Annotated in this window: 104 protein-coding genes, 1 tRNA gene and 2 other annotated features (2 of these 107 cut by a window edge); of the genes, 84 read left to right on the forward strand and 21 right to left on the reverse strand. The window is 38.5% G+C overall.

Going from position 1 to position 115343, the window contains the following annotated elements; translation table 11 throughout:
- The 16 genes from speD to MHH70_RS00320 form a co-directional block, all read left to right on the forward strand.
- Window positions 1-123, forward strand: partial view of an adenosylmethionine decarboxylase gene (speD, locus tag MHH70_RS00245; RefSeq protein WP_066162125.1) — the final stretch only. It extends 240 nt beyond the left edge of the window; only the last 123 of its 363 coding nucleotides appear in the window; the start codon falls outside the window, past its left edge; it ends in the stop codon at window positions 121-123.
- A 290-nt stretch (window positions 124-413) separates the two neighbouring features.
- Complete coding sequence (gene nrdR, locus MHH70_RS00250) at window positions 414-875, forward strand: transcriptional regulator NrdR (RefSeq protein ID WP_066162127.1); 462 nt, start codon at window positions 414-416, stop codon at window positions 873-875.
- Between the two features lie 26 nt (window positions 876-901).
- Window positions 902-3604, forward strand: a complete 2703-nt coding sequence (locus MHH70_RS00255) for a DnaD domain protein (protein ID WP_342472205.1) — start codon at window positions 902-904, stop codon at window positions 3602-3604.
- Window positions 3591-4532, forward strand: coding sequence for a primosomal protein DnaI (gene dnaI, locus MHH70_RS00260; protein ID WP_107942955.1), 942 nt, complete (start codon window positions 3591-3593; stop codon window positions 4530-4532). The genes MHH70_RS00255 and dnaI overlap by 14 nt, the downstream gene beginning before the upstream one ends.
- Before the next feature lie 313 nt (window positions 4533-4845).
- Window positions 4846-6777, forward strand: coding sequence for a threonine--tRNA ligase (gene thrS / locus MHH70_RS00265; protein ID WP_107942954.1), 1932 nt, complete (start codon window positions 4846-4848; stop codon window positions 6775-6777).
- Window positions 6778-7460: 683 nt separating this feature from the next.
- Complete coding sequence (locus MHH70_RS00270; RefSeq protein WP_342472206.1) at window positions 7461-8462, forward strand: GNAT family N-acetyltransferase; 1002 nt, start codon at window positions 7461-7463, stop codon at window positions 8460-8462.
- A 191-nt stretch (window positions 8463-8653) separates the two neighbouring features.
- The gene (locus tag MHH70_RS00275) at window positions 8654-10477 is read left to right on the forward strand and encodes an IucA/IucC family protein (RefSeq protein WP_342472207.1); all 1824 of its coding nucleotides are present in this window, start codon (window positions 8654-8656) and stop codon (window positions 10475-10477) included.
- Window positions 10449-12203 (forward strand): IucA/IucC family protein, encoded by a 1755-nt coding sequence (locus MHH70_RS00280; RefSeq protein ID WP_342472208.1) that lies wholly within the window; start codon window positions 10449-10451, stop codon window positions 12201-12203. Before MHH70_RS00275 ends, MHH70_RS00280 begins: the two co-directional genes overlap by 29 nt.
- Window positions 12204-12205: 2 nt before the next feature.
- Window positions 12206-13438, forward strand: a complete 1233-nt coding sequence (locus MHH70_RS00285) for an AMP-binding protein (RefSeq protein WP_342472209.1) — start codon at window positions 12206-12208, stop codon at window positions 13436-13438.
- Complete coding sequence (asbD, locus tag MHH70_RS00290) at window positions 13435-13692, forward strand: petrobactin biosynthesis protein AsbD (protein ID WP_342472210.1); 258 nt, start codon at window positions 13435-13437, stop codon at window positions 13690-13692. Before MHH70_RS00285 ends, asbD begins: the two co-directional genes overlap by 4 nt.
- 13 nt (window positions 13693-13705) lie before the next feature.
- A complete protein-coding gene (locus MHH70_RS00295) occupies window positions 13706-14680 on the forward strand; it encodes a DUF6005 family protein (protein WP_342472211.1) in 975 nt (324 codons plus the stop codon).
- Window positions 14677-15504, forward strand: coding sequence for a sugar phosphate isomerase/epimerase (locus MHH70_RS00300; RefSeq protein ID WP_342472212.1), 828 nt, complete (start codon window positions 14677-14679; stop codon window positions 15502-15504). Before MHH70_RS00295 ends, MHH70_RS00300 begins: the two co-directional genes overlap by 4 nt.
- Before the next feature lie 143 nt (window positions 15505-15647).
- Window positions 15648-15796: a sequence feature (ribosomal protein L20 leader region), on the forward strand.
- Window positions 15797-15896: 100 nt separating this feature from the next.
- Window positions 15897-16403 (forward strand): translation initiation factor IF-3, encoded by a 507-nt coding sequence (gene infC / locus MHH70_RS00305; RefSeq protein WP_042474768.1) that lies wholly within the window; start codon window positions 15897-15899, stop codon window positions 16401-16403.
- A 32-nt stretch (window positions 16404-16435) separates the two neighbouring features.
- Window positions 16436-16636, forward strand: a complete 201-nt coding sequence (gene rpmI / locus MHH70_RS00310; RefSeq protein WP_066162156.1) for a 50S ribosomal protein L35 — start codon at window positions 16436-16438, stop codon at window positions 16634-16636.
- 65 nt (window positions 16637-16701) lie between these two features.
- Window positions 16702-17061, forward strand: coding sequence for a 50S ribosomal protein L20 (gene rplT, locus MHH70_RS00315; RefSeq protein ID WP_066162159.1), 360 nt, complete (start codon window positions 16702-16704; stop codon window positions 17059-17061).
- Window positions 17062-17125: 64 nt separating this feature from the next.
- Window positions 17126-17395 carry a DUF1294 domain-containing protein gene (locus MHH70_RS00320; protein ID WP_066162164.1) on the forward strand — a complete coding sequence of 90 codons (270 nt, stop codon included), beginning with the start codon at window positions 17126-17128 and terminating at the stop codon, window positions 17393-17395.
- A 346-nt stretch (window positions 17396-17741) separates the two neighbouring features.
- On the opposite strand, the gene MHH70_RS00325 is transcribed toward MHH70_RS00320, so the two are convergent.
- The 3 genes from MHH70_RS00325 to pxpB form a co-directional block, all read right to left on the reverse strand.
- On the reverse strand, window positions 17742-18134 hold the full coding sequence (locus tag MHH70_RS00325) for a sigma-w pathway protein ysdB (RefSeq protein WP_342472213.1): 393 nt from the start codon (window positions 18132-18134) through the stop codon (window positions 17742-17744).
- Window positions 18135-18457: 323 nt separating this feature from the next.
- Complete coding sequence (locus MHH70_RS00330) at window positions 18458-19435, reverse strand: biotin-dependent carboxyltransferase family protein (RefSeq protein ID WP_107942947.1); 978 nt, start codon at window positions 19433-19435, stop codon at window positions 18458-18460.
- Entirely contained in the window at window positions 19432-20145 is a 714-nt protein-coding gene (gene pxpB / locus MHH70_RS00335; RefSeq protein ID WP_066162171.1) for a 5-oxoprolinase subunit PxpB, read from the reverse strand. Before pxpB ends, MHH70_RS00330 begins: the two co-directional genes overlap by 4 nt.
- Window positions 20146-20360: 215 nt before the next feature.
- Here pxpB and MHH70_RS00340 point away from each other — a divergent pair, with 215 nt between their 5' ends.
- The 3 genes from MHH70_RS00340 to argF all read left to right on the forward strand — a co-directional run bounded on the left by MHH70_RS00340 (window position 20361) and on the right by argF (window position 23728).
- Window positions 20361-21128, forward strand: coding sequence for a 5-oxoprolinase subunit PxpA (locus MHH70_RS00340; protein ID WP_342472214.1), 768 nt, complete (start codon window positions 20361-20363; stop codon window positions 21126-21128).
- 79 nt (window positions 21129-21207) lie between these two features.
- Complete coding sequence (locus tag MHH70_RS00345; protein ID WP_066162176.1) at window positions 21208-22296, forward strand: M42 family metallopeptidase; 1089 nt, start codon at window positions 21208-21210, stop codon at window positions 22294-22296.
- 466 nt (window positions 22297-22762) lie between these two features.
- On the forward strand, window positions 22763-23728 hold the full coding sequence (gene argF / locus MHH70_RS00350) for an ornithine carbamoyltransferase (protein WP_342472215.1): 966 nt from the start codon (window positions 22763-22765) through the stop codon (window positions 23726-23728).
- Between the two features lie 252 nt (window positions 23729-23980).
- Here argF and sspI read toward each other — a convergent pair whose 3' ends face one another.
- Window positions 23981-24187, reverse strand: coding sequence for a small acid-soluble spore protein SspI (gene sspI, locus MHH70_RS00355; protein WP_066162184.1), 207 nt, complete (start codon window positions 24185-24187; stop codon window positions 23981-23983).
- A 126-nt stretch (window positions 24188-24313) separates the two neighbouring features.
- On the opposite strand from sspI, the gene MHH70_RS00360 reads away from it, so the two are divergent.
- From MHH70_RS00360 to pheT, 3 genes are all read left to right on the forward strand, one after another.
- A complete protein-coding gene (locus MHH70_RS00360) occupies window positions 24314-25069 on the forward strand; it encodes an RNA methyltransferase (protein WP_342472216.1) in 756 nt (251 codons plus the stop codon).
- 357 nt (window positions 25070-25426) lie between these two features.
- A complete protein-coding gene (gene pheS, locus MHH70_RS00365) occupies window positions 25427-26464 on the forward strand; it encodes a phenylalanine--tRNA ligase subunit alpha (protein WP_066162192.1) in 1038 nt (345 codons plus the stop codon).
- A gap of 11 nt (window positions 26465-26475) precedes the next feature.
- Window positions 26476-28884 carry a phenylalanine--tRNA ligase subunit beta gene (pheT, locus tag MHH70_RS00370; protein WP_342472217.1) on the forward strand — a complete coding sequence of 803 codons (2409 nt, stop codon included), beginning with the start codon at window positions 26476-26478 and terminating at the stop codon, window positions 28882-28884.
- A 167-nt stretch (window positions 28885-29051) separates the two neighbouring features.
- On the opposite strand, the gene MHH70_RS00375 is transcribed toward pheT, so the two are convergent.
- Complete coding sequence (locus MHH70_RS00375) at window positions 29052-29534, reverse strand: nucleoside-diphosphate sugar epimerase (protein ID WP_342472218.1); 483 nt, start codon at window positions 29532-29534, stop codon at window positions 29052-29054.
- A gap of 201 nt (window positions 29535-29735) precedes the next feature.
- Here MHH70_RS00375 and MHH70_RS00380 point away from each other — a divergent pair, with 201 nt between their 5' ends.
- Window positions 29736-30272, forward strand: coding sequence for a hydrolase (locus MHH70_RS00380; protein ID WP_342472219.1), 537 nt, complete (start codon window positions 29736-29738; stop codon window positions 30270-30272).
- A gap of 103 nt (window positions 30273-30375) precedes the next feature.
- The gene (locus MHH70_RS00385) at window positions 30376-30792 is read left to right on the forward strand and encodes a VOC family protein (protein WP_066162212.1); all 417 of its coding nucleotides are present in this window, start codon (window positions 30376-30378) and stop codon (window positions 30790-30792) included.
- Between the two features lie 286 nt (window positions 30793-31078).
- On the opposite strand, the gene MHH70_RS00390 is transcribed toward MHH70_RS00385, so the two are convergent.
- Window positions 31079-32269, reverse strand: coding sequence for a coenzyme F420-0:L-glutamate ligase (locus MHH70_RS00390; RefSeq protein ID WP_342472220.1), 1191 nt, complete (start codon window positions 32267-32269; stop codon window positions 31079-31081).
- Window positions 32270-32489: 220 nt separating this feature from the next.
- On the opposite strand from MHH70_RS00390, the gene MHH70_RS00395 reads away from it, so the two are divergent.
- The 3 genes from MHH70_RS00395 (at window position 32490) to MHH70_RS00405 (ending at window position 35732) form a co-directional block, all read left to right on the forward strand.
- Window positions 32490-33395, forward strand: a complete 906-nt coding sequence (locus MHH70_RS00395) for a LysR family transcriptional regulator (protein WP_342472221.1) — start codon at window positions 32490-32492, stop codon at window positions 33393-33395.
- Window positions 33396-33462: 67 nt separating this feature from the next.
- Window positions 33463-34956 carry an SNF2-related protein gene (locus MHH70_RS00400; RefSeq protein WP_342472222.1) on the forward strand — a complete coding sequence of 498 codons (1494 nt, stop codon included), beginning with the start codon at window positions 33463-33465 and terminating at the stop codon, window positions 34954-34956.
- A gap of 8 nt (window positions 34957-34964) precedes the next feature.
- Complete coding sequence (locus MHH70_RS00405; RefSeq protein WP_342473234.1) at window positions 34965-35732, forward strand: YqhG family protein; 768 nt, start codon at window positions 34965-34967, stop codon at window positions 35730-35732.
- Between the two features lie 189 nt (window positions 35733-35921).
- On the opposite strand, the gene MHH70_RS00410 is transcribed toward MHH70_RS00405, so the two are convergent.
- Window positions 35922-36812, reverse strand: coding sequence for a TetR/AcrR family transcriptional regulator (locus MHH70_RS00410; RefSeq protein ID WP_342472223.1), 891 nt, complete (start codon window positions 36810-36812; stop codon window positions 35922-35924).
- A gap of 168 nt (window positions 36813-36980) precedes the next feature.
- Between MHH70_RS00410 and MHH70_RS00415 the strand changes: the two genes are divergently transcribed.
- A complete protein-coding gene (locus MHH70_RS00415) occupies window positions 36981-38480 on the forward strand; it encodes a DHA2 family efflux MFS transporter permease subunit (RefSeq protein WP_342472224.1) in 1500 nt (499 codons plus the stop codon).
- Window positions 38481-38540: 60 nt separating this feature from the next.
- On the opposite strand, the gene MHH70_RS00420 is transcribed toward MHH70_RS00415, so the two are convergent.
- From MHH70_RS00420 to MHH70_RS00430, 3 genes are all read right to left on the reverse strand, one after another.
- Entirely contained in the window at window positions 38541-40334 is a 1794-nt protein-coding gene (locus MHH70_RS00420) for a M3 family oligoendopeptidase (RefSeq protein ID WP_342472225.1), read from the reverse strand.
- A 315-nt stretch (window positions 40335-40649) separates the two neighbouring features.
- Window positions 40650-41582, reverse strand: a complete 933-nt coding sequence (gene rnhC, locus MHH70_RS00425) for a ribonuclease HIII (RefSeq protein WP_342472226.1) — start codon at window positions 41580-41582, stop codon at window positions 40650-40652.
- 153 nt (window positions 41583-41735) lie between these two features.
- The gene (locus MHH70_RS00430) at window positions 41736-44558 is read right to left on the reverse strand and encodes a tetratricopeptide repeat protein (RefSeq protein ID WP_342472227.1); all 2823 of its coding nucleotides are present in this window, start codon (window positions 44556-44558) and stop codon (window positions 41736-41738) included.
- A gap of 419 nt (window positions 44559-44977) precedes the next feature.
- On the opposite strand from MHH70_RS00430, the gene zapA reads away from it, so the two are divergent.
- The 10 genes from zapA (at window position 44978) to MHH70_RS00480 (ending at window position 56265) form a co-directional block, all read left to right on the forward strand.
- The gene (gene zapA, locus MHH70_RS00435; protein WP_066164329.1) at window positions 44978-45238 is read left to right on the forward strand and encodes a cell division protein ZapA; all 261 of its coding nucleotides are present in this window, start codon (window positions 44978-44980) and stop codon (window positions 45236-45238) included.
- A 5-nt stretch (window positions 45239-45243) separates the two neighbouring features.
- A complete protein-coding gene (locus MHH70_RS00440) occupies window positions 45244-45783 on the forward strand; it encodes a CvpA family protein (protein WP_066162246.1) in 540 nt (179 codons plus the stop codon).
- A gap of 107 nt (window positions 45784-45890) precedes the next feature.
- Entirely contained in the window at window positions 45891-47600 is a 1710-nt protein-coding gene (polX, locus tag MHH70_RS00445; RefSeq protein ID WP_342472228.1) for a DNA polymerase/3'-5' exonuclease PolX, read from the forward strand.
- A 36-nt stretch (window positions 47601-47636) separates the two neighbouring features.
- On the forward strand, window positions 47637-50003 hold the full coding sequence (locus MHH70_RS00450) for an endonuclease MutS2 (RefSeq protein WP_342472229.1): 2367 nt from the start codon (window positions 47637-47639) through the stop codon (window positions 50001-50003).
- Window positions 50004-50016: 13 nt separating this feature from the next.
- On the forward strand, window positions 50017-50430 hold the full coding sequence (locus tag MHH70_RS00455; RefSeq protein WP_066162255.1) for a DUF350 domain-containing protein: 414 nt from the start codon (window positions 50017-50019) through the stop codon (window positions 50428-50430).
- A 640-nt stretch (window positions 50431-51070) separates the two neighbouring features.
- Complete coding sequence (locus MHH70_RS00460; RefSeq protein ID WP_066162258.1) at window positions 51071-52759, forward strand: long-chain-fatty-acid--CoA ligase; 1689 nt, start codon at window positions 51071-51073, stop codon at window positions 52757-52759.
- A 142-nt stretch (window positions 52760-52901) separates the two neighbouring features.
- The gene (locus MHH70_RS00465; protein ID WP_066162260.1) at window positions 52902-53483 is read left to right on the forward strand and encodes a TetR/AcrR family transcriptional regulator; all 582 of its coding nucleotides are present in this window, start codon (window positions 52902-52904) and stop codon (window positions 53481-53483) included.
- 16 nt (window positions 53484-53499) lie between these two features.
- Window positions 53500-54273 (forward strand): enoyl-CoA hydratase, encoded by a 774-nt coding sequence (locus tag MHH70_RS00470; RefSeq protein ID WP_342472230.1) that lies wholly within the window; start codon window positions 53500-53502, stop codon window positions 54271-54273.
- Between the two features lie 205 nt (window positions 54274-54478).
- Window positions 54479-55252, forward strand: coding sequence for an electron transfer flavoprotein subunit beta/FixA family protein (locus tag MHH70_RS00475; protein WP_342472231.1), 774 nt, complete (start codon window positions 54479-54481; stop codon window positions 55250-55252).
- A gap of 35 nt (window positions 55253-55287) precedes the next feature.
- The gene (locus MHH70_RS00480) at window positions 55288-56265 is read left to right on the forward strand and encodes an electron transfer flavoprotein subunit alpha/FixB family protein (RefSeq protein ID WP_342472232.1); all 978 of its coding nucleotides are present in this window, start codon (window positions 55288-55290) and stop codon (window positions 56263-56265) included.
- A gap of 204 nt (window positions 56266-56469) precedes the next feature.
- Here the strand turns inward: MHH70_RS00480 and MHH70_RS00485 are convergent, their stop codons facing one another.
- Window positions 56470-57105, reverse strand: a complete 636-nt coding sequence (locus MHH70_RS00485) for a hypothetical protein (protein WP_342472233.1) — start codon at window positions 57103-57105, stop codon at window positions 56470-56472.
- Window positions 57098-57616 carry a sigma-70 family RNA polymerase sigma factor gene (locus tag MHH70_RS00490; protein ID WP_342472234.1) on the reverse strand — a complete coding sequence of 173 codons (519 nt, stop codon included), beginning with the start codon at window positions 57614-57616 and terminating at the stop codon, window positions 57098-57100. Before MHH70_RS00490 ends, MHH70_RS00485 begins: the two co-directional genes overlap by 8 nt.
- A 181-nt stretch (window positions 57617-57797) precedes the next feature.
- On the opposite strand from MHH70_RS00490, the gene MHH70_RS00495 reads away from it, so the two are divergent.
- The 3 genes from MHH70_RS00495 (at window position 57798) to uvrC (ending at window position 60692) form a co-directional block, all read left to right on the forward strand.
- Window positions 57798-58292, forward strand: a complete 495-nt coding sequence (locus MHH70_RS00495) for a GNAT family N-acetyltransferase (protein ID WP_342472235.1) — start codon at window positions 57798-57800, stop codon at window positions 58290-58292.
- A gap of 98 nt (window positions 58293-58390) precedes the next feature.
- Window positions 58391-58705 (forward strand): thioredoxin, encoded by a 315-nt coding sequence (gene trxA, locus MHH70_RS00500; protein WP_066162279.1) that lies wholly within the window; start codon window positions 58391-58393, stop codon window positions 58703-58705.
- 193 nt (window positions 58706-58898) lie between these two features.
- Complete coding sequence (uvrC, locus tag MHH70_RS00505) at window positions 58899-60692, forward strand: excinuclease ABC subunit UvrC (protein ID WP_342473235.1); 1794 nt, start codon at window positions 58899-58901, stop codon at window positions 60690-60692.
- Window positions 60693-60834: 142 nt separating this feature from the next.
- Here uvrC and MHH70_RS00510 read toward each other — a convergent pair whose 3' ends face one another.
- On the reverse strand, window positions 60835-61251 hold the full coding sequence (locus MHH70_RS00510) for a YslB family protein (protein ID WP_066162286.1): 417 nt from the start codon (window positions 61249-61251) through the stop codon (window positions 60835-60837).
- Between the two features lie 269 nt (window positions 61252-61520).
- On the opposite strand from MHH70_RS00510, the gene MHH70_RS00515 reads away from it, so the two are divergent.
- The 11 genes from MHH70_RS00515 to MHH70_RS00565 all read left to right on the forward strand — a co-directional run bounded on the left by MHH70_RS00515 (window position 61521) and on the right by MHH70_RS00565 (window position 69331).
- Window positions 61521-62135: a succinate dehydrogenase cytochrome b558 subunit gene (locus tag MHH70_RS00515; RefSeq protein ID WP_066162288.1), complete on the forward strand. Its 615-nt coding sequence runs from the start codon at window positions 61521-61523 to the stop codon at window positions 62133-62135.
- A gap of 74 nt (window positions 62136-62209) precedes the next feature.
- Entirely contained in the window at window positions 62210-63967 is a 1758-nt protein-coding gene (gene sdhA, locus MHH70_RS00520; protein WP_107942925.1) for a succinate dehydrogenase flavoprotein subunit, read from the forward strand.
- Window positions 63967-64746 carry a succinate dehydrogenase iron-sulfur subunit gene (gene sdhB, locus MHH70_RS00525; RefSeq protein WP_201261905.1) on the forward strand — a complete coding sequence of 260 codons (780 nt, stop codon included), beginning with the start codon at window positions 63967-63969 and terminating at the stop codon, window positions 64744-64746. Before sdhA ends, sdhB begins: the two co-directional genes overlap by 1 nt.
- 246 nt (window positions 64747-64992) lie before the next feature.
- Complete coding sequence (locus tag MHH70_RS00530) at window positions 64993-65439, forward strand: thioesterase family protein (RefSeq protein WP_066162293.1); 447 nt, start codon at window positions 64993-64995, stop codon at window positions 65437-65439.
- Window positions 65440-65508: 69 nt separating this feature from the next.
- On the forward strand, window positions 65509-65736 hold the full coding sequence (locus MHH70_RS00535; RefSeq protein ID WP_042474889.1) for a LuxR C-terminal-related transcriptional regulator: 228 nt from the start codon (window positions 65509-65511) through the stop codon (window positions 65734-65736).
- A gap of 67 nt (window positions 65737-65803) precedes the next feature.
- On the forward strand, window positions 65804-66247 hold the full coding sequence (locus MHH70_RS00540; protein WP_066162296.1) for a MarR family transcriptional regulator: 444 nt from the start codon (window positions 65804-65806) through the stop codon (window positions 66245-66247).
- Between the two features lie 16 nt (window positions 66248-66263).
- Window positions 66264-67058 carry a glutamate racemase gene (gene racE / locus MHH70_RS00545; protein ID WP_342472236.1) on the forward strand — a complete coding sequence of 265 codons (795 nt, stop codon included), beginning with the start codon at window positions 66264-66266 and terminating at the stop codon, window positions 67056-67058.
- A gap of 165 nt (window positions 67059-67223) precedes the next feature.
- A complete protein-coding gene (rph, locus tag MHH70_RS00550) occupies window positions 67224-67982 on the forward strand; it encodes a ribonuclease PH (protein ID WP_066162302.1) in 759 nt (252 codons plus the stop codon).
- Between the two features lie 2 nt (window positions 67983-67984).
- A complete protein-coding gene (locus MHH70_RS00555) occupies window positions 67985-68578 on the forward strand; it encodes an XTP/dITP diphosphatase (RefSeq protein ID WP_107942922.1) in 594 nt (197 codons plus the stop codon).
- 85 nt (window positions 68579-68663) lie between these two features.
- Window positions 68664-69170, forward strand: a complete 507-nt coding sequence (locus tag MHH70_RS00560; protein ID WP_342472237.1) for a metallophosphoesterase — start codon at window positions 68664-68666, stop codon at window positions 69168-69170.
- Between the two features lie 87 nt (window positions 69171-69257).
- Window positions 69258-69331: transfer RNA gene (locus MHH70_RS00565), tRNA-Arg, on the forward strand.
- Between the two features lie 164 nt (window positions 69332-69495).
- Here MHH70_RS00565 and MHH70_RS00570 read toward each other — a convergent pair.
- The 5 genes from MHH70_RS00570 to MHH70_RS00590 form a co-directional block, all read right to left on the reverse strand.
- Window positions 69496-69675: a tyrosine-type recombinase/integrase gene (locus MHH70_RS00570; RefSeq protein ID WP_342472238.1), complete on the reverse strand. Its 180-nt coding sequence runs from the start codon at window positions 69673-69675 to the stop codon at window positions 69496-69498.
- Between the two features lie 558 nt (window positions 69676-70233).
- Complete coding sequence (locus tag MHH70_RS00575; protein WP_342472239.1) at window positions 70234-70401, reverse strand: uroporphyrinogen-III decarboxylase; 168 nt, start codon at window positions 70399-70401, stop codon at window positions 70234-70236.
- A 110-nt stretch (window positions 70402-70511) separates the two neighbouring features.
- Window positions 70512-70778 (reverse strand): translation initiation factor 2, encoded by a 267-nt coding sequence (locus MHH70_RS00580; protein ID WP_342472240.1) that lies wholly within the window; start codon window positions 70776-70778, stop codon window positions 70512-70514.
- A gap of 199 nt (window positions 70779-70977) precedes the next feature.
- Window positions 70978-71160 carry a hypothetical protein gene (locus MHH70_RS00585; protein WP_342472241.1) on the reverse strand — a complete coding sequence of 61 codons (183 nt, stop codon included), beginning with the start codon at window positions 71158-71160 and terminating at the stop codon, window positions 70978-70980.
- Window positions 71161-71572: 412 nt separating this feature from the next.
- The gene (locus tag MHH70_RS00590; RefSeq protein WP_342472242.1) at window positions 71573-72760 is read right to left on the reverse strand and encodes a polysaccharide deacetylase family protein; all 1188 of its coding nucleotides are present in this window, start codon (window positions 72758-72760) and stop codon (window positions 71573-71575) included.
- Window positions 72761-72929: 169 nt separating this feature from the next.
- On the opposite strand from MHH70_RS00590, the gene MHH70_RS00595 reads away from it, so the two are divergent.
- The 5 genes from MHH70_RS00595 to MHH70_RS00615 all read left to right on the forward strand — a co-directional run bounded on the left by MHH70_RS00595 (window position 72930) and on the right by MHH70_RS00615 (window position 76671).
- Window positions 72930-73313, forward strand: coding sequence for a VOC family protein (locus tag MHH70_RS00595; RefSeq protein ID WP_342472243.1), 384 nt, complete (start codon window positions 72930-72932; stop codon window positions 73311-73313).
- Window positions 73314-73450: 137 nt separating this feature from the next.
- Window positions 73451-73615 carry a hypothetical protein gene (locus MHH70_RS00600; protein ID WP_342472244.1) on the forward strand — a complete coding sequence of 55 codons (165 nt, stop codon included), beginning with the start codon at window positions 73451-73453 and terminating at the stop codon, window positions 73613-73615.
- An 18-nt stretch (window positions 73616-73633) separates the two neighbouring features.
- Entirely contained in the window at window positions 73634-74491 is an 858-nt protein-coding gene (locus MHH70_RS00605; RefSeq protein WP_342472245.1) for an AraC family transcriptional regulator, read from the forward strand.
- 107 nt (window positions 74492-74598) lie between these two features.
- Window positions 74599-75204, forward strand: coding sequence for a DUF5052 family protein (locus tag MHH70_RS00610; protein WP_107942916.1), 606 nt, complete (start codon window positions 74599-74601; stop codon window positions 75202-75204).
- 15 nt (window positions 75205-75219) lie between these two features.
- Entirely contained in the window at window positions 75220-76671 is a 1452-nt protein-coding gene (locus MHH70_RS00615; RefSeq protein WP_342472246.1) for a YdiU family protein, read from the forward strand.
- 55 nt (window positions 76672-76726) lie between these two features.
- Here the strand turns inward: MHH70_RS00615 and MHH70_RS00620 are convergent, their stop codons facing one another.
- On the reverse strand, window positions 76727-77089 hold the full coding sequence (locus MHH70_RS00620; protein WP_342472247.1) for a CotD family spore coat protein: 363 nt from the start codon (window positions 77087-77089) through the stop codon (window positions 76727-76729).
- Between the two features lie 496 nt (window positions 77090-77585).
- On the opposite strand from MHH70_RS00620, the gene MHH70_RS00625 reads away from it, so the two are divergent.
- From MHH70_RS00625 to MHH70_RS00695, 15 genes are all read left to right on the forward strand, one after another.
- Entirely contained in the window at window positions 77586-78134 is a 549-nt protein-coding gene (locus MHH70_RS00625; RefSeq protein ID WP_342472248.1) for a glycerol-3-phosphate acyltransferase, read from the forward strand.
- Between the two features lies 1 nt (window position 78135).
- A complete protein-coding gene (locus MHH70_RS00630) occupies window positions 78136-79668 on the forward strand; it encodes a GNAT family N-acetyltransferase (protein ID WP_342472249.1) in 1533 nt (510 codons plus the stop codon).
- A 51-nt stretch (window positions 79669-79719) separates the two neighbouring features.
- Complete coding sequence (locus MHH70_RS00635) at window positions 79720-80538, forward strand: sugar nucleotide-binding protein (RefSeq protein ID WP_342472250.1); 819 nt, start codon at window positions 79720-79722, stop codon at window positions 80536-80538.
- Window positions 80539-81018: 480 nt separating this feature from the next.
- Window positions 81019-82116: an endospore germination permease gene (locus MHH70_RS00640; protein WP_342472251.1), complete on the forward strand. Its 1098-nt coding sequence runs from the start codon at window positions 81019-81021 to the stop codon at window positions 82114-82116.
- A gap of 1 nt (window position 82117) precedes the next feature.
- The gene (locus tag MHH70_RS00645; RefSeq protein ID WP_342472252.1) at window positions 82118-83542 is read left to right on the forward strand and encodes a spore germination protein; all 1425 of its coding nucleotides are present in this window, start codon (window positions 82118-82120) and stop codon (window positions 83540-83542) included.
- Window positions 83539-84678, forward strand: coding sequence for a Ger(x)C family spore germination protein (locus MHH70_RS00650; RefSeq protein WP_342472253.1), 1140 nt, complete (start codon window positions 83539-83541; stop codon window positions 84676-84678). The genes MHH70_RS00645 and MHH70_RS00650 overlap by 4 nt, the downstream gene beginning before the upstream one ends.
- Window positions 84679-84810: 132 nt before the next feature.
- On the forward strand, window positions 84811-85791 hold the full coding sequence (locus MHH70_RS00655; protein ID WP_342472254.1) for a hypothetical protein: 981 nt from the start codon (window positions 84811-84813) through the stop codon (window positions 85789-85791).
- Window positions 85792-85905: 114 nt separating this feature from the next.
- On the forward strand, window positions 85906-87192 hold the full coding sequence (gene tig, locus MHH70_RS00660) for a trigger factor (RefSeq protein WP_342472255.1): 1287 nt from the start codon (window positions 85906-85908) through the stop codon (window positions 87190-87192).
- Window positions 87193-87469: 277 nt separating this feature from the next.
- Window positions 87470-88738 carry an ATP-dependent protease ATP-binding subunit ClpX gene (gene clpX / locus MHH70_RS00665; protein ID WP_342472256.1) on the forward strand — a complete coding sequence of 423 codons (1269 nt, stop codon included), beginning with the start codon at window positions 87470-87472 and terminating at the stop codon, window positions 88736-88738.
- Window positions 88739-88957: 219 nt separating this feature from the next.
- Window positions 88958-91276 carry an endopeptidase La gene (gene lon, locus MHH70_RS00670; RefSeq protein WP_342472257.1) on the forward strand — a complete coding sequence of 773 codons (2319 nt, stop codon included), beginning with the start codon at window positions 88958-88960 and terminating at the stop codon, window positions 91274-91276.
- 4 nt (window positions 91277-91280) lie between these two features.
- Entirely contained in the window at window positions 91281-91862 is a 582-nt protein-coding gene (yihA, locus tag MHH70_RS00675) for a ribosome biogenesis GTP-binding protein YihA/YsxC (RefSeq protein ID WP_107942909.1), read from the forward strand.
- Between the two features lie 378 nt (window positions 91863-92240).
- Complete coding sequence (locus MHH70_RS00680; protein WP_107942908.1) at window positions 92241-92414, forward strand: YjfB family protein; 174 nt, start codon at window positions 92241-92243, stop codon at window positions 92412-92414.
- A gap of 280 nt (window positions 92415-92694) precedes the next feature.
- On the forward strand, window positions 92695-94362 hold the full coding sequence (locus MHH70_RS00685) for a hypothetical protein (RefSeq protein ID WP_342472258.1): 1668 nt from the start codon (window positions 92695-92697) through the stop codon (window positions 94360-94362).
- Between the two features lie 242 nt (window positions 94363-94604).
- Complete coding sequence (locus MHH70_RS00690) at window positions 94605-96038, forward strand: S-layer homology domain-containing protein (RefSeq protein ID WP_066162365.1); 1434 nt, start codon at window positions 94605-94607, stop codon at window positions 96036-96038.
- An 11-nt stretch (window positions 96039-96049) separates the two neighbouring features.
- A complete protein-coding gene (locus MHH70_RS00695; RefSeq protein ID WP_342472259.1) occupies window positions 96050-99010 on the forward strand; it encodes a vWA domain-containing protein in 2961 nt (986 codons plus the stop codon).
- Between the two features lie 70 nt (window positions 99011-99080).
- On the opposite strand, the gene MHH70_RS00700 is transcribed toward MHH70_RS00695, so the two are convergent.
- Complete coding sequence (locus tag MHH70_RS00700) at window positions 99081-99749, reverse strand: ABC transporter ATP-binding protein (protein ID WP_342472260.1); 669 nt, start codon at window positions 99747-99749, stop codon at window positions 99081-99083.
- 797 nt (window positions 99750-100546) lie between these two features.
- Between MHH70_RS00700 and comX the strand changes: the two genes are divergently transcribed.
- The 12 genes from comX (at window position 100547) to MHH70_RS00760 (ending at window position 113982) form a co-directional block, all read left to right on the forward strand.
- Window positions 100547-100705, forward strand: a complete 159-nt coding sequence (comX, locus tag MHH70_RS00705; RefSeq protein ID WP_107942906.1) for a competence pheromone ComX — start codon at window positions 100547-100549, stop codon at window positions 100703-100705.
- Between the two features lie 54 nt (window positions 100706-100759).
- Window positions 100760-102934: an ATP-binding protein gene (locus tag MHH70_RS00710; RefSeq protein WP_342472261.1), complete on the forward strand. Its 2175-nt coding sequence runs from the start codon at window positions 100760-100762 to the stop codon at window positions 102932-102934.
- Window positions 102918-103535: a response regulator transcription factor gene (locus tag MHH70_RS00715; protein WP_107942904.1), complete on the forward strand. Its 618-nt coding sequence runs from the start codon at window positions 102918-102920 to the stop codon at window positions 103533-103535. The genes MHH70_RS00710 and MHH70_RS00715 overlap by 17 nt, the downstream gene beginning before the upstream one ends.
- Window positions 103536-103777: 242 nt before the next feature.
- Window positions 103778-105556 (forward strand): IS1182 family transposase, encoded by a 1779-nt coding sequence (locus MHH70_RS00720; RefSeq protein WP_342472262.1) that lies wholly within the window; start codon window positions 103778-103780, stop codon window positions 105554-105556.
- Window positions 105557-105792: 236 nt separating this feature from the next.
- The gene (gene hemA, locus MHH70_RS00725) at window positions 105793-107133 is read left to right on the forward strand and encodes a glutamyl-tRNA reductase (protein WP_342472263.1); all 1341 of its coding nucleotides are present in this window, start codon (window positions 105793-105795) and stop codon (window positions 107131-107133) included.
- Window positions 107134-107434: 301 nt separating this feature from the next.
- Window positions 107435-108262, forward strand: coding sequence for a cytochrome c biogenesis protein CcsA (ccsA, locus tag MHH70_RS00730; RefSeq protein WP_342472264.1), 828 nt, complete (start codon window positions 107435-107437; stop codon window positions 108260-108262).
- A gap of 20 nt (window positions 108263-108282) precedes the next feature.
- Window positions 108283-109215: a hydroxymethylbilane synthase gene (hemC, locus tag MHH70_RS00735; protein ID WP_342472265.1), complete on the forward strand. Its 933-nt coding sequence runs from the start codon at window positions 108283-108285 to the stop codon at window positions 109213-109215.
- Window positions 109205-109945: a uroporphyrinogen-III synthase gene (locus tag MHH70_RS00740; protein ID WP_342472266.1), complete on the forward strand. Its 741-nt coding sequence runs from the start codon at window positions 109205-109207 to the stop codon at window positions 109943-109945. Before hemC ends, MHH70_RS00740 begins: the two co-directional genes overlap by 11 nt.
- Window positions 109942-110922, forward strand: coding sequence for a porphobilinogen synthase (hemB, locus tag MHH70_RS00745; RefSeq protein ID WP_066162387.1), 981 nt, complete (start codon window positions 109942-109944; stop codon window positions 110920-110922). Before MHH70_RS00740 ends, hemB begins: the two co-directional genes overlap by 4 nt.
- 1 nt (window position 110923) lies before the next feature.
- Window positions 110924-112213, forward strand: a complete 1290-nt coding sequence (hemL, locus tag MHH70_RS00750) for a glutamate-1-semialdehyde 2,1-aminomutase (RefSeq protein ID WP_342472267.1) — start codon at window positions 110924-110926, stop codon at window positions 112211-112213.
- A gap of 343 nt (window positions 112214-112556) precedes the next feature.
- The gene (locus MHH70_RS00755; RefSeq protein ID WP_342472268.1) at window positions 112557-112961 is read left to right on the forward strand and encodes a hypothetical protein; all 405 of its coding nucleotides are present in this window, start codon (window positions 112557-112559) and stop codon (window positions 112959-112961) included.
- 268 nt (window positions 112962-113229) lie between these two features.
- Window positions 113230-113982 (forward strand): hypothetical protein, encoded by a 753-nt coding sequence (locus tag MHH70_RS00760; protein WP_342472269.1) that lies wholly within the window; start codon window positions 113230-113232, stop codon window positions 113980-113982.
- Between the two features lie 258 nt (window positions 113983-114240).
- On the opposite strand, the gene MHH70_RS00765 is transcribed toward MHH70_RS00760, so the two are convergent.
- The gene (locus MHH70_RS00765; RefSeq protein ID WP_066162397.1) at window positions 114241-114435 is read right to left on the reverse strand and encodes a hypothetical protein; all 195 of its coding nucleotides are present in this window, start codon (window positions 114433-114435) and stop codon (window positions 114241-114243) included.
- 722 nt (window positions 114436-115157) lie between these two features.
- Window positions 115158-115343: a binding site (T-box leader), on the forward strand; it runs 81 nt beyond the window's last position.

Consider the following 115343-nt stretch of genomic DNA (forward strand, 5'->3'; position numbering starts at 1 on the left):
TATACGTGCGGTGATTTAGATCCAACAGTAGCAGCAAATTACATTGCGGAAGCACTAGGCGCAAAAATGCGTGAAGCAGTCGTCGTGCCGCGAGGTATGGGACCTGTTGTTGTTGGTACATGAAAAGATGCATAACGTACTGTGAGACAAACTATAGGCTACTTGCTTACTGAGCAAGTAGCTTATTTGCGCTTTATGAAATGTGTCGCGTTGTTTTGCACAAAAATTTTACACTTGCTGAAAGGTAGTTATTTTAACGAATATTTAGACTAAGACCTTTGCTGTTTGGAAAGTAAAACCCTTTCCTTTTTCTTGTGTGTTATAATATAGTAGCTATCGTGTCGCTATTTTGCACGTGCTACTTTTGATATAATAAAATAAGTAGTAAATCGAATGAATCAGGAGAAATTTGTATGAGATGTCCAGCTTGTCAATATAAAGATACACGTGTTGTTGATTCAAGACCTGTAGATGATAATAAAGAAATAAGAAGAAGACGTGAATGTGAAAAGTGCTCGTTTCGTTTTACAACGTTTGAAAAAATGGAGGAAACACCACTCGTTGTCGTGAAAAAAGAAGGGGCACGTGAGGAGTTTAGCCGTGAAAAAGTTTTGCGTGGCTTAATACGAGCATGTGAAAAGCGACCTGTATCAGTGGAAGAACTAGAGGAGCTTGTCATTGCAATTGAAAAAGATTTGCGTCGCCTAGGTCCATCAGAAGTTCGTTCTGAGGATGTAGGAGAAATGGTTATGGACCGTTTAATGAAGCTTGATGAAGTCGCATATGTGCGTTTTGCGTCTGTTTATCGCAGATTCTGCGATATTGATGCATTTATTCAAGAATTAAAGCAACTGCAAAATAACCAAGAAAAGTGAAGTAATGCTATGTAAGGAGGGTTAATATGACCTTTATGAATCAATTACATCCGTATGATATTTGTGAAGTTCAATGCCCTCACGAATTTAATGACGTGAATCAAAAGATTTTGCTTGCTTGTTATCAGCCGATTATCGGTGTCGAGGCGATTGCTTTATATTTAAAATTATCCGTGGAAGCATCGAATGAGCATCTAACCTTTCATCATCACTACTTGCTTGATAGCTTAGATTTTTCGATTAAACGCCTATTTCAAGCAAGGATTACGCTAGAAGCGATTGGTTTACTTCAAACCTTTTGTAAAGTAGAAGATGACCAAGCGCACTATATTTATCGTTTAAACAGGCCGTTAAATGCAAAATCCTTTTTTGCTGACCCTATTTTGTCCATCTCCCTAATGAGGAAAATAGACAAAAAAGCATTTGAGCATTTGCGTGATACCCTTGTGCCAAAGGAGCAAAAGCTATACGGCTATACAGAGGTAACGCGCGGCTTTAATGATGTATTTTTAAATGTGACAGAAAAAGAGTTGCAAAATATTGAGCAGCTATATTCAGAGCAAAGGAGCCAAATATCGACAAGTGGCTACACTTTTGACTATAACTCGTTTGATTTTAAATTATTTTTCGATGGCATTAGTCAAGCGCTTATTCCGCATCGGCTGTTTACGATCGAAATTAAGCAAACAATTGCTAAGGTAGCATTCCTTTATAAGTTTTCACCTTTAGACATGCAAAGCATCGTTATGCAATCTTTAACGGATGAACAAACTTTAACGGCAGCCACAATTGAAAAAAAGGCAGCAGACCATTATCAGCTAAGTGACCATCATCAAAATGATTATAGGCTACTAAAGCGTTATGAAATTACGGACAAACAGAAGCCTCAAGAGGAAAAGAATAGCAGGGAGGAGCATATTCATTATTTGAATAAGACATCCCCTATTGAAGTTTACGAGGACTTGCACGGTGTTTCACCTACAGATGTAACGGTTCGCCTTTTTAATGATTTTTTAAATAGAGGTATTTCCTATGGTGTGATTAATACATTAATTCAATATATCGCAATGTCCGATGGTCGATTAGATTATAATGTTAATTTAATGCAAAGCATTATCGACACTTGGGTGAGGAGTGGGGCAAAAAATGCCGAGGATGCGATGCGAATTTCAAAGCAGGAGCACGATAAGCGTAGCGGGAAAGTTGTGCCGACAATCCAAAAAACAACGCATCTTACTTCTGCCGAAGTTCCGGATGCGATGAAGGATTATGAACTTTCAACACCATATGAATTTTTGAAAATATTAACAAAGGGCAAGGAACCATTTAAAAATCAGCTGAAAACGGCCGAAAGTTTAATGACCGTTTATGGTATTGCACAAGGTGTAACGAATGTAATTGTAGAGCATGTATGGAAGCAGGCAAATGGCAAGTTGCCTGAAAAATTTGTCGAATCAGTTGCTGCTGAAATGCAGCAGCAAAATATTCAAACGGCGGAGCAGGCAAAGCAATTTTTGGCACAGCGCGGGAAAGCCGTCTATCAAATTGGGCAAGATTCGCTAGGTGAATTTGCAGCCTCTCCACAGGCACTTATCTATGACCGTACAACGCCATATGAATTTTTAAAGCAGCTTTATCATGGCAAGGAGCCTGTTCGCTTTATTGTGGAATTGGCTGAGCAGCTTGTATTAACGCAAAAAATGCCCATTGGTGTCGTGAATTATTTAATGGAATATTCGATGCGTGAGACGAATGGTAAGCTGACGAAAAACTATATTCAAGCGATTGCGAGTAATTGGATGGCGCATCAATTAAAATGTGCTGCAGATGCGATTCACTTAGTGGAGCAAGAGCAACAACCAGTAACGAAATATAAAGTAACGATGGATACACCACTTGCCTTTAAAGCAAAGCAGCAAGATTTAACGAGCTGGCTGCCACGCTATGATGAAACGATACCGTATGAGTTTTTAAAGGCATTGAAAAACGGTGAGGAGCCGCTCCCCTATGTCGTTGAAATGGCAGAAAATTATGTTTTGTCTGGCATGACGGTAGGTGTGGTGAATGCGATGTTTGAATATGTTATTACGCAAGTAGGACGCATTAATAAAAAATATGTAGATGCACTCGCGGCGAACGCACAGATGCAAAATATTGTGCTAGCGAAAGATGCTCTCGGCTATTTCCAACAGCAAAACCATAAAGTAGTCACAGCAACAATTACACAGGATAATTTAATGCAATTTTATCCAACCAATTATGTTTTTGAGGTGGCAGAAGAAAAATATGAAAAACAGACGCCGTACGAGTTTATTAAGCAGCTAAACAACGGACAGGAGCCATTTCCATATACCGTCAAAGCGGCGGAAAATTTAATTACATTGTATGGTATGATACCTGCTGTTGTAAACTTCTTATTGGAATATGTATTGGCTAAAACAGATGGTGCATTACCAGAGAAATATATTAACAGTGTGGCGGATTCATGGCGCAGACAGCAAATCCAAACAGTTGAGCAAGCACGAAGCTATGTGAAGGGTGCTGAACAAAAGGCACTAGCAAGCAAAGGAAAGAAAGTCGAGGTTGTTCCTGAATGGTTTAACAAACCAAAGGAGGAGCTTGTCAAGGAAGCACCAGCAGAGGTAGTAGATATAGATGCAGAATACAACAAACTATTGCAGCAATTTCGCAATTATGATGGGAAGGTGAAGAGCGATAGAACCGATTAAGGAATCATTAAAGCGTGTTGTCAACGTCCCATCTTTTCAAGAGCGCTATGAGGCGATGCGCAAGTCAATTTTGCAGCATGAGAAAATCCAGCAATTTATGAAGCAAAATGAAGAGCAAATCAATGAGCAAATGATTGAGCACAGCTTGCTAAAGCTTAATGAATATATTAGCCAATCAACGGATTGCTGTAAATGTGGTACGACAGCGCAATGTACTAACTATTTACAGGGATTTATTCCAAAGCTGCTAATAACGAATGGACGCATCGATATTACGTATGAGCGCTGTGAGCAAAAAATTATTGAGGATGAGCGTCGAGAAATTGCCTCAATGGTATCGTCCATGCATATGCCAAAAGAGGTGTTACAGGCGACATTCGAAGATATTACAATCGCTGGCAACAGGTCGCGCCTTGATATTGCTCAGCAAATTATGGCGTTTATTCAGGAATATCGAGAAACGGGCGAGCTGCCGCATAAAGGTTTATATTTATACGGAGAATTCGGCGTTGGCAAATCGTTTATTTTAGGTGCAACTGCCAATGAGTTAGCGAAGGTCAAAGTGAAGTCAGTTATCGTCTATGTACCAGAATTTTTGCGTGAGCTTAAGGCAGCAATGGCTGACCATACACTAGAAAGCAAGGTCGATTTTGTCAAAAAAGCACCTGTTTTAATGCTGGATGATTTAGGGGCGGAGGCAATTTCACAATGGGCACGCGATGAAATTTTAGGGACGATTTTGCATTATCGCATGAGCGAGCAGCTACCGACGTTTATTTCCTCGAATTTTAATTATGAGGAATTGGAGCATCATTTAGCTCGTTCCCAGCGCGGAGAAATTGAGGAAGTAAAGGCTCGCCGCATAATGGAGCGCATTAAAGCGACAACAATGTCCATGAAAGTAGAAGGAGAAAATTTACGCCGTTAGCAGTTGCATTTTCTGTCGATTCAGCGTATACTTTGCTCATAATAATGTAAAGCAGTGAAAAGGATACGAGGTTTGTGTAGCGACTTATAGAGAGGGAGGCCTTGGCTGGAAGCTTCCTAAGAACGGCACATACTTTACTACCTTGGAGCAGTGGCGGGGATAATCCGTCAACGTTGATCAGTACGTTAACTGACCTAGAGCTTCGTTCGAGAATATTCTTGGAAGGAAGAAGGGTGGAACCACGAGCATACGCGTCGTCCCTTTATTGGGATGGCGCTTTTTTGTGCTCAAAAAACTAAAGGAGGACATCACGATGTCAGAAATGATGAAATTAACTTTCCCAGATGGCGCTGTCAAGGAGTTTGCAGTAGGTACATCGACAGAAGAGATTGCCCAATCAATTAGTCCGGGGCTTCGCAAAAAAGCGTTAGCTGGTAAAATTGACGGTCAATTAATCGACTTAAAAACACCGATTGAAGCGGATGCAGCAATCGAAATTATTACACCAGATTCACCAGAGGCGTTAGAAATTTTACGTCATTCTACAGCACACTTAACTGCACAAGCGGTAAAGCGTCTATTCCCAGATGCGAAGCTAGGCATTGGTCCTGTAATCGAATCAGGCTTCTATTACGATATTGATGCACCAACGCCGATTACTGCGGAAGATTTACCTGCAATTGAAAAAGAAATGAAAAAAATTATTGCTGAAAATATCGAAATTGAGCGCAAAAATGTATCGCGTGACGAAGCGCAAAAAATATACGAGGAAGTTGGCGACGAATATAAGCTAGAGCTACTTGAAGCTATTCCAGCTAATGAACAAGTATCAATTTATTATCAAGGCGATTTCTTTGATTTATGTCGTGGTATTCATGTACCCTCAACAGGTAAATTGAAAGAATTCAAGCTATTGTCACTTGCTGGTGCTTACTGGCGCGGTAACTCAGACAATAAAATGCTACAGCGTATTTACGGTACAGCTTTCTTTACAAAGGACGAGTTAAAGCATCATATCCAAATGCTTGAAGAGGCAAAAGAGCGTGACCACCGTAAAATCGGAAAAGAATTAGATTTATTTATGACATCTCAAACTGTAGGGCAAGGCTTGCCATTATGGTTACCAAACGGTGCAACAATTCGCCGTACAATTGAGCGTTATATCGTTGATAAAGAAATTGCATTAGGCTATAAGCATGTGTATACGCCAGTGCTTGGCTCGAAAAAGTTATATGAAACTTCTGGTCACTGGGGTCACTATCAAGATGGCATGTTCCCGCCGATGGAAATGGATAATGAAACATTGGTTTTACGTCCAATGAACTGCCCGCATCATATGATGGTATTTAAAAATGGTTTGCACTCATACCGCCATTTACCAATCCGTATTGCGGAGCTTGGTACAATGCACCGCTATGAAATGAGTGGGGCAGTGTCTGGCTTACAACGTGTACGCGGGATGACTTTAAACGATGCCCATATTTTCGTCCGCCCAGACCAAATTAAAGCAGAATTCAAAAAAGTGGTGGAATTAATTTTAGAAGTTTATAAAGATTTCGATATTAATGATTATTCATTCCGCCTATCATATCGTGACCCGAATAATAAAGAGAAATATTTCGATGATGATGAAATGTGGGAAACTGCACAAGCGATGCTGAAAGAAACAATGGATGAGTTAGGCTTAGATTACTTCGAGGCAGATGATGAAGCAGCGTTCTACGGTCCTAAACTAGATGTTCAAGTGAAAACAGCGATTGGGAAAGAAGAAACGCTATCAACAGCTCAGCTAGATTTCTTATTACCACAGCGCTTTGACCTTACTTATATTGGTGAAGATGGTCAGCCACAGCGACCAGTTGTTATCCACCGTGGTGTAGTATCAACAATGGAGCGCTTTGTAGCATTCTTAATCGAGGAATACAAAGGGGCATTCCCAACTTGGTTAGCGCCAGTACAAGTAGAAATCATCCCTGTATCAAACGCGGCGCATTTCGATTATGCGAAGCAAATCGAAGAGCAATTAACAGCGGCTGGCTTCCGCGTAGAAATGGATGACCGCGAAGAAAAGCTAGGCTATAAAATTCGCGAGGCCCAAATGAAAAAGATTCCGTACATGCTCGTAATTGGCGACAAGGAAGTTGAAGCAGGTGGCGTTAACATTCGTCGCTACGGCTCAAAGGATTCGGAAACAGTTTCGTTTGAAGAATTCTTGAATGGCTTGAAGGATGAAGTGAAGAAATAACATAAACTTTGAATTATAAGATACTGGAAAGGCTGATTGATACCAAGATTATTGGTATCAATCGGCTTTTTTTATATAGCATATAAAAGTTGTCGAGAAAAGAAGGAACATGACAAAAAAATCATAACTTGGCTTTGTTCCCCTTGAAAATAAAGGGCTTTCTTCTTTTGCTATAGAATAAAGTATTTAGGAATTTGCGGCTACTATAAAGGACTTTGAATTAATGAATTCAGTAGATACATTGACATCTTGTGAGGATAAAAGTAATTTTGAGCAAACTTTATTTAGGTTCTATACTTATGATGGTAGTTGTGAAACTGTTAAGATAATAAACTATATTCAAATTGGTGCAGCAACAGCTTTATTTTTATTACTATTGCAGCCTTTATTGTACTACCTGTTGGGCTAGCGGCTATTATTGCAGTAGGTTTACAATGTTAAATCTCATTAAGAAAGGGGAATAGTCTTGCTAACGATACTTCCTATTATTCTGTTGGGTATTAGTCTTGCTCTTTGTATAATGTTATTACTCAAAATGAATCCAATTAAGGAGAGGAAAGAGAAATTTCCTCTCATTGTCCTATTTTTCTTCATTCTCCTCAGCTTTTTAATGTTGTTGTATTTTGAGTTCATTTAATGAATTGAACACCTTATCAAAGTAAGGTTATTGAAGGGGGATAAATATGGAGTTTAAACAAATTACAGCTAAGGATATACCTACAATGTCAAAGCTACTTATCGAAAGGCAAAACGTTGAAAGCGAAATATTTCCGTTTTTAAAAAATAGCTGTTTAGACATGCAATATATAGTCAATTTACTTGGGAAATGGTTTACTCATCATAAAATGAGAGGTTATGGCGCATTTACAAATAATGAACTAGTAGGCTATTTAATCGGTGAGATAAAGCATGATACGACTAGAGGCAGACATGTGTGGGTCCACTATGAGGGAGTAGCCATCCGAGCAGATCAATCGCCTGAGCTTCTAAGAAATCTCTATGCAAAAGCTTCGGAGGCATGGGTAAAGCAAGGGTGTTTTATGCACTACACAATCATACCTCTTGGCAATCAAGTATACTACGATGCTTACCAGCGATTAAGTTTTTTTGTCCAGCAAGTGCATGCGGTAATGTGCCTAGAAGATTATCGACCTTTTGAAAATGTGGCAGATGCAGAAGTGCGCTTAGCAACTAAAATGGATAGCGAGGCGATGGGCAAAATGTCTAGCATTATTCAAGCGTATCAAAATGCTGCTCCTACGTTTGAGCCAGTTGTACCTGAAGCTGTCGTAGATATAAAAAGCGGCTATAGTAGCATATTGGAAGAAGAGGACGTCATCTGTCTTTTGGCTGTAGAAGATAGGAAGGAACTAGCCTTTCAAGTGTATTTCCCTACTAGCTCCAATTTGATGACACCTGATAGCAGCATAGAATTGAGCGTTGCTGGAACCTATGATGTGCAAATGGGGAAAGGTGTTGGCAAAAAATTGATGAATGAGAGCTATAAAATAATACAGGAAAAAGGCTATGAAACGATTGTAACAGATTGGCGAATTACCAACCTAGCTTCTTCAACATTTTGGCCTAAATGTGGATTCAAGCCAATAGCTTATCGCATGGTTCGGTATATAGATTACAATATTGCGTGGGCAAACTTTGACAATTTGAGTATGAAAATGCTGTAATGTTGTTACTGTCGCATAAGCTAATATAAAAAAATGTAAAAAGAAACTAACATATTGATGTCGGTTTCTTTTTTTGTTAATTAAACCAATTATTGTTTGACCCTCTACTTTAATTGTTGTAATATGTAATTATTAATGATAATGATAATCGTTATCATTAGATGAGAGTCTGTGAAGGGATGATAAATTACATGCAGCAGATTGCCAAACAAGTTGCAGAAGATGCAACGTTTCAAGCGTTTATAAATTGTTATATACGAGAAGTGAGTAGCGGGCATTGGGTTAAAAAGGATGAGTGGTTAGAAGTGCAGCGATTATCTATCTCAATTCCAGAGATACATATATTAGAGCTTGAGCTACCGCTGCAAAATATTTGCTTTGCATTTAGTGTGGAATACAAATCTCTTGTTGGAAGACATAGATTTGGTGTGTCGCTGAAATACTGTGCGAAACAAAAACAATGGCTTGTAGAAGATAAATTGACAATAGTGATTGCGCTTATTCAAGAGCTACGTTTAATGTCTAAAGAGAATGGCTGTACTGAACTTTATTCCCATTTCGATGAACTTATTTTGCGCATAATTGAAAGCTATCAAACGATGGCAAATTATATTGAAAAGAGCTTGGAAAATAAAAAGCCCTCTGAAGTTAACAATACATTTATTGAAACTGAGCAGTCTCTCATATTTGGGCATTGGCTCCATCCAACTCCTAAAAGCAGACAAGGGATGGCGAATTGGCAACAAATCGATTTTGCTCCAGAGTTACAAGGTTCTTTTCAACTTCATTATTTTCAGGTTGACCGCAAAATAGTGAGAGAGCTCTCTGTATTAGAAAAGAGTGCAAGTGAGCTCATTATCCAATCTATAGTAAAATCACAGCCTGATTTTGTAATGTCAAAGAAGCACTGTCTTATCCCAATGCACCCACTTCAGGCACAATGGCTTTTACAGCAACCTTATGTAAAACAAGCGCTTGCGGAAGGGTTGCTAAAGTATGAAGGCGCACTCGGGGCGTTTTACACAGCAACTTCTTCGATAAGAACCGTATATAGCTTGAATGAAGAGATGATGTACAAATTTTCAATTCCTGTTAAAATAACAAATTCGTTGAGAGTAAATCGAACCCATGAGTTAAAGGCTGGCATCGTCATGGCTCGCTTAATGAATAAAATTGACTTCTTACAAAAGCATACATCTTTTCGAATGATTGATGATCCAGCCTATATAACCGTAGAATTTCCCGATCAGACAGAATCAGGTTTTGAAATTATTTTCCGTTCAAACCTATTTCCTAAAGGTCGTGATGAGGGAATTTGTATGATTGCTACTCTTGTACAAGAGCCTTTACCAAAAGAAAAATCGAGGTTATATCAGCTTATTATGAAAATCTCTCAAACAGAATTCCGTTCATTAGAAAGCGTAAGTCTAGATTGGTTTAAAGCTTATTGGGATTGTGCCATCGAATCCTTACTAAATCTATATGATGAATACGGAATAGCTCTCGAAGCGCATCAGCAAAATAGTATATTGAACGTTGCTTCAGGTTACCCCACTACTTATTATTATCGTGATAATCAAGGCTATTACTTATCAAAAAAATACGAAAAAGAATTACTTACAATAGAGTCTTCTTTGCATGAAACAGAGGAACTGTTTTATGAAGATGCACTTATTCAGGATAGATTCACCTATTACTTGTTTATGAACCAGTTGTTTCCTGTGATTTCCCGCTTTGGAGCAGATCAGCTTATTGATGAAAAAATTTTGTTACAGTGGTCTATTAATCGACTACACGTATTAAAAGAAGAGTTTACAGGTCTTGGGAAGGCATTTGTTGAAAATATTCTGAAGCAAGAAAAGCTTGCATTCAAAGCAAATTTATTAACAAGATTCCATGATGTAGATGAATTAGAAGCTGAACTTGAACAAGCAGTCTACACAAAAATTCCAAATCCATTTATTCTTCAGAATCAGGAGGCAGAATATGCAACAGCTACAGCCTTTAGCTTTTAAGCAAGGAGAGTTACGTGTCAGAAGGCAGCTTATGGAGGCGATGATTTTTGAGGGACTGATGAAATGTGAAGAAACTCGTCTCAATCAAGAAATTTTAGCTCTTACCCTAATAGGGCAGAAGTGTACCTATCATTGTGAGGGCAGAAGGACCGCATTTAATCGTCTCCGAATAACGGGGAATCAGCTTTTGCGAATAAGCAAGGATGGTCTGGCACGAGAGGCGACGCTTGAGGATTTAGTAGATGAGCTATTGTTGACGCCAAAAGATAAAATTCGATTATTGAATGAGCTTCATTTAACAATCAAGTTTTGTGAATGGAATGACTATCATCTGCAAATGCCCATGTCGAGAAGGAATTCGAGCTATGAAGAGTTAGAATCAGAAATTATGGAAGGACATCCATATCATCCATGTTTTAAGTCAAGAACGGGTTTTACATTGGATGATCATCAAAATTATGGTCCTGAGGCAAAGCGGACATTTTCCTTGCAGTGGGTCGCGTTGAGAAGGCGCTATACACGAATGACAGTACTTGAAGAGGAGGCGCAATTTTGGCAGAGGGAGTTAGGTCATGTGTTGTGGAATGACCTCCTTACAAAGCTTCAATTGTCAGGTGGAGCATATGAGGAATATACCTTTTTACCAATTCACCCTTGGCAGTGGCATCACTTGCAGCAGGAGATGGTTGGATTAATCGAGCAAAAAGATTGCCTTCCATTGAATATAAAGGGTGATGACTACCGCGCAACCCAATCAGTAAGAACATTATGGAATTGTTCGAATCCTAAAAAGGCACAATTAAAATGTTCGATGAATATGGTCAATACCTCCTCGTTGAGAAGACTGCATGCACATGCAGTTTGTGCTGCTCCACATATTTCAGCATGGCTGAAACAGGTCATTCAATCGGATGCTTATTTGCATGAGGAGTCCTCTCTTATTGTACTGGAAGAATATGCAGGCGTTATTTTTGAACCAGATGCCAAAAAGCATAGCAGCAAACTAGAAGGGCAGCTTGGCTCCATATGGCGGGAAAGTGTGCGTTTGTATATGGAGGATGGAGAGGAAGCTGTACCATTTACCGTGCTCATGATGATGGAGAAAGATGGACGTCCATTTATAGAAGATTGGCTTGTCCGATACGGAACAGAGCAGTGGGTAGAGCGCTTGATTGAAGTGAGTGTTATTCCTGTATGGCACTTACTTGTTGCCCATGGTATTGCTGTTGAGGCTCATGCGCAAAATATGATTTTATTACACCAAAATGGCTGGCCAACTCGGGTTGTATTAAGAGATTTTCATGACAGTATTGAATATCATGAACAATTTATTGTCGACAAAAGCCTTGTACCAGACTTTGCAATAATTCATGAACGTTTTAAAGATGCATCCGCCGATGATTATTATTGGATGTCTTCAGTAGAGGCATTGCGAGAGTTAATAATGGATACGCTATTCGTCTTTCATTTAAGTGAGCTATCTTATTTATTAGAAGAACAGTATGGATTGAAAGAAATGCATTTCTGGTATCAAGTTCAGGAGGGGATACAGAGGCACTTGGAGCGTTTTCCATCACTAACTTCAAGGAATGAACAATTACAGCATACTAGCGCATCGATCTATGTTGAATCTTTATTGACAAAGAAACTTCAAAATCAAGAAGAGGGCAGCTTTCGACATATGGTTAATAATGCATTTGCGCAAACGGATAAAAGGGGGGAATAAAGATGTTTTATATCAATGATCAATTTTATACAGCGGAAGATATTGAGAGGCAATATGAGGTATATGAGAGCTTACCACATTTAAAGGAATGTCATAATCGCCGATTAGCTATTTGTACAGATGATACTTTTCAATATTTAACGCTTTGTTTATATATTCACGAAAAAGGCGGCTCACTTGTCCCAATTCATGTAGGAACACCAAAGGAAGGAGCTATACGGCTCGCTTCCACGGCAGGGAGCCATCTTTTATTATTCCGATCAATCCATTCTGTCATTGAATTATCCAATCATGTCAATAATCAAGAAGGTGTATTAGTTCAAATGAGCTCAGGTACAACAGGCGCACCGAAGTGTATTGAAAGAACATGGGGTTCAGTAGTGGAAGAGGTTGAAAGCTATGTGGAAATGTTGCCTGTAGATGCTATGACAAATTCTATTGTTGCTTGTCCAATTACGCATTCTTATGGCTTCATTTGTGGCGTTTTGGCGTGCATAAGAAGAGGCGCAATGCCCGTGATTATTACTAATAGCAATCCTAAATATATGTTGAAAAAGTTGAAAGAACACCCTAAACATATGCTGTATGCAGCGCCAGCATTACTCTATACATTGAGTCGATTATTACCTGTTAATCAACAATTTGATTATGTGATGACGTCAGGAGCTGTCATGCCGCAAAGCTGGTTGACATCATTGAGAGAGAAGTCCCATCAAGTATTACAGCAGTACGGATGCTCTGAAGCAGGCTGTGTTGCGATTCATCCTAATGTGGAAGATTCGAAGGAAATGGGCTATCCTCTGCCTCACTTGAAGGTGACAGCGGGGAGCAAGCAATCACCAAGTGAAATTATTATTGAATCACCTACGCAAATAATTTACACAAAGGATTTAGGCTATATCGAAAATAATGTGCTTTCTTTTCTTGCAAGAATGGATGACACGATTAATGTAGCTGGCTTAAATGTCTATCCGCAAGAGGTTGAAAACGTGTTAATGGATTATCCGAAAATTATTGAAGCCGTTGTATATAAGAAACAAAACAATCTATCAGGCGAGCGAGTATGTGTACAATATGTAGCCATTGAGCCGATTGAGGAAATGGAGCTTAGGGAGTGGTGTCAGAAATTTCTTGCGCCACATCAAATTCCAATGGAGTTTGTCTTTGTCAATGAAATTGAAAAGCTACCTAATGGCAAAGTAAGTAGAAAGAAACTTGGAGGCATACTCGTATGACAAGACAACAATTAATCAAGAGCATCTATACTATTATGGAAAATTCATTGGCGATGCAGACATTATCTTCTTTTCATGAGGATGCGCGGTTAAATGAGGATTTATATATGGATTCGATTATGGTTCTTCAATTGATTCTACATATAGAGCTAGATATCGGGATTTCTATTCCCGATGAGATGCTTGTCCCAAAGGATTTCCAAACAGTAGGTACACTAGTAAGCTTTTTAGAAAAATTGCAACAAGCAGAATAGGCGGAGAAACAACATGATAAAAGTTCATTGTTTTGTAAGTTGTGTTTGTGAAGTCATAAAAAAAACGCAAGATGTTGATCATAGACCATACTATTTTGGGGTGTGGGACGCAGATTTTGATGTACTTGAAAATGGAGTGCTAGTCTATCATTCTGACCGAATTGATCATCACTTTTTCCAAACATGGTATGAAATGCTTTATGGAATCAGGCTTCATAAATGGTATGACGAAGAACAATCAAAGCAACAAAACATCGATAGGTTGTTAGAGTTATTAGAACATAAATTACCACATCAACATGTGATGGTCATGCTAGATTTATCCATGTTGCCAGAGCGAGAGAATAAATTTCATCAACGACCGTTTCCGCATTATGTGATGCTAGAACCGACAGAAAATGAAGCAGAATGGTTTATGTATGACCCAGATTTTCGTTGGGAAGGGATTTTACCAAAGGACAGAATTTTAGCTGCAATCCAAGAGCCCACTGTTGGGGGAGGCTATTATTTTGACGCTGAAACGATTATTGCGCCAACTATAGAGACAGTTGAAGCCTATTTTAATACTTGTATGAAGCTTCATAGTAACCCAATGACAGAGGCGGTTAGCAAGATTATTAAAATGTATACGGAGGGAATAGAACAGAAAAATATACCCCAACTGCCAGCTGCATTAAAGCAATTGCCTGTTTTGGCGATTAGAAAGTATGCCTATGAGCATGCCTTTGCATTTTTTTGGGAAGCTCTTGGTTATGATGAGCAAGGCTTTGAAATGTGGTGTAATGAAATAGAATGTTTAGTGAATGGTTATACAACGATTCAGTATCGAGCAATGAAGCTTGCTATTACGCAAAATTCGTCATTAGCTAAAGATATTTTTGCGAAATTGGAACAACAAAACCTTCTTGAATTCAGGATTAAGCAAGGATTACAAGAATGCTTCCAAGCATGGTCAACATTACAGCATAAGAAAGAGGTTATGTTATGAAACTGTCTATCTGTACAATCTCGTTTCGACACCATCTTTACTCCATTGATCAATTAGCTCATTTTGCAAAAAAACAAGGCTTTCAAGGAATTGAACTGTGGGGTATTCATGCAAAGAACTTAGCAGATGAACCACGTTATGGTGCAGATTGGCTAAACTCCTATAGTTTAGAAACGAGCATGCTTAGTGATTATTTACCGTTGGAAGCGCCTGTTTCTAAGATGATGGCTGAAACAGAGAGGCTTTCTTCACTTGCAGAGCACTGGGGAACGAATAAAATTCGCACATTTGTAGGGAAAAATGGTAGTGCAGACACAAGTATAGAAGAAAGAAAGGAGCTTATTTCCAGACTTAAAATACTATGTGATTATTTTGAATCAAAAGGACAATATTTACTTGTTGAAACGCATCCAAACACGTTGGCGGATAATCTATCTTCAACGATACAATTATTGGAAGAAACGAATCGCCAAAATCTACGGCTAAACTTTGATGTTTTACATGTGTGGGAATCGGGGATAAATCCTATTGTTGCAATGGAACAACTTCGTCCTTCTATCTCACACTATCATTTTAAAAATATTGCCTCTCGTGCGCAGCTTGATGTTTTCTCTCCAAGCAATGTTTATGCCGCAGCAGGGTCTCGTGAAGGGATGGTTCCGTTGTTTGAAGGTGCAGTTGATTACAATGAATTCCTAACGGCTATCCATTCGATTGACGGGGTAGAGGCATCCTTAGAATGGTTTGGATTAAATGTGAAGACCGTATTAGCAGAAGAGGCTGATAAGGTAAAAAAGGCGATGTGGCCAGTAAATATCGTTTAAAACAAAGCGTGTATTGTTTAACTTCTTTCGGCGAGCTAAAAAAATCCCTACGAGAGCTAGTTGAGGCATAATTGATTTTAGAAAACTGTTGACACAATTTTTTCTCCATGCTATTATTAGTAAGGTTAATAAATACAAGTTTGTGGTTTAAGTAGAGGCTGCCCGCTTCTCACCTGATGTTCGACACATTTAGTAGTTGACAGGTTTGACACGTTGAATTGTTTTACGTATTTTTACGTATGCACATATAGCGGGCGGACATCTTCTACAATGTCCGTCCTTTTTTTGTGGATAAACGTAAAAGATGTACCGTTCAACGGGGTAAGAGTACTTGCTCAAACCATGTATTTGTTCGCGACACTACTTGGAGGTGGATTACTATTAGCAAAGACATGTATGTAAACGAAGGCATTCGCGCGCGTGAACTTCGTCTTATCGACCATAACGGTGACCAACTTGGTGTGAAAACACGCAATGAGGCGCTTGAAATTGCCGCTCGTGTAAACTTGGATCTTGTCCTTGTGGCTCCTCAAGCCAAGCCGCCAGTCGCACGTATCATGGACTATGGTAAATTTAAGTTCGAACAGCAAAAGAAAGATCGCGAAATTCGTAAAAATCAAAAGGTCATCAATATGAAAGAGGTTCGTCTGAGCCCAACAATTGATGAGCATGATTACCAAACAAAGCTACGTGCAGCAATGAAATTCCTTGAAAAAGGAGATAAAGTAAAAGCAAGCATTCGCTTTAAAGGTCGTGCGATTACACATAAAGAAATTGGACAACGTGTGTTAGATCGCTTTGCTGAAGCTTGTGCCGAAATTGCAACGGTTGAACAAAAGCCGAAGATGGATGGCCGCAGCATGTTTTTAGTTCTTCAACCAAAGAACGAAAAACAATAATATTTAGTAATTAGTTTAGGAGGAAATTTGACATGCCAAAAATGAAAACTCACCGTGGCGCTGCAAAGCGTTTCAAAAAAACGGGTACTGGAAAATTAAAATTTGACCGTGCTTACGGTAGCCACTTATTTGCTAATAAATCAACAAAGCAAAAACGTCATCTACGTAAAGCAAAAGTTGTTACATCTGGTGATTTCAAACGTATCCGTACATTATTAACTTACATGAAATAATACTTGAACAAACAGGTTCAAATCTAAAACAATCTATTCGAAAGAATTAGCAGGAGGTAATTACTATGCCACGCGTAAAAGGCGGAACAGTAACACGCGCACGTCGCAAAAAAGTATTAAAATTAGCTAAAGGTTACTACGGTTCAAAACATACTCTATATAAAGTAGCTAACCAAGCAGTAATGAAATCAGGTCAATATGCATACCGTGACCGTCGTCAAAAGAAACGTGATTTCCGTAAATTATGGATTACTCGTATTAATGCAGCAGCACGCATCAACGGTCTTTCTTACAGCCGTTTAATGCACGGTTTAAAAGTAGCAGGTATCGAAGTTAACCGTAAAATGTTAGCTGACTTAGCTGTTAATGACGCAGCAGCATTCGCTCAATTAGCTGAAGCTGCGAAAACAGCACAAGCTAAATAAAAATTGATAAAATAAAGGCTGATGGAACATCCATCAGCTTTTTTCTTGTGGGGTGAATGAAAACATGCAATTAGAAATAGCTGTACTAGCTTATATAGCAGTTATGTCTCTCATTCTTTGCATATTAATGTACAACGATAAAGCAAGGTCAAAAAGGAAAGAGTGGCGCATTGCAGAAAAAACATTGTTTACCATCGCGCTTTTCGGAGGAGCGATTGGCGGCGTGTTAGGTATGTATTTATTTCGTCATAAAACACGCCATAATTTATTTGCATTCGGCTTCCCATTGCTTGCCGCAATTCAAATTTATTTACTTGTTACATTGTTTAAATAAAGACTGGAAAGGGGGCGTCCAAAAAGCCGTGCATAGCCGGCATTTTGGACGCTGATGATGGTGTTTTGGCAAAATGTTTGCTCCTATAAAATAGAGAGAGTTTTCTTTGAAAATGCTAGACACACAGGGTTTGGCAGTGTTTTCCAAAATGAAAGAGAAGAAGCAAAAAATCTCCCTTTCAATGCGATTTCTATATAAAATCATCTTTTTTAGACAACTCCATTTTGGCATTTATCCCGCATGAACTGCCCGCAAAACCCGATTGGTTCAACTAACAATCCGTGGAGAAAAGCGTCCACGGATTGAAGTTTCACTTTATCAACAGTTAGAAAGATGTGTATCAATTTTATATATTTTCTTCCTCTTTCATCAATTTTTCAATCGGATTTTTCCAGCTTATTTTTGCTTTCGGATAGCTCATTTTAATTTCCTTTTCTAAATATAAAAAATCGCTTTTCGTTAGCCCCTGTAGTTTCATCGTATCATGTACAAATACAAAAATAGATATCACTTCAAATGCATCCTCTGTTGTACCTAAATATTTTTCGCCTTCAAAAAGTGCTCCTTTATATGAAATAAAGAAATTTTTTCGTACATTTTTCACATCATCATAAAAATAGTATTGCCCATTTTCATAGGCCTCATCCAGCTTGCGCTTTGGATCAATAAGATATCGAACCCCTTTGTAAAATATGTAAATAATAATAATTAAAATTAGCACTCGAAGTAGAAGAGCCATAAAGAGTTCCCCCTTGTTAGTCCATATTTCCTCCTATACGTATGAAGTGCGTAAAAAGTTTCATTTTTTCTAAAAAATTTTAAAAAATATTTTAACTTCTCTTATTAAAAGTCTCCGACCTCTATAGGTAGCGAGACGAATACAATCATTCGACCTGATACAGTGGAGGACGAGATGCACGCTGAATCATAGGAATTCAGTCTAAAAACCTAGTTTCCAGCGATAACGACGGAGTAACTAATATCGTGTTAGCCAGATTTGCGGTAGATGTCACAGATTTTGACGCAATGCAAGTTGGTTAATCGTTGTCATATGATGTGACGTTAACCTTCACTACAATGCTCGAAAAAATCTGGACGAGAATTAGCTAATGCATAATTGATTAAAGCTAATTGCTGCTGTTGCTTTATATAAATTTGTTGTGCTTGCTCTAGGGAAACAACGGTAAAACGAATCGTTGCCATCGGTTGAAGCTGGGCAAGCTTCGGCAAATCTGCTCGAATCACTTGAGCAATTTTCGGGTAGCCTCCTGTCGTTTGACAATCGGCCATCAAAATAATTGGCTGTCCACTAGGTGGGACTTGAATTGTACCGAATGTTACTGCTTCAGATATTAAATCTTTTTGTAAAGAATGGGTTAGACCTATCGGATTTTGCAAACGATAGCCCATTCGGTCGGCATCTTTTGATAATTGAAAGGATGTCGATAGAAATACTTGCTTGCTTTCCTCTGTAAATCCAGCCCACTCTGTGCCGCTCGTTACACGAATCGTTACATCCTTTGAAAATGATATAAAATCTTCATGTCGAATAAAATAATTACTGGTAGTGACCTTACTAGCTATAATTGGGAGTATGTCACCTCTTTGTAAAGCACGTCCATTAAAGCCACCTAATTTGGCACGTAAATAAGTACTGCGACTTCCTAAAACTACAGGTACTTGAATGCCATGCTTTATTGCGATATAACCTCTAGCGCCATTTGTAGCAGCAGCGCATTGCAATATACTTCCTGCCTTAATTGCAATAGGACGCCACATTGGACAAGGCTGTCCATTTAAAAGGGGTGAGAAATATGCACCAGTAATGGCGATGACCGTATCGACATCAAAGCGAAGAGTTGGTCCAACAATTGTTATCTCAATCGCGGCTTCATTTTCTTGTTGTAAAAGTAGCTGCCCAATAAGGTATGACAGCCTATCCATTGCACCGCCCACAATCACACCATATTGTTGGTTTGCATAGCGACCATTATCTTGAATCGTTGAAAAGAGCCCGGGTTTCAGCACAGATATCGTCATACAAAACTCCTCCATTCTTGTTCAGAAATCGCTCGAAAGCGCACACGGTCACCAGCCTGTAAAAAAGTTGGTGGATATTGCTCAGGTAAAAAAAGCCGCTGGGGTGTACGCCCAATAATTTGCCAACCTCCGGGTGTTTCAAAAGGGTAGACACCGGTTTGTTGACCGCCAATACCGACGGAGCCTGCTGGAATTGTTAGCCGAGGTACTTCTTTTCGAGGTGTAGCAATCGTCTCATCCAGCCCTCCCAAAAAAGCAAAGCCAGGAGCAAAGCCCAGCATATAGACAGTATATTCCTCCGCTGTATGGCGTTTAATAATTTCGGCCTCAGATAATTGATGATAGTTAGCGACAAACGCTAAATCAGGTCCAAACTGCCCTCCGTAAATAACAGGAATTTCAATCATTCTGTTAGCTTGTAAAAAATTTTGTACGTTTTTTTGCAGCAAGCTTTGCAAATATGTAACAATATAATCATAAATAGATTGTGAATGTTTGCGTAATGGGCTATTTACCAATTTTACGATATCATAATAAATACAGATTGACGTGTAGCTTGGAACAGCTTCTATCATTCCATGAAAGGGTTGCTGCTCTATTATTTTATGAAATTGCTGAATTTCTTTATGTGTTGTAATAGAGATACTATCACCAAAAACAACAAGTAGTGCACAATCATTTAATGGTTTAAACGTAATATGCTTGAACATTTTAAGCCTCCGATACAAGGGATGTATAGTAAAGGGAATAGCCACCTTTAAAAGCTCGTTTTGATTAATAGATAGGTGAAATTAAAATAAAACCCTATTGATTAATTATACATAGTTTTATTTTTTGTTAACAGGCTGCAAAAATGCGGGTAGGAAAAAAGTTCTCACAACAGGTTTATATAAAGCTGTTAAAATATTAGTATGGAGGTTTACTAATGACTTATAAAGTTGATATAAATTGTGATTTAGGTGAAAGTTTCGGTAATTATAAATTAGGAGAAACTGAAGAAATACTTAAATATATTACTTCGGTAAATATAGCATGCGGTTTTCATGCTGGCGACCCGACAGTGATGCGGGAAACCGTAAAAATGGCGTTAAAGCATAATGTAAAAATTGGTGCGCACCCGGGTTTGCCGGATTTAGTAGGCTTTGGTCGTCGGGAAATGGCAATTTCACCTCAAGAAGCATATGATATGGTTGTTTATCAAATTGGGGCGCTACAAGCATTTTTAACGACAATGGATGCAGAAATGCAGCATGTGAAGCCACATGGTGCATTATATAATATGGCTGCCCAAAATCACCTACTTGCTGAGGCGATTGCACAGGCCGTTTATGATGTATCACCGAAGCTTATTTTGTTTGGCTTGGCTTCAAGTGCATTAACAGACGCAGGGGAGAAGGTTGGTTTGCAAACAGCGCATGAAGTATTTGCGGATCGAACATATCAGGCAGATGGCTCGCTTACATCGCGTAAACTGTCAAATGCACTAATTACAAACGTAGAACAGGCAGTGCAACAAATGATACAATTTGTGAAGACAGGGAAAGTGATGTCACAGCAAGGAACAGAGGTTACACTGCGTGCTGATACAATTTGCCTTCACGGTGATGGAGAGCATGCGCTGCAATTTGCTAGGTGGGCCAAGCAAAAATTAACAGAAGAACATATTGTCATAAAACATTTCAGTAAAAATTGAAAATAACAAATAAGTTTTCTTTTCTCGTAAGCGGTTTCAAGTTATAATGGTGAAGTAATATATTTAGGAGGTCGAAATAATGACACAATTAGATGTAACGTTGCAAATGTTGAAAGATTTAACGGATGCAAATGGTATTCCAGGAAATGAGCGAGCACCACGTGAAGTGATGAAAAAATACATAGCGCCTTTTGCTGATGCAGTTGAAACGGATAATTTAGGTAGCTTAATTGCTAAAAAAATTGGCGATGAAAAAGGCCCAAAAATTATGATTTCAGGGCATTTAGATGAAATTGGCTTAATGGTAACAAAAATTGATGATAAAGGCTTTATTAGCTTCCAAACAGTTGGCGGCTGGTGGGGTCAAGTAATGCTTGCGCAGCGAATGACAATTACCACTCGCAATGGCGAGGAAATCATTGGTGTTATCGGTTCAAAGCCACCACATATTTTACCGGCTGAAGTACGCAACAAGCCGGTTGATATTAAAGATATGTTTATCGATGTTGGAGCTGCTTCAAAAGAGGAAGCGATGGGATGGGGAATTCGCCCTGGTGATATGATTACACCATATTTCGAATTCCACGTTATGAAAAACGACAAGCATTTACTTGCAAAAGCATGGGATAACCGTATAGGTTGTGCAATTGCGATTGATGTTTTACGCGCATTGAAAGATGAGAAGCACCCGAATATTGTCTATGGAGTAGGGAGCGTGCAAGAGGAAGTTGGTTTGCGCGGTGCTAAAACTGCGACACACCAAATTCAACCAGATATTGGCTTTGCAGTAGATGTAGGTATTGCAGGGGATACGCCAGGCGTAACAGCAAAAGAATCAACATCTAAAATGGGTGCTGGTCCACAAATCGTTATTTATGATGCATCAATGGTAGCGCATAGCGGTTTACGTGACTTTGTGATTGATATTGCAGAGGAAAATAATATTCCATATCAATTCGAAACAATACCAGGTGGTGGAACAGATGCTGGAGCTATCCATATAACGGCAAATGGCGTGCCATCATTGGCGATTGGTGTAGCGACACGCTATATTCATTCACATGCGGGCATTTTACACCGCGATGATTATGAAAATGCAGTGAAATTAATCGTTGAAGTAATCAAAAAATTAGACCGCAATACAGTAAATCAAATTATTTTTGAATAAAAATGGAAGGGGTGTCTGGTAAGTATCCTAACGTGCCACTTTTCAGATACCTTTTTGCCTTTTTATAATGAAGTATGCACTTTTTCATTTGTCTTCTAGTGGGGAAACAAAGGCGATGTTTGAAACGATGCAGCGCCACATAAAGGAATCAGAATAGATAATCGACTTAGAGAGCGTCTAAAAGCATGCAAAGCACTGCTTTTCAGACGCTTTTTTGTTTTTATTAAAATAATAACTATTTTAAAAGGGTATAAACATTGAATTTAGTGCATTTTGCTTTAAATTTAAAATGAAATAAGTAAAAGTTATATTTATTATAAAAATGCCTCAGTCTTTTTATAAATATCGTGTGTATATTTATGTGTATTTTTAAATATTTATTTATAAAACATAAAAATACGCTTGATTTTATATTTATGCATATGTATAATGAAAACAACATAAAGTTACAGAGGTGCGTATAAATATGAAATTACTTGAAGAGGTACAATTAAAGCCTGTTGAAAGTTTGAAAGGAAAAGATTTACTGACATTGCTTGATTATACGAGCGAGGAAGTACAATCGCTTATTCAATTAGCAACACAGCTAAAAACGGTGACAAAGCAAGGGAAGTGTCCTCGCTTGCTGGAAGGTAAGACATTAGGAATGATTTTTGAAAAAAGCTCTACACGTACGCGTGTTTCATTTGAGGTAGGTATGCAGCAGCTAGGTGGCTACGGCATGTATATGAATGCACGTGATATGCAAATCGGTCGAGGAGAGCCGGTTTCGGATACAGGTCGTGTTTTATCAGGCTACTTAGACGGTATCATGATTCGTGCTAACTCACATGCAATGGTGGAAGAGCTAGCGGAGCACGCGACAATTCCTGTGATTAATGGCTTAACGGATTTAGATCATCCTTGCCAGGCATTAGCAGACCTGGAAACAATCGCTGAAAATAAGGGCGCATTAAAGGGCTTAAAAATCGCCTATGTAGGAGATGGCAATAATGTTGCCCATGCACTTGTTGTTGCAGCCGCTCACGTAGGAATGCATGTTGCTGTAGCAACACCTGCTGGCTATGAATGTAATGCGACAATTATAGCTGAGGCACAACAAATTGCCCTTGCAAACGGCGGTTCTATATTGACAACAACCGACCCGGTAGAAGCGGTGCAAAATGCGGATGCTATTTATGCGGATGTATGGACTTCGATGGGGCAAGAAGAAGAAACGGAGCAGCGATTAAAAGATTTTAATGGCTATCAAATTAATGATGCACTTGTTGCACATGCCAAACCTGATTATATGTTTTTACATTGCTTGCCAGCACATCGTGAGGAAGAAGTGGCGACATCTGTTATTGATGGCCCTAATTCTTATATTTTCGAGCAGGCAGAAAACCGTTTACATGCACAAAAAGCGGTATTAATTTCCTTGTTATCGTAGATTACAAGTTGCGGGTCGCAACTGTGTCTATATATTAAGAAGCATTTGCAAGCAGGTAGCGCAACCAAATGCTTTTGTAGTTCCCTTTAATGGATGGGTGGGAGACGCTGTCCACCGTTAAATAACTACACACTGTGATGGATGTAATCAAGATGGAGTACATCATCACTACATAGGCAAGGGATGTGCTTGAAAGAGCACGTCCTTTGCAAATGAAAAGCAATCCGGGAGACGCTGGATTGCTTTTTTCTGTTAATTAAATTGTGTCGCAAGCTTTTGTGTAAAATGTTGACGCTCTTGTTCATCCGCAGCGTTCCACCATTTTTCTAAAAACACACCGAGCCCCGGTAATAAATGCTCTTCACCACGTTCAATGGCATCTTCTACGATATCGCCTAATTCCTGTGCATTTTGTCCCGCTACATTTGCTGCAATTGCTTGTCGTATTTGAAAGTTCATGATTCAATCTCCTTTTTTAAAAAATATCAGTATACTTGTTACTATGGACAAAATATATGGAAATATACTTTTCAAAGAAAAGTTATGATAAAATGAAGCATTGAAAAAGAAAAAAGGACGGTATGTATGAAACGAATTGAATCAACGCAAAATGTGCTAGTAAAGCATTGGAAAAAGCTTGTGACAACACGTAAAGAACGTGAAAAATCAGGTGAATTTATTGTAGAAGGCTTCCATCTTGTAGAAGAAGCATTAAAAAATAAAGAGCAAATTGTCCAAATTATCGTTAAGGATAATGTTGATTTGCCCATGTTATGGCCAATTGATGATGTCGTAATTGTTCAAGTAAATGAGGCAGTTGCAAAGGAACTAGCAGAAACGGAGCAATCGCAAGGTGTATTTGCCCATTGCAAGCAGCCAAAAATTGAGGGCATGAACGAATGGCGCAAAGTATTGCTTGTAGATGCAGTACAGGACCCGGGCAATATCGGCACGATGATTCGCACAGCAGATGCTGCTGGATTAGATGCAGTTGTATTAGGAAAAGGCAGTGCGGACGCTTTTAATCCAAAAACGTTGCGCTCAGCACAAGGCTCACACTTTCATATTCCGGTTGTGCGTGGCGAGTTATTAGAATGGGTCAACAATTTACAAGCAGAGGGTGTTGCAGTGTACGGAACAGCACTTGAAAATGCCGTATCTTACAAGGAAATTAAAGCAACAAATGCCTTTGCTTTAATTGTAGGAAATGAAGGTAGCGGCATTAGCCCACAACTTTTAGCAAAAACAAATCAAAACATCATCATCCCAATTTTAGGACAAGCTGAATCATTGAACGTAGCAGTCGCTACGGGTATTTTATTGTATGCTTTTGTAGAATAGTATTTCCACGACTTGAAAGAAAAAAAGAAATAGCGTACAATAAATCGTGTTATATATAGGAAATGCACTGACCGGGAAGAGTAGGTTCATAAGAGGCATTTTAGGGAGTGTAGGCCGTGACTGAAAGCTTGCATAATGCTATCGAATACTACAGTTCACCCCGCGAGCAGCTATTCGGGAATTCTAGGAGTACTTGAAGGAAAGAATAGCCGGCGTTTAATTCGTCGTTATGTTTAATGAAGTGATTGCATTTGCAATAACTAGGGTGGTACCGCGAACATTCAACCTCGTCCCTTTTTAGGGGGGAGGTTTTTTATTTTGCTTATTTATCATCCAAAATTTAAAGGAGGCAAAATCATGGAACAACAATTGAATCAATTGAAAGAAGAAGTGCTGAAGAAAATTGAAGAAGCAGTCAATTTAAAAGCGTTAAATGAAGTGCGCGTTGCCTATTTGGGAAAAAAAGGACCGATTACGGATTTACTAAAAGGGATGGGCAAGCTATCTGCTGAAGAACGTCCGAAAATGGGGGCATTAGTCAATACGGTGCGTGAGCATGTGACGGCTGAATTGGAGGCAAAGGCAGCGATTTTAGAGGAGCAAGCGATTCAAGCGCAATTAGAGCAGGAATCGATTGATGTTACATTGCCGGGTGCGACAATTAAGGCGGGAAATCGCCATCCATTAACGCGTGTTATTGAAGAAATTGAAGATTTATTTATTGCAATGGGCTATGAAATTGCGGAAGGACCAGAAGTAGAAAAAGATTATTACAATTTCGAGGCACTTAACTTGCCTAAAGACCATCCAGCACGCGATATGCAAGATACATTTTACATTTCCGAGGAAATATTATTACGTACGCAAACATCGCCTGTTCAAGCTCGTACAATGGAAGAAAAGCAAGGTGCAGCAGTGCGCATTATTTGTCCAGGGAAAGTATTCCGTCGTGACTCAGATGATGCTACACATTCGCATCAATTTATGCAAATTGAAGGGCTCGTTGTTGGCGAAAATATTCGCATGAGCGATTTAAAGGGAACATTGGATGTGTTAACGAAAGAAATGTTCGGTGCAGACCGTGAAATTCGTTTACGTCCATCCTTCTTCCCATTCACAGAGCCTTCAGTAGAAGTAGATGTGTCATGCTTTAAGTGTGGCGGAACGGGCTGTAATGTATGTAAAAAAACTGGCTGGATTGAAATTTTAGGAGCAGGTATGGTACATCCAAATGTACTTGAAATGGCTGGCTATGATTCGAAAAAAATGTCTGGCTTCGCGTTTGGCATCGGTGTAGAACGTATTGCGATGCTGAAATACGGTGTTGACGATATTCGTCATTTTTATACAAATGATGTGCGTTTCTTATCACAATTTGAGCGTGCAGAAGGGTAAGGTGGAATAAGATGTTAGTATCATTAAAATGGCTTAGTCAATATGTTGATTTTTCAAACTTAGCACCTGCTGAGCTTGCAGAAAAAATTACGCGTTCAGGTATTGAGGTAGATGCCGTAATCGACCGCTCAAAAGGGATGACGAATGTAGTCGTTGGGCATGTTGTAGCAAAGGAAAAGCATCCTGAAGCAGACAAATTAAATATTTGCCAAGTTGATGTTGGTGAGGAAAGCTTACAGCAAATTATTTGCGGTGCACCAAATGTTGATGCTGGTCAAAAAGTGATTGTTGCTCGTCCTGGTGCACATTTACCAGGCGGCATTAAAATAAAGAAAGCGAAGCTGCGTGGTCAAGAGTCAAATGGTATGATTTGTTCTTTACAGGAACTAGGTATTGAAGGGCGACTTGTACCAAAAGCATATGCAGAAGGGATTTACGTTTTACCAGAGGATAGCGTGCCAGGAACGGATGCATTAGAGCTATTAGGCTTACGCGACACGGTGTTAGAGCTAGGTTTAACCGCAAACCGTTCAGACGCAATGTCGATGCTAGGCGTTGCTTATGAAGTAGCAGCCATTTTAGGGACTGATGTAAAATTACCAGAAATTACGTATGCTGAAGCAGCGGAAAAAGCTTCTGATGTCTTGCAACTTGAGGTGCAGGATACAACCGTTAACCCGTTGTATGCGGCAAAAGTGATTAGAAATATTAAAGTAGCACAATCACCATTGTGGTTGCAGCAGTATTTAATGGCTGGTGGTATTCGTCCACATAATAATGTAGTCGATATTACAAACTATGTTTTATTAGAATACGGTCAACCGTTGCATGCCTTTGATTATGAACAGCTAGGGACGGGGAAAATCGTCACACGTCCAGCGTTAGTAGACGAAAAAATGACGACTTTAGATGATACCGAGCGCACATTACAGCCACATAATTATTTAATTACAAACGGTGAAGTGGCTGAGGCTGTTGCTGGGGTTATGGGCGGTGCTAAATCAGAGGTATCAGATAAAACTACAACAGTTGTTATCGAATCTGCTTATTTCCAAGGGGCATCTGTGCGCCGTACATCAAGAGATTTAGGCTTACGCTCAGACTCTTCAGCGCGTTTCGAAAAAGGTGTAGACCCAAATCGTGTATTACTTGCGGCAGAGCGCGCGGCTGCATTATTAGCTGAGCTAGCAGGTGGGGAAGTTTTAGAAGGGACAGTGCTTGTCGATGAGCTAGATAAAACACCAGCTCGCGTTGTCGTATCACCGGACTTTATTAATGCACGTCTTGGCATGAAAATCTCACTTGAGGATATGCTTGCCATTTTAAATCGCCTCCAATTCGGTGTAGAGGCAGCGAATGGCATGTTAATTGTTGATGTACCGACACGTCGCGGTGATATTACAATCGAAGAAGATATTGTAGAAGAAATTGCACGACTTTACGGATATGATGAAATTCCAATGACTTTACCACTTTCGGGAGAGCAAGTAGGTGGCCTAACGCCGTATCAAGTGAAGCGCCGCATTGTACGTGATGTGATGGAAGGTGCGGGTCTGTATCAGGCGGTAACATATTCCCTGACTTCAGCAGCGGATGCACAAAAATTCGCATTGCAAAAAGAAGAAACAACGAAGCTATTAATGCCGATGAGTGAAGAGCATTCAACATTGCGTCAAAGCATATTGCCACATTTAATTGAGGCGGTAAGTCATAACGTAGCACGTCAAGTAAATGATGTAGCATTATACGAAATTGGCTCTGTTTTCCTTGGCAAAACGGAGCATGATTTGCCACATGAGGAAGAACATCTTGCATTTGTATTAACAGGTCGTTGGACAGATAACACATGGCAAGGTGAGAAAAAAGCAGTTGATTTCTTCGTAGCAAAAGGCATTGTGGAGGCATTATTGTCAAAATTAGGATTGACTGCTGTAGTAAGCTATGAAAAAGCAATGTTAGAAGGCTTACACCCGGGGCGTACTGCGCATATTTTATTAAATGGAGAAATCATCGGTCTAATCGGCCAACTGCATCCAACTGAGCAGAAAAAAGCGGATTTAAAAGAAACATATGTAGTAGAAATGAAATTGGCTGCAATCTTAAATGCTGAAGTGGAAGAGCTTGTATATAGCCCTGTTCCACGTTACCCAAGCATTACACGCGACATTGCATTAGAATTAGACCGCGCAACACCTGCGGGCGAAATCGAAACAATCATTCGCGAAGCAGGCACTAAGCTTTTGAAAAGCATTAAAGTGTTCGACGTATATCAAGGTGAAAAAGTAGCCGCAGACAAAAAATCTGTTGCCTTCTCGTTAACTTATTTTGACGCAGAACGCACATTAACAGATGAGGAAGTTGTAGCAGCACATAATAAAGTATTAAAGGCACTTGCAGCAGCAGGCGCAGAAGTACGTTAAAGCTAAAGAAGGCATATGAAATCCAATTGGACTTCATATGCCTTCTTTTTAGTTTTATGAGCGAAAACAAGCTTTTTATGAGCGAAAACAAGCTTTTTATGAGCGAATTTGTAGCGTTTGCGAGCGAATTCATTGTGCTTATGAGCGAATTGCTGCTTTAGACCTGTTTAAAGTGCTTCATCAGCGGCTTTTGCGGGCCTCGCGATACCGTAAAGAGCGCCCAAAATAGCACTTATCGTATGAATTAATAGAAATGTGTAATAGTTAATAAAAACTCGATTTGTATACTCATTTAATAGCGGAAAGCCATAAATTTTTGAATTGGGGTCGCTCGGTGTGCCACCAAGTGACGCATATACCTCGTTTGTATATTGTATGGCATAATAGCTTGTAGCGATAACAAGCCCTACTCCTGCTATGAGTAAAATATTGCGTAGCATTTTATCTTGCGCTTGACGTGATAATTCAGTAGAAAAGCGAAATGTAATAAATAAACTTAATAAAAGAAACGGCGCAACAAGTGCAATACCGACAATACCTAAATTTCCATGCTTTATTGTATCTTCAGGTTGGAATGTAAAAAAATACTCAATCATCATCACACCGAATAAGGAAATGGCGATGCTAATGAGCCAGCTTCGTCTTAGCATATAGAAAATACCTCCTCACCATTACAACTATACATGGAATGGCATAGTCATTCAATGATGGAAATTGTTAAATAGAATAATAAGCTTTATAATTTATTATAATTCAGCAAGTGTCAAGCCACTTATTGAATCATAATAAGTGGCTTGGCAAGAGTTAGCTGAGGGGGAATTAATACGAGGACGTAAAGGAGGAATTTACCGATGTTAAAAAAAGACGAGGTGGTACTTGTATTAATTGATATACAAGGTAAGCTTGCGGAAATTGTAGAAAATAGCGAGCATGTAATTCAGAATATTGTGAAAGCCGTTAAAGGGGCTAATGTATTGGAGCTACCGATTTTATGGCTTGAGCAATATCCAAAGGGCTTAGGGTCAACAGTCCCTGAGATTGCCAATGAAATAGATGGACAGCCGATTGAAAAAATAACATTTAGTGCTTATGATACAGAAGAGTTTCGTGTGAAGCTTGCAGCCACAGGACGTAAAAAAGTATTGCTTGCAGGCATTGAATCACATATTTGTGTGTATCAAACGGCAGCTCATTTGCTTGCCAATGGCTATGAGGTAGAGGTTTTAGTGGATTGCGTTTCATCCCGCACAGGGGAAAACCGTCAATTAGGCATTGATAAAATGGTACAGTTAGGCGCACGTTTATCGAGTATCGAAATGGCTTTATTTGAAATGCAGCAAATTGCGAAGGGCGATATATTTAAAGCAATTAGTGCAATCGTAAAATAATATTAAATTTCACTATAGAACGTTTGTTCTTTTAGGTGTATAATAATTTTTGTAATACTGTGTAAGCTAATACTAAAATTCAATTGAAAGAGGAGTGGCAAAGATGGCAATTAACGTATACTTAATTTTTGATGGGCAAACGCGTGAGGCAATGGAACTTTATAAGGACGCTTTTCAAACAAAGGAAACACAAATCATGACTTTTGGTGAAGGGCATCAAAATGATGAATATCCAATTCCGGAAGAAGCAAAAGATTTAATTATGCATGCTCGTATGCCAGTAATGGGTGTAGACTTAATGTTCTCTGATACATTCCCTGGTCACCCTTATACAGTAGGCAACAATGTAACACTTGCAGTTGTAACGAATGATGAAGCGCAATTACGCCATGCTTTTGATGTATTAAAGCGTGAAGGAAACGTTCAAATGGAGCTACAAGAAACTTTTTGGAGCAAATGCTACGGCAGCTTAACAGATAAATTTGGCGTGGAATGGCAGTTCAATTATGAACAAGCATAAAAGGGCACTAGAAAGGCAGTGCGGTTGCCTGTTTTTGTTAGTGTTTCGTTAAGGAGTTTACTCGTTAAAGTAGAAGAGAGCCTTCTTTGAAAATGAGGAAAAGCGAGTTTCCACTATGCTTTGCACTTTTCTAAGGGTCTCTCTCACAGCGAGGCAAACACCGCCAAAACCAATCTTTATCCCTTTTAAATAAAGCACCTGTTTTAAAATACAGGCATTCATCTTAAAAAACACAAACGAAAGCGTCCACAAAGTCGGCAACTGCACGGCTTTGTGGACGCTCTTCCTATTTTGTGTAGTTATCGAAATAACCTTGAATATAAACCATTGGTGTACCTTTATCGCCAGAACCTGATGTTAAATCTGATAGCGAGCCAATTAAGTCTGTTAGCTTACGAGGAGTCGTACCTTGTGCAGCCATTTGACCTGTTAAGTCATCACCTTTATTTGTGATATATTCGGAAATTGCAGCTTTTAACTCTTCGCCACGTAAATTCGCAAAGTCGTTGTCAGCTAAATATTTTAATTTTACTTCGTTCGGTGTACCTTCAAGCCCCTTTGTATAAGCTGGTGAGACAACAGGGTCAGCTAGCTCCCAAATTTTTCCCACAGGGTCTTTAAAGGCACCGTCACCATAAACCATTACTTCAATTGTTTTGCCCGTTGCTTCTTTGATTTTTGCTTGAATATTATCAACGATAGGTTGGCAATTGTGGGGGAATAGTTTTACTGTGTCCTCCGTTGCTTTATTAGAGCCAAGTAAGCCATATTCTGGGTTAAAGCCTGAGCCATCGATTGATTCAGCTAAAATATTATCCAAAGTAAAGATTTTTTCTACCCCGTTGTTTACTAATGTACGTTTTGTGCGGAAGCGTGTGTGAATATCACATGCTAATACATTTTTGGTATAGTCCAAAATTGTTTTGGGATTGTTTGAAAAAATAACTTCGCACGCTGCACCTTCAGCTTCAATTAATTCTTTATAATATTCAATATAGTCTACACCTGTAAATGTATGCTTTTTATAGCCAAAATGCTCACGGAATTCAGCTTCTGATAATGTATCTGTCCATGGGTTTACCCCTTTAACATCTAATTCATCAATATCAACTAAATGATTACCCACTTCATCTGATGGATAGCTTAACATAAGGACAACTTTTTTTGCTCCTCTTGCAATACCACGTAAGCAGTTCGCAAAGCGATTGCGTGAAAGAATAGGAAAAATGACACCGACTGTATCGTCACCGAATTTTGCAGCAATATCTTTTGCGATATGATCGACGCTTGCATAATTTCCTTGTGCGCGTGCTACAACCGATTCTGTAACAGTTATAATATCTTTATCTTCAATTGAATAGCCTTCTATTTTTGCTGCGTTTAGCACTGTATCTACAACGATTTGTTCGATATTGTCACCTTCATTAATAATAGGACCACGAAGGCCTCGTACAACTGTTCCAACTACACGTTCCATAGTATCTCTCCTAACATCTTCATCAATTAACACTTGTCTAAATTTTTTTGCGGTCCATTTTTATAATATTTACCGCAAATTCATCTTCATTCAGTAAGTTTTCAATGATTTTATCTACTAGCTACTGACTTAAAGATAAAAACCACATTATTTACTATACAACAACGATGTGTTATAAGTAAAATTAATAATAATTATAGGGAGTATAAGTAAAACTAATATGATTGGGAAATTAGATTATTATCGTATTTTTAATATTGTAAGTCAAAATAAAAGCTTTTCCAAAGCGGCAGAGGAGCTATTTATGACACAATCTGCTGTCAGCCAAGCTATTTTAAAATTAGAAAAGGAGCTAGCAACACCTCTTTTTCATCGTACCCCAAAAGGCGTTATTTTAACAGACGAAGGGCAAGTATTATATGAATATGTGCAATCAGCGCTCGGTATTTTACATGCTGGTGAGGATAAGCTATTAGAATTTAAGCATTTGACAACAGGTCAGCTACGAATTGGTGTAGGAGATACAATTTCCCGCTATTTTTTGCTACCTTATTTAGAAATGTTTCATTTGAAATATCCCGGTGTCAGACTTAAAGTATTAAACGGCACAACATCGGAAATACGCGATTTTATAAGGGCGGGAGAAGCGGATGTAGGCGTTTGTAATTTACCTCTTCGCGATGAACAATTACAGGTACAGCCATGCAAGCAAATTCACGATATTTTTGTTTGTGGGGAAAAATATAAAAATTTAACGAAAAAGCCGATTGCCTTGCCGCAATTAATGAAAATGCCGCTTATTTTTCTTGGAAAAAAGGCTAACTCTCGCAATTATGTCGAGCAATATTTAAAGGAGCAAGGCTATCATTTGACGCCTGAATTCGAGCTTGGCTCACATGATTTATTGCTTCAATTTGCACAAATCAATTTAGGAATTGCTTGTGTGACAAAGGAGTTTGCATTGGAGTATTTGGAGAAGGGACTGTTATATGAAGTGCCCTTACAGCAGCCGCTACCTGAGCGAAGTATTGGTATTTGTCACTTAAAATCAGTGCCACTCTCAAGAGCTGCTCAAAAATTTAGTGAGCTTATTAATCCAACAGCATTTTTACCTCATAGGCAATGAGCCTACTAATGAATAAAATCTATTTTTTTGAACAACCTACAAGCAATTGAATGCTGAGGTGGTCAATATGAAAATCGAACAAACTAATGTTTGGCAGGAAGGATTTGAAAAGCGATTAAACGGAGAGCTGCCTTGGCAAAGCTGGGCGCTTTATAAAATGAACTATGAGATGACCGAGGCTCGTTTAATTTCAAATTTCTCGGGCTTGCAATGTGTAAAATATTTGCCGATGCTCTCACCGTTACAACATCAAATCAATGCTGCGACAACCGTTATTGAAGAAATGCATGGTAAAGCCATTTTAGCTGATGAAGTAGGGCTGGGAAAAACGATTGAAGCAGGCCTAATCCTAAAGGAATATATGGTTCGTGGTCTTGTGCAAAAGACCCTTATTTTAGCACCTGCCTCATTGATTACACAGTGGGTGGAGGAATTAACAGGAAAGTTTCATATTCCTGCTATCGCATATAATAAAAAATACGGGCTCGAGCATTGTAGTGTTGTTGTGATGAGCATGGATACCGCTAAGAAAAGTCCGCATAAGGAACGAATCTATGAGCAAAATTATGACATGATTATTATTGATGAGGCACATAAATTAAAAAATCATAAAACGCAAATTTATGAATTTGTTCAAAGTTTGAAAAAGAAATTTTGCCTATTACTAACCGCTACACCGATTCAAAATAATATTTTTGAATTATTTTATTTAATCTCTTTATTAAAGCCCGGCCATTTAGGGAGCTATGAGGCATTTCAAGCCACCTTTTCTGCAAAAAAGCACTCGGTTTCGCAAAATGAATTTTTGCAGGAGCTTGTTCACCAAGTGATGGTGCGAAATAGGCGTGAAAATACAAATATTGAATGGACGAAGCGCCATGTGCAAATTATACCGATTCATTTTTCTTCTGAGGAACGAGAGTTATATGAGCAAATTAGCAATTTACCATTACCAAACCCAATTACTCGTTTAACCTTGCAAAAGGAGCTTTGTAGTAGTAGGGAAGCAGTCTATGAAACATTATCGAAAATGCCGCAGCAAACGGAAGAGCAGCAAAAAATTCTTGATTGCTTACAGCAATTAAACACGCATTCTAAGGCACAAAAAACAGCACAATTAATTAAGCAAATAAACAATAAAGTAATTATTTTTACAGAATACCGGGCAACTCAGCTTTATTTACAAGCATTTTTATATGAGCAGGGGATTACCGCTGTTCTCTTTAACGGAAAGTATAAAAAAAGCAAGCGTGATTATATGAAGCATTTATTTAAGGAGCATGCACAAGTGCTAATTGCTACAGAAGCTGGTGGAGAAGGTATCAATTTGCAGTTTTGTAGCCATGTGATTAACTACGACTTACCATGGAATCCAATGAAGCTTGAACAACGCATTGGTCGTGTCCATCGTTTAGGACAAACGGAAGATGTTGAAATTTACAATTTTGCTGTTGAAGAAACAATTGAACAGCATATTTTGGCACTACTTTATACGAAAATTGATGTATTTGAACAAGTAGTTGGGGAATTAGACGCGATATTAACGAATAGGAGTGGGTAGTGATTGCTATGGATTCGCAGCAGATTAATCAATTTTTAAATGATTTTTTTACGGAAACAGGCTGTGACGTTGTGTGGCAAAATGATACGTTCAATATTCAGCTAACAATTGAAATGGATAAAAAGATAATGAATCGCCCCTTCTACTGGCAATATATCGAAGCAACCAATAGCGAGCCAAATCCGGCGCGGTTACAGTTGACAACTAGCATGCAGGAGCAGGGGGAGAGAGTGCATTTTGGCTCTCCAAGACTTCAGCAGTTGTATCTTGTAACAGATGAGCTAGGTGCATATGTAGAAATGTATGAAAGTATAGATACATCAGCAGCACAAACTTTTTTAACTCCTTGGCTCGCTGTGAATTATAAAATAGCATATTGCTGTGATTGTACGAAGGAAATGCTTTATTCATTTGGTTTGAATTTAATGACGGGGGAATTGCTGCTTGATTTTCACAGGTTACTCATACAAAAGGATTTATCTGTAACGAAACCTATGAATGGCTTTTGTGTAAAACATATTATTGCGCCACTAAGGGGACTAAAGCGTATACAGGCTGCAATGGAGGAAATAATTTTACAAGATAATCATTCTTGGGCAGACGAGGCAATGATTAAATGGCAGCGGGAACAACGCGTACTAGATTATTTTTATAATGGTCTTGAAGAAAAGCCTGAAATATATAATATAGAACAGCAAGCTTTGCAGGAGCGCTATGAGGCAAAAATAAAAATAGATATTGTAAATGGAGGTTTGTTTTATTTGAGAAACGTCTGAAGAGAGTGCTTTGCACGCTTTTCAGACGTTTCATTTTATCCCGTATTAACAGGCTGTAAGATCCCACTTCAAAACAGCAAAAAAATTAAGATGTTTAAATGGGGAATTCAACAGCCTGTAAAAAACCCGATTGGTGAAACTACCAATCAGTGGGGGATGAGAAGAACCCCCGCTGATTGAAGGTTCACTTTATGCCTTTTCTACAGAATTGATTAAAAATGAGATTTTATAGGACAATTCGATTGCTTCAGCCTCATGACTAGTATTTTTAAATGCTGCGCGATAGGCTTGCAGCATTGCATGAATAACGTGTTTTCTTAGTGAGTGTTGTGCTAATTCTTCAATTAGAAAAGCAGTTAGCTCATTGCCCGTTGCGTTTGTTTTAGGCTCTAATTGTTTAGCGAATCCTTGAAGTTGCTGTAAAACATGTTCTTTTGTTATTACAGGCTGTGTCGCATTATTATATAGCAGCTGCAATACGTCGATGCCCAGCATAACATCGTTTGTTTTTTGCATTGTCGGTAGCAGTGCTTGTACATACTCAAGCCCTTTTCGAACAAGTCGCTCTAAATCAGCAGATGAGCGATGGGCGCTGCGCCAAACCATTGCAAAATAATGAGTAATACCAAAAAATACGATGGCACATTCAAAAGCATATGGTCTTGTTTCTTCACCAAAAACATTTGCAAATCGCTCTGTAAGCCACTTAATTTCATGGAAGCGATGCTGCTGCATACCTTTCTTTAATTCGGGATTGCTGGATTGGAAGATACCTTCAAACAATGACATCAAATTATTTTCCTCATGAAGCTTTAAAGGAACAATAATTTGTTCGATGAGAACGTCAATATCTTGCTCATCGCGAGTCGTAAGCAATTCATAGCGACGAAGCTGTGCCGTATAGCGAAGCTGCTCTAAAATAGCTAAGAAGCATTCATTTTTAGAAGCAAAATAATTATAAAATGTACCTTTTGAAATATTTGCGTGCTCAATAATATCTTGAATCGATGTTTGGTGGAAGCCCTTATCAACAAAAAGCTGTAATGAAGCATCGATAATTTTCCTTTTTCTCGTATTCATAATTGTTCAATTCCTTTAATTTTATACTATCATTCTATCTTTAAAATGCTTATAATTCAATGTTTTTAAACTTTGAGTGAAAAATAGTTGCGAATTTTGGACTGTGAGTATAAAATAGGTCAAGTGAAACTTCGAAATATGAAATAATAAACAGAAGGGGTTTTAAATATGACAGCAGAAACAGCAAAAAAGCCACCGTATTTAATGATTGCAATTTTATTTATTGGAACATTTGTTGCCTTTTTAAATAACACTTTATTAAATATTGCGTTACCGTCAATTATGGTGGATTTAAAAATTGAAAACTATTCAACTGTTCAATGGCTTTCAACAGGCTATATGTTAGTAAGTGGGATATTAGTACCAGCATCCGCTTTTTTAATTACAAAATTTAAAAATAGAACTATTTTCATTGCGTCGATGGGATTGTTTTTATTAGGTACAGTAATGGCAGCATTTGCGCCGAGTTTTGGTATATTAATTGCTGGGCGTATGGTACAAGCAGCAGGCGCTGCTACAATGTCACCACTATTAATGAATATTATGTTAATTAGCTTCCCGATTGAAAAGCGTGGGACAGCGATGGGGTTATTTGGTCTAGTGATGTTTGCAGCACCTGCAATTGGCCCGACATTATCAGGATGGATTGTTGAGCATTATAATTGGCGTGTGCTTTTTGAAATGATTATTCCTTTTGCGGCTATTAGCCTAGTACTAGGAATATGGAAGTTGCGCAACATCATGCCAACACGTGAAGTTACCATTGATTATTTATCATTAGTGTTATCAACAATTGGTTTTGGAGGCTTATTATACGGCTTTAGTATGGCTGGCTCAAAGGGCTGGGGAGAGCTTGAAGTATATGGCACAATTATTTTAGGTGTAATTGGTTTCGTAACTTTTGTCGCGCGTCAGCTAAAATTAGAAGAGCCTTTATTAGACTTACACATTTATAAGTATCCGATGTTTGCTTTATCATCTGTTATTTCGATGGTAATGTCTGTAGCGATGTTTTCAGGAATGATTTTAACACCTGCTTATGTTCAAACTGTGCGCGGTATTTCGCCATTTGATGCAGGGCTGATGATGCTACCAGGTGCTATTGTTATGGGGCTGATGTCACCGATTACAGGAAGACTCTTTGATAAATATGGTCCTCGCATGATTGCAACGCTAGGATTGATTATTATGACGGTTTCAACATTTTATTTATCGAAGCTGTCGTTAGATTCTTCTTATGTTTATATTATTACTGTTTATACAGTGCGCTCATTCGGTATGTCACTTGTAATGATGCCGATTATGACGAATGGTTTAAATCAAATTCCAATGAAAATGAATCCGCACGGTACAGCGATTAATAACACTGCACAGCAAGTGACTGGTGCAATTGGTACAGCTGTATTCGTAACAATTATGAATGCACATACAAAAACACGTGCAGCCAAATTGGTAGCTGAGGCGCAAGAACAAGCAACAGCTAGCGGCATCCAGCCAACAGAAAGTCAAATTGCTGAAATGACAGCCCAAATTGGTCAGGCTGCAATGCTTGATGGCATTAACTTCACATTTTTTGTGGCAACAATCGTTTCATTTATTGCACTCGTTCTTACATTTTTTGTTAAACGTGTGGATGTTACACAGCGAGAAGGATATGAAGGTAAATAAAAATAAAGGCAAAGTCGGCGAACGACTTTGCCTTTATTTTTTACCATTTAAAGTTTTACATTATTGCGCTGTTAATGCGATAAATTCTTCAACATCCTTTTCACAAAGTGCGATTCCTTTTAACCAGAAATCACGCTTTGTAATGTCTTCACCTAAATGCTTCATTGCTAAATCTTCTACAGTCATTACGGCTGTATCACGTAGTAGCGCAATATATTTTTCTTCGAAGCCCATACCTTCTTCTTTCGCCTTTGCATAAATGCTTAGTGAGAATAGGTAACCGAATGTGTATGGGAAGTTATAGAATGGCACACCTGTAATAAAGAAGTGTAGCTTTGTCGCCCAGAAATGTGGGTGTGTTTCACCAAGACCGCCTGCATGTGCCTCACGTTGTGCCTCTTCCATTAATTCATTTAAACGTTTCGAAGACACAACACCTTTTTTACGCTCCTCATAGAAGCGAGTTTCAAACAGGAAACGTGCATGGATATTCATAAAGAATGCCACAGAGCGTTGTACTTTATCTTCAAGTAAAGCGATTTTTTCCTCTTTTGTGCTAGCTTCTTCAACGGCTGCGTCTGCAACAATCATTTCCGCAAATGTTGAAGCTGTTTCTGCTACGTTCATCGCGTAGCCTGTGTTTAATGGGTGAACAGGGCGTAAAGCATAGCTATGGAATGCATGACCAAGCTCGTGTGCTAATGTTGCTACATTAGACATTGAACCGGAATACGTCATGAAAATACGCGATTGTTGTGCTAACGGGAAGCCTGTGCAGAAGCCACCTGGCTTTTTATTATCACGGTCCTCCGCTTCAATCCAGCCATCTTCAAATGCAGTACGTGAAAATGCTTCTAACTCTGCACCGAAGCGACCAAAATGTTTTAAAATGAAGGCAGCACCTTCTTGATAATCCATTTTTGCTGTTGCCTCTGTTACCGGTGCATCAAAATCGTACCAATTTAATTTTTCATCGCCAAGCATTTTTGCTTTATGTGTTAAATAGCGTGCGAAGATTTCCTTGCGCTCGCTAATGGCACCCCACATTGCATCAAGCGTTTCTTCCTTCATTCGATTAATTGTTAAAGGCTCTTTTAATACATTATCCCAACCACGCTTTTTGTAAACGCTTAAACGGAAGCCTGCTAGATGGTTTAATGTTTTAGCGAAAAATTCCTCACGCTCTGTAAATACTTTTTCAATCGCTTCAAAGGCAGCTTTACGCACCTTAGGGTCTTTGTGTGAGCTTAAGTTATTCGCTTGACCAACAGAAAGCGATTTCACTTCGCCGTCCACTTCAACTTCCACGCGAATATCGCTAATTAATAGGTCATACATTTCGCCCCAAGACCTGTAACCATCTACTGTTAAAGAAGAAATAAGTGCTTCTTCCTCCTCAGATAGCGATTCTTTTGAAGCATCGCGCCATTCCGTTAAAATGAAAGCAAATGGAGCAAGCTCCTCCGTCGCAACTAATTGGGCAAATGTATTTTCTTTAATTTGACCTACTAGCTGTCGCAGCTTTTCATATGATGGCGCAACCTCTGCATAGAGTGCAGAAATTTTACCTAAAAGCAACATTGCTTCGCGGTCTTTAATATTTTGAGCGTTTAAACAAGATAAAAATGCACCTGCTTGCCCCATATGCTGGCGTACATCCTTCACTTTATCAATTGCCTCAAGTAACCCTGCAGTTTCCGATGCTGTTTGCGGTACAGTAAGTTTACTTACAAATTGCTGTAAGCCCTGTACTAAGTCCGCCGTTTTTTCTAAATGTGCAGCAAATTGTGAAGAACTGCTACCACCTTCAAAAAATACGTCTAAATCCCATACCTCTGGATAATTCGTTGTCATGAAAAAACCTCCTAAAAACAAATTCTTTTCTATTTTACAAAAATTCCGAACTTATTTCACGCTTTTTTTTCGAATTTCGAAATAATTTTCAAATGAAGAAGAAAAATTAGCTAATAAAAAGTTAAAAAGACGCGCGATTGCGCCTTTCTAACTTCTTTCAGTGGGTGATTGACAAAAGGAGCTCAGTCTAAGTACACAACGACTGAGCAACATCGTGTTCGGCGGATGTGAAGGGAGGTTTGCGATTGATGTATGTCGGGACGGTTTTAGATTGTCCGCTCAAAAGCAATTACACCGAAGTATAATTGAGATGATTCATAAATTCTTTCTTTTTTGAAGAAGCCTGCGTGCTTTTTCTGTATTTGCAAAATGCCATTTAGATATGGAGTGCAGTGTTTCTTCGCCTTTACTTAACCAAATTTTCGCAGCCATTTCGTCGACTTTACTGCTAGCCCCTTTTTGTAGTGTGAATCCAACAAGCTCACTTAATCGGTCCATCTCCTTTAAAAAAGCATAACGAGCTAAAATGGAGGCAGTAGCAACCGCGACATGCAAATTTTCTGCCTTTGTAGAAAATAGTACATTATCGCGAATGATTTCTTGCTCACGCTGAATATGACGATAATAGGTAGCTCTTTCAGCAAACTGGTCGATTAAAATATATTGTGGTTGCTCTGGAGCGATTTTTTTTAAAACATGCCTAATTGCTTGATTGTGCAATAAGGCCTTCATTTTTCCTTGGGAATAGCCTTTCGCTTGTAATGTATTATATTTATCATTACGTAGTGTTAAAATACTGTGCGCACAAACCTTCATTAAATCTGGTGCAATTTTCCGCATGAAATCATCTGTTAACAATTTAGAATCCTTCACACCAAGCTCCTGCACAAGAGGAATTTTATCCGCTGGGACATAAACAGCCGCTACTGTAATAGGTCCAAAATAATCGCCTGTACCTGTTTCATCTGAGCCGATAACGGATAAAGTAGCAAAGTTTTTCGGTAGCGCATCTCCCTTTGAGGCGATGCCTTTTTCACTTACCTCGGCAGTACCCCAGCGAGCAGCCTCGCGCTCTGCACCACCCCCCTGAAACATTACCTTGCCAGATTTATACACCGTAATCGCTGTATCTGCTAGTTTCGCAGCAAAAACAACACCCGGTGCATTACGTATTACTTTATTCGTAGCATAAAAGCTTTGCACTTCTTGTAGCTTATCATTTGTTAATAGTAAAACAATATTTGTCATTCCTTCGTTCCCTTCTATGCTCGCTATTTTTATAGCGTGTTTACAAAATATTTATCTGCTTCTCAAAGCATATCTTAATAGTAAATTAAGAGATTTTCCCAAAAGCAAGCGATGCGCTGCTTTTGATATGCTGCCTTTAGGGAATTTTATTTTTTAATGAAGTAGATGATTTGCTGAGTCGATAACGGAGAATTCCTTTAAGCGTTGCTTCACCTCATTGACAATTTGTTCGTTGAAGCCGCTCAGTTCATCTATTTTTTCAAGCTTTTCCTCTACAGTTAAGCGCAGATTTGTTAATAAAATCCATTGTAATAAATCATCAATTGCATGCTCTGTCTCAAAATAACGGTGGTAATAAATATATGCTCGTTCTAAATAGCTCTCGGCGTGTTGAGCGTTTAACTTTATGCTTTTTGTAAATGAAGCAAATGCCTCATCATATTGCTCCAACTTTTCATAAACTAAGCCAAGATTGTAATGAGCATCCCCATTTTCTGAATCAAGCTCTAGGTAGCTTTTTGCATCCTCTAAAGCCTCCTCATACTGTTTTAGCATGAAATGCAGAAGCCCTCTTAACCAATAGAGTTGGGGGTTTTTCGCGTCAATATCTAAACCGCTTGTACATACAGTGATTGCTGTTTCATATTCCTCAAGCTTCATTAAACAGCTCGCACGCTTCTCGTAGAGCCAAATTTCATGTGGGCTAATTTGTTGTGCTGAAGCAAAAGCTGCACTCGCATGTTCCCATAATTCTGTTTCAAAAAAGATATGCCCAAGGGCAATATGATAATAATCCTCTTCCTTTAATTCTGCATCAAGCTCATTTGCCCTGTTTATATCTTCCAATGCCTCATCATAATTGCCTATACAAAAACTTGCATAGCTACGTTTCATATATACGTTTGCTGATTCCTTTAACTGTATTGCGGCTGTATAGGCTTCAATTGCTGCCTCATATTCATTTGCGTCGACAAAAATGGCCCCTCTTTGGATAAAATTTAAGTCATCATCATTCTCAAGTACAATTAATTCGTTGCTAACTTGGAGTGCTTCCTCCAAATTACTTAAGTGATGGTATGCTTCTGTCAGCCAAAAGAGAGAGGTAGGGGATGCAGAAAACGACTCATGAAGCTTAAGTAAAATTTCCTTCACCTCGTCATAGCGTTCTTGTTCACGATAAAATCGTGCAAGTCCATAATATGGCTCTTCTGTATTATGTCCAATTTCAAATGCCTTTCTGAGAATTTTTTCTGCTTCCTCAAGCTCATTATAGGTAGTATATATTTCAGCTAACCTTATATAGAGCCAAATTCTGTTTGGATTTAGACGAATTGCAGTTGAAAACATAATCGCCGCCTTCCAATTACCTAGTGCAGCGTAGATTTGCCCTAATAAAATATAATATTCGGCGTCCTCGTCTAAATCTTTATTTAAGCTTAATGCTTCCTGTAAATCTGTAAGAGCTTCTTCGTAGCATTCTATTTTATAATAGGCAAATGCACGCTTCATTCTTGCCTCACTTTCGTCATTGAGCGCAATTGCCTGACTGTATGCTTCAACAGCTTCCTCAAAACGCTGTAGCTCATCAAGAATTTTGCCGCGTTGAATAAAGTTTACAGTATCATCATCTTCAATATCCAATAAATTACTATTAATATTAATTGCTTCTTCGTATCGTTGTAAACGATAGTAATAATCAGCTAACCAATAGATTGCGATTGGATATGCAGGGAATTTTTCGTTTAGAGTAACTAAAATGCGTAAAGCTTCCTCTTCATTGTTTTGGGCCTGATAAAGTCGTACCCATTCAAAGTATGGTTCTGATGATTCAGCATTGATTAAAATCGCTTTTTTTAACATGTCTTCAGCATACGACCATAAACCGACATAACGATAAAGGCGCGCTAATGGTAAATGAAAGTCGAAGTGGTTGCGAATAGAGTCGCGCAGCTTCGTATACGCAGAATGATTATAGTTTGCACGTTCAAGAAAAGCGGAAAGGCCTTTATCTTGCTCTGCTTCAAATTGCAGTAATAGCTCTCTGCCTTTTTCTAAGCTAATAATTGCCTTTTCGAGTTCGCCTAGCTCTTCAAGTGAAAGACCAAGCTCTAAATAATAATGGGGTAGGGCACGATTCCAGTCCTCGACTAAGTATTGCAAAATATTTGCAGCCTCTTTATAATCCTGCATATCCACATAAGCGCGGGCAAGTTCATAATAAGTGGAGAATTGTGAATGGTCATCCTCGCGCTTAATCGTTTCATTGAAATCAGTTATCGCACCCTCATAATTTTGTAGCGCACTTTTCGCTAATCCACGATTGTACCAATATAAGCTAGTTTCAGGGCTTAAACGAATCGCTTCATCTAAATCAAAAAGCGCATCCTCGTTCTTGTCGATTTCAAACAGTATATTTGCACGCTTCGAATGGGCGTATGCCGATTTAGCTTTTTCAATAACGAGTGTAAGTAGCTCAATCGCCTCAGATGTGAATTCAAACTCCTCATAAAGAAAATGAATTGCATCGATTAGCTCCTCCTCGATATTGATGTCATTTGCATCAATCGTAAGAGCAGTTGCAAGGGTATTTCTTGCCTCCTTGTGGTTATTTAACTTTATAAGAAGCAGTGCTCGATAGACATAAAGAAAAATAAGCTGTTTATGCTCACCATCTAGAAATTGTGCAATCGCTTTTTCGGTAATTGTAGCTGCTACTTCCAGCTCCTCGGCCATTGTGTGGAAATAAGCTTTATATATGTATGCCATTGAAACGTCGCATTGTTCAATAAGGCCATTTATAATTTTGTAAGCTTCTTTTTGCTCCTGAAGCTTGTATAATAGTTTTGCCACGAGGATTTTGTCATCATCGTTTAATTTATTGATACCGATTTTGCGAAAATACTTTACTGCTTCAATAAGCTCGCCGTTTTCGTAATAGAGATGAGCGAGTTCAAGCTGTTCTGTTTTTTTAGTCATTGTTATTAAACTCTCCTTAATGAAATATATAATGGTAGATTTATTAGTTATAATATCATCATTCAACAAAATTTTATATTTTTTCCAGTCGCGATAAATTGTCACTATCCACGCAGCTAAAACATATTCTCCCGCGGTTACTCGTAGCAGGGAATATAGCTGAGCTAAGTTAAATATATCATTTGGCGTGATTCCAAAGCACAACAAAACCTCTAAAATATTGACACAACTGCATTTCTGTCAGTCTATTGTTGTATTATACAATGTAAAAATGGTATGATATGTAGTATGAAAATTGCAGAAAATCGAACAGGAATTGCATTATGCCATCTAAATTAATGCTTCAAACGATACTGTATGAAGCGAGATTCATTATTGGCTACCTGCTGGCGTTGCCTATGCTTTTGGGAGGAATTACTTTGGCTGAACAAGAAAAAAATCGAATTTCAGTTGAAATTTATGGTCGTACATATAAAATGGTTGGTACGGAATCGACGGGGCATATGCGATTAGTTGCTTCCATTGTAGACGATAAAATGCGTCAAATAAGTGCACATAATCCAACATTAGATAGCACCAGACTAGCAGTACTTACAGCGGTTAATTCTGTACATGAATTATTACAACTGAAAGCGCAAGTCGAGGCGCTTGAAGAAGAAGTGAAAAGGTTAAAGGGTTGAAGTAAATGCTAGATATTATTTTATTAATCGTATTATTACTAAGTTGTATTATTGGTGCGAAGCGTGGCTTTATCGTTCAAATCATTCATTTAGGAAGCTTTTTAATTGCGCTTATTGTAGCCTATATTTATTATAAACCACTAGCGCAAAAATTTGTGCTATGGGTTCCATATCCGGGCTTCACAGAAGATGCGACGATGACATTAGTGCTAGATACATTAGATGTGGATCGTACGTTTTATCGCGTTATTGCTTTTGCACTTATTTTCTTTATCGTGAAATTGATTTTACAAATTATCGGTTCAATGTTTGATTTTTTAACGTATTTGCCAATACTCGGTCCAATCAATCGTTTATTAGGTGCAATATTAGGCTTCATCGAATTTTATTTCATTATTTTTATTGCGCTTTATGTTTTTGCATTATTGCCATTGGAAGTAATCCAAAATGTGCTGAATAAATCGATTTTAACTGGATTAATTCTTGAGCATACACCAGTAGTAACACAAATGTTCCAAAACTGGTGGTATATTTACACACAATGATATGTTGATATTCGTTCAATTGATAATGACAAAAGGTGAAATAACACTTGCTAAGGGTGGAGCCTCTCTCGACAAATGAGGGAGGCTTTTCTTAAGGAGAGAGAAGCATGAACAAAAAAATAATTATTCGTACGCTTGAAAAAATAGCATTATATTTAGAGCTGCAGGGAGAAAATCCGTTTAAGGTATCGGCATTTCGCAAAGCAGCAGCTGCGCTAGAAACGGATGAGCGCAGCTTGAGTGAAATAGAGGATATTACAGCAATTAAAGGGATTGGCAAAGGAACAGCGGCTGTTATCGAGGATTTACTGGAAAATGGGCGGTCTACTGTTTTGCAGGAGCTAGAGCAGGCAGTACCAAAAGGGTTAATTCCTCTAATGAAAGTGCCGGGCTTAGGGGGGAAGAAGCTAGCGAAGCTATATCAAGAGTTAGGCATTACTGATGCCCAGTCATTGCTACAGGCATGTGAAGCAGGACAGGTGCAAGCATTAGCGGGCTTTGGAGCGAAAACGGAGGAAAAAATAAAAAAAGAACTTGAGAATTTTGGCTCTCGCGCAGAAAGATTGCCAATTTGGCAGCTTGAACCTGTCGTACTTGAAATAAATGAATTGCTAGAAAACATTGCCGAGGTGGAACGATTTTCAGTTGCTGGTAGCTATAGACGTACGAATGAAACGAGTAAGGATGTTGACTTCATTGTTGCAACATCATCACCTGTAGCGGTGCGAGAGGCTATTTTAGCTCAGCTCGTTATTTTAGAAGTTGTTGCGGCAGGAGAAACGAAGGTTTCTGTTATATTGGACCGTGACGAGCCTGTTAGTGTCGACTTTAGGCTTGTGAGTATGAAGGAATATGCAACAGCCTTGCATCATTTTACAGGCTCGAAGGACCATAATGTACGCATGCGTCAACTTGCAAAATCGCAAGGGAAAAAGATTAGTGAGTATGGGGTGGAGCAGTCCGATGGCACAATCGAAACATTTAGCTCAGAGCAGGAATTTTTTGCACACTTTAATTTACCTTTTATTCCATCTGCTGTACGTGAAAATGGCAAGGAATTGGAGCGCTTAGAGGAGCTAGAGCAATTAGTACAATTACCGCATATTGTAGCGGATTTACACTTGCATACGACATGGTCTGACGGTGCACATTCCGTTGCAGAAATGGGACAGGCTTTGGTCGAAAAAGGCTATCAATATGCGGTTGTTACAGATCATTCACAATATTTAAAGGTGGCGAATGGTCTTACACCAGAGCGTTTAACAAAACAAAAGACCGAAATTGAGCAATTTAATGCTGAGCACTCAAATTTCCGTTTATTTAAAGGGATTGAGATGGATATATTGCCAGATGCGACATTGGATTTCTCGGATGTTGTGTTGCGTGAGTTGGATTTTGTTATTGCTTCCATTCATTCAAGCTTTACACAGTCGCAAAGTAAAATTATGGAGAGACTTTATACTGCAATTACAAATCCATATGTCCATATGATTGCACATCCAACAGGTCGTATCGTAGGACAGCGTGGTGGTTATAATCCTAATATTCCTCAGCTAATAGATTGGGCTGCAGAGCACGGTAAAATACTTGAATTAAATGCTAATCCGTACCGTTTAGATTTATGTATTGAGCATTTACAGCTAGCGACGGAGAAAAATGTACCGATTGCTATTAATACAGATGCCCATGCAATCGAGCATTTACGCTTTATGGAAATCGGCGTTCAATATGCACAAAAGGCATGGCTCAAAAAGGAATTAATCGTTAATACATGGTCAATCGAACAATTTGAAGCATTTATTCACCGTCATAAATAAGGTAAAAATTTAATTGAGAAACAGGGGGTGTTTTTCATGATCGAACAACGAGCATTGAAAACACTAGAATTTGATAAAATACGACAGCAGGTAGCGCAGTATTGTACATCCTCAATTGGGAAGTCTGCGATTCAGGAGCTAGTACCTGAAACTGATTTTGAAGCAGTAGTCGCACTGTTGGAGGAAATGGATGAGGGACTATCGATTTTACGCGTAAAAGGCAATGTGCCGATGGGGGGCATTTTTGATGTTCGTCCACATGCTAAGCGTGCACAAATTGGCGGTATGCTCTCACCGATGGAGTTAATGGAAATTGCTAGTACGATTCGAGCAAGTCGCATTTTGCGTAACTTTATAGAAGATATTGAAGCAGACGAAGAGATAGCGATTGCGCATTTTGTGGAGCGCAAGGAACAAATGCCAGTGTTAACGGCTTTGCAGCATGAAATTAATGATTGTATTGATGAAAATGGTGCGGTGCTTGATTCTGCGAGTGTAACATTGCGTACGATTCGTCAGTCTTTGCGTGCAGAGGAAGCGAAGGTGCGCCAAAAACTAGAAAGCTTAACGCGTGGTGCAAATGCAGCAAAGATGCTATCTGATTCTATTATTACCATTCGAAACGATCGTTTTGTTATTCCTGTGAAGCAGGAGTATCGCTCACATTACGGTGGAATCGTCCATGACCAATCCTCGTCTGGACAAACATTATTTATTGAGCCAGATGCTGTTGTTCAAGCAAATAACGAGGTACAGCGTTTAAAAGTGAAGGAACAGGCAGAGGTTGAGCGAATTTTACTTGCTTTAACTGCTAAAGTTGAAGAGGTGGGGCATGATTTATTCGTCCTTGTACAGCTGCTTGGAGAGATGGATGTTATTTTGGCAAAGGGGAAATATGGTCAAGCGAATAAGTGTACAATGCCAAAAGTGAATGCGGATGGCTATATTCGCTTAGTGCGTGCAAGACACCCACTATTGCCGATTGATGAGGCCGTAGCAAATACGATTGAATTTGGTCGTGATGTAACGGCGATTGTCATTACGGGTCCAAATACAGGCGGTAAAACCGTCACATTAAAAACGGTTGGTTTATGTACGTTAATGGCGCAATCAGGTTTACCTGTACCAGCGCTTGATGGCTCAGAGCTCGCAATTTTTGAGCAGATTTTCGCTGATATTGGAGATGAACAGTCGATTGAGCAATCACTCTCGACATTTTCCTCACATATGGTGAATATTGTTGATATATTAAGTAAATTTGATGATAAATCACTAGTGCTTTTTGATGAGCTTGGTGCTGGTACTGACCCACAAGAGGGGGCAGCACTTGCGATTGCCATTTTAGACGAAGTCGTAGATTATGGCGCACGCGTAATGGCAACAACTCATTATCCAGAATTAAAGGCATATGGCTATAACCGTCCAAGTGTAGTAAATGCGAGTGTAGAATTTGATGTTGAAACATTAAGTCCTACGTATCGATTATTAATTGGCGTACCGGGCCGTTCAAATGCTTTTGAAATTTCTACAAGACTGGGCTTGAAAAAGGCAATAATCGACCGTGCTAAATCGTTTACAGGAACAGACCGCCATGAGGTGGAATCGATGATTGCTTCTTTAGAAGAAAGCCGTGTTCGCTCAGAGCGTGAAGCCGAGGAAGCACATGGTTTATTGGAAGAGGCAAGTTATTTACATGAGCAGCTAACGGAGCGCATTCGCACATATGATGAGAAAAGAGAAAGCCTAGAAAAGAAAGCGAAAGAAAAGGCTCGTAAAATTGTTGATGAGGCAAAGCGTGAAGCAGAGGTCATCATTGAAGAGCTTCGCGAAATGAAAAGAAATGCAGCTAGTGCTGTCAAAGAGCATGAGTTAATTGACGCGAAAAAACGCTTAGAGGACACAGCTCCGCAGGATAATAAAGTACTACAAAAAGTAGCAGCTGAGCGCAAGCGGGCTCAAAATTTAGCTGTTGGTGACGAAGTAAAGGTTATAAGCTATGGTCAAAAGGCTGTTTTATTGGAAAAAGCGTCGAATGATGAGTGGGTTGTTCAAATTGGTATTTTAAAAATGAAGCTACCTGAATCAGATTTAGAATATGTTAAACCCGAAAAAGAATCACAAACGCGCCAAATGGCTAATGTTAAAAACCGCGGTAGCCTCGTAAAGCTAGAATTAGATTTGCGTGGTGAGCGCTATGAGGACGCGCTTATTCGTACAGAAAAATATTTAGATGACGCATTGCTTGCTAATTATCCGCGTGTCTCCATTATTCATGGAAAAGGGACAGGGGCATTGCGCCAAGGTATTCAAAGCTATTTAAAGGGGCATAAGCGTGTGAAATCATTCCGCTACGGCGAAGCAGGAGAAGGCGGATTCGGTGTGACAGTTGTAGAATTGAAATAGAGGGGGACAGCTTATGTTAGCATCAGCATTTTGGCAACATCCTTTAGTAGAAACAGCGGGTTATTTTAGCGTTGTTGTACTTTGTCTAGTCGTATCAATGGTGTTATTTGAAGTTGTAACGAAGTATAAGAATTGGGAAGAAATAAAAAAGGGCAATGTGGCAGTAGCGCTTGCAACAGGTGGGAAAATTCTGGGTATTTGTAATATTTTCCGCTACTCTATTGAGCGTCATACAACGTTAATTGAGATGCTCGGTTGGGGCTTATATGGCTTTATATTACTTATTTTCGCCTATTTTTTATTTGAATTTTTAACACCACTCATTAAAGTGGATGAGGAAATTGCTAAGGACAATCGTTCTGTCGGCTTTATTTCCTGTACAATTTCGGTTGGCCTATCATTTGTTATCGGGGCAAGTATTGCGTAGGAGTGTTGTGAAATGGAGAAATTAGCAAAGGTGCTAATGGTTGTCTGTGTCGCATTTATTGCGGTAGGCATTTATTATATGTTGACGAGATAGGGAAAGGGCGTCCAAAAGCCGTGCATTTGCTGGCGTTTTGGACGCTTGCGATGCTGTTTTTCAAAAGTGTTCATTTAGCTGGATGGCAAGGGAACTTTTGAACAATAAAAGAAACACGAGGTTCAGCGAATTAAGAAGGCCTTTTTCAAAAAGGACAAAAAGTCAATTTGCCACAAAGAATGTGTGGTGTGAGTTGGCTTTTTTACTTCTTGTTATAAAACGATATTCATTTTTCTAATGTAAGGTTATTTAATTATTATTGAAAGGCTATCTATTCGCAGATTGAAATGGAGGTGGCACTACTCCAGTGGGAAAAGCGGAGGCTTCAACCGTAACGGAAATCAACGTTTAATTAAGCATTCGCTATAATTTTTCCCTTAAAGATATTAAAACCCCTCTAGCTACATAAGATATAGGAAGAAATAAATTGCATATTCGAGCGGAATTTGAAAAGAATAACAAAAAACCATTTGTAAACGCATTCATTTTTCACTATAATGATTGTTAATAGAATATGAATAATATACTAGGTGAAGGGGAGAGTGTCATGACAGAGAAGGTGTGGTTAAAGAAGTATCCCGAGGAAATTCCGCATGAAATCGAATTACCAGCAATGCCAGTACAGCAATTTTTAACGGAAGCTTACAATGAGTATCCTGATAAAATAGCGGTGCATTTCATGGGAAAGGAATTAACATATAAGGAGCTTTATGAATCAGCTTTGAAGTTTGCCAACTATTTACGTTCTCTAGGGGTGGAGAAAGATGACCGTGTTGCGGTAATGTTGCCAAACTGCCCACAAGCTGTTATCGCTTATTATGGTACGATGTATGCAGGTGGTATTGTTGTTCAAACAAATCCGCTTTATACCGAACGTGAGCTTCAATATCAAATGGCTGATTCCGGTGCTAAAGTACTTTTAGTAATGGATATTTTATATCCACGAGCGATGAAGATTATAAAAGAAACCGCTTTAGAAAATGTCATTGTAACCGGTATTAAAGATTATTTACCATTCCCGAAAAATTTAGTTTATCCTTTTATTCAAAAAAAGCAGTATGGCTTTAGTGTAAAGGTAGAGCACAGTGGTACGAACCATCTCTTTACACATATCATGCAATCCAGCTCACCACAGCCTATTGCTCTCGACTTTGATTTTGAACAAGATATTGCTTTATTGCAATATACAGGGGGAACAACGGGGTCACCAAAAGGGGTTATGCTAACACATAAAAACTTAATTGCTAATACGAAAATGTGTGATGCATGGATGTATCAAAGCGATGAAGGAAACGAAGTCATTTTAGGTATATTGCCATTTTTCCATGTATACGGTATGACGACTGTATTAATTTTAGCGGTTATGATGAAGAGCAAAATGGTGCTATTACCGAAATTTGATGCTGAGCAAGCGCTAAAAACGATTGATAAGCAAAAGCCAACACTGTTCCCAGGTGCACCTACGATGTATATTGGCTTATTGAACCAGCCGAATATCGAAAATTATGATCTTTCTTCAATTAAAGCATGTTTAAGTGGCTCCGCTCCACTGCCTGTTGATGTGCAAGAGAAATTTGAAAAAATTACTGGTGGAAAGCTTGTTGAAGGCTATGGCTTAACAGAAACATCTCCAGTAACGCATGCCAACTTCATATGGCATGAGCGAGTTGTTGGCTCAATTGGAGTACCATGGCCCAACACAGATGCAATTATTTTGCGCGGAGGCGATTATGAACCATTACCACCAGGGGAGATTGGCGAAATTGCGGTAAAAGGTCCGCAAGTGATGAAGGGCTACTGGAATCGCCCTGAGGAAACAGCAATGTCATTTTATGATGGTTGGTTTTTAACAGGTGATTTAGGCTATATGGATGAAAACGGTTATTTCTATGTGGTTGACCGTAAAAAAGATATGATTATCGCAGGTGGCTTTAATATTTATCCACGTGAAATAGAGGAAGTATTATATGAGCATGAAGCAATACAGGAATGTGTAGTGGCAGGTATTCCTGACCCATATCGTGGTGAAACAGTAAAGGCATATGTTGTATTAAAAGAGGGCTATTCAGTAAGCGAGGAGCAATTGGACGAATACTGCCGTAAAAGTTTAGCTGCCTTTAAAGTACCCCGTCATTATGAGTTCCGAAAAGAACTGCCAAAAACAGCAGTCGGAAAAATTTTACGCCGCTCATTAATTGACGAAGAAAAGCAAAAGCTAGCTGTGAAAGAAGCATAAGAAAATGTTGGATTAGCTACTTGACACATAGTACAATAAATAATAATATAAAAACATGAATGAATGGTCATTCATGTTTTTGTTTTGGATAATCAGCAGATGAATTCAAAGCATAATTGATTTTTTACTGGTGGTGATAAACATGAAGCGCAATAAGCCAAAATATAAACAAATTATTGATGCTGCTGTTATTGCAATTGCTGAAAATGGCTACCATCAGGCACAAGTTTCTAAAATTGCCAAACAAGCTGGCGTGGCGGACGGAACAATTTATCTTTATTTTAAAAATAAAGAGGACATTTTAATTTCTGTCTTTCAAGAAAAGATGGTCGTATTCGTTGAAAATTTGCAAGAAATTTTAAAAAGTGGTGAAACCTCTTCGGAGAAATTATGCCGAATGATTGAAAGCCATTTTTCAGTATTGGCAAGTGATCATCATCTAGCTACAGTAACACAATTAGAATTGCGTCAATCCAACAAGGAAATCCGCTTAAAAATCAACGCGATTTTAAAGGAGTATCTAAAGCTCCTCGATGAAATTCTAATCGAGGGCATGGTATCAGGCGAATTTAATTCTGCAATGGATGTGCGAGTAGCACGTCAAATGGTATTCGGTACAATAGATGAAATTACAACAACTTGGGTAATGAACGACTATCGCTATAATTTACTTGAACAAGCGCCAAAAGTGCAGCAATTACTACTGCATGGCTTAAAAGCTTAAAGGGGTGTATGGGAGAATGGAATATCTCAATTGGACAATAGACGAAGGGGTAGCGATTGTAAAGATTCAGCGCCCACCCGCTAATGCCTTATCACGAGGAATGATTGCCGAAGTGAATGAATTACTCGATAAGGTAGAGCAAGATGACAATGTACGTGTTATCGTGCTGCACGGTGAAGGTCGCTTTTTCTCTGCGGGTGCAGATATTAAAGAGTTTACAGAAGTATCATCAGGTGCAGAATTTGCTAAATTAGCCGTGCATGGACAAAATGTGTTTGAGCGATTGGAAACATTCCCGAAACCAGTTATTGCGGCAATCCATGGCGCAGCATTAGGCGGTGGGTTAGAGCTTGCGATGGGCTGTCATTTACGCTTTGTGACAGAGGGGGCAAAGCTAGGGCTACCAGAGCTACAGCTTGGCTTAATTCCAGGCTTTGCTGGGACACAGCGCTTGCCACGTTATGTCGGGTTTGCAAAGGCGGCAGAAATGCTGTTTACATCTGAGCCAATCACTGGAACAGAGGCTGTCCAGTGGGGATTAGCAAATCAAGCATTTACGGATGAAGAATTATTACCAAAAACACTTGAAATTGCGAAGAAAATTGCAAAGAAAAGCCCTGTTGCGCTTAAGGCGGCAATTGCTATGCTGCAATATGCTAAAACGGCATCGTTCTACGAAGGTGCAGCAGCAGAGGCAGAAAGCTTTGGCACAGTTTTCGTATCAGAGGATGCAAAAGAAGGAATACAAGCATTTATTGAAAAACGTCAACCAGTTTTTAAAGGTAAATAATCAATTACGCCCTAGCGTAATTGCGTGCGGATTTTTTTCGAGCTTGGTGGCGGAGAAGTTAACCTAAAACCGTCACATTCGCTTTGGTTCAATGGGTGTCCAAGCGCTCACTGAACGAGGAAGAAACATTGATATTTACCACTTTACTTGTAGGAAAGGTATCTAATACTGAACCATAATAAATAAGCTTTCGGAGGTCTGTAAAATGAATATTTATGTATTAGTGAAACGCACGTTTGACACAGAGGAAAAAATCGTTGTATCAGGTGGCCAAATTCAAGAAGATGGTGCTGAATTTATCATTAATCCGTATGATGAATACGCAATTGAAGAAGCAATTCAAAAGCGTGATGCATTAGGCGGGAAAGTAACGGTAATAACAATTGGCGGAGAAGATGCCGAGAAACAACTGCGCACAGCATTAGCTATGGGGGCAGATGAAGCGGTATTAATCAATACAGAAGATGATTTAGACGATTTAGATCAATACACATCAGCTTATATTCTAGCAGAATATTTAAAAGATAAAGAAGCAGATTTAATTTTAGCAGGTAATGTTGCGATTGATGGCGGCTCTGGTCAAGTAGGACCTCGTTTAGCTGACCTTCTAGGCATCAACTATGTAACGACAATTACAAGCTTAGAAATCGACGGTACAAACGTGAAAATCGTACGTGATATTGAAGGGGACTCAGAAGTATTAGAAACTTCATTACCTTTATTAGTAACAGCTCAGCAAGGTCTAAATGAGCCACGCTACCCATCTTTACCAGGTATTATGAAAGCAAAGAAAAAGCCATTAGAAGAGCTTGAGCTTGATGACTTAGATATCGATGAAGATGATGTAGAAGTAAAAGTGGAAACAGTAGAAATCTACTTACCGCCACAAAAAGCGGCAGGACGCATTTTAGAAGGCGAATTACAAGCGCAAGTTAAAGAGCTTGTAAACTTACTACACACAGAAGCGAAAGTTGTCTAATTTTCGGTCATAACAAAGGTAACGGAGGGAATAGCATGTCAAAAAAAGTGTTAGTATTAGGGGAAGTTCGTGAAGGAAGCCTACGTAACGTATCGTTCGAGGCAATTGCGGCAGCAAAGCAAATCGCTGACGGTGGAGAAATCGTTGGTGTATTAATTGGGGATGCAGTAGCGGATGTAGCAAATGAGTTAGTAGCATATGGCGCAGACCGCGTTGTAACAGTTGAACATCCACACTTAAAATCATATACATCAGATGGTTATAGCCAAGCATTTATGGCTGTTGTAGGTGAAGAAAGCCCAGAGGCAATCGTTTTCGGTCATACGGCATTAGGGAAAGATTTATCGCCAAAAATCGCTTCTAAATTGCAATCGGGTCTTGTATCAGACGTAACGGAAATCGAAGGTGCTGGCGATAGCGCATTATTTATCCGTCCAATTTACTCTGGAAAAGCATTTGAAAAAGTAAAAGTAAAAGAGGACATTGTATTCGTAACGATTCGTCCAAACAATATTGCACCGCTTGCTAAAGACGCAGGCCGCTCAGGTAATGTATCCTCATTAGCTGTTGAAATTACAAATTTACGTACAATTATTAAAGAAGTTGTACGCAAATCAGCAGAGGGTGTTGATTTATCAGAGGCGAAAGTAGTTGTTGCTGGTGGTCGTGGTGTGAAGTCTGAAGAGGGCTTCGAGCCATTAAAAGAGCTTGCTAATTTATTAGGTGGCGCAGTAGGGGCTTCACGTGGTGCATGTGATGCAGAATACTGTGATTACTCTTTACAAATCGGTCAAACAGGTAAAGTCGTAACACCAGACCTTTACATTGCTGCAGGTATTTCGGGCGCAATCCAACATTTAGCTGGTATGTCAAACTCGAAAGTAATTGTAGCAATCAATAAAGACCCAGAAGCAAATATTTTCAAAGTAGCAGACTACGGTATCGTCGGCGACCTATTCGAAGTTGTACCGATGTTAATTGAAGAATTTAAAGCGTTGAAGGCGAACGCTTAATAAAGAGGCTGTAGGGGAAACACTTCCCTACAGCTATTTGCATTTTTATTGAAATGGAGAAAAGGTCATTTTCATTTAAAGAATTGAATAATTAAAAAGCTCAATAAACAGGGCACTGAGTATCATTTTTGAGACAGTAAGAAAACACCTTATTTTAAAACCAGTTGACGGTATTGAACCGGCGGCTGGTTGTTTAATTTCATTTTAATCCGAATTGTTTAATTGATCTAGAAATTCTTTCGTTTTTGCAAAGTCTGGATCAATATACACTAAATATACATATAATCCATAGGGCGTATATTCGGCTTTTATTATATGGGACGTTTCACTTGAATAAATGAAACGAGTATCATTATTCGTAAATTTTGTTCCATTATAATGAGTAAATACTTCATCAAAACGCCTTTCATCTACCCCCATAAGGATGAGAGATTTTAATTTCCCCTGTACAAAATAAAATCTCGCATCGCCTTCATAATCTAATATAAGATCAGCATTATTGCCATCCTCAAAAAATTCAGTAGTATAATTTTCACCTAAAGTTTCCATTAGTTTTGATGGAGAATCACCTAACGTGATACCATGTAAATAAAATAAGCCTTGCTCCTCATAAAATATGGGTTCAGTGAGGTCGACTTTTGTGGCATGTTTATCAATTATAAACATCTGATTGACGATAAAAAGAATAGAGCTGATTGTTAAAATGGCACTTAGCATAATAAATCTCCATTTATATATGGGCTTTTGTGGACCTCTTTCTATCTCTTGTAAAACATTATGCATCACACGTTGTTTAATGGCTTGTAAGTCTTTTATTTCAGTAGGTGTATAGTTATTCATTTAAAAGCACCTCCCATTGAATATCCTTCAATTTATTCTTTAATAGCTCTTTGCTCCTTCTTAATCGCGTTTTTACCGTACTTTCTGGAATAGACAAAATACTTGCTATATCTTTAATATTCATTTCATTAAAATAAAAATAAATGAGTACCTCTCTTTGTTTTAATGGTAATTCAAGGATTGCCTCTGCTACTATAGCTTCTTCATCTTTTCTTACTAATTCATCTGGCTCCATTTTACTAGTCGAGGGGAAAATTTTATTTTGCAGTTGTACTTTTTTATAAGACCAACTTCTTAAGTAATCCTTGCTTTTATTTGCTGTCATCTTATATAAATAAGCTTGTAATTGTCCACGTTCTTCATATTTATCTGGATGATGATATATTTTAATAAATACTTCCTGTACAATATCTTCTGCTACATGGCGATCCTTTACGTAGTAATATGCTAATCGTATTAAGGATTCTGTATAGAGATTCATTATTTCTTTTAAATTGTGAATAGTTAACAAGTATCGCACCCCTTTCTTTATATGTTAAACGATTCTTAATACAAGAAAGTTTGGGTATTTTTTATTTTGTGCTATTGAAATTTAAGTGCTTACTATAAAACTGAACTGGAAACATTCGGTTTTTGTAAATTTTCTTAAGTTTTTACTAGTCATATTACTTTGAAAGTAGGTGATTATGTTAATGGATACTATTACACTTAGATCTCTGCAACAGGCTGACTTCCCCTATGTATTAATATGGAGCAAAGACCCAGAGTTTTGTGCGGCAAATGGCTGGGAAATAGAGCGCCAAGAGGCTGATCTCGCTGCATGGTGGGAGCGCTGCTTACATATAAATAGCCCGTCGTTTATTCGCCTTGGAATTGAATATAAAGGAATACTTATTGGCTACGCAGATTTAGCTGAAATACATGACCAGCAAGCGGAAATTGGAGTAGCGATTGGGGATAGGAGTCTTTGGGGGATCGGGCTAGGCACGAAAGTGGTTAAACAGCTTATAGATTATGGCGCTGATAATTTGAATATTACAATATTCAAAGGGGAAACACATGCGACAAATCTTCGCTCACAAAACATGTTGCAGAAATTTGGCTTTAAAGAAATCAGTCGCATAGGTAGTGAGCTGTATTGCAATGAAGAAGTGACATTGGTTCAATATCAATACAGTATTTACTAAGCAAATAAAAGGACAAGACTAATATGAGCAATTCACTGTTATTGGTATTTTAAACATGCTATACTACAGGCAGATGTTAGTGAAGGAGGCTATTTAAAATGGCAATTATACAAGCAACAGATCAAAACTTTGCACAAGAAATCGCTAATGGCGTTGTTCTTGTAGATTTTTGGGCAACATGGTGTGGCCCGTGTAAAATGATTGCACCTGTTCTAGAGGAATTGGATGCAGAAATCGGTAACGATGTGAAAATTGTCAAAGTAGATGTTGATAACAACCAAGTGACAGCAGCAGAGTACCAAATTATGTCGATTCCGTCATTACTATTATTTGTAGATGGCGAATTAAAAGCGAAAACAGCTGGTTTCCAACCGAAAGAAGCTTTAATCGACTTTATCGATTCAAACAAATAATGAGAAAAAGGGTGTCCGAAAAGTATTATCTTTTCGGACACCTATAGCTTATATGTTAAATATTTGCTGAAAACTATTGTTCCTGCCGATAGTAACACACTATCCTCGTCGCAAAGGGGGCGTCCAAAAAAGAATTTTCGGGCGCCCCCTTCGTGATGATAACGCTATATGACAAAGTATAGGTGATAAAATGATGAATGAGATTATTCAAAACAAACTAGCTATTTTACCAGATGAGCCAGGCTGCTACTTAATGAAGGACCGACAGGGAACGGTGATTTATGTAGGTAAGGCAAAAATATTAAAAAACCGTGTTCGCTCTTATTTTTCGGGGACACATGATGGCAAAACACAGCGCCTAGTCAGTGAAATTGAGGATTTTGAATATATCGTTACAGCTTCTGACTTAGAAGCCTTAATGCTAGAGTTAAACTTAATCAAGCAATACGATCCAAAATATAATATTATGCTGACAGATGATAAAACGTATCCGTATATTAAAATTACAAATGAAAAATACCCGCGCATTTTAACGACGCGTAAAATTAGCAAAGATAAGGCAAAATATTTCGGTCCATATCCGAACGCTTATGCGGCGAATGAAACGCGCAAACTTTTAGACCGCATTTATCCGCTAAGAAAATGTGCGCAACTGCCAGCCCAAGTATGCTTATATTACCATTTGGGACAATGTTTAGCACCCTGCGTAAAGGAAATTGAACCGCAAATTTATCGTGAAATGGCAGAGGAAATTGCTAAATTTTTAAATGGTGATTATGTCGAAGTGAAGCAAAGTTTAGAGCGTCAAATGTATGAAGCGGCAGAACAGCTACAATTTGAAAGAGCAAAGGAATTCCGCGACCAAATTACGCATATTGAGGCGATTATGCAAAAGCAAAAAATTATAACGAAAGATTTATCAAATCGAGATGTATTTGGCTATGCAGTGGAAAAAGGCTGGATGTGTGTGCAAGTACTGTTTGTGCGACAAGGAAAATTAATCGAGCGCGATGTTTCTATTTTTCCAATTTATCGTGACCCAGAAGAGGAATTTTTAACATTTGTCGGTCGCTTTTATGAGGAAACGAAGCATTTAAAGCCGAAGGAAATATTTATTCCTTCTACAATTGATGAAAAATTGCTCGAAAGCTTACTTGAAGTCCGCGTGGTAATTCCAAAGCGCGGAGCCAAAAAAGAGCTAGTGGATATGGCGATGAAAAATGCTGAGATTGGAATACATGAAAAATTCCAGCTAATCGAAAGACAGGAAGTACGTACTGTCGGCGCTTGTGAGACGCTAGGTGAGGCGATGGGTATTGCTTCGCCATTGCGTATTGAAGCGTTTGATAATAGCCATATGCATGGAGCTGATGCTGTTTCTGCAATGGTTGTTTTCATTGATGGCAAGCCTGCCAAGAAAGAATATCGTAAATATAAGCTAAGAGAAACAGCAAGCCATGACGATTATGGTGCGATGCAGGAAGTTATTCGTCGTCGCTATACGCGCGTGTTAAAGGAAAATTTGCCGCTGCCTGATTTAATCGTTATCGATGGTGGTAAAGGGCAGATGGAGGTTGCGCGTGAAGTGATTGAGGATGAGCTTGGCTTGTATATTCCAATCGCAGGGCTCGCGAAGGATGAAAAACACAACACATCACAGCTTTTATTTGGTGATCCACCAGTGCCAATTGTGTTAAAGCGGACAAGTGATAGCTTCTATTTGCTACAGCGCATTCAGGATGAAGTACACCGCTTTGCTATTACATTTTTACGTCAGCAGCATGGCACAAACGCCATTAAATCAGTACTTGATAATATTGAAGGTATTGGACCGAAGCGCAAGCAACAGCTATTAAAGGCATTTGGCTCAGTAAAGAAAATTCGCGAAGCAACTGTTGAGGAGCTGGCAGCACAGCGCATTCCACAGGCGCTAGCGGAAAAAATTTATACGTATTTTCAAGAGGAAGCAAAGAAGAAGAGCGAGTAGTAGGGAGTGCTTTTAACTATTAAGGAATTGAGAATATGTTGGAATCGCAAATAAAAGCGAGATTTTTATTATTTCATTGTAACTCCTCTATTACAAAGAGAGCGTCCAAAATGCCGGCTATGCACGGCTTTTTGGACACTCTTTACTTAATTACTTCCTTTAAATCTGATTTTAATTGAAACTGAACAAGTTGCTTTTTGCTATTTTTTTCATCATAGCATTCTGTTAAAAAGCCAATTTGATGTTGTAGCTGCTGCGCTAAAAAACCTGCTTCAAGGCGGAAGCAGCGGCTATCGAATCTTAAAATATCGGCATCACCTGTCAAAATATATGTACGGCTATCTTTCGTTTCTTTTTCTAGTGTTAATGTTCCCCAGCCGGCCTCCTTGAAAAAAGTGGCTGCTTCTTCCATTGAAAAAAGTGGAAACTTTCGAGCTATTTCTTTGCCTGACCAATAAAGCACATCTTCTTCATGCTTTCCTAATATAGAGGACAGTACATAATCACGTATAATTTCATAGCCGAATGTAGGGATCATCTTTGTATTACCGGTTTCCATTGATAAAAACCTCTTTCTAAATTTTCTTCTATTCATTTGAATTGTGCAAAAAAATGACAATACGCAACAAAAAAATGCATAAACCAGCAAAAAAAATACTTAAAGAGAGAAAGGAATTATTGCAAGCTACCTTGACGCTCTAGTAGGTTGAGAGTACAATGAACATGTCATAATATTGTACCATGATGAAATGCGCAGTCAATGGACAACGTTTACAATTTCGTGACGACCTGACTTGCGTATTTTAAGTACTAAGGGGGGTAACAGTCTTGTCAAAAGATCGTGAGTTTTTATGGCGCCGCTTACATTCTCTATTAGGTATTATTCCAGTAGGTCTGTTTTTGGTGTTCCACTTATCTTTGAACTTCACTGCAGTTGGTGGTGAAGATACTTACAATAGCGCAACTGGAATGATGGAGTTAGTTCCACATGCACTATTGCTAGTAATGGAATGGGTAATCATTTATATTCCATTAATGTTCCATGCTTTCTACGGAGTGTATATTGCATTCACAGCAACGAATAATACGTCACGCTTCAGTACGTTTCGTAACTGGGCATTCCGTCTTCAACGTATGACGGGTATTTTCCTAGTTGTATTCATCGCATGGCATATTTTCCAAACGCGTATTCAAAAAGCGCTTGGTGCTGAAGTAAACTACGATATGATGGCGGAAATCGTTGCATCGCCATGGATGCTTGGTTTCTACATAGTGGGAATTTTATCAGCAACATTCCACTTAGCAAACGGCATCTGGGCATTTTTAGTGAGCTGGGGTATTACTCAATCTCCAAAATCACAACAAATTGCAACTTACGTAACGATGGTTATTTTCGCTATTCTAAGCATCGTTGGTGTAGCAGCTATTTTAGCATTCGTTTAATCGAAACAATCGCTTATTTGAAATGAGCGGGGAAAGAGAAGTTTTAGCTAAAGAAAGAGGAGTGAGAAGAAATCATGGCAAAAAGCAAAATCATCGTTGTTGGTGGCGGTTTAGCTGGCTTGATGGCAACGATTAAGGCTGCTGAAGCAGGCACTGAAGTTGAATTATTCTCATTAGTTCCAGTTAAACGCTCACACTCTGTTTGTGCGCAGGGCGGAATTAATGGTGCAGTAAATACAAAAGGTGAAGGGGACTCTCCTTGGATTCACTTTGACGATACAGTATATGGTGGCGACTTCTTAGCAAACCAACCACCAGTAAAAGCTATGTGTGACGCAGCACCTGGTATTATTCACTTAATGGACCGTATGGGTGTAATGTTCAACCGTACGCCAGAAGGTTTACTTGATTTCCGTCGTTTCGGAGGTACATTAATGCACCGCACAGCGTTCGCTGGTGCAACGACTGGTCAACAATTATTATATGCACTAGACGAGCAGGTTCGTGCACACGAAGTTGCTGGTTTAGTAACAAAATATGAACATTGGGAATTCCTTGGTGCTGTACTTGATGATGATGGCGTATGCCGCGGTATCGTAGCACAAGATTTAGTAAAAGAAGAAATCCGCGCATTCCGTGGTGATGCTGTCATTATGGCAACTGGTGGTCCTGGTATTATCTTCGGTAAAACAACAAACTCTGTAATTAACACAGGCTCTGCTGCTTCTATCGTATATCAACAAGGTGCATCTTATGCAAATGGTGAATTCATTCAAATCCACCCAACGGCAATTCCTGGCGATGATAAGAACCGCCTAATGTCTGAATCAGCACGTGGTGAAGGTGGACGAGTTTGGACTTATAAAGATGGTAAACCTTGGTATTTCTTGGAAGAAAAATATCCAGCATACGGTAACCTAGTACCACGTGATATTGCAACACGTGAAATTTTTGACGTTTGCGTAAACCAAAAACTTGGTATTAACGGCGAAAACATGGTGTATTTAGACCTTTCTCATAAAGATCCACATGAGCTTGATGTAAAACTTGGTGGTATCATTGAAATTTATGAAAAATTCGTTGGGGATGACCCACGTAAATTACCAATGAAAATCTTCCCAGCAGTTCACTACTCAATGGGTGGTCTATGGGTTGACTACAATCAAATGACAGAAATTCCTGGATTATTTGCTGCTGGTGAGTGTGATTTCTCACAACATGGTGCAAACCGTTTAGGAGCAAACTCATTATTATCAGCTATTTACGGTGGTATGGTTGCAGGACCAAATGCTGTTGACTATGTAAAAGGTCTTAAGAAGCATGCAGAGGATTTACCGGAAACTATTTTTGAAGCACATGTGAAAGAAGAGACTGAGAAGTGGGAAGCAATCCTGAAAATGGATGGCACAGAAAATGCCTACTTATTGCATAAAGAGCTTGGCGAGTGGATGACTGACAACATGACAGTGGTACGTCATAACGACCGCCTAGAGAAAACTTACGAGAAATTAACTGAACTTCAAGAGCGTTGGGAAAATATCAATATTTATGACACGCAAAAGTGGTCAAACCAAGGTGCTCACTTTACTCGTCAGTTAAAGAATATGCTTTACCTTGCAAAAGTTATGACAAAAGGTGCGTTACTGCGTAATGAATCTCGTGGTGCACACTATAAACCTGATTTCCCGAACCGTGACGATGAAAACTTCTTGAAAACAACAATGGCGAAATTTGATCCAGCAACGGGTGAGCCTATTATTACTTACCAAGAAGTGGATGTTTCATTAATTCCGCCACGTAAACGTGACTATTCTTCGAAAGGGGATAATTAATGATGGAAGCAGTAAACACTGGTAAAACGGTTGAACTGATTATTGTTCGTCAAGATACGGAAAATGGTCCAACACGTGAAGAAAAATTTAACGTGCCTTACCGTCCCGGTATGAACGTTATCTCTGCTTTGATGCATATTCAAAAATATCCTGTAACGGCTGATGGTAAACAAACAACGCCTGTTACTTGGGATATGAACTGTTTAGAGGAAGTTTGTGGTGCATGTTCGATGGTGATTAACGGTCGTCCACAGCAATCTTGCTCGGCATTAGTAGATAAATTAGCACAACCAATTCGTTTAGAGCCAATGAAAACTTTCCCAGTTGTTCGCGACTTACAAGTAGACCGTAGCCGTATGTTCAACGCCTTGAAAAAGGTAAAAGCATGGGTGCCAATTGATGGTACTTATGATTTAGGTGAAGGTCCACGTATGCCAGAGCGCAAACGTCAATGGGCTTACGAATTATCTAAATGTATGACATGTGGTGTATGTATGGAAGCATGTCCGAACGTATCTGAAAAAGCTTCGTTTATCGGACCAGCTCCATTATCACAAGTTCGTTTATTCAACACACACCCAACAGGTGCGATGAATAAAGACGAACGTTTAGCTGCAATTATGGGCGACGGTGGTTTAGCTAACTGCGGTAACTCACAAAACTGTGTAGCTGCATGTCCAAAAGGTATTCCTTTAACAACTTCAATCGCTGCTCTTAACCGTGCTGCGACTGTTCAAATGTTCAGAAACTTCTTCGGTTCTGACCATATGGTAGACTAATTAAAAGCCATCTGAAAGTATACATGCTTTCAGATGGCTTTTTTCGTTGCAAAAAATTATTTTCACTATGAAGTTCCACTGGTGAATTTTAGTAGTAACTGAAGTCAATAGATGCGAAGCTGACGCTGTTTCTAACTGAATCGCCAATCAATTCTATAAACGTAGGCTAAGTCAATACGTGAATTCTCCAATCTCTATATGTTATAATGAATGAGTATTCATTATAAGGGTTAAGGGGGATTTTTTATGCGCGCAGCATATATTGAAAATACAGAACAGTGGATGGCAGAATTTCAATTCTCGATTGAGGTGAAAGTACGCTTTAGTGAAACCGATATGTACGGGCACCTAAATAATACAGTACCGTTTACTTATTTTGAAATGGCACGTATCGAATTTTTAAAATCGCTTGGTTTAATGACGGATTGGACATCACCAAACAGTGAAACTATTCCTGTCGTTGCAGATTTGCAATGCGATTTTTTGCAACAAGTGTTTTTTGATGAACGCTTGCAAATTTTCGTAAAAGCAGCAAAAATCGGCTCTAGCTCTGTTGATATTCACTATCTTGCAAAAAATGAAAAAAATTTCCCTGTTTTTACGGGACGAGGCACAATTGTGCAAATAAATCGTGAAACAGGGAAAGCGCAAGGCTGGTCAGAGCAGACAAAACAACTAATGCTTGCGAAGTAGTGAAATCGCCCTCACCGTAATGCTCCTATTCACATATTTTACAAAGAACAGGATAGGAGGGTGTATAATATGGGGAACTCACAATCGCGCTTGTTATTAACGAAACGAGAGCGTGAAATATTCCAATTACTAATCGAAGACTACTCGACAAAGGAAATTTCGGAAAAACTTGGCATTAGCGAAAAAACTGTTCGCAATCATATTTCCAATACAATACAAAAATTAGGTGTTTCAAGTAGAACTCAAGCATTAATCGAATTATTACGACTACAAGAATTAAAGTTAAATGGAACGTAAGCTTGCTATTTTTTAAAAAAAACCTCAAAATAGAGCTATGAATTGTTGTTAGGAGTGATCTTAGAAAATGCAAAATAACGAAAAACATAGTGCTGATTCTATAGCTACCATAGAAAAAGAACTGCGATTTATTTCACACTTAGTTAAACAAAAAGGTCGCGAAATTTTAAGTAACTATACAATAACACCTCCGCAATTTGTAGCGCTACAATGGTTGCAAGAAGCAGGCGATATGACAATTGGTGACTTATCAACCAAAATGTATTTAGCTTTTAGTACGACGACAGATTTAGTGGATAGAATGGAAAAAACAAAACTTGTACAGCGTGTTCGTGATGAACAGGATCGACGTGTTGTACGCATTCATTTACTGCCTGAGGGAGAGCGTATCATTCAAGAAGTAATCGAGCAACGACGACACTATTTACGAAATATTATGGATGATTTTGATGTCGAAGAAGCAACTGATTTAGTACGACTTTTAAAGAAATTACATGTACAAATGAAATAGGATTGAGGCGGTTTATATGGATGCCCCTATAGGTGTAATTGATTCGGGTGTCGGTGGATTAACGGTAGCTAAAGCTATCATGAAACTGCTTCCGAATGAAATCATATACTATATTGGTGATACTGCTAGATGCCCATATGGACCACGGACAGAGCAAGAAGTACGCCAATTTACGTGGCAAATGGCGAAAGCTTTAGAAAAAATGAACATTAAAATGCTTGTTGTTGCTTGTAATACAGCGTCGGCGGTATCTTTGGAGAGCTTGCAAAGAAAAATGTCGATACCTGTTATCGGCGTAATTAACGCAGGTGCACGTGCTGCAATCAAAAAAACAAAGCGTAATGAGGTTGTTGTACTCGCTACAGAAGGTACAATAAAAAGCGCTGCATATGAAAAAGCACTATACTCGCTATCAACAAAGGTGAAGGTGCTTCCGCTCGCTTGCCCGACATTTGTTCCACTTGTGGAAAGTGGGGAATATGAAGGCCAATTTTCTTTTAATTTAGTGGCGGATGGTCTGAAGCCAATTAAAGACGCAAACTTTGATACAGTCATTTTAGGCTGTACACATTACCCTATCATTCAAAAGCAAATTGAAGCCGCTATAGGAGCGGGCATACATGTTGTTTCTTCAGCGGAAGAAACTGCTTGTCATGTGTGGGAAACTTTATCTTATCATCATCAATTGCGCACAAATGAAATGACGCCACGGCATGTTTTTTTTGCGTCAGGGTCTGTGCCTATTTTCCGCTCAATAGCTGAACGCTGGCTAGAGAAGGAAAACTTATCAATCGAGCGCATTACATTTTAATAAGTTAAGCTGTTAGGAAGTAACTGTCTGAAAAATCATTTTAGACGGTTTCTTTCCTGCGGCTTTTTCTTTTTCATGTTAGTATAATATTTCGTACCACTTACTACTTTTTTTGACTACATAATATATGGTAAGATTAGTGCGCGTAAGAAAAGGAGGATTTTCATGATTAGATATGATGAAAGGGCGGTAGATGAGCTACGCCAAGTCCATATTGATACAAATTATTTAATACATCCAGAAGGCTCTGTACTAATTACTGTAGGGAATACAAAAGTCATTTGTACAGCGACAATAGAAGACAAAGTACCGGGCTTTTTAAGAGGGCAGGGGAAGGGCTGGATTACAGCAGAATATTCAATGCTGCCCAGAGCCACAGCGCAGCGCACACAGCGTGAATCAGCGCGTGGTAAGGTAAATGGTCGCACGATGGAAATACAGCGTCTAATCGGGCGTGCATTGCGTGCTGTCGTCGATTTACAAGCATTAGGTGAAAAAACAATATGGATTGATTGTGATGTAATTCAGGCGGATGGCGGCACACGTACAGCATCCATCACAGGTGCTTTTGTGGCGATGGCACAAGCGATTGCCAAATTTGCAGAAGAAAAACCGTTTGAAACATTCCCAATCATCGATTATTTAGCTGCAACAAGTGTTGGAATTGTCGAGGAGATTGGCGCTGTAGTAGACTTAAACTATGTAGAGGACGTCGCTGCAATGGTCGATATGAATATCGTTATGACAGGTGCAGGACGCTTCGTAGAAGTGCAAGGTACAGGTGAGGAAGCAACATTCTCCCGTGCTGAATTGAATGAATTATTAGCATTAGGTGAGATGGGTATTAAGGAGCTTATCCTACAGCAAAAGCAAGCACTCGGTCCTATCGCTACATTGATTGATAACAGAAAGGAAGCGCAATAACGATGACAAAGCAAGTAGTAATTGCAACAAAAAATAAAGGCAAAGCAAAAGATTTTGAAGCGTTATTTACACCGCTCGGCTATGAGGTAGTCACAATGTTTGATGTTGCGCCACACATGGAAATCGAAGAAACTGGCACAACATTTGAAGAAAATGCAATATTAAAGGCGGAGGCTTTAGCCGAGTCACTTCAAATGCTTGTAATCGCAGATGACAGCGGTTTAGCAATTGATGTATTAAACGGAGAACCAGGCGTCTATTCAGCGCGTTATGCAGGAGATCACGATGATGAGGCGAATATTGTTAAAGTGTTAGAAAAGCTTCAAGGTGTGCCTGAGGAGCAACGGACAGCACGTTTTTGCTGCGCATTGGCAGTTGCAGGGCCTAAATTAGAAACATATACAGTATTTGGCACATGCGAGGGCTATATTTTACAAGAGAAGCGCGGTACAAACGGATTCGGCTATGACCCAATTTTTTACGTGCCTCATTTACAGCGCTCAATGGCAGAGCTTTCACCAGAGGAAAAAGGCGCCATTTCACATCGTGGCAACGCCATTCGCAAATTAGCAGACGCACTTCCAACTTTAATTTAATCTTATATTAATAATCCGAGGGGAATATACACAAACCTCACGAGCTGAAGAAGCACTTTATTGCAATAAAGAAGGGGCAGTAAATATGAAAATACTAGTAATGAGCGACACGCATGGGGATGCAGAGGTAATTCGTCATGTACGCAACCAACATGAAGATATTGATGTACTAATTCACTGTGGAGATAGCGAACTTTCATATGAGCACCCTCATTTGGCAGGGATGATTCGGGTGCGTGGCAACTGTGACCATACGGACACTCGCTTTCCTGATGAGCAAGTAGTATCACATGGGGATGTAAAAATTTTCGTCACACATGGTCATCTATTCCAAGTCAAATCGTCATTATTAAACTTAACATATCGTGCGAAAGAGCTTGGTGCGACGATTTGTTGCTTCGGACATTCCCATTTGCTTGGCGCCGAGATGATTGATGGCATTCTCTTCATCAACCCGGGCAGCTTATTAATGCCGAGAGGGCGCCGCGAGCAAAGCTATGTCGTTCTGAGAAAGGAACACACAAAGTACATCATAGAATGTTTTACCCGCCAAGGTGAATTATTCGAAACAGTACAATTTGAACAGCAATAATTTTAAAAATTATATTGACTTTACGATGCTTTATTCATATAATAAATATTGTCTTTAATACCAGTTATGTATGTTATTAAAGCAATTGTCTCCATAGCTCAGCTGGATAGAGCACGGGCCTTCTAAGCTCGCGGTCGTAGGTTCGAATCCTACTGGGGACGTTTTTTAGTAAAAATCACATGTGAGAGTGTGAGAATAAAGACGTTAGAAATATTGATATATCAATGTTTCTAACGTCTTTTACTTTTCTTGGAATACGATAGAAAACGGTAGAGTTTTGAATTTAGGTATACAAAATGTATACAAGGTAAACATCCTTAAAAGCTTATTGTACATAGACATTCACCGCGATTAATTCATCACGTTGTTCCATTTCTTTTAACACGTGTGCATAATGGTCTAAAGTAGTTTGAATATCTCCATGACCTAAACGCTGTGAAACGGATTGAACATTCACACCTTTGTAAAGAAGAACGCTAGCATGTGTATATCGTAAGTCATGCATCTTTCTAGCCTATTTAAAATGCCTGTGAGCACTTTATTCGTTCTATGCAGGCCTACACTGTTCGGATGATAAAATAGTAAATCGTGTGGTGTTACAGGCTGTAACAGAATTAATTTTTAAACTATTGTTTATCAATTATTATTTTGTGTCCCTTGCACATGCCCTTATGTGCGTATTTAGCTTTTGCATAGGTAGTATGCTAGTACACGATTCACACTATCAACCATATTGAGATTTTACGTTTTTACCCATTCCTCGAAATAGTCTGCGAAAGAACGCCCTTTTATATTGAGTTCTATTCCTTTAGCCAAGGGTAACTCAACTTCGGTTACTGCTAATATTTCATTGCTTCACTAATTAATTTTAATGCACGGTTCATTTAACAAGTTTAAAGGCAGGTGAGAGATTGTATAATATCGCTGAACTACGAGCAGAGTATGAGAACTTATATACCAAATGTAACTGTTTATGTGGGGTTTTACTAAGCACAATGAAAATTGCTTTAAAAAGAAAAAATGTTTGAATCCAAAGAACTCAAACATTACTAAAAGGCAAGCTTTACGATGGGTTAATGACGCCGGAATTATTTCCTTGCTGTGTTTGCCCTTCAGTTTCATAGAGGTCATAAGCAATTAATGTTACTTCTAATTTCTCTTCCAGATGTTTTATTTCATTAAGTTGCTCAGGTTCAAGAGCTGCGAACTTTGTTTTTACCAAATCAATCACATCCTCACTCGGTTATTAAAGTTAGTATGAGAAATTATTAAGTATTTATTCTTGAATCAAAATCCGCAGTATGACAGGTCAGAAAATAACAAAATTGACCAATTAATTGGTCAATATCGCATCATTTTTTTTACTTGTTTTAATTCATTTATTAAATAGTCTATTTGTTTTTGTAAGTCCTCTACATCTTTAGATTGGTCACTATTTTGACTTTGAGGATTTTGGCTATTTGATTTTTCTAAAGCATTTAATGCTAAACCTGCTGCAACAGCAGAAAGGGCGTCGCCCAATGTTGCAATTGAAGCGCCGATATATGCAAGTCTAGCTATCTGAATATCTGTTATATCTGAAGGTTGTTGTGAATTATTTTTAACCATTCTTATCAATATCCCCTTTTCTTTCATAGTGATAAATTACCTTAAATGTATCCTATGTGTTTAAGGAAAGAAGGGTGACGATATGAATTTTATTGTTGGCTGAATCTAATATGTACAATAAAGTGCAGTAATGGAGGTATAGAAATGTTGACAGCACTTAGGTTTCAGCTAGGTAATTAATTAGCTGTTTTCTATCTGATTACCTTCTATTAAGTGGATATCTTTTATTGATGGTTATTCCTGCAACAGTGAAAGTTGTACCAGCACTTGATAAGTAGTAACCATTTATTATTTCAGGTAAAAAACTTAAGAAACTTCCTATTGCAGATAAAAGTATAAGTAATATGCCTGATACAATCAAAAAATTACCAAGTTTAAACATATAGCTACACCTCCTTTTTATTGATATTAGATTATATGCTAAAAATATGGGAGGTATTTTAATTTATGATTGTTAATACTTTGCATTAACTGAGCATTAAGCACAATGCCGATTATGCTGGCATCAGTATGTCGTTAGTGCATTAACCTCTATACATGACAACCATCTTTTTTGAATAATTTTATTCCTATTGGCAATAATAAAAATGATGGTTGGTTAGCCATCATTTTTTAGGGCGCAAAAGATTCCAAAGGAATCTGCGCCTTTAATTTTAAAAAATGAATATATAGTAAGTCGAAATCGGTCGCAGTAATGCGGCTTTTTATTTTGATTAATATAATTTGCACTGTCAACGAAAAACTGCGTGAAGCCCTCAAGTTTGGAGGTTTTCACGCAGTTTTTTGTTAGTAGGCTAGTTTACCACTAATTCAATGAATTCCTCTAGTGTATGGTCGTAATTGACAGCTAGCCGTTTTAATTTATAAGGGTTATCACCGATTTTGACCTTTCCTTTTTTGATTGTAAAGGCCATTTTCATATCGAGTTCTTTCAAAATTTTAATTGTTTGCCTTTTGTGTTGACCGAATGGGTAGGCCATATATTGTGAATCGATCATATCGATATTCATTTGGAAATCATTTTTTACTTCCTCATAGCTTTTGAGCAGGACATGGCTTTTTCCGTTTTTCGCCGCATGTAAATTATGAGTGTGACTTTGAAGGTCGAATATGTCCTTCATTGCCTCGACTTCGGTCATGCTTAAAGTTTGAATGGCATCAGGGGTGAAGTCTGGCGTTTTGTCAAGATGAATTCTGCTTGTAATTAAAAACTCAGTAGCTTGGAAATGATACTTCTTTAAAATAGGGTGCCCATATAGATAATTGGATTTTAGTCCATCATCAAATGTAATTGCTACGACTTTTCCGGGTAAATTTATTTCTTTGTTTAAAAATTGCTCTAAATCCTGTAATAAAATGGTTTGATAGCCGTTGTCGGATAGCCATTTCATTTGTGCTTCAAAATTTTCAACAGAAGTTACTGCAGATATATCACGAAACTTTTTGTTTAGGGCATCAGGCAGTAAATGATGGTACATGAGGACGGGGATGCCCTTATCCTTTTCTGTATTTTCTTTATGAATATAACCGATTTTTCCACCGATTTTCACTTTATACCAATTAAAATAATGATTCGAGACGATTGGATAGCGTTGATTTTTTGCAATGACAGCAATTGACTTCGCTTTAGGTGAGGCTTTTTCATAAACAGTCGTGTTTTCATTTATAATAATAATTTTCTTCGATTTATATTCCTTTGATGCTTTTTCCTTTTTTGAAGTCGCTGTTGCATGGTTTTTAGCTACATAGCCGACTCCATTTCCGAAGTTTATTTTCCAATAGTTTTGCTCTTCGCTATTTACTTTATAAGTTTGATGTATTTTCAAAAAGCCGACAGACGCTCTGCTCGTTATATTGTTAAAAACAGGTACATCGTCCTCTTTTATCGTAATATAATTGACTTCGCTTGCTTCTCCTTCGCTTAAATTGATTGCAAATAGCAATATAAAAAATAGGATAAAATAGCTTACTTTTTTTAACATGAACTATCATAGCTCCTTCTATTTCTCTGTCTAATTATTAGTGTTTAAAAAATATTAGTCAATACCAAAAATAACAGCTCATTCCAATTTGCTATTTCTCAAGTGAGATGGAAACGATACTTTCAGAATGTTATAATAATAGTTGAAATTTTTAAGGGGTGGGGAAAAAATGAAATTAGCAATGAAGTATATCATTCTGTATGTAAATGATTTAGAGAAAACAATGCATTTTTATCAAAATATTTTAGGGTTGTCTGTCAAAATGCAACAAGGAACGTATGTTGAATTTGATACGGGACAAACAACGTTATCGTTTAATACACGTCAGTCAGTTAATGAGGAAATAGGACTGGAAGTGCCAGAAGCATTGACAGCCTCGCAAACATTTGAAATTGGTTTTGTGGTGGAGGATGTACAGGCAACAGTTGAAACGCTTCGTACACAGGGGGTAAAAGTGGTAAAGGAGCCAGTAGTAAAGCCATGGGGGCAAACTGTTGCTTACGTTGCAGACCCAGACGGACATTATATTGAAATATGTACATCTATTGAATAAAGCACCCTTATAATGGACAGGAGTATGCATACATAATAACTACACATTATAAAGGAGATTTAACGAAGGTTAATTTCTAAGGTGTAGTATTGGTATATGCAAATTGAATATTTAGTTAAATAAATCAGAGGGTCCATTTGAATAAGATGCAAGGAATTGAAACGTATTTAATGGAAAGTCTCAAAAATAAACCATCGTTAAGAACGGAAAATCCGCACCAAGAGGATTTTTCAACTTTCAAACCTGTCCACTGTGGGCATAATATGACAGGACGAGGCGGCACAGGTAGATGTATGCTTTAAGCAAGGAGTGAGGGCATAATGAGTTGGATAGAGTCGATTCAAAAGGCGATTCATTATATGGAGGAGCATTTGTTAGAAAATATAACGATAGAGCAAATCGCACGTGAAGCTAATTGTTCAGTTTATCATTTTCAACGAACATTCTCGTTATTAACAGATATGACAATTGCTGATTATATAAGAAAGCGCAGATTAACATTGGCAGCACAGGAAGTGTTGATGACAGAACAAAAAATAATCGACCTTGCCTACAAATATGGCTATGATTCTCCTGAGGCATTTACAAAGGCGTTCCGCAAGTTACACGGTGTGACGCCGAGTGATGCAAGAAAAAAACAATGCGTACTACAAGCATATAACCGCCTCGTTATCCAGGTGAGTTTGAAGGGAGCAGAACCGATGAAGTACAAAATTATTGAAAAAGAAGCGTTTCAAGTTGTAGGAATTAAAAGAACATATAATTGTTCAAATGGCGAGAATTTGCAAGGAATTCCGGGATTTTGGAATGAAGTAAATGAAAACGGCACTGACACGGAGTTATTTAGACTGAACAATGGCGAAATTAAAGGTGTGCTAGGTGTTTGCTTACCACAAAAAGATGCAGGTAATATGATTGATTATTGGATTGCTACTGCTGCTAACGGCGAGACACCGAAGCATTTAGCGACATTAGAAATTCCAGCAGCAAAATGGGTTGTGTTTGAAGTAGTTGGTCCAATGCCTGAGGCGATGCAAAATGCTTGGAAGAAAATTTATTCTGAATGGTTTCCTTCGAATCCATATGAGCCTGCTGGAACAGCGGAACTAGAAGTGTATTCTGATGAAGACCCATTTAAAGAAGATTTAGTATCTGAAATTTGGATTCCAGTTAAATAATTTTGTACTCCCCTAAGCCCTGTTTCTCGGTTTAGGGGTTTTTAAAATGAAACTATTTACAAGATGAACCGTAAAAATAGTAAAGAAAGCAAGGGAGAGTTATACATATGAAAAAATTTATTTTAGTATTCGTATTAGGTGTTTCAATACTTACATTAGCGGGTTGTAACCTTTTACAATGGGGTTTTGGCAATATAAAGGAGCAATTTATAGGGAGAGAAATTACGATACAAACATATGATGAGAGTAGTCAAATTATTGACCAAATCAAAGGGAAAAGTGTTAGTATCAAGGCGGATGATAAATTTGCGATGAAGGATGCTGAAGGTAATACTGTTGAAAAATCGTCAGTGCTTGATATTACGATTGGTGGCAAGCAAATGCTGCATGTTGGAAGTAGCTTAATAGCTTATGAGGACGGTTTAACAAATATTTTTGAGGAATATGCACAAACTGTAGATATTGATAATTTTGATCGTTCTGTACCGTTTATTAATCGCATGGTGAATGATATGAAAAATTCAACGATAGGGAAGGATAAGATTGTATTAATTCGTTCACAAGCAGGACAACCACTTGCAACATTTGTTGGGGAGGATGTAAGCTATTTTGCAACGGAAATTGATAAGGCAACAGGCTTATTGATTGATGATCGTTATTTATTCATTTATCGTTGTGATTATACAATTTACGATTTAGCATTATTACAATAAGATAGGAGGCATTTTATGAATAGTGGCTGGTGTTTTGATAACAGCTATGCACAGCTACCCCATACTTTTTTTGCATCGATGGCGTTGAATCCTGTTCAGGAGCCAAAGCTTGTCATTCTCAATGAGCAGCTTGCCTCAAAGCTTGGTTTAAATGGACTGTCATTGCAAAGTGAAGAAGCAATTCTAGAGTTCGCTGGAAATAAGGAGCCTGTTGGCAGCTTGCCTTTAGCACAAGCGTATGCGGGTCATCAGTTTGGTCATTTTAATATGCTTGGTGATGGACGAGCTATACTTTTAGGAGAGCATATAACACCAGACAATGAGCGCGTTGATATTCAATTAAAGGGTGCTGGGCGCACGCCTTTTTCGCGCGGTGGAGATGGGCGTGCGGCGCTAGGGCCGATGTTGCGTGAATATATTATTAGTGAGGCAATGCATGCGCTCGGCATTCCGACAACGCGCAGCTTAGCGGTTGTTACGACGGGTGAAATGATTATGCGAGAGCAGGCGTTGCAAGGAGCTATACTAACACGCGTTGCCAGCAGCCATTTGCGCGTAGGTACATTTCAATATGCGGCAAGATGGGGCATGAAGAAGGAGCTTCAAGCTTTAGCAGATTATGCTATACAGCGCCATTACCCTGAGCTACAAAATGAGGAGCAGCGATATACGAAATTGCTTGAAGCTGTTATTGAAAAACAGGCTGAATTGATTGCAAAATGGCAATTAGTAGGCTTTATCCATGGCGTGATGAACACGGATAATATGACAATTAGCGGTGAGACGATTGATTATGGACCGTGTGCGTTTATGGACCAATATAAACCTTCAACAGTGTTTAGCTCCATTGATGCAAATGGTCGTTATGCATATCAAAACCAACCGAATATGGCACTTTGGAATTTAGCTCGATTTGCGGAATCCTTGCTATTGTTAATGGACCCTGATTCGGCACAAGCAATTAAAATTGCTGAGCAGACACTTCAACGCTTTCCTCAATTGTATGAAGCGAACTGGTTAGCGGGAATGCGCTTAAAGCTTGGGATTATAACAGAGGAAACACAAGACCTTGCGTTAATTGACGAGCTACTGCAATGGATGGAAGTGAATGAAGCGGATTATACAAATACTTTTCGCGCCTTAACTTTAGGCCAATTTGAAGATAATGCGCTGTTCCAACTTGAGACATTCAAACAGTGGCAAAATAAATGGCAAGAGCGATTACAGCGGCAACCGCAATCAGCTGAGCTTGTCCAGCTTACAATGCGACAGCATAATCCAGCTATTATCCCACGCAATCATCGTGTGGAAGAGGCATTAGACGCTGCTAATGAAGGGAATTTGCTACCTTTGCAGCAATTGTTAGAAGTATTGACACAGCCTTTTGCTTATACAACTGAGCAAGAAAAGTATGCAGCATTACCCCCTGCTACAAGCTGCACCTACAGAACATTTTGCGGAACATAATTGTGTGAGAATTGTGTGAGTGCCTGGCACCCACACAATTCTCGTTTTTTATTTATTAACGTCTGCCACGTCTATGATTGCATGGATTAAATGGCTGACCACACATTGTTGTCGTTTCAAAGCATTCATTCATGACGGATTGTGTATGTGGGAAGTAGTGTTGATTATTAATCATTTGGCGATTTACAACTGTTAAGTGGGAAGGGTGAACATGCGGTACAACTGTATTTGTCACATTTGTTTGTACAAATTGACGCGTTGGTGAAACGATTGGTTGACTGAATTGTGTTGGTCCTACTTGTGTTGGTAAAAATTGCGCATCTCTTCCTGCCATCTGATTGCCTCCAAATGCACCGCCAACCATGTTGTCCCAGTAGCCACCTCTATTAGGGGGATTGCCCCCAAATCTATTAACCATTTTGAGTCCTCCTTTTTCGCTGAAATAGTAAGTCATATTTAACATATGAGAAAGGATGACACAGTTCTATAGTTATGCCTATTGTGAAGTAGAAAAAATAGAAGTAGTCTGATTCCACATGGTAATGAATTAATGTAAAATATAAGAAAATTCCATCGTTTAAGGGAAGGAGGTTTAACTTCTTTCAGCAATGTTTTTTGCGACGAGTAACCGCAGGAGCACATGTTTTTTGCGACGAGTAACCGCAGGATTTTGTATTGAAAGCAAAGCGATAGGTATAAAAGACCTCTGCAAGTAACGAAATGATCGGAGGGGGATTGTCACAGAGGAACACAGTCTAAGGTGCGTAACGATAATCGGATGGGCCTAAAGCTGAAACCAAACTAGAGTTAGCCAAGACGTAATTGATTAAAGAGAGAAATGGGGCGGAGCATGTGAGGGAAATGGGCAATATTGACAGAAGTAGAGTGCAATTATCCAAAGTAGTGAAAAGTCGATGATGATTGTTTATTATTTATTAGGCAGCTATTTATTAGGTGCAATAATGACTGCGTGGTTTGTAGGGAAATGGTATGGCTATTCGTTGCAGCGACAGTCCAGCGGAAATTTAGGTGCACGTAATGCAGGAAGGGTTTTTGGCAAAAAGGCTTTTGTCGTGACAGCAGTAGGCGATGGTTTAAAAGGTGTCATTGTTGTATTAATTGGACGTTATGCTCAATTTGAAGAAACGGTCATTACATGGGCAGTGTTTTGTACATTGCTTGGGCATCTCTATCCCTTTTGGCTTCGTTTTAAAGGAGGAAAGGGAGTTGCTACGATTGTCGGTGCTCTTGTTGCACTAAATTTTTCCTATTTTCCTATATTCGTTTTTAGTTTTATAGCGTCGGCTTATTTTTTAAAAAGCGCAACATTTGGCTTCTGTATTGCGTTGATTTTATATAGTATGATTGTTATTTTTACAGGAGTATTACCTGCAACGCTTATTTGCAGTATTATAGTTGTTTTATGGCAGCATCGACAAAACATAAAAGAAAGGCTGATTTAGTATGTACTGGTGTAAAATAGCGACAACTGAAAAAGAATTTGACCAAATAGCAACATTAAATTATGCAACATTCGTGGAGGAAATCCCGCAGCATGAACCGAATGCAACACATCGCCTAGTAGATCAATTTCATGCAGATAATACATATCTTGTCGTCTATAAAGAGCAACAACTAATTGGTATGCTAGCATTGCGTGATAAACGCCCCTTCTCGTTAGATAGTAAAATAGGCGATGTAGAACAATATTTACCAGATGAAATTTGCGATAAGTTATGCGAAGTCCGACTGTTAGCAATCAAAAAGCAATTTCGTAATGGGCGCGTGTTTTTTCGACTTGCGCAGGCATTAGCAAATTATTTATTTGAGCGTCGATACACAGCTTGTGTCATATCCGGTACAACAAGGGAAGAGAAACTATATAAACAAATGGGCTTTCACCAATTTGCTAAGGCTGTGGGAACAAATGAAGCGTTATTTTTACCAATGGTATTAACGAGAGAAAATAGCGCATCTTTACGTCAGCGTTTAAGGCGACATGCTTTGACTTTTTATCCGGGTCCCGTATACCAGCAAGAGCCGCTTTCATATACGGATTTATCGCATCGTTCCTTTGCCTTTCAATTGCTGTTTCAAGAGCTGCAGCAGCGTTTATTAGCATTAGCACATACACAGTATGTAACGCCATTTGTTGGCACAGGGACATTGGCGAATGAAGTAATGCTAGCACAATTAAAGTCTGATTTTTCAGAGAGTAAAGGATTCATTATAACAAATGGTGAGTTTGGTGAGCGTTTAGCAAAACAGGCAAATCAACAGGAAATGCTGTTTGATGTGCTAACCTTCGCTTGGCATGAGCCATTCGATTTAGCAAGCATTGAAGAAAAGCTTGCGCAAGGGGAGTATAAATGGCTGCTCTATGTACATGGCGAAACGTCGACTGGGATGTGTAATGGTGAACAGCTAGTTAAGATTGCTGCACGCTATGATGTGGTCGTCTGCGCTGATTGTATTAGCTCATTTGGTGCATTCCCATTCTCGCTAGCGCCATTTTATTTGGCAACGGCTGTTAGCGGTAAGGCAATTGGAGCACTAAGTGGATTATCCTTTGTTTTTTCGAATCATCAACCGCAGCCTAATCAGGCACCGCTCTATATCAATTTAGCATACTATGCCAATTGGCAAATACCGTTTACATTGCCGGCAGCACTTCTTCATAGCTCGTTAGCTGCATTGCGCTACTATCCTGATCGCTATGAGCTGTTGGCACAGCGCATGAAAATGCTAGAAGGGTGGTCATGCTATAAAAAATATGCGTATAAAACAAATGCTTATCCGATGATTGCAACATTTGCATTGCCGCATGAATTGCGCCGTTTTGGTAATGATTTAAAGCTGAATGGTATTTACTTGCATGATGAAAGTAGTTATTTACAAAATAGAGATTTAGTACAGCTAAGCATTATTCAACCTTATTTTGAAGAAGCCTTTACCTTATTAGCGACTATTTACACACAGTATCAATTACTTGATTAAAGAAAAAGTGTGATGTTTATTACTGCTGTATTTTAAAAAGGAGGCTGTAGCTTGAAGAGAATATTAATCCTCGGGGCAAGTGGTTTAGTTGGAAAAGCGATAGCGAAGGAATGTTTAAATGATTTCGATGTATATGGTACTTATTTTTCAACAGCGACGGAGCTTGCATTTGACAAGCAATTTCAATTAAATGTGCAGGATGGGGAAGTGATACGTGAAATACTTCAATTAACTAAGCCAGATATTATTGTTTCTAGTTTAAGGGGCGATTTTGAAGAGCAATTTAATTTCCATAGTCTTCTCGCTAATGAATTAAAAAGCACAAAAAGTTTACTTTATTATTTCTCGACTACAAATGTTTTCGATGGCGATTTATCAAAACATCATAATGAAAATGATGAACCTATTTCAAAATCAGATTACGGTCAATATAAAATAAGATGTGAGAAGATGTTAGTAGAATCACTCGGAAATCGTGCCAATATAATTAGAATTCCTGGGATTTGGGGAAAGAATTCGCCCCGCTTTAATGATGTGAAATCGAAAATTGAATCAGCTATGCCGATACAGGCTTATAGTAATTTACAATGTAATTTTTTATTAGATATACAATTAGCTCGTCAAATGCGTTTCATCTTTGAAAATGAATTAAAGGGAATTTTCCATTTATGTGCAGTAGATATGATGAAAGAAAGTGAATTCTATGAAGAATTGATTCACAAACTTACAAATGAAAATATAAATATTCAATATAATCTTTATCAAAATGTTGAAACTACTCATTATTTTGGTCTGCTATCAAATCGTGACGATATACCAAAATCTATGAAAATGACGAATAAAGAAATTATTGCTTATTTAGCACAATAAGTTTTAAATAAATACGCTGCCCTATTGAAAAGGTGAATAATTAATAAACTAGGCTATCCAAAAAGATATTCCTTTTCAGATAGCCTTAACTTCTATTATTTAATACTGACTAAAATTTGGTATATCTACCGTTTCGCCTTTGACACATAAAAGATTTTCTCCTGCAGTAGTCACAATTAATTGTTACTATCCTCATAGCAAAGGGCCGTCTCAAAGTCACATTTTAGACGCCTTTTTTTATTTCGCCTGTTTAAATGCACTCGTTCTTCTTTTGACTGACTCGCATGCAATTCTCCCTTATTTTATCAAAATTAAATTCAGAAATACTTCCTATAAAATAAGATGCTCACCATAGTAGATAATTTGCAATTTTAACTTATGAAACATGGAAACAATGGAAAAGCTATGTATAGCAATAAAGTGGTATGAAGAAAAGCGAGCTCACTTATTGTGAAATTTAAATAAAATGAGTGATGAAATATGAATCAAAAAAAAATTAGCGTATTGCATATCATACTTTTGATGATGACAGTTATTGGATTGAAAAATCATGTAACAATTCTTCCACCTTTAATTAACAGGGCAGGTCGGGATGCATGGATGTCTGTCTTTTGGTCTGTAATTGTCTTACTCCCATGGCTGTTGATGATTATTTATTTACACAAACAAATTGGTGGTATGCCCTTTCGAGATTGGTTAGTTGAAAAAGTAGGGAAAGTATGGGAAAGAGTAATTACCTATACATTTATTGTGTTTTTATTGATAATAGCTGCATTTACATTACGTGAAACAATGCAATGGGTAAAGGTAACCTTTTTACCTGAAACACCTGATTTACTATTAACTGTCATCTATATTGCGTTGTGTGTTTTTTTAGCAACCACTGGGGTACAAGGAATTGTAATTGTAAATGTAATTGTACTGGCAGGTGTTATATTTTTAGGCTTTTTTGTCGCATTCGTTAATATAAAAATAAAAGATTATGAGCTACTGCTTCCTTTTTTGGAGCACGGGGTATCACAAGTTTTATACGCGGGATTATACCCTGCGTCAGGCTTTGTTGAAATCTTTTTTATTTTGCTTATTCAAAATCAACTAAAAAAGCGCATGAAATGGCATCATTTTGCGATTATTTGGCTGATTTTACTTGGTTTAACGCTTGGACCCCTTGTAGGGGCTATTGCAGAGTTTGGACCTGCGGAAGCTAAAAATCAATATTATCCTGCGTATGAGGAGTGGCGACTTGCCTCTATTGGGCGTTTTGTTGAGCACGTTGATTTCTTCTCCATCTATCAATGGCTAACAGGTGCTTTTATGCGCATCGGCTTTATCATATTTATTACAATTCATTTACTACGTTTAGAAGGCCAAAGAAAGCGTATATTAAAAATTATAGTGCCAGCTTTTAGCGCTGTCAGTTTACCATTATTTTTGTTCAATGACCGCACATTTTTGAAAATAAAGGGTGAGTACTTTTTAATAACTACCTTTATATTTTTCTTTATATGGGGAATTATTCTAATATTAATTTCTTTAAAGAAAACGAAAAAAACAGCAAGAAAGAAGGTGGAGCAATGATATGCAACAAAAAATAACGAATGAGGAGCTACGCGAATTATTTAATCAAACGGCAGATGTACAATTTCAAACATATCAATTCCAGACATCGACAGTCAGTATAATTACGTGTGATGCAATGGTTGATTCACATTTATTAAATGAGGTCATTATACCACGGGTAAAAATGGTTCGTCAGCAGCAGGACGAATCAATTGAAGAGCAGCTATACGTGCCTAATTTGCAGCGTGTAGAGTCATTGGAAGAGGTAGTAACACTTGTTTTTACAGGCTTTGTTGTTATTTATTTTGAGCAGGAGCAACTGCTGTTCTCCAGCAATATTGCTAAAAAGCCAAATCGAAATCCAGAAGAAACAAATTTAGAAGTACTCGTTAAAGGGCCTCGCGATAACTTTATTGAGGATATTAGCGTGAATATCGCTATTATTCGTAAGCGTTTGCCGACAAATTCGCTGTCTGTTGAAAAATATATTGTAGGAAGGCGCTCAAAAACAACTGTTGCCCTTCTTTATATGAACGATATTGCGAATGACCAAATATTGCATAGTATTCGCAAGCAAATTCAAGAGATTGATACAGACATCATTATAAGTGCGGATTTATTAATGGAACGTATTAGTAAAAGCGGGGGATTAATACCACGTACAACAGATACTGCGAGAGGTGATTTTGCTGTACAGTCACTTGTAAGTGGACGCTTTTTAATTTTAGTCGACGGTGCTTCATATGCAGTTGTATTTCCGATTAACTTGCTGATGTTATTAAAAACAAGTGAGGATAACGAATATCCGGTAATTTTTAGTTCATTTGAGCGTCTTTTACGTTTATTTGGTATTTTATTCGGTTTATTATTGCCAGCATTTTGGCTAGCGCTGACTACTTTCCATCAAGAGCAGCTACCTTTTCAATTGCTTGCAACAGTCGTACAAGCCAATCGAGGTTTACCGTTACCCTCATCACTGGAAATGTTATTAATGTTGTTAATGTTTGAGCTCTTCCGCGAGGCAGGAATGCGCTTACCTAGCGTTCTTGGCGGAACGATTAGTGTAGTTGGCGGTTTAATTATTGGCGATGCAGCAATACGTGCGGGTGTGACAAGCCCTGCCATGATTGTTGTAATCGCAATTTCTACAATTGCTACATTTACACTTGTAAATCAATCACTTGTAACAGCGGTAAATTTACTTCGTGTTGGCTTTATTTTAGTCACAGCGGTATGTGGCTTGTTTGGTTTTTTTGTATGTTTATATGCGTTAATTGCTTATTTAGCAGGTATTCGCCTATTCGGTGTTCCGTATTTAAATATAGCGTCAGATTTGAACTGGCAAACGGTAAAAAAATCTTTAATTCGCGAGGTTCCACAAAAGAAGGCGATGCGTCCTAAATCATTACATGTAAAGGATAAGACGAAAGGTGGCTCGAAATGAAAAAAAGCATTTATTTTTTTATCATGTGTAGCCTATTTCTAACCGCCTGTTGGGATAATAATGAACCAGAGCGCATGCTTTATATTCATGGCATAGGTGTTGATTATAAGGATGGGGAATTCGAAATTTATGCGCAATTATTGGATTTATCAAGTATCGCTAGATCAGACCAACCAAGTACTAATGCCATACAGACAGAGGTTGGTCGTGCGACGGGAAAAACAATTGATGAGGCAGCAGTAAATTTATATCGCGCCGTTGATCAACGGATTTTATGGGGACATTTAACTTATGTTATTTTTTCTAAGGAACTTTTAGAAAGTGAAGAGTTAGTACAAGCTATTGATTCATTTGTACGTTACCGAGAGACACGTTATACGATGTGGGTATACACGAGCGATGAGCCGCTAGACGAGCTACTACTTGTTACACCAATTTTAAACAAAGGAATGACTTTTTCGAGAACGGCAGATCCGATGAATACCTTTTATCAGGAATCCTTTGTTGACCCAGTAAGCTTACGCACTCTACTTATTCATCTAGATGAGCCGGGTCATGAGGTAAATATTCCTTTTATTGTTTCCAGTAATCGTTGGGAGACTCCAAAAGGAGTAGACCCTGTTCTTGAAATAAAAGGGATTAGTGTCATCACTAAATCGAGTTTAAAAGGCTCTTTATTTGATGGGGATGCAGAAGGCTTGCGCTGGATGTCTGAAGATACATCGCGGGCGCAAATTACGTTGGAAAATGACGGCAATCAAAAAAAAGAGTTTACCACAGTTATTATAGACAATGTAAAGCAGAAAATTACACCTGTTGAGGAGGATGGACAACTACGGTTCGATATAGCAATTGAAGTGGAAGTAACAACAAGTGGAGAAGACGGGCAAAAGGGAGAGGAAAAATTAAAAAAAGGGATAATAGAGCAAATTAAAAAAGAGGTGGAGCGTACTTATTTAAAAGGGATAGAGCAAGAAATGGATGTGTTTCGCCTGTCTGAGCAGGCTTATCGCAAAAAGCTGAAAGCATGGCAGCGTCTAAATAAAAATGGGCAAATTCAGCTAACAGAGGATTCAATTCGAGAGTTAGATGTCAGTATCGAAAAAATAAGAACAGAAAGAACGGTAAGGCATTAATTGGGTTCGAAAAGCGTGCGTTAGCACGCTTTTTTCGGACGCCCTTCAAGGCTTCTTGTTGTCCGATACGCTATTCACATGTAAAATGATGAAGTAAATAAGCTAAAGTTGACCGTAACGGGAGTGAGTAGTTTGAAAAAAAAGAAGCGACAATTGCGCCAAGCGAATAATGTAATACTGTTTCCCGGTCTAGGTGAACGATTATTGGAACAAGCCCATACTTATGCGGAAAGCTATCAATACAATTTAGCTTGCGAAGCATTTGCAGACGCATTGCGTTATATAGAGGGCGATGAGATTGCTTTAAGTGTTTATGCATATTCATTATATGAAATACGTGCGTATAAGCAGGCAAAGAAAGTGTGTGAAGAGCTTTTAGCTATCGGCCCAACAATGTATTTTGAAGCGATGGAGCTCTATTTAACGATTTCTATGCAGCTGCGTGAATTTAAACAAGTGGAAAAATTGATTGAAACATTGCTTGAGGAAGGGACTATTCCAGAAAATCAAATTGATAAATTTCAACGTCTGAAAAAGCTAAATGCAGAAATCGCAAGTAATCAGTTTCTTCAAGAAGAGCCCGAGGAGCAAGCGCTTGAAGAGTTTTCGATAGCGCACTTTTTACAGCTTTCAGAGTCCGAGCAACTTCAAGCGATTTATCAGCTAACAGACACGAATATTCGTCCAATTATTCAGCCGCTTATTACGATTATTCAGAACGAAGAAATACATCCGTTTATACGAAGTCTTACACTCGTTTTGCTAGTAGAGCAACAAGTGAATGTACCTATCGTTATGAAAAAGTTCCATTATCAGCGCACTGTGAATCCCGCTCAGTTGGCATTGCCTACAGAAATGCCTGAGTTCCGAAAAGTTGCGGCATATATAGGAATGATGTTGGAGCAAGATCCAACGACTTTAGAGATGGTACAACAACTACTTGCAAAGCATGCGATTGTCACATATCCTTTTGAATGGCTTGATTATGACTCCGAGGATGTGGCGGAGAGCTATGTTGACTATGTGCATATGTTATTTGGCAAAGTACAAGAGACGGATGATGAAATTGTTGAATTTTTGCAACAACTTGAAACATATTCAGAATTACTATAAACGTATGAAAAAAGTTGAAACATTACACATCTGTGATATACTAAAATGGTTGTAGAAACTGTATAAAACAAATATGTTTGTAAACAGAGCAATTTAATTTTGGAGGTTATATATATGTCAGTTAAATGGGAAAAACAAGAAGGTAACCAAGGTTTATTAACAATCGAGGTACCAGCTGAAAAAGTAAACAAAGCATTAGATGAAGCATTCGCAAAAGTTGTAAAGCAAATTAACGTGCCAGGTTTCCGTAAAGGGAAAATGCCTCGCCCAATGTTTGAAAAACGCTTTGGTGTTGAAGCACTTTATCAAGATGCTTTAGAAATTATCATTCCAGATGCATATGCTAATGCAATTGATGAAGCTGGTATTGAGCCAGTTGATTTCCCTGAAATCGATGGAACTGAAAACTTTGCTAAAGGTGAAGACTTCACATTCACAGCAACAGTGACGGTTAAACCAGAGCCGAAACTAGGAGACTACAAAGGTCTTGAAGTAACGAAGCTTCCAATAGAAGTAACAGATGAAGAAGTAGAAGCCCAAATCGAAGCAGAATTAGCAAAAAAAGCAGAGCTTGAAATTAAAGAAGACGAAGCAATTATCGAAGGTGACACAGCAGTTATCGATTTTGAAGGCTTTGTAGGTGACGAAGCTTTTGAAGGTGGTAAAGGTTCTGACTACCCATTAGAAATTGGTTCAGGCTCATTCATTCCAGGCTTTGAAGAGCAATTAGTAGGCGTGAAAGCTGGAGAAGAAAAAGATGTTGTTGTTACTTTCCCAGAGGAATATCACGCTGCTGAACTAGCTGGTAAGGAAGCTACTTTCAAAGTAACTGTGAAGGAAGTAAAAACAAAAGTATTACCTGAATTAGACGATGAGTTTGCAAAAGAATTAGATTCAGAGGTTGAGAGCGTTGAAGCTTTACGCGCAAAAATCAAAGAAACAACTGCAGCACAAAAAGAAGCAGATTCTGAAGCGGCATTGCGTGATGAATTAGTTGAAAAAGCAGCTGAAAACGCTGAAATCGATATCCCACAAGCAATGATTAATTCAGAAGTTGACCGCATGGTACAAGAATTTGAGCAACGCCTTCAAATGCAAGGTATGAACCTTGAGCTTTACTACCAATTCTCAGGTCAAAATGAAGCTGCATTACGCGAGCAAATGACTGCTGATGCTGAAAGCCGCGTACGTGTGTCATTAACATTAGAAGCTATCGCAGCTGCTGAAAAAATCGAAGTATTTGAGGAAGATATTAAAGCAGAATTAGAAAAAATGTCTGCACAATTCGGTATGACAGTTGACCAAATTACGGCTGCATTAGGTGGCACGTCTGTTTTAGAAAACGATATTCGTACTCAAAAAACAGTTGAATTGCTAGTTGAAAGCGCGAAAATTTCTTAATCTACTATACATTGTGGTTGGCGCCATTCAAAATTTTGAGAGGCTCCATCTTCATTTAGCGCACTAAATAAAATGACAAAAAGTATTCATCTCCACCTTAAAGGGATGGCTATCTTTTCCTAAATGAAGATGAAATTACTTGCCAAATAATTATAGATAAAACAAGGTGCGTTGTTTTGTACCTTGTTTTATCACATATACATATGAAAGCAGTCAATATATTTGATAAAGGACAAATAATCTTGTAAGATTGAAGCTTGAATAGGGGTGAAACAAATTGTTCAAATTTAATGATGAAAACGGCAATTTAAAATGCTCTTTCTGTGGAAAACCACAAGAACAAGTTCGTAAGCTGGTAGCAGGACCAGGTGTATATATTTGTGATGAATGTATCGAACTGTGCTCTGAAATTGTTGTAGAAGAGCTTGGAGTAGAAGATGAAATCGACTTCAAAGATATTCCAAAACCGAAAGATATTTTAGGGATTTTGGATGAATATGTGATTGGACAGGAGCGCGCTAAAAAAGCATTAGCTGTAGCGGTTTACAATCATTATAAACGCATTAACTCAAATGCTAAAATCGACGATGTGGAATTGTCGAAATCAAATATTGTGTTAATTGGGCCAACTGGTAGTGGTAAAACATTATTAGCACAAACATTAGCACGTATTTTAAACGTACCATTTGCGATTGCGGACGCAACTTCTTTAACAGAGGCAGGCTATGTCGGAGAAGACGTAGAGAATATATTATTAAAGCTTATTCAAGCGGCTGATTATGATATCGAGCGTGCTGAAAAAGGAATTATTTATATTGACGAAATCGATAAAGTGGCACGTAAATCAGAAAATCCGTCAATTACGCGTGATGTATCTGGTGAAGGTGTGCAACAAGCATTGCTAAAAATTTTAGAAGGTACTGTAGCAAGCGTTCCTCCTCAAGGTGGTCGTAAGCATCCACATCAGGAATTTTTACAAATTGACACATCAAACATCCTCTTCATCGTAGGTGGCGCATTTGATGGTATTGAACAAATTATTAAACGCCGTCAAGGTGAAAAAGTAATTGGTTTCGGCTCAAATCCAAATAAAGTGGAAGAGGAGCAAGGTTCATTATTAGCTCAGCTTATTCCAGAGGACTTGTTGAAATTTGGTTTAATCCCAGAATTTATCGGGCGTTTACCTGTATTGGCAAGCTTAGAGCAGCTAAATGTAGATGCGCTTGTACAAATTTTAACAGAGCCGAAAAATGCATTAGCGAAACAATACCAGAAAATGCTTGAACTTGACAATGTAGAGCTTGAGTTTGAAGAAAAAGCGTTAGAGGAAATTGCTAAATTAGCGATTGAGCGTAAAACAGGCGCACGCGGCTTACGTTCTATTATTGAAGCAATAATGCTAGATGTAATGTTTGAGCTACCATCACGTGATGACATTGTAAAATGTGTGATTACTGCTGAAACAATTATCGATAAAGCAGAGCCTAAATTGCTACTTGCAGATGGTACTGAATTGAAAAGAGATAACGAAAAAACGTCTGCTTAAAATAGTACAGCGAACAATCGAAGCTGACATCGAACGTGCATCAGCACAAGTAGGTAGTCAGCTTTTCTCTATATTGTCAACAGCTATTAGCTAGCTTTTCTTCATAATTGATTGTACATAAAAATGATTCATGTCCGATAACAAATAAAGATGTTGAATTAAACACATACTATAAAAAGCGGGTTGTTACGGATTGATATAGATGGAGGTGAATCCCGCATGAATAAAACGAAAGAAAATATACCATTATTACCATTAAGAGGCTTACTTGTTTATCCTTCAATGGTGCTACATATCGATGTAGGGCGGGATCGTTCAGTTGCAGCATTAGAGCATGCGATGTTGAATGAAAGCTATATTTTTTTAGCGGCACAAAAGGATATGCGTGTAGAAGCGCCTGAAAAGGAAGATTTATTTAAAATCGGCACGCTAGCAACAGTGAAGCAAATGTTAAAATTGCCAAACGGTACGTTGCGTATTCTGGTGGAAGGTGTTAGCCGCGCGCAAGTAAAGCGATATAAAGAAGATTTTAAATTTACAACTGTAGATTTAGAGCTATCGGAAGATTCAACATATAAAGACCCTGAAACAGAGGCTCTAATGCGTACTTTATTAGTTTATTTTGAAAAATACGCAAAAGTGTCAAAGAAAATTACAGAGGAAACGATTGATTCTGTTATAGACATTACAGAGCCGGGGCGATTAGCGGATGTTATCGCGTCACATTTACCGTTAAAAGTGCAAGAAAAGCAAGAAATCCTAGCTATTTTTAATGTCAAAAAACGCTTGGATAATTTAATAATTCGTTTACATGATGAGCAAGAAATTTTAGATTTAGAAAAGAAAATTAATACAAAAGTAAAGCAAGCAATGGAACGCACACAAAAAGAATATTATTTGCGTGAGCAGATGAAGGCGATACAAACAGAGCTCGGTGACCGTGATGGCAAGATGGGAGAAATCACTGACTTGCGTAAGCGCATCGATGCTATTGGGATGCCAGAATCAACAAGGAAAGTAGCGTTAAAAGAGCTTGACCGCTATGAAAAATTGCCAGCGGCTAGTGCTGAAAGTGGCGTTATTCGAAACTATGTAGAATGGCTAGTATCGATTCCGTGGAGTGAAAAAACGGCGGACCGTTTAGATATCGTCCATGCAGAAGAAATTTTAAATCGCGACCATGATGGATTAGAGAAAGTGAAGGAACGTATTTTAGAATATTTATCTGTACGTCAGCTAACGAATACTTTACGCGGTCCGATTTTATGCTTAGCTGGTCCTCCGGGTGTTGGTAAAACAAGTTTGGCACGCTCAATTGCAGAGAGCTTGGATCGTAATTTTGTCCGCATTTCACTTGGTGGTGTGCGAGACGAATCCGAAATCCGTGGACACCGTCGAACATATGTCGGAGCTATGCCGGGACGTATTATTCAAGGAATGAAAAAAGCGGGAACAATTAATCCAGTCTTTCTATTGGATGAAATTGATAAAATGTCGAATGATTTTAGAGGCGACCCTTCTGCTGCGATGTTAGAAGTGCTTGACCCAGAGCAAAATAATACATTCAGTGACCATTACATTGAAGAAACATATGACCTATCAAATGTCTTATTTGTGGCAACTGCCAATGATTTAAGTACGATTCCTGCACCGTTACTTGACCGAATGGAAGTTATTTCAATTGCGGGCTATACGGAATTGGAAAAGACGAAAATCGCTATGAATCATTTAGCGCCAAAGCAAATGAAGGAGCATGGCTTGAAGAAAGCCCAGCTTATTTTAAAGGAAGAAGCGATTGTCGATATTATTCGCTATTATACACGTGAAGCAGGTGTGCGCGGTTTAGAGCGACAAATTGCGACGATTTGCCGTAAAGTTGCCAAAATTATTGTCTCTGGTGAGAAAAAACGAGTGACACTAAATGCTAAAACATTAATGGATTTACTTGGTAAGCATCGCTATCGTTATGGGCAGGCTGAAGAGGAAAATCAAATAGGCGTTGCGACAGGTCTAGCTTATACATCTGTTGGCGGAGATACGTTGCAAATTGAAGTTTCTTTAACACCAGGAAAGGGTAAAATCCAACTGACAGGTAAATTGGGAGATGTAATGAAGGAATCTGCACAAACCGCTTTAACGTTTGTTCGTTCTTTAACAGAACAGCTTGGTGTTGATACGCATTATTTTGAGCAGCACGATTTACACATTCATGTTCCTGAAGGAGCTGTTCCAAAGGATGGGCCATCCGCTGGTATTACAATTGCAACCGCAATTGTCTCCGCAATCACGAATAAGCCAATTAAGCGGGAAGTCGGTATGACGGGAGAAATTACGTTGCGTGGACGTGTATTGCCTATAGGTGGTTTAAAGGAGAAGTCGTTAAGCGCCCATCGCGCAGGGTTAACAACCGTTATTTTACCAAAGGATAACGAGCGTGATATTGATGACATTCCAGAAACAATTCGCGAGCAACTTACATTTAAACTCGTGTCACAAGCAGAGGAAGTGCTTGCATTGGCACTTGACGGAGGTTTTTAATCACATGAAAGTCCATAATGTCGAAATGGTCATTAGTGCCGTTAGACCAGAGCAATACCCAGAAGATGGACTGCCAGAATTTGCTTTAGCAGGTCGCTCAAACGTCGGAAAATCTTCATTTATTAATCGAATGATTGGACGCAAGGCGATGGCGCGTATTTCATCCAAGCCAGGAAAAACGCAAACATTAAACTTTTATAAAATCGAGGAGCAATTATTTTTTGTCGATGTACCAGGTTACGGCTATGCAAAAGTTTCAAAGTCAGAGCGAGCTGCTTGGGGAAAAATGATTGAAAAATACTTTACTGGACGAGAATTATTAAAAGCGGTTGTGCTAATTGTCGATTTGCGTCATTCACCAACTGGAGATGACCAGATGATGTATGATTTTTTAAAGCATTACAATATTCCATGTATCGTTATTGCAACAAAGGCAGATAAAATCCCAAAAGGTAAATGGGATAAACATAAAAAAATTGTTAAAGAAACACTTGATATGGACCCAGCAGACAAACTGATTGTCTTCTCCTCTGAAACAGGATTAGGCTTTGAGCAGGCATGGGGAGAAATCGAAGCATATATATGATAAAACGACTGGGCTGCCCGAATTTTTCGGGCAGCCCAGCTTTGATTATGTCAATTTAGATTAGCGAGGCGTAATTAAGAAATACGTTCCCAGTATATAAAAATGCCCACTGATTGAGAGCTTAATTTATGTTAAAATGAAAGAAAATACTAGAAAATTCATGATTATAGCCGATGAAATAGAGAAGAGGATAACTATTTATGCGATGAAAATAACAACAGAAAACAGGTCGTGTGTCCCTATCTTTTTAGAAGAGTTCGTGAATGGTTATTTCTTTAAATATATATGATAGTGTAAACTAGACGGTTTATCTTTGAAGAAAACAATCAAATTTTAGTGTTAGTGACATATGTTTTTCATGGAAAGGAGGTTGATACAATGGATATCGCAGCATTAGCAATGAATATGAAACAAGCCCAATTAATGCAACAAGTTTCAATCGCTGTAACGAAGCAGGCGATGGAGTTTCAAGAGCAAAGCACCGAGCAACTATTAGAGGTAATCGATGCCCCGCACCCGAGCTTAGGGCATGCGATTGATGTTTCTGTATAAGGAAATCGTTCAATCAATTCTAACTTTAGTCCAGATTTTTTCAAGCTAATTGGTGGAGGTTAACCTAAAACTGTCACGTCCTGTGATAACAGCTAACTTGCATCATGCCAAAATCTGTGACATCCGCCAGAGGATTTAGGCCAACACGATGTTGGTCACTCAGTCGTTATCTCAGGATGCGATGTTCTCAGACTGAGTTTCTATGGTCAAAACACTAGCTGAAAGAAATTAAATGAAATGGACATTACATAGGAATTTGCAACAAAGAGGAGGAAGTGCATTGTTAAAAAAAGGAACAACAATGCTCGTAATGCTTGCGGTTTTATTAAGTCTCATAATACCAGCTCCGCAAGCAGAAGCAGCGACAACATATACATTTATTTCTGCATCATATAATGAAGCGGTTGCGAAAGATGGGACTGTTACAAAAACATTGAGCGGTGTTACGCTGGAGAATAGTCGAGGCAATCGTAGCACATTTAATATGGATAATAGTGCTAAACTTTATATTAACAATACAATGACGACGATTGATGGCTTTAAATCAGGCATGGAAGTAACCGTCAAGGTAAATTTGCGAAGAGTAACAGAAATGCGTGGAACTTCGGCTGTTGAGCAAGGCACAATTGCACCAAATAGCAAGCAAACGTATGGAACAGTGACAAAGATTGACCCGAATGGCTTGTTTGTAACGATTAAAATGGACGGTGCAAAAGAGCAGGATTATTATGTGAACAAAAATACGAAATTTATAAAGGGCTCCTCCACATATGATTTAAGTGCGTTGTATGAAGGGGACCGTGTAAAAGTGAAGTTTTCAAGCCCATCTACTTCAATTATTTCTGAAATGGAAATTATCGTAACAGGTGTGCAAGTAGCGAATGTTTATAAAGCAAAGCTACAAACAGTTAATACTTCTGCGAATACATTTGTCGCACAAAACGCGCATGCCTTCACCAATTGGCTATTTGGCACTTCAGAAAAAACAGCAATGAATACTTTCACATTTGATAATAATACATCGATTTATGTTGGTAATGAAAAGATTGCAAAAAATCAGTTAAGAAACTATCAAAATAGTGAGCTTTATTATGTTACAACGAAGCAGTTTGGCAAAGAGGTCGTAAAAAAAATAGTGGTTTTACAAAATAATGAGCGCACCTACTATGAGCCATTAACAGCGGTAAATACATCTTTAAATTTCTTGCGACTTGGTTATGCAGGTCAACTATATTTCCATGAAGGCTCTATTTTAATTCGCAACGGTCGCTTAGTGGAGCCATCGACTTTAGCTGCATATGGTTCTGCATATGTAGTTACAGATGGTACGACAAATAGCCGATTTGCACATGTTGTCAATATTACGAATGATAGCTTTACATCACCAAATTTAGCGCAGCATGGTCTATACTTCGGTGAGCTAGTATTTGTTGATATGGACAATTATTTAGTGGAGATTGATGGCTTAGAGTTACTTGAAAATAATTACTGGGTGCCGAAGTCGACTACTACATTCGCTTATAGCAACAGTTCACACATGGTAACAAATGTACGCAATGGTGTTATTTCAATTGTGCCAAATATGGATTTAATTGAACATGAAGGGGCATATGGCTATTACTATGTAAAGGATGGTCATATCCAAGCATTGCATGTACTTACTCCATCCCAGAAAAAATCAGAGCTTGTGTTAACAGGTCGCATTCAAGATTTCCGTACATTGACGAGCAATGGAAACGAAACACGCTTAATGAATGTTAAAGATGTCAGTCAATGGCTGAATGGTGAATGGATTGATAACGGCTCTTTAACAAATGTCATGCTCGATCAGGCGATGATTATTAAAAATGGTAAAGTGATTAAAGCTTCAGAGCTAAAAGCATCAGATCGTGTCGTATTATTTACGAATGCTAGCCTCGATGCACATGTTATTTTAGTGAATGAGTAAGATTGAAAAATGAAAATAGTGAAGGGGTTGTCGAGAAAGATTAAGGTCTCTCTAACACAATCAAAAATGCCGGTTTACTTGTTCACTTTAAAGCTGAAAGAATATGCCTTAAAGTTAGAGATAATAACCATTTTATAAATGGTTATTATCCAAAGTAAAGAAGTAGAAGGCATCTAAAAAATGACATGTTAGATCCCTTTTAGACATCCCCCTCTCTACTATTTAATAAAGGAGTGTAGAGTATGAAACAGCGTCAATGGTTAGTCACAATCGTCTCCTTACTGCTATTTACAGTTGTTCTTTATTCAGGAAAGGCTCATGCAAATACGATTGATCTTAACGGTGGGGTTAAAAATGAAAATACATATGAAGAATATATTTTCTTAACTGGACAACCTATCAAATTAACAGGTTCTAATAAAAATGTCTCTGTTACAGTTAAAGAAGGAAAAGACAAGGTAACAGAAACATATAAGTTAACATTGACAGGGGCAAATGGTGAGCAGTTATCACGCCAATTTACATATGTTTTTGATGTAACGAATTATGATCAAATTGGACAAAGCACTGCAACAGGCGAAGTGACAAAATATACAGAGAAAATTACGATTGGCAATAAGACGTACACATTAACAGATTATCAATTTTCCAAAAGTGCAGTAACAGATAAGCGCCCAGCATCTGACTATTTTTCGGGGAATGCGGTTGCACGTAAAACGTATTCTGTAAAACAGGGTAGAAATACGAGCGAAATGATAGTGCATATCGATAGCCGCAATGAAGGCTATGAAAATTTCTGGGGAGCAACAGAAACACAAATTACTGAGTATGAAATGATCTTTGAGGACGGGGCAGTTGGTACAGTGAAAAACCGCGTATCCTCATCTAAGTCTAGAACATTAAACTATGAGGAAAATGCTTCTACTTTATCTAGCTTTTACGGCGGGTATGTTGTAAATAGCACAGCGGATATTATTTCTGAATATGATTACAAGTTACCTAAGAGATCTGGAACGGTATCGCTTAATTTAAAAATGATGCCACGTGTCGAGCGGTTAATTGTTCCGAAATTTAGGGATTTATCAAGCCATCAAGCAAAGGATGCTATTGAGAAGTTATATTCTTTAGGTATTTTAGATGACCAGTCGAATTTCTTCTCACCAAATACGCCTATGCAGCGCTATGATTTTACGGTAGCGATTGGCAAGGCCATTGATTTACGTGTACTTGAAGAAAGTACAAGCGGGAAAAAAACACCTCCTAGTATTTTTAATGATGTGAAGCGTACGACAAAAGATTACGGCTATTTAGCATCTGCTGTCAACAAAGGAGTTGTGACGGGAATAACGCCATCTAAATTTGACCCTAATGGCTATTTAACGCGCCAGCAAGCTGCTGCCATTTTAGTGCGTGCACTCGGCTTAGAGGGGAAAGCTCCTGACCCTGGCTTTAAAACAAATTATCGCGACGATGCTAAAATAACAGGTTACGCACGTGATGCGGTTTATGTTGTATCAGAGCTCGGCTTAATGACAGGTGACTCTGTAACGGGCAATTTCAATCCGAAGCAAAACTTAACACGTGCACAAGCTTCATTAATTATGATGCGTTTCCTTGAATATTTAGAAAATGATTTAAAACAAAATTTCCGCGACGATATTTTATTCTTTGACTAAGGGGAGGCTACATGGATACTATGAAAAAAACATGGATGATTATACTTTGTTCAGTGCTAGTTTTGGCAACATGGCTTCCACTTACAGCACCGGCAAATGCCGCAGCAGTATCGATTTCAGATGTTGACAAAAATAGCGAAAAATATACGGCAGCACAATGGGCTGTTGAGCAAGGCTTAGTGCAACTTTCAGGCAATAAGTTTCAGCCGAATGCGACTGTCAGCGAGCAGCAAATGCTAATGATGGTTGCGCAGCTTGATAAAAACTATCATTTTAGCTATACAAATGACATGATTTACACATATTACGCGGATTTAAACTTGCCTATTTACGGTGCAAATAATGCGGGACGTCGTACTGCAAACGCAACACGAGGACAGTTTGCTCGTCTTTATGCGGCAATGAATAGTCTGGATTTGTCGGAAGTCCAAGCAGTGCAATATTTGTATACACATGAAATTACAACAGGTTTAACAGGGAAGAAAACATTTGATGACTATGCTGCAACAAAAGCAATTACGCGCGGCGACCTTGTTACATTTTTATATCGCACAGTAAAAAGTGGGGGAATAGCTATTGAGGGCTTGCATGCAGCCCCATCTGGTAAAGATAATAGCAAGGTGACATTACCATTAAACTTCGTCAGCTCTAATGGTACGGTAGAATTAACTCCACCACCTAAGACGGATAATGGAAATTCAAACAATCCAAGCGCATTTAAAGCTGTTCAAAGCATTAATGTTTCTACTGAGGAACTAACAGCGAACGGTCTAGATGCAGCAGCAATTTCAATTTTACTAAAAGATAGCTATGGGAATGACATTCCTTATGACACAACGCTGCAATTCAAAGTAACATCTAAAGTGGGCGCACGTATTGTTGAAGCACCTCCAACAACTGGTTCACAGCCAGAGAACAATGCAGGCAGCAGCACAACGACGATTTTCACAGATGGTGGCGAGCTAAATGCTTATATTATTGCACCTAAATTAACAAAGTCTGAAAAGGATATCATTACGTTCGAGCTTGTGAACAATAATGAGACGAAATTTGCCAGCTATCGTAACCAACAAATTGAAGTAGAGCTACGCTATGTACCACGTGCTGAGGTACGCATTTCATATGAGGTGTATGACCCAGACCAGCCAAATGGTGGTGGCAATGTTGTGCCAGGTCCTAAGCCATTACCAGCATTACCTGTTGGTAGAGCTGATGGTAATACAATCCAAGCAATTCCATTTACACCAAATGGCATTATCGAAGTTCGTGACTATGACCCGGATGAACTAACGTTTGACGGGGTAAAGTGGGAAAATTATACAAGTTCTACAGGGCAAATTGTCAACGGCCGTGTAAGAGATAATGCCATTCAATATGAGAATGCGGAGCTTCGTATGGATAATCAGCTTATTTCTGTTTGGCTCTTCGAACAAATTTTAGAACGTATGATTAATGAGTATGATAAAGTGAATGTTTTCTACACAATTAATAGCGAAGGACGAGCTGTTTATAATTTACAGGACGTAATGGATGAGAGCTTCACAAGTCAATTTGAATCAAAAATCCATGCATTAATCGTTCATTTATTAACATACTTCCCGCGCAATACGAATGATTTAACGATGGCTCATTACGATAGCGTAAAGGCTGTCAAAGCAATTTTTGACTCTTTAAGCCGTGCAGACCAAGATTATTTATCGAAAAATTATAAAGATACTGTTGGGAATTTAAGCGGTTATAACGCGAAGGTGGACAGCTTAAAAGAAAGCCAAGCAATCGTTGAGCGTCCAGAAGGAATGGAACGCTATACGAAAGTCATTGTGAACTTAGTAGCACCCGGTGGACGTGTTATTACGGATTATAAAGGAACAGCAGAAATCGAGTTTAATGGGCAGCGCAAAGTAGTCTCATTCAATACAAACACAACAGACTATAATAGTGGGACAGGCTATGCTGGCTCGGCAGTCGCCTATTTCGATTCAATTATATATGGTTCATCGACTGCAACAGCAGCGCTTATTTCGTCCAATATTGACTCGCGTTATCGCGATATGTTTAAAGAATTAATTGGTGTACCAGTAAAAGAAAAAATCTTCACAAACTTTAAGTTTACACAAAATAAATGTACGCTTGTAACGGAAGTCGCGTTTGTTGTTGACCAATCGGGCTCAATGCGCAAGCAAGACCCGAATAATTTCACAGCAGAAAAAACAAAGCAGCTTATTCGTCAAATTGGCTCGAATAATAATATCGTCGTTCCGTTTGCTTCAAATCCAGGCTCTGTTGTTAAAGGAACCGCTACGAATTTAGCCAATATGGAAGGGTTTATTTCATACGATAAAATGACTTCGCGTGGAACTAATATTGCAAAAGCTGTACAAACAGCGCTTGACAATTATTCAACAGACAATAATGTATCAAAATCGATGGTATTAATTACGGACGGTAAAGCGCCGAATGCACAAGTGGAAAGAATCATCGATAGTGCGAAAAAAGCAAAGGTGCAAATTCATACAATTGCTGTTGGACCAGCGAAAGACGTCAATACAGCTATTTTGAAAAAAATTGCCTCTGAAACAGGTGGGCAAAGTTACCATGTAACGGATATCGAGCGTTTGCATAGCGCATATCAGGCAGTTGTCGATGCAATTTTATGTCAAACTTTCGTTTCTGACGCAAGCTGTGATACGAGTGCGGGTCTATTTAATGCAGCGACAGTCGATATTACACGTTCAACGGTAATTATGACAGCCGAAATCAATGAAAATTGTACAAATGTAGCATCTGTACAAGTACGCTTTAGCTCTGTGAACGGAGATGTCAACTATGATTTAATCGATCGTGGTCAAAATATTTTCAAAGCAAGCCAAGCAGTTCGCAAATTTAACCGTTTCGACTTATACAACGAAGTAATCTTCCGCGCATTCGACCAAAACGGCAACTTAATTGCAGATAAAGAAGTAAAACTATAATAAAAAACGAGCAAGGGACCGCCTGAAAAGTGATTTTGAGACGGTCCTATATGCTCGCTTTTTTATTTCCTTAAAAATCGGCTACCAATTGCTTATTTTTTAATTTGTACACATAATCGGCATACTTTGAGGTTGCTTCATCACGTGTGACGTTTATAATCGTTTGTCCATTTGCTTGGAATTGTGCTAATAGCCTTAGTAGTGAGTTAGTCGCATCATTATCTAAATTATTCGCAGGCTCGTCACAAATAAGCACATCAGGATTGTTAATTAACGCTCTTGCAATTGCTATTCTCTGTTTCTCGCCATTAGATAACTCCGCGGGAAATCGCTCAAATAGTTTGGGGTGAATACCGACTTGCTCTAATATAAGCTCAGCTTTTGGATATAAGATTTTTTTCGGCTCATCAAAAATAAGCGGTAGCATGACATTATCCAATACAGAATAATTCGGTAAAAGCTTAAAGTTTTGAAAAACAAAGCCGACGTGTTTACTGCGATAATTCCTTCTTGCCTTCTCACTTAATTGATAAATATGAATATCATTGTATAGTACATCTCCGGTAGTAGGGGGAAGTAGACCAGCAATACAGCTTAAAAATGTTGATTTCCCTGTGCCTGAAGGACCGATGATTGTATGCCATTGTCCTTTTTGAATCGTTAAGGAAATATTATGTAAAATATCAATTTGGCCTGATGAATTAGTAAAGGATTTGCTAAGATTGTGAATTTTAATCATGATATTCACCTCGATTGTTATAATAATGAATTATGGAATATTTTTAAGTATATTATTTTAGCATTTTAGAAAGTAGCGATGATATTTCACAAAATGTTGATTCATATAAACAGAAAACGCCTCTTTTAAAAATGGGATGAACATTGGTTTTGCAGCGTTATCCCTCAGTAAAAGGAAAGCGATGAAAACATTGATTTCAATGCGGTGGCAAAGCAAAATGGACTTTTCGGACAACTCCTTTATTTTTTGCTATAGTGCATGCATATCCCTAGGTTGCTATAGCATAGCACGGATATTTTCCCTTTGCACCGTCAATATACCGCCATTTTTTTGTCGGTATCCGCCATTTTACCGCCAAATTGTCGAAAAATAAAAAATATATCTACACTTTATTTTTAATTTCGCTAAAATAAATAATAGAGAGTATTTTAAAACTATTTTAATCTCTTTCAGCGGGTGTCGAAACACCCGCTGAAAGAAGTTAAAGCCTCCGGCGAATGTCACAGATTTTGAAAATTCTGGACGCAACTACGCCGAGGCGTAATGGATTGATGGGAGGTGGTTTAGTACAAAAGAGGGATAACCAGCTTAAATGTCATTTTGAAGAAATAGTAACTTTAGAAGCTAGTGTTGATGAACAATTAGTATTGTATAGCAAATTAACAACGATTTACGTCACGGCAAATATTCATTATTTATTTACTAGATGCTAATATTGCAACAAACATTGACTGAAGACGCTATAACAAATGTTGAAAAAAACTTACTAAAAAATGATGAAATGAGGCTGATTTAATATGATGAAAATGATTCAATTTTTACGTGACAATATGGACATTGCAAAGCTATTACATGAAGGAAAAGTATCTCTAGTTGGCGTTACGGCACAGGAGCAAGAAGCGATTGTAGAAGCGTTTGCGGAGGAGGTACATGCTGACGGTGTATACTGGCAATAAAAAATGAAAAAACAATGGCTAATACTAATAGTATACCTAGGGTTAGGTATATATTTGTCTATCGTTGCTTTCAAAGTTCCATTGTTAAAAATGGAACTAGAGCAGCGAGACGGACAGTGGAGTGTAAAAGCACATTATTATGAATCATGGGCAAGGGAACAAGGTATTGAAATAGGAGATATTGTGCTGGCAATAGGTAAAAAGCCAATTGCTTCGATGCCATTAGTTCCATATGATGAAACAATAAGGGGCGCAAATGAATTAACAATAAAAAAACATGATGGAACGATAATAAAAATTGCTGTACTTCATGTAGATTTGCCAGCACAATTTTACTTGCATGTTTTGTTTCCAATTATTTACTTTGTTCTATCGTTAGTGGCCGCATTATATTTATATAAAAAGCAACAAGATATTGAAAGTGTCAAGTGGCTGAGTGGTTTTATTCTTACTGTAGCATTAACCTATTTGAGTAGCGTAGCTTCTAGTAAAGGCGATTTTATTGGAACGATTATAAATAGTGGCGGAATTTTCCTTGTTCCACTTATACTACTTCAATTTTTAAAAGGTTATTATAATTATTTACATATCAAATGGCCATTTATACAGCATATTGAAAGATTTTATGTATTACCTATAATGGGTGCTGTATTAGGTGGCGTCGAAATATTGTATCCTTATACTAAAAGTGTTATCGTCATAATTTTACTTGCAACATCATTCCTACTTTTTTCATTTCCACTATCGATATTGCTATACAGCTATTATAAAGAACGTACCGTTCAATTACGCTTATTAATTTTAAGCGTAATTTTGCCGTTTTCACCATTTTTATTGCTGTTTGTGTTGCCAGAGGTGCTTTGGCAACGTCCGATTTTACAGGCGGAATATAGCATATTATTTGTACTATTGATTCCGTTTTGCTTTATGTTTTTACGCGTGACGGAGAGATTATTTGATATTCATTATTATATTACGCGGACAAACTATTATTTAATGGCTACGGCGATTTTAACTGTATGGCTTTATATAGGCTTATATTTCTTATTGGAAAAAGAGTCTGGCTGGGAAATTGTCTTTTTCTTATTTATTTCTATTCTTCTATTTTTCTACATAAAGGAAAAGGCGGATGTGAAATATCGTAATATTTTATTTACGCCAAAGGGCAATACGATACGACAGCTTTCACGAGCGATTAATCAAATGAGTGAAGCATATAAAGTGGAGGAGCTTCTTGCGATTTTAAAGCAGGAGGCTATCAAGCATTTGGAAATAGAAAACATCGAAATTGTTGCTTTTGACGAAAAAGAACGTAAAATGCCTGTTTGCTACACAATAGAGAGCGAACAAATCCATCAGTTACAAGTAGGAGAAGTTATTAAGCTCTCGAACGAATATGTAGCGCTTATTCATCAGGAGCCGCATATAAAAAGGTTGCTACTTATCGAGCATCGTAACGTGATTCGCTTAAAGGATGAGGAGCTTTTATGGCTAAAATTATTGTTGAAATATACGGAAAGTACAATTGAAAGCCTGAAAAAAATCGAAGAATTATTACAGGAATTGAGAAATGTACAACAAACAGCGGAACAGGAGCCTGTATGGTTGAAGAAGCTAGTATGGTTAAAAGTGGAGCAGGAAAAATATTATGTTGCACAGGAATTACATGATACGGTATTGCAAAATTTAACACATCTTACACGTGAAATGAGTTTATTGCTGGAAAATGATGCAGCTATATCAGTCCAAGGGCTGTATCAACAAATGCAAAATAATGTACAGGATTTACGCTCATATTGCGAGACATTAAAGCCGCCTGTATTAGATAAACTGGGATTGACAGTAGCATTGAGTCAGCTTGCACAGCAAGTGAGCAATAAAGCAAATTTTAAATTATCTACAACCTTTGAACGTGTTTATTTACAGAATGAACAGCTACCTTTAGTTATTTATCGGATTGTGCAGGAGCTACTGAATAATGCACTGAAGCATTCTGAGGCAGAAAAGGTAACGCTTTCTTTACAGGAAGTAGATGAAGGCTTTGAACTAATTTATGAGGATGACGGCATTGGCTGTACACTCGAACAGATGCTACAGACAGACTCTTTAGGTATAAGAGGCATCCGTGAAAGAGTAGAGGCGTTTAATGGAAAATGCCGCATAGTGACAAACATAAATGAAGGTGTATTTATTCACATTATTATAGAAGGGCATGAAGAAGATGATTAAGGTGCTTATTGTAGATGACCATCCCATTGTGCTAGAAGGGTCAAAGCGATTAATGGAATCGGCTGATGACATCCAAATTGACACGGAACTACAGGCTAGTAACGTGATAAATCAGTTATCCACAAATCACTATGATGTTTATTTACTCGATGTGAATTTAGGTGAATACGATGGCATTTCTTTAGCACAAATGATTAGGGAGCAAACGACTGCACGAGTCATTTTATATACAGGAAACGACCCGACAAATTATTATTCACTTATCGTTGAAAAGAAGGTGGATGGGGTAGTCTCGAAAATGGCGACGCGCTTTCAAGTAATTCAAACGATTCGTGCAGCGACCCAAGGACTTATTATGATACCAATGGATTTCCTCGATTACATTGATTTTAATAGCAAGGAAGAAATTCAGTTGACCGCAAAGGAAAAAATGCTTGTTTCGTGGCTACAGGAAGGTTTGACAAATAAGGAAATGGCGGCAAAATTGCATATATCTGTACGTACGATTGAGCGCTATTGGACGCAGCTATTTCAAGTTTTAGGCGCAACATCTCGTGAATCGGTGCTGGAAATTGTAAAGGAGCAGAGGCTTCTAGAGTAAAGAAAAAACTTGAGGCTGGGACATAACTTTATTATTTCGAAAAATGAAGAAAATAGATAACAATTTTTCCGCTTTATAGAGTTAAATATTCCGTCTTAAATCGAAAAAATGGGGCTGTCCCAAAAGTCATTGAAATGACTTTTGGTGGCAGCCCTGTTTTAATTTTAAAAATAAGCACAAAAAAATCGTCCGTTATTGTAAAATGAAGTCACCACAACAACATTACAGAGAGGACGATTTTTATGAGTAATCTTAAAACTACTAACCAAGATTATAACACTGAACAAACATCACTTCCACTACAGCTTTCAGAAGAAACTGCCGTTCCTAAAACAGGTCATGCCAGTCCTCCCTTTATTCCTTATAACAATAAACAAGGCATTTCCCTTTTTGATATTCAAGACACGATTTCAACCAAACATGTATCACGTGTAATTGATGAAATGATTGAACTTATCGATGACCAAGTATTTTTTTCTCATTACAAAGGTGGAGGTCGTAGCTCTTTCCATCCCAAAATGATGACGAAAGTGATTCTCTACGGGTATTCACAAAAAGTGTACTCTTCTCGTGGTATTGAAAAATTGCTTCATGAGAATCTACCGGCAATGTGGTTGGCAGCAGGACAGAAACCAGATCATCGTACAATTAATCGTTTTCGTTCACATCAACTAAAAAATAGGATGAATTCGCTATTTGAACAAATGATACTACTTCTTATCGAACAAAACTATATGACGATGGAAAATTACTTTTTGGATGGCACAAAAATAGAAGCCAATGCCAATAAGTATTCTTTTGTATGGAAGAAAGCAACGCAGAATTTCGAAGGAAAACTAAAAGAAAAAATTCAAGAAACGATTCAACATATTCAAGAGATAACTGAATCGGAATACATACAATTCAATGCCGGTGAACTGAAAGAAGATGCGACACTAGCACAATTAGAGACGATTGCGCAGGATTTAGAAACACAAGTAAATGCCTTAACAGACGCAATTGAAGCTGAAGAAAATGTCACTGTACGTAAAGAAATCCGTTCGCAGCGTAGTGTACTAAAAAAACCACTCAAATTAATTCGTGAAGATTTCCTACCTCGCTTGGACAAATATAAAATACAACATGAAATCTTGGGTGACCGTAATAGCTTTTCGAAAACAGACCATGACGCGACTTTTATGCGGATGAAAGATGATCACATGAAAAATGGGCAACTAAAAGCAGCTTACAATGTTCAAATGGCTACAGAAAATCAATTTATTTTATTTTACTCGATACATCAACGCCCAACTGATACGCGCTGTTTTATTCCACACTTAGAGAAATTAGCAGCGTCTAGTTTACCGATGCCAAAAACAGTCATAGCGGATGCCGGTTATGGGAGTGAAGAGAATTACCTCTACGCGATAGGTGATGAAAAAGAACCTCGATTCAATTTTTTAATCCCGTACGGCATGTATTTAAAAGAGAAATCCCGAAGCTACAAAAAGAATAGTAAACATGCAAAAAATTGGGATTACAACGAACAAGAAGATCATTTTATTTGTCCAAACGGGCAAAAAGTTACGTTTAAAAAATATCTAAATAAAAAGAATGCCTCGGGTTTTGAACAAAGTCTAAAAGTTTATGAATGTGAAGACTGTTCAGAATGTCCATTGAAAGCGCTCTGTACAAAAGCCAAAGGCAACCGCCAAGTACAATGGAATCCTATTTTTGAAGAAATGAAAGCAAAGGCAAAAGCAGCCCTTGAATGTGAAGAGAAATCACGAATCTACGCGCAACGTAAAATCGACGTAGAAAGTGCGTTCGGTCACATCAAGGGCAATCGGTCGTTCCGTCGATTTTTACTGCGGGGCATCGATAAGATTTACACAGAGTTTGGGATTGTGGCATTAGCTCACAATCTATTGAAAGTAGCAGGCATCCGCCAGCTACTTTCAATAGAACTAGATAAAAACACAAAAACAGGTGTAGAAAAACGACTCGTTTTTCTACACCTGTTTATTTTAGGGACTTATTAGACAGCCCCATTTTTTCTTTTTGTCCCAGCCTCTTTTTATATGTACGTTGCAATCAATATAGTGCTCACGTTAAAGCAAGCTTATTGAAAATGTATATGAAATTTGTTAAACTTATTTTAGAATGATTCTAAAATAGTAATTACGTTCATAGCATGTTCACAAAACAGGTCGTGAAAATAGGCGTTTTTGTGTTACAATAGGAATTATGAATTAGAATGTGTGAGGTGTGGGGGTTCATGCATACTTTAATTGTAGGCTTGAATTATAAAACAGCGCCAGTAGAAATTCGAGAAAAGCTATCCTTTATTGAAAGCGAAATACCGAATGCGATGGAGGCGCTACAACAGCAAAAGAGCATTTTGGAAAATGTAATTGTATCGACATGTAACCGTACAGAAATATATGCGGTTGTAGATCAATTGCATACAGGACGTTATTATATTAAACGTTTTTTAGCAGAATGGTTCAATATTTCAATTGAAGAGTTTGAAGGGCATTTATTCATTCATGAAGAACAGCAGGCAATCCAACATTTATTTAAAGTAACCGCTGGTATTGATTCGATGATTCTTGGTGAAACGCAAATTTTAGGGCAAGTGAGAAATAGCTTTTTACAAGGACAGAACCTTGGTGCAACAGGTACGGTATTTAACCAATTATTTAAGCAGGCAGTGACATTTGCAAAACGTGCGCATAATGAAACAGCTATTGGTGAAAATGCGGTATCTGTATCGTATGCAGCAGTGGAGCTAGCAAAGAAAATTTTTGGCTCATTAAAGAAAACACATGTAGCGATTTTAGGTGCTGGAAAAATGGGAGAGCTAGCCATTCAAAACTTATATGGTAATGGTGTAGGTAAAGTAACGGTCGTGAACCGTACATTTGAAAAAGCACAGGATTTAGCTAGTAAGTTTGATGGGACGGCAAAATCAATGCAAGAGTTGCAATGCACGCTACTTGATGCGGATATTTTAATAAGCTCTACAGGTTCGACAAATTATGTCATTGATTATGAGCTAATGCAATATGTGGCACGCATGCGCAAAGGGCAGCCGTTATTTATGGTTGATATTGCAGTTCCGCGTGATTTAGATCCACGCATAGCAGATTTACCGAATGTCTTTTTATATGATATCGATGATTTGCAAGGGATTGTGGAAGCTAATTTAGCCGAGCGTGAGAAGGCTGCTGAACAAATTACACAAATGATTGATTATGAGATAGTCGAATTTAAAACATGGTTAGCAACATTAGGTGTAGTGCCTGTTATCTCTGCATTGCGTAAAAAGGCTAGTCGCATTCAAGAGGAAACGATGCTTAGCATTGAAAATAAAATGCCAGACTTAACAGAGCGTGAGCGTAAAATTTTAAGCAAGCACACAAAATCAATTATTAACCAGCTATTGAAGGAGCCGATTTTACAGGCGAAGGAAATGGCGAATTCTTCAAAAGCTAATGAGCAATTACAATTATTCCAAGAGATATTTGGTATTGAAGATGATGTGCAAAATGAAGTTGTTACACATATGAATGGGAGCAAAGTGCAAGTCCAACCAAAGCTAGCATTTGAATCATAGTAATAAATAATAGAACTTTTGCGATGAAAATGACAAAAATTGAAATAAGTTTTCTGTGTAAAAACGAATCGAGCAGTGTTTTATTTTAACAAAAACGAATCGCTCATTTATCGTGATAATGAGGGAAAACAAAATAGAAGCGTTTTCATATCTGTATGGTAAAATAATAGATAGGGGGCTGTCGAGAAAGCAGGTTGGCACCTGCCTTTCACGACAGCTTTTCTTATGCTCTAAAAATGTGTTATTATGCTATTGGAAGCTTGATAAAATTGGAATTTTGATGATAAAAGAAGGGATACTCATGTCTGAAATGATAATGACGAGAATATATGAAGCAATTGTCATCCTGTATGCGATTGGTCTCGTCTTTTATTTTATTGATTATTTATACCGACGTGTTCAGGCACGCCGCATAGCATTTTGGTTTGTATCCATTGTTTGGGTATTACAAACAATATATTTTATTTGGTTTATTTTTGAGATGAAACGTTTCCCTGTATTGTCTTTATTTGAAGGCGTTTATTTTTATGCATGGTTGCTAACGTCGCTATCCATTATTTTGCATTGTATCGTGCGGGTAGATATGCCAGTTTTTTTTATGAATCTGCTAGGCTTTGTATTCGTCACAATTCATTTATTAGCACCAAATGATGTAGTGGAGCCTGTGAGAAATTCACTCATTTCAGAAGTGCTCATTATTCATATTAGTTTTGCCATTGCGTCTTATGCGGCATTCTCATTATCCTTTGTTTTTTCTGTGCTGCATTTAGTGCTTTATCGTATTTTAAAGGAAAAAAAGTTCAATCCTTTATGGTCGAGGCTACCAAACCTAAAGCAAACAACGAACTGGATGAGCTACTCGATGCTCGTAGGTGTTCCTTTGTTATTCGTAAGCTTAGTGTTAGGATTAGAATGGGCATTTTTATCAATTGATGAATTTACACTTATTGACACGAAAATTTTAGGTTCCTTTTTAATTGCTACTATATATCTTATTATTTTATTGTTACATCGAAGTAAGAAAATGATGAGTACGACGTATGCATGGGCACAAATTTTTATATTTTTGCTTGTCGTTATTAATTTCTTTTTAGGAAGTAAATTATCAACATTCCATTTATGGTATTAAATGAAAGAGGTAGATTTTTAGTGAGAAAAATTATTGTTGGGTCACGTAAAAGTAAGCTTGCATTAACGCAAACAAATTGGTTTATTAACGAATTACGTGCTTCAGGGGCACCATTTGAGTTTGAAGTGAAGGAAATCGTAACGAAAGGTGACCGCATTTTAGATGTTCAGCTTTCGAAAGTTGGAGGAAAGGGCTTGTTTGTAAAGGAAATTGAACAAGCGCTTTATGATAAAGAAATCGATTTTGCGGTCCATTCGATGAAGGATATGCCAGCAGTGTTACCTGAGGGCTTAGTCATTGGCTGTATTCCTGCGCGCGAAGACGCACGTGATGCTTTCATCTCGAAAGGGCATGTCAAATTTGCTGATTTACCACAGGGAGCTATCGTTGGAACGAGCTCGCTACGCCGCAGTGCACAGCTTTTACAAGTAAGACCAGACCTTGAAATTAAATGGATTCGTGGCAATGTCGATACGCGTTTAGCAAAGCTTGAAACAGAGGAATATGATGCCATTATTTTAGCAGCAGCAGGTTTAAAACGCCTTGGCTGGAGCGATGATGTAGTAACGGAGTATTTACCTGTAGATATTTGCTTACCAGCCATTGCACAAGGCTCGCTTGGCATCGAATGTCGTGCGGATGATACGGAGCTACTTGCGGCACTGGCAAAGCTGACAGACGCAGCAACTTGGCACACTGCTCATGCAGAGCGTACATTCCTTGCTGAAATGGATGGTGGCTGTCAAGTACCAATCGCTGGTTATGCGACTGTTGAAGGTGAGAATATCACTTTGACTGGTTTCGTCGCAGCTCCTGATGCTTCTGTTACATATCAGGAAACAATAACAGGAACAGATGCGGTGGCAGTAGGGAAAGAAGTGGCTGCATTATTAACGAAGCAAGGAGCATTCGAGCTAATCCAACGTGTGAAGGCTGAGCAAGATGCAAAGTAATGCACCGCTTGCAGGGAAAACAATTTATGTAACTGGAACACAAAAAGTCCAAACAATTACGGAGCTTGTAGAACGCCATGGAGGGGAAATTAAGTATTTTCCACTCTTAGCTGTACAGGAGTATATAACACCTGAGGATGCTGGATGGCTGCAAAAATTAGCGCTATACGATTGGTTAATTTTCACGAGCCAAAATGCAGTGACTAGCTTTATCCAAAAACTTGAACGTAACCCTATAGACGTTTCATGCCGTATAGCCGCGGTAGGGGTAAAAACAAAGGCGGAGCTTGAGCAACATGGTTTTGCCGTCGATTTTGTGCCGACAATATTTAGTGCAGATGTGTTTGTACAAGAATTTCCACAAATCGCTGAAAATAATCGCTGCCTCTTTTTAAGGGGAAGTTTAGCGAAAAATACGATTCGTGATGCGCTGCAATGCGATGAATGGACGGTTTATGAAACTGTTCCGCTCACTACATATGTTCAAGCGCTTGAAGAAAGCTTGTTGCAGGCAGAGGAGCCGATTGTTGTTTTTGCGAGTCCTTCTGCTGTGCAAGTATATGCGCAGAATGTCGTACCCGTAGTTGATTGGCATCATGTCACAGTGGCTTCCATTGGTCATGTAACGACAGCGGCATTAAAAGAGCATGGAGCACAGGTTGCGATACAGCCCCGAAGCTATACGATGCAAGCAGTAATAGAGCAGTTAATAGGAGGATATGAAAAGTGACACAATACCATTTCCAAAGACATCGTCGTTTACGCCAAAATGCAGGAATGCGTGCAATGGTGAAGGAAACATATTTGCATAAGGAAGATTTAATTTATCCTATCTTCGTAGCAGAGGGACAAAATATTAAAAATGAAGTGACATCAATGCCGGGTGTTTTCCAATTATCTTTAGACAATCTAGGAGCAGAGTTAGATGAAGTAGTGAAACTGGGAATCCCAGCGGTTATTTTATTCGGTTTACCTGCCGAAAAAGATGCAGTTGGAACAGGTGCATACCATAATCATGGCATCATTCAACAGGCGACTCGCTTTTCGAAGGAGCGCCATCCAGAGCTAATTGTTATAGCGGATACTTGTTTATGTGAATATACAGACCACGGTCATTGTGGTGTTGTAGAGGGTGACCAAATTTTAAATGACCCTTCATTAAATTTATTAGCACAAACAGCGATTTCACAAGCGCAGGCAGGAGCGGACATTATTGCCCCATCGAATATGATGGATGGATTTGTCGCAGCAATACGCGCGGGCTTAGATGAAGCAGGCTTTGCCCATATTCCAATTATGTCTTATGCGGTGAAATATGCATCGGGTTATTACGGTCCTTTCCGTGAGGCGGCTGACGGTGCACCAAAATTTGGTGACCGTAAAACATACCAAATGGACCCGTCTAATCGCTTAGAGGCAATACGCGAGGCATCTTCAGATGTGGAAGAGGGCGCAGACTTCTTAATTGTCAAACCAGCTCTTGCTTATATGGACATTATTCGAGATGTTAAAAATAACTTCGTATTACCAGTGGTTGCGTATAACGTATCGGGGGAATATGCGATGGTGAAGGCGGCAGCAATTAATGGCTGGATTGATGAGCGAGCGGTTGTAATGGAGACATTACTTGGCATGAAGCGAGCGGGAGCGGATTTAATTATTACGTATCATGCGAAAGATGTAGCACAATGGTTGGAGGAGAAATAATATGCGTTCATATGAAAAATCAAAGCAAGCATTTAATGAAGCGATTAATTTAATGCCAGGCGGTGTAAATAGCCCCGTTCGTGCGTTTAAATCAGTAAATATGAGCCCGATTTTTATGGAATCAGGTCATGGTGCGATAATTCGTGATATTGATGGCAATGAATATATCGATTATGTTTTATCATGGGGACCATTAATTTTAGGTCATACTCATCCTGAGGTTGTCGCAGCAATTAGCGAGCAGGCTACAAAAGGTGCTTCATTCGGTGCACCAACATTATCTGAAAATAAATTAGCTGAACTTGTGATGGAGCGTTTGCCAGCAATTGAGATGATTCGTTTCGTTTCATCAGGCACAGAGGCGACGATGTCAGCGCTACGTTTGGCGCGTGGCTATACAGGGCGCGATAAAATTTTAAAATTTGAAGGCTCTTACCATGGACATGGTGATTCTTTATTAATTAAGGCAGGCTCTGGTGTTGCAACATTAGGCTTACCTGATAGTCCTGGTGTACCAGCAGATATTGCTAAAAATACATTAACAGTAGCATACAACGATTTAGAGTCAGCAAAATTAGTTTTTGAAAAATACGGCAATGATTTAGCAGCAGTTATTTTAGAGCCTGTTGCTGGCAATATGGGTGTTGTACCACCACAACCAGGCTTTTTAGAAGGCTTGCGCGAGCTAACGACAGCATATGGGGCATTATTAATTTTTGATGAAGTAATGACGGGCTTCCGTGTAGACTACGGCTGTGCACAAAGCTATTATGGCATCACGCCCGATTTAACTTGTTTAGGTAAAGTAATTGGTGGCGGCTTGCCTGTAGGGGCATTCGGTGGGAAGCGTGAAATTATGGAGAAAATTGCGCCAGCAGGTCCAATTTATCAAGCGGGTACATTATCAGGAAACCCGCTAGCTATGACAGCAGGCTATGAAACATTAGTGCGTTTAAATAAAGATTCATACGAATACTTCCGTAAGCTAGGCGACCAATTAGAAGAAGGCTTCCGCGCTGCTGCTACAAAATACAATATTCCGCATACAGTAAATCGTGCTGGTTCAATGATTGGCTTCTTCTTCACAAACGAGGAAGTAATCAATTTTGAAACAGCAAAAACTTCAGATTTAGAATTATTTGCGGAATACTTCAAGCTCATGGCGGAGGAAGGCATTTTCCTACCACCATCGCAATTTGAAGGTATGTTTATCTCAACAGCACACACGGAGGAGCATATTGCGAAAACAGTGGATGCTTTCCATAAAGTATTTGAGAAATTAGCAAAATAAATAAAAACGTCCAAAAGTCGAGTAGTCACCGATTTTTTGGGCGTTTTTTTGCATAAAACTTCGAATGTAGAATTATCTAATATGTAGTATTCCGACAAAAAAATGTCGACTTAGTGGCGGATATCATCGGTTTACAAGGGTATTTTTGGTTGTTATTATAAAATTAACCTAGGGAAATAAGTAATTTGTTACAATATGACCATTAATGTTGGATTAAAATAATCTAACGGATAAAAAAAGAAATGAATATAACAAATACTAAAGGGAGACGAATTTGATTGATGAATGAAGATTTTAAAAGTCGTAGCATTTTATTATGCGATTGACGATAGGAGGAATTTATATGAAAAAGTATTTCTGCATGTTATTTGCAGTATTACTGTTAGCTGCCTGTACAGTAAAGAACGAGTTACAGGCAAATATAGCTGATTTTGAAGATTCTGGATTCAAAAATAATGCAGGTCAAGTGATTGCTTTGACTGATAAGGGGTTGCTAATAAGCGGTCAACGAAGTACGAGTGATGGCAGAAAAAACAGCGATATTGATATGTTTTTAGCAAATCTTCAGATAGCAGAAGGCGAGATGTTTAGTGAGATTTACGAGGATACCGAAATTTCTACTGAAGGCTCAAAATATACGGTAGTTATTGATAAAAACATCCAATTTGAATTCGAAAAAATCGGGGATCGAATAATTAAAGATACTCAAGGTGTAGAATACTATACACAGGAGTATACGGGGGAATAAAACATGATTTAATGGAGATTATTTAGAATGATGAAAAATTGCACTCAATAGCCTTATAAAAATAAGGAAAGTAGATGGAGTACAACCAATTCTTTCGCGCGAATTATTCATCGATAAATCACGTTCTGCTCGATTAATATTAAATGGAACACGGAAATCACAGAACATTATCTCGGCGCCTGTAAAAAATCCTCAAAATTAGATAGTCCAAGACGATTCATTTTTCCCTCCATGAAAACATACAGTTAATGATAGAGGAGGGAGAGCGATGAAAACAATTACTTGGGATATGGCAGAGCAATTCACATTTCCAGTCGGGCTTGGTGCTGTTGAAGATGTTGTGACAGCGCGTGTTACACCACAGTGGGAGCAAAGTGATGATGGACAATCGATTCGGCTAACAGGTATTTATCATGTGACAGCCTCTGTTGCTTTTAATCCAGCACAAACTGTTTCACAAGTACATGGAACATATATCGAACATATAGATATCGAACAATCAACAGGTTATTTTGAATATGCCTTGCCGCTCGAAGTTGACTTGCCAGCAGATAAAGTAACGGGACCTGTTGAACTAAAGGTGCAAGATTTGAAAGCCGTCCATGATCAAGCAAGTTGCCAGCTTGTTTGGCAAGTTACATGTAATTTTACGGAGCAAAATGAGACGACTGTACAAGTAGCAATGCAAGAGGCTGCCCCACAAATTGAAGACACTCCGCAACCTGTAGTGGCATCGGTAACTAGTGCGCAAGAGGAAGTGGCGGCGCATGAGATACAAGTGGAGGAAACGGCTATACCCGTTTATAAAGAAACGGAAAATTCGTTGGATACTCAACTAGAAGCTACTGCCGAGCCTGAGTTAGAGCTGCATCTTGACTCTACTAGTCATCTATTTATAGCGCACGATGATGAGCTCGGACAGCAGCCCGTAGCCCAGCAAACGGAGAATTCAGCATTACATGATGATTTTTTTGCGGAGCTAACCGAAACTTACAGTGTGCTGTCTGTCCAAAAAGATTAAGGTATTTTATCTATTCATTTTAAAATACGCTACAAACGGTCAATGCTTTACCCCGCATTAACGGGCAGTAAGCCTCCCGCTTTAAGACTTAAGTGAAATTGGCTTAGGGATAAGCGGGGGATCAACTGCCCGTAAAAGCCCGATTGGTTCAACTAACAATCAGCGGGGAAAAGCACCCACTGATTGAAGTTTCACTTAATTAAAACACAAACGAAGCGTCCAAAAAGCAGTGCTATGAACGCTTTTTGGACGTTAGATTCAAATAATATCAGTCAATAATAAGTAGGCAAGCAGCCCTAAGACGAGAAGTAAGATTAAATCGCCTGTTGTCGGAACAATAAAAACGCGCACACCTTGAAAGACGACGATTGGCAAAATAATCGTTCTGCAATAAAAACGTGTTTTGCGCAGCCACGGAGGCAATAAATAAGGATTGTAGTTTTTCCTACGCATATAATCACCCTTTCACTTTATATTTGTCGTTCTTTACCCCGCATTAACGGGCAGTAAGACACCCACTTCAAGACTTGAGTGAAAATTGACTAAAGGATAAGCGGGAAATCAACTGCCCGTAAAAGCCCGATTGGTTCAACTAACAATCAGTGGGGAAAAGCCTCCACTGATTGGAGTTTCACTTTACCCCGCATTAACGGGCAGTAAGACACCTACTTCAAGACTTGAGTGAAAATTGACTAAAGGATAAGCGGGAGATCAACTGCCCGTAAAAGCCCGATTGGTTCAACTAATAATCAGTGGAGAAAAGCATCCACTGATTGGAGTTTCACTTTACCCCGCATTAACGGGCAGTAAGACACCTGCTTCAAGACTTGAGTGAAAATTGACTAAAGGATAAGCGGGAGATTAACTGCCCGTAAAAGCCCGATTGGTTCAACTAACAATCAGTGGAGAAAAGCATCCACTGATTGAAGTTTCACTTTACCCCGCATTAACGGGCAGTAAGACACCTGCTTCAAGACTTGAGTGAAAATTGACTAAAGGATAAGCGGGAAATCAACTGCCCGTAAAAGCCCGATTGGTTCAACTAACAATCAGTGGAGAAAAGCATCCACTGATTGAAGTTTCACTTTATATTGCTGTCGATATGCTTTTCGTACTGAAGAAATTGTTGCTTGAAATTTCACTTTAAATTATATACAATATGTTCAAGTTAAATATTTGATGCAATGAATAGGAAGAGTAAAATGACAGCGTTTGTTTAGAGAGGGAGCGGTAGCTGAGAAGCTCCTACAATACCATCATTTGAATGTAGCCTAGGAGCAGTTTTTGTGAACGTATTTTCTCTTAATTCAAAATTAGGAGCATGAGCAATACCTTAGCAAAAGCCGGTTAAACACCGTTAT

Origin of the sequence: Metasolibacillus sp. FSL H7-0170, assembly GCF_038593115.1 — a bacterium.
In the GTDB taxonomy this organism is placed as follows: domain Bacteria; phylum Bacillota; class Bacilli; order Bacillales_A; family Planococcaceae; genus Metasolibacillus; species Metasolibacillus fluoroglycofenilyticus.

Coding starts and splice junctions, on each gene's coding strand:
- MHH70_RS00460 (WP_066162258.1), top strand. CDS start 51,071: ATGACAGAGAAGGTGTGGTTAAAGAAGTATCCCGAGGAAATTCCGCAT.
- MHH70_RS00465 (WP_066162260.1), top strand. CDS start 52,902: ATGAAGCGCAATAAGCCAAAATATAAACAAATTATTGATGCTGCTGTT.
- comX (WP_107942906.1), top strand. CDS start 100,547: ATGATGAAAATGATTCAATTTTTACGTGACAATATGGACATTGCAAAG.
- MHH70_RS00390 (WP_342472220.1), bottom strand. CDS start 32,269: ATGGAACGTGTAGTTGGAACAGTTGTACGAGGCCTTCGTGGTCCTATT.
- pxpB (WP_066162171.1), bottom strand. CDS start 20,145: ATGTTCAAGCATATTACGTTTAAACCATTAAATGATTGTGCACTACTT.
- trxA (WP_066162279.1), top strand. CDS start 58,391: ATGGCAATTATACAAGCAACAGATCAAAACTTTGCACAAGAAATCGCT.
- rplT (WP_066162159.1), top strand. CDS start 16,702: ATGCCACGCGTAAAAGGCGGAACAGTAACACGCGCACGTCGCAAAAAA.
- MHH70_RS00585 (WP_342472241.1), bottom strand. CDS start 71,160: ATGTTTAAACTTGGTAATTTTTTGATTGTATCAGGCATATTACTTATA.
- MHH70_RS00690 (WP_066162365.1), top strand. CDS start 94,605: ATGAAACAGCGTCAATGGTTAGTCACAATCGTCTCCTTACTGCTATTT.
- MHH70_RS00430 (WP_342472227.1), bottom strand. CDS start 44,558: ATGACTAAAAAAACAGAACAGCTTGAACTCGCTCATCTCTATTACGAA.
- MHH70_RS00540 (WP_066162296.1), top strand. CDS start 65,804: ATGCAAAATAACGAAAAACATAGTGCTGATTCTATAGCTACCATAGAA.
- asbD (WP_342472210.1), top strand. CDS start 13,435: ATGACAAGACAACAATTAATCAAGAGCATCTATACTATTATGGAAAAT.
- MHH70_RS00280 (WP_342472208.1), top strand. CDS start 10,449: ATGCAACAGCTACAGCCTTTAGCTTTTAAGCAAGGAGAGTTACGTGTC.
- rnhC (WP_342472226.1), bottom strand. CDS start 41,582: ATGACAAATATTGTTTTACTATTAACAAATGATAAGCTACAAGAAGTG.
- MHH70_RS00715 (WP_107942904.1), top strand. CDS start 102,918: ATGAAGAAGATGATTAAGGTGCTTATTGTAGATGACCATCCCATTGTG.
- MHH70_RS00345 (WP_066162176.1), top strand. CDS start 21,208: ATGACACAATTAGATGTAACGTTGCAAATGTTGAAAGATTTAACGGAT.
- MHH70_RS00420 (WP_342472225.1), bottom strand. CDS start 40,334: ATGACAACGAATTATCCAGAGGTATGGGATTTAGACGTATTTTTTGAA.
- MHH70_RS00495 (WP_342472235.1), top strand. CDS start 57,798: ATGGATACTATTACACTTAGATCTCTGCAACAGGCTGACTTCCCCTAT.
- yihA (WP_107942909.1), top strand. CDS start 91,281: ATGAAAGTCCATAATGTCGAAATGGTCATTAGTGCCGTTAGACCAGAG.
- MHH70_RS00720 (WP_342472262.1), top strand. CDS start 103,778: ATGAGTAATCTTAAAACTACTAACCAAGATTATAACACTGAACAAACA.
- argF (WP_342472215.1), top strand. CDS start 22,763: ATGAAATTACTTGAAGAGGTACAATTAAAGCCTGTTGAAAGTTTGAAA.
- MHH70_RS00325 (WP_342472213.1), bottom strand. CDS start 18,134: ATGGCTCTTCTACTTCGAGTGCTAATTTTAATTATTATTATTTACATA.
- MHH70_RS00615 (WP_342472246.1), top strand. CDS start 75,220: ATGAATAGTGGCTGGTGTTTTGATAACAGCTATGCACAGCTACCCCAT.
- ccsA (WP_342472264.1), top strand. CDS start 107,435: ATGTCTGAAATGATAATGACGAGAATATATGAAGCAATTGTCATCCTG.
- MHH70_RS00300 (WP_342472212.1), top strand. CDS start 14,677: ATGAAACTGTCTATCTGTACAATCTCGTTTCGACACCATCTTTACTCC.
- MHH70_RS00320 (WP_066162164.1), top strand. CDS start 17,126: ATGCAATTAGAAATAGCTGTACTAGCTTATATAGCAGTTATGTCTCTC.
- MHH70_RS00485 (WP_342472233.1), bottom strand. CDS start 57,105: ATGAATAACTATACACCTACTGAAATAAAAGACTTACAAGCCATTAAA.
- rph (WP_066162302.1), top strand. CDS start 67,224: ATGATTAGATATGATGAAAGGGCGGTAGATGAGCTACGCCAAGTCCAT.
- MHH70_RS00590 (WP_342472242.1), bottom strand. CDS start 72,760: ATGTTAAAAAAAGTAAGCTATTTTATCCTATTTTTTATATTGCTATTT.
- MHH70_RS00455 (WP_066162255.1), top strand. CDS start 50,017: ATGTTAGCATCAGCATTTTGGCAACATCCTTTAGTAGAAACAGCGGGT.
- MHH70_RS00640 (WP_342472251.1), top strand. CDS start 81,019: ATGAATCAAAAAAAAATTAGCGTATTGCATATCATACTTTTGATGATG.
- MHH70_RS00695 (WP_342472259.1), top strand. CDS start 96,050: ATGGATACTATGAAAAAAACATGGATGATTATACTTTGTTCAGTGCTA.
- lon (WP_342472257.1), top strand. CDS start 88,958: ATGAATAAAACGAAAGAAAATATACCATTATTACCATTAAGAGGCTTA.
- MHH70_RS00255 (WP_342472205.1), top strand. CDS start 902: ATGACCTTTATGAATCAATTACATCCGTATGATATTTGTGAAGTTCAA.
- MHH70_RS00680 (WP_107942908.1), top strand. CDS start 92,241: ATGGATATCGCAGCATTAGCAATGAATATGAAACAAGCCCAATTAATG.
- MHH70_RS00400 (WP_342472222.1), top strand. CDS start 33,463: ATGAAAATCGAACAAACTAATGTTTGGCAGGAAGGATTTGAAAAGCGA.
- MHH70_RS00620 (WP_342472247.1), bottom strand. CDS start 77,089: ATGGTTAATAGATTTGGGGGCAATCCCCCTAATAGAGGTGGCTACTGG.
- MHH70_RS00605 (WP_342472245.1), top strand. CDS start 73,634: ATGAGTTGGATAGAGTCGATTCAAAAGGCGATTCATTATATGGAGGAG.
- sdhA (WP_107942925.1), top strand. CDS start 62,210: ATGGCAAAAAGCAAAATCATCGTTGTTGGTGGCGGTTTAGCTGGCTTG.
- MHH70_RS00650 (WP_342472253.1), top strand. CDS start 83,539: ATGAAAAAAAGCATTTATTTTTTTATCATGTGTAGCCTATTTCTAACC.
- MHH70_RS00470 (WP_342472230.1), top strand. CDS start 53,500: ATGGAATATCTCAATTGGACAATAGACGAAGGGGTAGCGATTGTAAAG.
- MHH70_RS00405 (WP_342473234.1), top strand. CDS start 34,965: ATGGATTCGCAGCAGATTAATCAATTTTTAAATGATTTTTTTACGGAA.
- MHH70_RS00760 (WP_342472269.1), top strand. CDS start 113,230: ATGAAAACAATTACTTGGGATATGGCAGAGCAATTCACATTTCCAGTC.
- MHH70_RS00535 (WP_042474889.1), top strand. CDS start 65,509: ATGGGGAACTCACAATCGCGCTTGTTATTAACGAAACGAGAGCGTGAA.
- MHH70_RS00275 (WP_342472207.1), top strand. CDS start 8,654: ATGCAGCAGATTGCCAAACAAGTTGCAGAAGATGCAACGTTTCAAGCG.
- MHH70_RS00380 (WP_342472219.1), top strand. CDS start 29,736: ATGTTAAAAAAAGACGAGGTGGTACTTGTATTAATTGATATACAAGGT.
- MHH70_RS00385 (WP_066162212.1), top strand. CDS start 30,376: ATGGCAATTAACGTATACTTAATTTTTGATGGGCAAACGCGTGAGGCA.
- racE (WP_342472236.1), top strand. CDS start 66,264: ATGGATGCCCCTATAGGTGTAATTGATTCGGGTGTCGGTGGATTAACG.
- MHH70_RS00510 (WP_066162286.1), bottom strand. CDS start 61,251: ATGGAAACCGGTAATACAAAGATGATCCCTACATTCGGCTATGAAATT.
- MHH70_RS00755 (WP_342472268.1), top strand. CDS start 112,557: ATGAAAAAGTATTTCTGCATGTTATTTGCAGTATTACTGTTAGCTGCC.
- MHH70_RS00765 (WP_066162397.1), bottom strand. CDS start 114,435: ATGCGTAGGAAAAACTACAATCCTTATTTATTGCCTCCGTGGCTGCGC.
- uvrC (WP_342473235.1), top strand. CDS start 58,899: ATGAATGAGATTATTCAAAACAAACTAGCTATTTTACCAGATGAGCCA.
- polX (WP_342472228.1), top strand. CDS start 45,891: ATGAACAAAAAAATAATTATTCGTACGCTTGAAAAAATAGCATTATAT.
- MHH70_RS00595 (WP_342472243.1), top strand. CDS start 72,930: ATGAAATTAGCAATGAAGTATATCATTCTGTATGTAAATGATTTAGAG.
- MHH70_RS00630 (WP_342472249.1), top strand. CDS start 78,136: ATGTACTGGTGTAAAATAGCGACAACTGAAAAAGAATTTGACCAAATA.
- MHH70_RS00360 (WP_342472216.1), top strand. CDS start 24,314: ATGAAACGAATTGAATCAACGCAAAATGTGCTAGTAAAGCATTGGAAA.
- MHH70_RS00530 (WP_066162293.1), top strand. CDS start 64,993: ATGCGCGCAGCATATATTGAAAATACAGAACAGTGGATGGCAGAATTT.
- nrdR (WP_066162127.1), top strand. CDS start 414: ATGAGATGTCCAGCTTGTCAATATAAAGATACACGTGTTGTTGATTCA.
- pheT (WP_342472217.1), top strand. CDS start 26,476: ATGTTAGTATCATTAAAATGGCTTAGTCAATATGTTGATTTTTCAAAC.
- tig (WP_342472255.1), top strand. CDS start 85,906: ATGTCAGTTAAATGGGAAAAACAAGAAGGTAACCAAGGTTTATTAACA.
- MHH70_RS00330 (WP_107942947.1), bottom strand. CDS start 19,435: ATGACGATATCTGTGCTGAAACCCGGGCTCTTTTCAACGATTCAAGAT.
- hemL (WP_342472267.1), top strand. CDS start 110,924: ATGCGTTCATATGAAAAATCAAAGCAAGCATTTAATGAAGCGATTAAT.
- thrS (WP_107942954.1), top strand. CDS start 4,846: ATGTCAGAAATGATGAAATTAACTTTCCCAGATGGCGCTGTCAAGGAG.
- rpmI (WP_066162156.1), top strand. CDS start 16,436: ATGCCAAAAATGAAAACTCACCGTGGCGCTGCAAAGCGTTTCAAAAAA.
- MHH70_RS00480 (WP_342472232.1), top strand. CDS start 55,288: ATGTCAAAAAAAGTGTTAGTATTAGGGGAAGTTCGTGAAGGAAGCCTA.
- MHH70_RS00560 (WP_342472237.1), top strand. CDS start 68,664: ATGAAAATACTAGTAATGAGCGACACGCATGGGGATGCAGAGGTAATT.
- MHH70_RS00295 (WP_342472211.1), top strand. CDS start 13,706: ATGATAAAAGTTCATTGTTTTGTAAGTTGTGTTTGTGAAGTCATAAAA.
- MHH70_RS00625 (WP_342472248.1), top strand. CDS start 77,586: ATGATGATTGTTTATTATTTATTAGGCAGCTATTTATTAGGTGCAATA.
- MHH70_RS00740 (WP_342472266.1), top strand. CDS start 109,205: ATGCAAAGTAATGCACCGCTTGCAGGGAAAACAATTTATGTAACTGGA.
- MHH70_RS00375 (WP_342472218.1), bottom strand. CDS start 29,534: ATGCTAAGACGAAGCTGGCTCATTAGCATCGCCATTTCCTTATTCGGT.
- MHH70_RS00450 (WP_342472229.1), top strand. CDS start 47,637: ATGATCGAACAACGAGCATTGAAAACACTAGAATTTGATAAAATACGA.
- MHH70_RS00555 (WP_107942922.1), top strand. CDS start 67,985: ATGACAAAGCAAGTAGTAATTGCAACAAAAAATAAAGGCAAAGCAAAA.
- MHH70_RS00415 (WP_342472224.1), top strand. CDS start 36,981: ATGACAGCAGAAACAGCAAAAAAGCCACCGTATTTAATGATTGCAATT.
- sspI (WP_066162184.1), bottom strand. CDS start 24,187: ATGAACTTTCAAATACGACAAGCAATTGCAGCAAATGTAGCGGGACAA.
- MHH70_RS00610 (WP_107942916.1), top strand. CDS start 74,599: ATGAAAAAATTTATTTTAGTATTCGTATTAGGTGTTTCAATACTTACA.
- MHH70_RS00475 (WP_342472231.1), top strand. CDS start 54,479: ATGAATATTTATGTATTAGTGAAACGCACGTTTGACACAGAGGAAAAA.
- MHH70_RS00270 (WP_342472206.1), top strand. CDS start 7,461: ATGGAGTTTAAACAAATTACAGCTAAGGATATACCTACAATGTCAAAG.
- MHH70_RS00410 (WP_342472223.1), bottom strand. CDS start 36,812: ATGAATACGAGAAAAAGGAAAATTATCGATGCTTCATTACAGCTTTTT.
- hemA (WP_342472263.1), top strand. CDS start 105,793: ATGCATACTTTAATTGTAGGCTTGAATTATAAAACAGCGCCAGTAGAA.
- MHH70_RS00700 (WP_342472260.1), bottom strand. CDS start 99,749: ATGATTAAAATTCACAATCTTAGCAAATCCTTTACTAATTCATCAGGC.
- infC (WP_042474768.1), top strand. CDS start 15,897: ATGTATGTAAACGAAGGCATTCGCGCGCGTGAACTTCGTCTTATCGAC.
- sdhB (WP_201261905.1), top strand. CDS start 63,967: ATGATGGAAGCAGTAAACACTGGTAAAACGGTTGAACTGATTATTGTT.
- MHH70_RS00340 (WP_342472214.1), top strand. CDS start 20,361: ATGACTTATAAAGTTGATATAAATTGTGATTTAGGTGAAAGTTTCGGT.
- MHH70_RS00570 (WP_342472238.1), bottom strand. CDS start 69,675: ATGCATGACTTACGATATACACATGCTAGCGTTCTTCTTTACAAAGGT.
- MHH70_RS00440 (WP_066162246.1), top strand. CDS start 45,244: ATGCTAGATATTATTTTATTAATCGTATTATTACTAAGTTGTATTATT.
- MHH70_RS00285 (WP_342472209.1), top strand. CDS start 12,206: ATGTTTTATATCAATGATCAATTTTATACAGCGGAAGATATTGAGAGG.
- pheS (WP_066162192.1), top strand. CDS start 25,427: ATGGAACAACAATTGAATCAATTGAAAGAAGAAGTGCTGAAGAAAATT.
- MHH70_RS00645 (WP_342472252.1), top strand. CDS start 82,118: ATGCAACAAAAAATAACGAATGAGGAGCTACGCGAATTATTTAATCAA.
- MHH70_RS00580 (WP_342472240.1), bottom strand. CDS start 70,778: ATGGTTAAAAATAATTCACAACAACCTTCAGATATAACAGATATTCAG.
- MHH70_RS00395 (WP_342472221.1), top strand. CDS start 32,490: ATGATTGGGAAATTAGATTATTATCGTATTTTTAATATTGTAAGTCAA.